The following is a 115,343-nucleotide window of genomic DNA, read 5'->3' as shown; positions in this document are numbered from 1 at the left end:
CCATGCCTCGCTACGAGGCGGTCACCACCACCGCCGCCGGCGGCGTCGTGCGCGTCAACGACGCCGAGCCCCAGAATCCTTTGGTGCCCACCAATACCAATGAGACGGGCGGCGGCCGCATCGTCGATCTGCTCTTCGCCGGTCTGGTCTCCTACGAGGCGGACGGCTCCGTGAAGAATGAGGTCGCCAAGTCCATCGAGACCGACGACAACCAGAACTTCACGGTCGAGCTCGAGGACGGTTGGACCTTCTCCGACGGCAGTCCCGTCACCGCCGATTCGTTCATCAATGCGTGGAACTACGGCGCCAGGCTGGGCAATAAACAGCTGAACAGCAGCTATTACGAGATCATCGAGGGGTTCTCCGATGAGGAGGACCGTGAGACGCTCACCGGCCTGGAGAAGATCGACGACCTGACGTTCACGATCCGGCTCAAGGCCCCGTCCTCCGACCTCAGGCTGCGACTGGGCATGGCGGCCTTCTACCCGCTGCCCGAGTCCGCCTATGACGACATGGAGGCCTTCGGCGCGGCTCCGATCGGCAACGGCCCGTACAGCATGACCACGTGGGACCACAACTCCCAGGTCGTGCTCACCAAGAGTGCGACCTATCAGGGCAATCGTCAGGCCCAGAACGAGGGCATCACCTTCGTCATCTACACCGATTACGACGCCGCTTACAACGACCTGCGCTCCAACTCCCTCGACGTGCTCGACGCCATTCCGAATTCGGCGCTGTCGAGCTTCACGGATGACCTCGGCGACCGCGCGATCAACCAGCCCGGCGCCGTCATCCAGTGCTTCGCCATCAGAACCGACGTCGAGCACTGGAAGATGGATGATGAGGGCCGTGCCCGCCGCGCCGCCCTGTCCCGTGCCATCAACCGCAAGCAGATCTGCGACACCCTGTACTACAGCACCCGCACCCCCGCCTCGGACTTCACCAGCCCCGCCATCCACGGGTGGACGGATCGGGTTCCCGGTAATGAGGTTCTCCAGTACGACGAGACCGAGGCCAAGAACCAGTGGGCCAATGCGGAGGCCATCGCCCAGTACTGATCCGATACTGATTCGACTTCCGTCGGCGGCATCGGCTCGGCGCGCCCCGCTCGTCCGGCCGCCTCGTCGGGCCACCGGGCGCCGCGCCCCGCTCGCGCTGCACCGTTCGCACCCGTCCGCCCCGCACCCTCCCACCCGCTGACAAGGAGATGCCGATGCTCCGCTACGCCGGACGCAGGCTCCTGCAGATGATCCCCGTCTTCTTCGGGGCCACGCTGCTCATCTACGCCATGGTCTTCGCACTGCCGGGGGACCCGGTCTCCGCCCTGGGCGGGGACCGCGCCCTCAGCCCCGCCCTCCAGGAGCAGATCCGCGCCCAGTACAACCTGGACAAGCCCTTCCTCGTCCAGTACCTCCTGTTTCTCAAGGGGATAGCGACCTTCGACCTGGGAACAACCATCCGCGGGTCCAGACCGATCGTCGATGTCCTCGCGGAGGCCTACCCGGTGACCATCAGGCTCTCGGTCATGGCCCTCGCTGTCGAAACGGTGGCCGGGATCGTCATCGGCATGGTCGCCGGCATGCGCAAGGGGCGGCTCTTCGACGCCACGGTCCTGGTCCTGTCCCTCGTCGTCATCGCCGTGCCGACTTTCGTCATCGGCTTCCTCCTGCAGTTCTTCGTCGGCGTCAAGCTCGGTTGGCTGCCGGTGACCGCCGGGAACGCCCCGGGGCTCAAGGAGCTGCTCATGCCCGCACTCGTGCTCGGGGCGGTCTCCTTCGCCTACGTTCTGCGGTTGACGCGCACCCAGGTGGGGGAGAACCTCTCAGCTGATCACGTCCGTACGGCGCGCGCCAAGGGCCTGTCCGGCGGCCGAGTGATGATCGTCCATGTCCTGCGTAACTCATTGGTGCCCGTGGTCACCTTCCTCGGTGCCGACTTGGGCTCGCTCATGGGCGGGGCCATCGTCACCGAGGGCATCTTCAACATCAACGGTGTGGGCGGGACGCTTTACCGGGCTATCCTCAACGGGGAGGGGCCCACGGTCGTCGCCTTCACGACGGTGCTCATCCTCGTGTTCATCATCTCGAACCTTCTCGTCGACCTCCTGTACGCCGCCCTCGACCCGAGGATCCGCTATGTCTGAGACCTCTGAGAGCATCGTGAATGAGCCTGGGAGGCGGCGCGTCCGACCGGGCCAGGAGCACGTTGTCGCCGCGACCGATGAGCAGGGACTGGGCGCCGTCGACGCCGTCGCCGACGACTCCGCCCCCTCCTCGATGTGGGGAGAGGCGTGGAAGCAGCTGCGTCGTCGTCCCATCTTCTGGGTCTCCGCCCTGCTCATCGCGGGCGCCCTCCTGCTCGCCGTGGCGCCCGGCCTGATCGCCCGTGCCACTCCCACCTACTGCCGGCTGGACAATTCCTACGGCCCCTCGAGCGCTCAGCACCCCTTCGGCTTCGACCAGCAGGGCTGCGACGTCTTCTCCCGGACCGTGTACGGCGCCCGTGCGTCGGTGGCCGTCGGCGTGCTCACCACGCTCATCGTCACCGTGAGCGGCGGGCTCATCGGTGCTCTGGCGGGGTTCTTCGGCGGCTTCTTCGACGCGCTGCTCTCGCGCATCACCGACGTATTTTTCGCCGTTCCCTTCGTGCTGGCCGCCATTGTCGTCATGCAGATGTTCAAGGACAGGACCTCCATCCTCACCGTCGTCACCGTGCTGGCGCTGTTCGGGTGGCCGCAAATTGCCCGCATTACCCGGGGTGCGGTCATGAGTGTGAAGAATGAGGACTTCATCACCGCCTCGACTTCGCTCGGCAGCGGCCGTCTGGCCCTCCTGACCCGCCATGTCCTGCCCAATGCCGCCGCGCCGATTATTGTCACCGCCACCGTCCAGCTCGGCGTCTTCATCGTCTCCGAGGCCACCTTGTCCTTCCTGGGGATCGGTCTGCCTCCGTCGGTGATCTCCTGGGGCTCCGACATCGCCACCGCTCAGGGTGCTCTGCGCGACCACATCTCCGTTCTGTTCTACCCCGCGGGCGCCCTGGCGCTCACCGTGCTCGGCTTCGTCATGATGGGCGATGCGGTGCGCGACGCTCTCGACCCGAAGGCTCGCACGTGACTACTGATGACACCACGACCACCGACGACGTCGTTGACGGCACTGGCACCCGGATCGAGGTCGATGACGGGGCGCTATTGCGCATCGAGGACCTCGATGTGGCCTTTCGCTCCTCCACCGGGCTGGTTCCGGCCGTCCGCCGGGCGAATCTGACGATCTACCCGGGCCAGAGCCTGGCCGTCGTCGGGGAATCGGGTTCGGGTAAGTCCACCCTGGCCAACGCCATCATCGGTCTGCTGCCGGGAACCGGGCGCGTGACCGGGGGCCGCATCCTGCTCGGGGACGAGGACATCACCCGTGTTCCCGAGCGCCGCATGCGGCGGCTGCGCGGCAGTGAGATCGGGATGGTCCCGCAGGATCCCATGACCAATCTCAACCCGGTGTGGTCCATCGGCTTCCAGGTGCGTGAGACGCTGCGCGCCAACGGGCTGGCCGGCGTCGCCGATGATCGTCTCGCTATCATCGCCGCAGCCGATGAGGACACCCGGGATGGGGGTGAGCGGGACGAGGTCGCGGGCGATCGGACGGATGGTCACGGCAGGCGGAAGGCCGGCGGGATCGCCTCCGTCCCCTCCGGCAGGATCTCCGTCGCCGAGCAGGTGGCCCTCCTGCTGGAGGACGTCGGCCTGCCGGACGCCGCCCGCCGCGCTAAGCAGTACCCGCACGAGTTCTCCGGCGGCATGCGTCAGCGCGCCCTCATCGCCATCGGTCTGGCTGCGCGTCCCCGCCTGCTCATTGCCGACGAGCCGACCAGCGCCCTGGATGTGACTGTCCAGCGCCGCATCCTGGATCACCTCGGGCGGCTGACCCATGAGCTGGGCACGGCGATGCTCCTGGTGACCCACGACCTCGGCCTGGCCGCGGAGCGTGCCGAGCAGGTCGTTGTCATGCATCGCGGACGCGTCGTCGAGTCGGGGCCGAGCCTGGAGGTGCTCCAGAACCCGCGCCACCCCTACACCCGGCGACTCGTCGAGGCCGCCCCCTCGTTGGCGTCCCACCGCATCGAGGCCGCGCGCGCCGAGGGCATCCGTGTCGCCTCCGATGAGCTGGGTGTCCGCGAGATCGCGGAGGACGCCCCCGAGATCCTGCGGGTGGAGCATCTGACCAAGGTTTTCGACGTGCGCGGGGCCAGGGGCGCCGACGCCCGCATTCGCGCCGTCGACGACGTCACCTTCGGGGTGCGCCGCGCCACGACGACGGCGCTGGTCGGCGAGTCCGGATCGGGCAAGTCCACCGTGGCCAACATGATCCTCAACCTCATCGACCCCACCGAGGGCAGGGTCTTCCACAACGGCGTCGATCTGTCGACTCTGGGGCGCAAGCAGCTGTTCGATCTGCGGCGCATCATGCAGCCGGTCTTCCAGAACCCTTACGGATCGCTCGATCCGATGTACTCCATCTACCGGGTCATCGAGGAGCCGCTGCGGGTGCATCGCGTGGGAAACCGCACCGAGCGCACCAAGCGCATCTGCGAGCTGCTCGACATGGTCGCCCTGCCGCGCTCGGTCATGCGGCGCTACCCCAATGAGCTTTCCGGCGGTCAGCGCCAGCGGGTGGCCATCGCCCGCGCGCTGGCCCTGCGGCCGGAGATCGTCGTGCTCGACGAGGCCGTCTCCGCCCTCGACGTGCTCGTCCAGGCTCAGATCCTGCGGCTGCTGGCCGGGTTGCAGGCCGAGCTGAACCTGACCTACCTCTTCATCACCCACGATCTGGCCGTCGTACGGCAGATCGCCGACGATATCGTGGTCATGGAGAAGGGGAGAGTGGTCGAAACCGGTCACGCGGACGCCCTGTTCGCCGACCCGCACGAGGACTACACGCGCGAGCTCATCGACGCCGTTCCGGGCGCGAGAATCGCCCTTTACGGGGGAGCGGGCTAAGACGCGTCGGCACGTCGGCGGTGGCCGCGCCGACGCGCCGGCCCTGACGCCGGGACCGGCATCGGCCCGTTTCCGTGTGATGCGTATCGCGCGGAGTGTGTACGTTTGATGTCGGGGCGCGGGTATCGTTGCCCGGTACCGTCGACATGCGGCACTCGGCCCTCTGGGGGCTGAGCGCGGTGCCGGCGGGGATGTCCGCACACCGGCCGAGCGGGTTCTCGTCGCCCGCCCGAACCCCACCGGTATTCCGGAGAGAAGACCGAATGCTCCCATATCTAGCGAGAAGGATCGCGAACTACGCGATTCTGCTGTTCATCGCGACGTCGATGGCCTATCTGATGGCCTCGGCCACGCTGGACCCGGCAACCCTGTGGGATCGCGGTGATCCGCGCCTCAACTGGGATGCGGTCAACGCCTCGCTCGCCGAGTACAACATCAGTCACGACCTGCCGGTCTGGGGCCGCTACGTCACCTGGCTCAAGGGCGTCGTCCTCCATTGGGACTGGGGCATGACCCCCAAGGGGGCGAGCATCAACGGCATGATGGGCGCCAAGATCCTGGTGTCGGTGCGCCTGGTCTTCCTCGGCGCGTTCATCGGCATGATCGGCGGAGTCGCGCTCGGGGCGTGGACCGCCACCCGCCAGTACTCGGTCGCCGACCGCATCGCCACCCTTCTGTCCATGCTCGTGATCTCCACACCCGTCATGGTTCTCGCGATCCTGCTGCAGGTGGCCGCCGTGCAGATCAACCGGGCGACGGGCTACCAGCTATTCGAATTCACGGGTATGGGCGACGGCGTCGTCGGACAGCTTCAGCACCTCCTGCTGCCGACCCTGTCCATGTCCCTGGGGGGCATCGCCACCTACTCGCGCTACCAGCGCAACCTCATGCTCGACACCCTGGGGGCCGACTACGTGCGCACTGCCCGGGCGAAGGGTCTGGTTAAGCGCAAGGCCGTCACCCGTCATGCGCTGCGCACCGCCCTCATCCCCATGGCCACCTACTTCGCCTTCGCCCTGGCCACTCTGTTCACCGGCGCGGCCGTCACCGAACGCGTCTACACCTGGCACGGCATCGGGGAGTACTCGGTCAATTCGATCTCCCAGATGGATATCAACGGCGCCACCGCCGTCGTCGCCTTCTCCGGGCTGTGCACCCTGACCGGGGCGCTCCTGTCCGACGTGTTCGTCGCGATCGTCGACCCCAGGGTGAGGGTGGGCTGAGCCGTGTCGGACATCCACCAGGTCGCGCAGGCGGCCACTACCGGGGCCGTCGAGGACGCGCCCGGCCGGGACGGCAGCCAGGGCAGGAGGCGTCTGTCGCGGCGGCAGCTGATCGCCCGGCGCTTCGTGCGCAACCCCTCCGCCGTGATCGGCATTGTCGGCTTCCTCCTCGTGGTGCTCTTCGCCCTCGTCGGCAACCGCCTGGGACGCTGGGAGTTCACGCAGGTCGACTCCGGCGGCTTCCTCCAGCCGCCTTCCGCCGAGCACTGGTTCGGCACGACCCAGGGCGGACGCGACGTGTTCGCCATGACGGTCGAGGGCACGCGCAAGTCCCTGGTCATCGGTGTGTGCGTCGCTCTTCTTCAAACCGCTATCGCCGCGGTCATCGGCTCCACAGCGGCCTATTTCGGCGGCTGGTGGGAGCGCGTCGCGCTGTGGTTGACGGACCTCCTCCTGGTGGTGCCGTCCTTCCTCATCATCGCGATCCTGTCCCAGCGCGCCGGCGCGAATCGCGGCTCCATCGCTCTGTTCATCGTGCTGCTGGCCGGCTTCGGCTGGATGCTCACCGCGCGCGTGGTGCGCTCGCTCACGCTCAGCGTCAAGACTCTGGACTACGTCGCGGCCGCCCGTTTCATGAATGTCAGGAGCATTGTCATCATCGTTCGCCACATTCTGCCGAACATAGCTTCTCTGCTCATTGTCGATGCCACTGTGGGCCTGGCCCTGGCTGTCATGAGCGAGACGACGCTGTCCTACTTCGGCTTCGGCGTGCAGCCCCCCAATACTTCGCTCGGGACTCTTATCGCCGAGGGCCAGACGGCGGCCACCACCTCGCCCTGGATCTTCCTAGCCCCCTCCGGCGTGCTCGTCATCATGCTGGTGTGCGTCAACTTCATGGGCGATGGCCTGCGCGACGCCCTCGATCCCTCATCCAAGTCCGGAGGCAAGGCATGAGCCGCAGGAAGAACGCCGGGTCGCACTCGGACTCGCGGGCGCTGCCGGATCCGCAGGCGGATGCGCCGCTGCTCGAGGTAGAGGGACTGCGCGTCTCCTTCCCCTCCGAGGACGGCACCGTCCGCGCCGTGCGCGGGGTCGACCTGGCCGTCGGGCGCGGCGAGGTCCTCGCCCTGGTCGGCGAGTCGGGCTCCGGCAAATCCGTCACCTCGACCGCGGTCATGGGACTGCTCGACGAGTCCGCTCAGGTCAGCGGGTCCGTTCGACTGCACGGCACCGAGCTGCTGGGGCGCGATGACGACTACATGTCGCGTATCCGCGGCTCCCAGGTCGCCATGGTCTTCCAGGATCCGCTCAGCGCGCTCACTCCCGTCTACACGGTCGGCTCCCAGATCGTCGAGGCGCTCAAGATTCACGACGCGGACGTGAGCAATGACGCCGCCTGGGAGCGGGCGGTCGAGCTGCTCGACGTCGTCGGCATCCCCAACCCCGACGTGCGGGCCAGGGCCTACCCGCACGAATTCTCCGGGGGCATGCGCCAGCGCGCGGTGATCGCCATCGCCATCGCCAACAATCCCGACCTCATCATCGCTGACGAGCCGACCACTGCCCTGGATGTGACAATCCAGGCTCAGATACTCGACGTGCTGCGCACCGCTCAGAAGGAGACCGGTGCCGGCGTCATCATGATCACGCACGACCTGGGGGTCGTGGCGGGCATGGCCGACCGCGTCAGCGTGATGTACGCCGGACGCATCGTGGAGACGGGCGACGTCGACGACCTGTTCCACCGCTCCCGCATGCCCTACACGATCGGCCTGCTCGCCTCCCTGCCGCGGCTCGACGCGAGGAAGGACTCAGCGCTGGCGGCTCTGGAGGGCAATCCGCCCTCGCTGCTGGCCGAACCCACCGGATGCCCCTTCGCGCCCCGCTGCCCGATAGCGCAGGACGAGTGCCTCGACGGGGAGCCGGCTCTCACCGCGGTGCGCGACGCGGACGACGCCCTCTCTGACGCCTGCGGTCCGCCCTCGGCGGGAGTCCAGCTCAGCGCCTGCCGCCGCTCCGGCGAGATCGAGGAGGGCGACCTCGATGGCACCGCCATCTACCCCGTGCCGTCCCTCAAAACCCCCGACACCATGAGCCTGCCGCGTGAGGACCGTCCCGAGGTGCTGCGCGCGACGAACCTGGTCAAGGAGTTCCCGCTGATGAAGGGGGCCGTCTTCAAGCGGCGCGTGGGCACCGTCCACGCCGTCGACGGCATCTCCTTCGACGTGCGCCAGGGGGAGACCTTCGCCCTGGTCGGCGAGTCCGGCTGCGGCAAGTCGACGAGCCTCCTGGAGGTTCTCAGCCTTCAGGCGCCCCAGGAGGGAAGGATCGTCATTCTGGGCAGGGATTCCTCGCGGATCACCCGCTCCGAGCGACGCGCTATTCGTCGCGACCTGCAGATCGTCTTCCAGGACCCGATGGCCTCCCTCGACCCGCGCCTTCCCGTCTTCGACCTCATCGCCGAGCCGCTGCGCGCCAACGGGTGGCCGAGGAGCGGGGTCAGTGGTCGCGTCGAGGAGCTCATGGAGCTCGTCGGACTCGAGCCGAGTCACGCCAACCGCTACCCGCGCAACTTCTCCGGCGGACAGCGTCAGCGCATCGGCATCGCCCGGGCGCTGGCCCTGGAGCCCAAGCTGCTCGTGCTCGATGAGCCCGTCTCCGCTCTCGACGTGTCCATCCAGGCCGGGGTCATCAACCTGCTCGACGAGTTGCGCGGGAGCCTCGGGCTCAGCTATCTCTTCGTCGCCCACGACCTGTCGGTCGTCCGTCACATCGCGGACCGCGTCGCGGTGATGTATTTGGGCAAGATCGTGGAGGTCGGCGACGTCGACTCGATCTTCGAGGCTCCGGCGCACCCCTACACGCAGGCCCTGCTCTCCGCGATCCCGATCCCCGATCCCGCCAAGGAGCGCGGCCGGGACCGCATCGTGCTGCAGGGCGACCTGCCCTCACCGGCCAACCCGCCCTCGGGGTGCCGCTTCCGCACCCGCTGCCCGACGTTCGCGAACATCCTCACCGACGACCAGCGCGCCGCCTGCCTCGGCGCCATGCCGGATTTCGACAGCCAGGGCGACGACCACGACGTCGCCTGCTACTACCCGGAGCGCGCCTCGGTGTTCTGAGGAGCCCGGAGCCGACCACCTGAAAATGTGGGCTTGTGCACTGGACTTGTATCATAGTTTCTTGGACTCGCCTCTGCGCGTGTTCCGCACCCCCATAATCCTCCTGATCGGAGACCACCCATGATGATGAACCGTCGTTTGTTCCTGGCCGGCTCCACGTCGGCCGCAGCGCTCACCGCACTGGCCGCGTGCGCCAAGAACGAGGAGTCCGGCGGCCAGGACGACTCCACGGCCAACAGGGCGATGAACATTCAGGACCCCGCCTCCCTCGAAGACGGCGGCGATCTCAAGATCGCTATTCAGGGGCCGATCGACAACTGGAATCTCGCCACCGCGGTCGGCAACACGGGCGACCTGCGCAGCATTATCAACTGGGTATCGCCCTACTTCGTCGACTGGGCCGCTGACGGCACCTGCACCGCCAACCCGAACTTCTACTCCACCTTCGAGGCCGAGGAGAAGGACGGCAAGACCGTCGTCACACTCGAGCTCAACTCGAGCGCGGTGTGGGGGAGCGGGCGGCCCATCGATTCCGAGGACATCAAGGAGTCCCTCATTCACGGCAAGGATGAGAGCTACAACTGGGCGGCGCGCGACGGGCTCGAGAACGTCGAGTCCGTCGACACGCCGTCGGCCACCAGGGCCGTCGTCACCTTCGACTCCGTCATGCCGGACTGGACGAATTACGTCGCCGGCGTGAGCCCCAAGGAGCTCATGAGGGACGCGGAGACCTTCAACAATTCTCTGGCGGGTCACGGGGCCTTCAACAATGATTACCTCGCGGGCCCGTACAAGATCGACTCCTGGGACGAGTCGGGCCAGATCGTCACCATTGTCAAGAATGACAAATGGTGGGGAGACGCCCCCAAGATCGATACACTCACCTTCCAGGTTCTCGACCCGTCCGCCGAGGCGACCTCCTTCGCGAACAAGTCCCTCGACTATATCGAATACATTATCTCGAATGACGTCTACACGCAGTGCCAGGGCCGCGAGGACGCCGAGATCCGTCAGAACTTCGGCCTGCAATGGCGCCACTTCACGTTCAACACGACCAAGGGGATCCTGGCGGACCAGAAGGTCCGTCAGGCCATCGTGCGCGCCTGCGACCGCGTCGCCATCGCGTCCTCCGACCTGGCCGGCCTGCCCATCGAGACGGGGGACGTCCTCCTCGGCAATCGCTTTTTCATGCCGAATCAGACGGGCTACCAGGATAATTCCGGTGACTGGGGCTACGACGTCGAGGCGGCCAAGCAGCTGCTCGAGGACGCCGGCTGGACGGAGGGCGCTGACGGCATACGGGAGAAGGATGGGGAGAAGGCCTCACTGACCTTCACCTATCCCGCCGGCACCACCACGTCCCAGAATGAGGGGGCGCTGCTGCAGACCCAGCTCGAAGAGGTCGGCATCGATATGCAGATCGCCACGGTTCCCAATGACCAGTGGCAGACGGGCGTTCTCGATGCCAGGGCCTTCGACCTTGTCGCCTTCACCTGGGTCGGCACCCAGTACCCGATGGCCAATATCGGCGAGGTCTACGGCACGAATTCGAAGAGCAACTACTCTGACATGTCGGACCCGCAGATCGACGACCTCATCACTCGGATCGCGACCGAGCCCGACAACGGCAAGCGCATCGAGCTCACCAACCAGGTCGACGTCAAGCTGTGGGAGGACGTCATGAACTTCCCGATCTACGAGCGCCCCCAGTTCACCGCGGTGCCCAAGAAGCTTGCGAACTTCGGCGCCAATGGCCTGTCCTCCTTCCGTCCCGAGCACGTCGGCTACATGAAGTGACCGGGGGATGACCGGCGGATGTCCGGCGCCGTCTCCGCCGGGTCGGCGGGGCTTTTGATGCCGCTCCGTCGGCTCGCTGAGCCGTGCCCGGGCCCGGCCGTGGTGGCCGGGCCCGGGGCGGTGCGGTGGCCTGCGAGCGGTGCGGCACAATGGAGGCGTGCCCACCGTCGTCGTCCGCTCTCTTCCTGCCCGTGCGGGCACCGTGATCGTCGCGGTGTCCGCCGTGATCGTCGTCGGGGCCGTCACTTTCAGTGACGGCCCCGCCTACGGCTTGCGTGCCGCCGCCTGGAGCGCGCTGGTGACCGGCGTCGTCTGGCTGCTGTGGTGGGTTCCGGAGCTGGTGCTCGATGCGGACGGCCTCACCGTCCGCAACGCCTGGCGCAGTCACGTCATCCGATGGGGGGCCGTCGCCTCGCTCCGAACCCGGTGGGGGCTGGAGGTCGTCATCGGCGCGGGGACGATCGTCAGGGCTTCAGCGGCCCCGCGCCCGGGCGGTGTGAGAACCTCCCTGCGTGAGCGGCGGCGGATTCGGGGCGGTCGCGCGGGCCCGGGTTCGCGGGCGTCGCATGCGGATGCGGGCCTGCACCCGGTGCGAGAGGAGTATGTGACGCCGGGGAACGGTCATTACCGGGCGTCGCTGGACTGCGGCTCGGCTGCGGATCTCATCGAGGGCTATGCGCGTGCGGTACTCGAGCGACGCGAGCCGCTCGAGACCGGGACGCCGGAGGTGTCCAGTCGTCTCAATACCGGTGCCGTGGTCGTTGCCGGCGGCCTGCTCGCCGCCGTCGGGGCAGTGAGCCTGCTGTGAGCTTGCGCCGAGGTTGACTTTTTCGTACGAGGTTGACGGCGGCGGCGCCAACCTCGTACGAAAAAGTCAACCTCGGCGGCGTTACGGGTGCGGTGGAGGACGAGGCTCTCAGGACGTGCTTGCTTATGGGGAATGGAGGTCTCGGCGTTCTGCGGTTCGTGGTACGTGGCGACGAGTTCATCGGCTCCACCACCAGACCTTCAACACCACAATAACGACGAAAACCAGCTCTACTCCACCCAAAGCTACTAAGATGTGATGAGTCAGGCCTACCGGTGGTTTGCTGGGTGTTCGTGGGGTGAGGGGGTTTGGTGGTTGTGGTTTTCTGTGTTGGCTGGTTGGGGGTCATGGTGTTGGTGTTGGTGTGGATGAGGGCGGGTAGCCTGTGGTGGAGAAAAGCTGTGGGGCGCGGCGGGTGACGAGGTCGGCCAGGGTGTCGGTGTAGGCGGTCGCCGTCTGACCGGCAGGAGTGTCCCAGAGGGCAATGGTGGCCGCGGACTGGCCGTCGAACCAGCCGGCGTGAGCATCATCGGTCGACGGTGGTTTGTCCGGGAACCCAGGTCCCGTCCTCGCCTACGTTTCCGTCCTCCTCCGGTGCCAGGTACTCCAGGGCGGCTTGGGGATCGTCTCCTATGGCGGCGAGCGCCTCGTCCACGGAATCAGAGGCGGAACCGCTCACTCGGCTGATCAGACCGAACCCTAGTCCCACCACGAGGGCCGCGCATGCCACTGCTACTATCAGGCCTTTCGCCGTCGGCCGGGACCTTCGGTGCATCACAGTGCCCTCTCCCTTCGTCTGTGTCGGCTGCGCGGGGTCATGTTCTGCGGGGCCCGTTGTTGGTCTCCGCGCTGTCCTCCCCGATACTCTTCCCTGCTGTGATGCTGGTATCGAGGTCGTTGAGCACGCCGAGGTCATCCTCGTTGCGGACCTCGTCTTCCCTCCAGGTCACCGCGTCCGAGGCTTGGTCGCCGGTCAGGGCGGCGGTGTCGATGGCGGGGTTGCCGTCTTCGTCTTCGTGGTACCAGCTGTGGCTCCTGGCCGTGTCGATGGCCCTCTGTCCGCCCTTGTCGCTGTCCGTGCTGAACAGACCGTAGATGAGACCGGCCACGTAGGACTGGGCTTTCAGGCCCGTGTAAGGATCGCCGGTGGAGGTGCCCAGGGCGTCGGTGACCTGGCTGGAGATCAGGGGCTTGGCAATGGTCGAGCCCGTGGTGAAAGCCGCGGCCTCGTCCGTCAGGGCCGTGAGACCGGCCGCACTAACCGCGTTGAGGACGGACAGGGTCGTGTCGACCGTCGTTGTCTGCTCCTCGGAGTCTTTCTTCTTGTCATCGGCGAAGCGGAACTCCGACAGAGTCTGAAGATAGGACGAGGACGCCGCCGCTCGTTGGTACGTGTTCCTCAAACTGCCCTTGCTCGCGTCGGGCTTGCTCATGGCCTCCTTCAGCTTGTTGTGGTGGTACTGGCCCAGGCCCGTGGCGAGCGTGGTCATAGCATCCTGGTTATCCCCGAAACGATAAATAAGACTGGCGATATCTGTTGCTTCAAGCCCAGCCGAGGTAGCACCCGTTCCCAGCGACCTTCTCGCGGCTGCGGCAGCGACCTCCTCAGGGGAGTTGGCCACCACCACCGCCAGGTTGCGTTTCATGGTGTCGGTGAAGTCTTTCTTGGTGAACTCCTCGCCGCCGAAGTAGCTCATCGCTCGGCCGCAGGCGTAGGTGGCCCGCGCGTCCGCGGTCACTGGCACATCAGGGTCGCTCTCGCTAGGAGCCCGATTGCGGAACGAGGAGGCCGCACCCGTCACTGCAGTCAGGGCATCCAGGCCGGGGGCGTGCTTGCCCCAGTCGCGGGAGGTCAGCATGGTCCATCGATCGGTGGTGGCCTGACCGGGAACCCAGGTCCCGTCCTCGTCGGTGTTTCCGTCCTCCTCCGGCACCAGGTACTCCAGAGCGGCCTGGGGATCGTCTCCTATGGCGGCCAGCGCATCATCCACGGAATCGGAGGCGGAACCGGTCATTCGGCTGATCAGACCGCACCCTAGGCCCACTAGTCCCACCACCAGGGCCGCGCATGCCACTGCTGCTATCAGGCCTTTCGTCGTCGGTCGGGTCTTTCGGCGCATCACAATGCCCTCTTCCCTTGTCTGTGTCGGCTGCGCGGGGTTATTTCCTGCGGGGCCCGTTTCTGGTCTTCGCGCTATCCTCCCCGACGATCTTCCCCGTTGCGATGCTGGTATCGTCGAAGATGGCATTATTATCCCCTACGCCGGGGGAGTGCCAGTAGGTGTACTTGGTGGGGCGGAAGCCGGGTTCCTCATTGAGCAGGCGCGTGGGAATCACCTCGCATATCGGATCGTTATCCAGGAACGTCGGCGAGGCGCTGGTGGACGCCGATGCTCGATCGGCCCCGTGATCGCGGCAGGTCCCCGATCCCAGCCCCAGTGCCGGCGCGACACCCGCCGTGCACACCCCGTGTCTGCTCATGCTCGCGCACGAGCGCGTCCGGGTCGCGGTCCTCGAGCTTATCGGCCAAATTGGTGAGGAAGTCGGTGATGTCAATCGGGCGGCGCATCGATTCCCGCACACTCACTGCGCCGTGGAATCTCGATCGGTCTCGGTTGGTGTCCGTGATCGCTGTTCTCGACGCCAGGGCAGATCCATGAGGTGGTGTCCGTGGGCACTGCCGACGGCATGGGCTCGGGCTGCGAACGGCAGGCGGACGGGCTGACGGCAGCGCACACCCTCCCACTAGGGCGATGAGTGGGGCGTGGAGGCGGGTCGGGTTCGTCATCAGTCGGTGGGGGTCGGGGTCGGTGAGGTTGTGGCGCCGGGCACGGGCTGGTCCCCGCAGGCCCACGGCAGCACGGACGTCAGCAGATTACGTGCGTCAGCGTTCATATCACGTCTTTCACGTTGTTTTTTCTTCTCGAAAACCCGGACCTCGACGTAGTGATCCCCGCACACCCACTGCGCCGTGGAATCCAGACTAGTGGTGGCCCATGCACCGCTGCCCTCGATGCCGGGCAGGGTCCAGATGTTCTCCGGGAACCTCACCCTGCTGCTCTCCTCGCCCGTGTACTTATAAGAATTCCCCTCAGTGAGCAGCCCCCAGTGGATACTGACGCTAGAGCCCACTCCCTTGTCGAGCGTTGTGGTCTGAACGCGGCAGATCCATATTCTGCCGTAGGGGTCGCCTGCGGTGCTGATCTCGGGGGTGTCCCCGGTGATGATAGTGACCGAGTCGGTCGGCACGCCGGGGCAGATCCATGAGGTGGTGTCCGTGGGCACCGCCGACGGCATGGGCTCGGGCTGCGAACGGCAGCCGGATGGGACCACAAGAGCACAGGCCACTTCTAGTGCCGTGACCAGACGAATGAGGCGACTGCGCCGTGCCGGTGAAGTGCTCACTCGCCATGCCCTCGATCGTACCCGGTCTTGTAGGCATCGCCTGCGTCGGTCAGTTGGTCGTGGAGGTCGGGATTGACGGTGTCGTCGCCATTGGTGACGAACCGGTCGTAGAGCGTGTCGAGGGCGGTGCCGTCGAGCTTGGAGGAGTCCAAGATTCCGTCACCTCCCACAAGCCCGGGCACCGCCGCATTCGCCTGACCCGCCGAGATAATGCCCAACCCGATCATCTGGGTGATGGTCGTCAGTGTCGTCGCCCTGCTGGCATCGTTCTTCGCGATCTTGCTTTCGTCGATCGCATTAGTCAAATGCTCAGTAAAATCCTGCGTCGCCGCGTTCTGCGCAATGCGCTTGGTCGTGTCCTTGCCGAAGGACCACGTGTCCTTCCAGATCCGGGAAACTTCCCCACCGGGGCCGGGAATGAAGCTGGACAGGCCGAACAGCGTGTCGACAATCGTCTTATTGCGATTGTCGACTTCCTCGGCATCGTCCTCGACAACAGCCCGGCTGGCCCCCTGGAAGAAAGCAGCCGTTGCCGAGTTCGCCTCGATCGCATTGTTCAGCCCTGTCGGCATCGTCGCATCAGTGCTGAGTCCTTGACCATCCGTCGCCGCACTAATAACACCGGCCTCGAAAGTCATGCGGCGCTGCTCCAAAGTAGCGACCGAATCAACGACGGTTTGAAAATCATCCGCATCACGGGAGATGGCCTGCATCACCCCCGACAGGCCCTTACTGGTGAACTGCGGCTGGTAGGACATGCCGTAGGACCACGTCGCGTCCCCATTCCCGTCAACACTTGCGGGCATGATCACAGGCTCGTTGGACGAGCCATCCGTGCGAGCCGTCTGATCAACCGACCACGGATAAGCCGCAACAGTACTCGTCAGGTCCTCCCGGGCCGCCTCGGACACCTCGTTCGTCGCCTCTCCGATCGTGTTGACAACAGTCGCCGACAAAGCCGCGGCGCAACTGGCGTTCCAGCTTCCCTTTGCCCCGCCCTCCACGCACTCGCCCGCATATGCAGAGGACGTGCACTCGGCAATCTTGGCCCATATGTCCGTCCACTTGTTATCACCCAGATCATCATGACTCATGAGCTCCTCAACCCGGGCCGCGTCATCCGCGCTCCCACCATGGGGCGTCAAATACTCCACCGCCGCCTGCGGGTTGCCCCCCCCCCATGGCGGTGAGCACACCGTCCATGGGATCGGAGCTGGAACCGCTCATTCGGCTGATCAGACCGCACCCTGCCAGTCCCACTAGTCCCACCACCAGGGCCGCGCATGCCACTGCTACTATCAGGCCTTTCGCTGTCGGCCGGGTCTTTCGGCGCATCACGACGCTCTCTTCCTTCGTCTGTGTCAGCTGTGCGGGGTTATTTCCTGCGGGGCCCGTTGTTGCTCTTCGCGCTCTTCTCCCCGTCGGTTTTCCCCGTTGTGATGCTTTCCTCGAGGTCGTTGAGCACGCCTTTGTCATCCGAATTGGTCACCTGATTCTTCCTCCAGGTCATCGCGTCCGAGGCTTGGTCGCCGGTCAGGGCGGTGGTGTCGATGGCGGGGTTGCCGTTTTCGTCTTCGTGGTACCAGTCATGGTCCTTCGCCGTGTCAATGGCTCTCTGCCTGCCCTTGTCGCTGTCCGTGCTGAACAGGCCGTAGTTGAGACCGGCCGCGTAGGACTGGGCTTTTAGGTCCGTGTAAGGATCGCCGGTGGAGGTGCCCAGGGCGTCGGTGACCTGGCTGGAGATCAGGGGCTTGGCAATGGTCGAGCCCGTGGTGAAAGCGAGCGCGGGGGCCGCGGCCTCGTCCGTCAGGGCCGTGAGACCGGCCGCACTAACCGCGTTGAGGACGGACAGGCTCGTGTCGACTGTCGTTTTCTGCTCCTCGGAGTCTTTCTTCTTATCATCGGCGAAGCGGAACTCCGACAGGGTCTGGAGATAGGACGAAGACGCCGCCACCTGCTGATACCCGTCCCCCAGATCATTCTCGTTCGCGCCGGGATAGTTCATGGTCTCCTTCAGCTTGTTGTGGTGGTACTGGCCCAGGCCTGTGGCGAGCGTGGTCATAGCATCCTGATTATCCCCGAAACGGTAAATAAGAGTGGAAATGTCTGTTGCTGCAAGTCCAGCCGAGGTAGCGCCCCTCCCCGGCGCCCCATTCCCGGCTACGGTGGCGACGTCCTGGGAGCTGTTGGCCGCCACTACTGCTAGGTTGCGTTTCATGGTGTCGGTGAAGTCTTTCTTGGTGAATCCCTCGCCGCCGAAGTAGCTCATCGCTCGGCCGCAGGCGTAGGTGGCCCGTGCGTCCGCGGTCGTCGGCACATCAGGGTCGGTCTCGCTGGGAGCCCGGTTGCGGAATGAGGAGGCCGCGCCCGTCACTGCGGTCAGGGCATCCAGGCCGGGGGTGTGCTTGTGCCAGTTGCGGGAGGTGAGCATGGTCCACCGATCGGTGGTGGTCTGTCCGGGAACCCAGGTCCCGTCCTCGTCCACGTTTCCGTCCTCCTCCGGTGCCAGGTATTCCAGGGCGGCTTGGGGATCGTCTCCTATGGCGGTCAGTGCCTCGTCCACGGAATCAGAGGCAGAACCGTTCATTCGGCTGATCAGACCGAACCCTAGGCCCACTAGTCCCACCACCAGGGCTAGGCATGCCGCTGCTAGTGTCAGTGGCTTTGCAGCCGGCCGGGCCCTTCGGCGCATCACGACGCTCTCTTCCTTCGTCTGTGTCAGCTGTGCGGGGTTATTTCCTGCGGGGCCCGTTGTTGCTCTTCGCGCTCTTCTCCCCGTCGGTATCCCCCGATGTGATGCTCTCCTCGAGGTCGTTGAGCACGCCTTTGTCATCCGAATTGGTCACCTGATTCTTCCTCCAGGCCACTGCGTCCAAGGCTTGGTCGCCGGTCAGGGCGGTGGTGTCGATGGCGGGGTTGCCGTTTTCGTCTTCGTGGTACCAGTCATGGTCCTTCGCCGTGTCAATGGCTCTCTGCCTGCCCTTGTCGCTGTCCGTGCTGAACAGGCCGTAGTTGAGGCCATCGGCGTAGGACTGGGCTTTTAGGTCCGTGTAAGGATCGCTGTCGGCGGGGCGATCGGTGGGCGTGCCCAGGGCGTCGGTGACCTGGCTGGAGATCAGGGGCTTGGCAATGGTCGAGCCCGTAGTGAAGGCGAGCGCGGGGGCCGCGGCCCCGTCCGTCAGGGCCGTGAGACCGGCCGCACCAACCGCGTTGAGGACGGACAGGCTCGTGTCGACTGTCGTTTTCTGCTCCTCGGAGTCCTGCTTCTTATCATCGGCGAAGCGGAGCTCCGACAGATTCTGGAGATAGGACGAAGACGCCGACGCCTGGTGATACTCGTCCCTCAGATCATCCTCGTTCGCGCCGGGATAGTTCATGGTCTCCTCCATCTTGTTGTGGTGGTACTGGCCCAGGCCCGTGGCGAGCGTGGTCATAGCATCCTGATTATCCCCGAAACGATAAATAAGACTGGAAATGTCTGTTGCTGCAAGCCCAGACGAGGTAGCGCCCGTTCCCAGCGCCCCGTTTATAGCTGCGGTGGAGACGTCTTCGGAGCTGTTGGCTACTACTACTGCTAGGTTGCGTTTCATGGTGTCGGTGAAGTCTTTCTTGGTGAACCCCTCGCCGCCGAAGTAGCTCATCGCTCGGCCGCAGGCGTAGGTGGCCCGTGCGTCCGCGGTCGCTGGCACATCAGGGTCGGTCTCGCTGGGAGCCCGGTTGCGGAATGAGGAGGCCGCACCCGTCACCGCAGTCAGGGCATCCAGGCCGGAGGCGTCCTCGCCCCAGTCGCGGGAGGTCAGCATGGTCCACCGATCGACGGTGGTCTGACCGGGAACCCAGACCCCGTTCTCGTCGATGCTCCCGCCCCCCTCCGGCGTCAAGTACTCCAGGGCGGCCTCAGGGTTGTTGCCCATGGCGGTGAGCACACCGTCCATGGGATCGGACGTGCTGGTCTTGTTGTTGGCGAACACCTGGTAGGCAGGCACGAGCGCGTCCGGGTCGCGGTCCTCGAGCTTATCGGCCAAATTGGTGAGGAAATCAGTGCCGTAGTGAGCCGCCGGCGCGGACAGCAGCATGTTGATCGCGGCCATGTTCCCCGGAGCCCCGTTCTGGCTGTCGATCGTCTCGTAGAGGTCATCGACGAGGGTCTCGCCCTCCCATTGAGAGGCCGCGGCCAGCACATACCCCAATACCTGACTGGCGACCTGAAAATGATCCTCAGGGCATTTACCCTTGTAATCGTTCTCATAGTAATCGTTGACACTGTAGAGCAGGTCGAGATAGGCTTGGGCACCGCCGGCCTCGGTGACGACGGCGGCCCCGTAGACGGGGTTGTCCTGATTGATGGTCAGGCTATCAAGGATCTCGTCAACGGTGCGGCCGTCGTTGGCCGTGCCGTTTCTGGAGGCGGCCGCCTGGGTCAGGGCGTCGGCGTCGGCTCGGGCGGTGGCGACGGCCTCGGTGTTGTAGGACTTGACGTTCTCGACGGTGTCGGCGGTGCCGTCGGGCAGGTAGTAGCCCGGCACGCCGTCGGAGCTGGTGGTGCTGATCCCGTCGGTGTTGAGATCGATGATCACCTGGAGGCGTTCCTGCAGGCCGTCGATGACCTCTCCCAGGGCGTTGATGGTCGCCCCCATCGTGGTGTTGTAGCTGCTGCCGGTATTGGAGTTGATGCTCATGCTGTTAAGCGTGTCCATCATCCTGCTCGTGGGAGCGTCCGCTGACGTCACCGTGAAAATGGCCGGGAGGTAGGTGGCGTCATCGACCTCGGGCACCGGATGGGAGTTGTTCACACTGGAGGATTGGATATCACTGCGAGCCCTCTCGGCTTCATCGGCGTAGCTCTCCAGATTCTTGATCAGCCCCTGCATGAGGTTGGGATCGAGCTTAATGAACGTCATGACCGATTCCTCCCGAACATCTCATCGTATCTGTTATGAACCGATAACGCCACAGGAATCACCATTGACTCTCATCCTTCCAATCGTATTCAGGGGTATCGGGTTCCGCGTCTATTCCGGGGTCTTCCTTCTGGGAATCCTCGGCGGTTGTCAGATCGTCGATCGAACTGAGATCTGAGGAGATCTGATTCTCCTTGATATTCAGGGTCTCCTGAAGCTTACGCCTCTCCAGCCGCTCCTCACTGGCGTAGCCGTACGTGATTGCACCAGCCGTCATCGGGAGTCTCCTCAGGGGGATGAGCGTCAATGGTTAACTAGGTAGTCGCTATTGGTGAAGCGCCTCGCCAGGACTCCTGTATGATAGTGATCATGCTATCGGTTGTGGCGCTCGTCATCAACCCCTGCGATGTGCGGCCGCCGACGTCGTCGCCGGCTGCACGTGAGCGGGCGCACAGCCTTCGTGTCATCCCCGTCATGGTGAGTGCCGAGTCGGGACAGCTACCCTGCCCACTTGCGTGCCGGTGGTGGGGCTCATGCCTCACCGTGATCCGGCGCTCCTCAGACGGAAGAAGAGCCTCATATGACCGTGCGCCAGGACCTGCGCAACGTCGCTATTGTCGCCCACGTCGACCACGGCAAGACCACCCTCGTCGATGCGATGCTCTGGGAGGCGGGCGCTTTCGGCGCCCGCGCGACGCAGGAGAACACGGCCGAACGCGTCATGGACACCGGTGAGCTCGAGCGGGAGAAGGGCATCACCATTCTCGCCAAGAACACGGCCGTCCACTACGCCGGGCCGGCCGCCGTCGACGCCGGGCTCCCCGAGGGCATCACCATCAACGTCATCGATACCCCCGGCCACGCGGATTTCGGCGGCGAGGTCGAGCGGGGGCTGTCCATGGTCGACGGCGTCGTCCTGCTCGTGGACGCCTCTGAAGGGCCGCTCCCGCAGACCCGTTTCGTCCTGCGCAAGGCGCTGGCCGCGAACCTGCCGGTCATCCTCGTGGTCAACAAGGTGGACCGCCCCGACTCCCGGCTCGATGAGGTCGTCTCGGAGTCCACCGACCTGCTGCTGTCGCTCGCCTCCGACCTGGCCGACGAGCACCCCGACATCGACCTGGATGCCGTCCTGGACCTGCCGATCATCTACGCCTCGGCCAAGGCCCGCCGCGCCGATACCGTCAGGCCCGCCGACGGCGAGCTGCCGGCCAATGAGGATCTCGAGCCGCTGTTCCGCACCATTATCGAGCGCATACCCGGACCGTCCTATGACGGGAGTGCGCCCTTGCAGGCGCACGTGACCAATCTGGACGCCTCGCCCTTCCTCGGTCGCCTGGCGCTGCTGCGCATCCACAACGGCACTCTGCGCAAGGGGCAGATGGTGGCCCGGGCCCGTCACGACGGGACCCTCGCTCAGGCGCGGGTCTCCGAGCTGCTCGTCACCGAGGGGCTGGACCGCAGGCCCGCCGAGGAGGCCCGTGCGGGCGACATCGTCGCCGTCGCCGGCATCGATGACATCACCATTGGCGAATCGCTCGTCGACCCCGACGACCCGCGCCCGCTGCCGCTCATCACGGTGGACGACCCGGCCATCTCCATGACCATCGGCATCAACACCTCTCCGATGGCCGGACGCGCCAAGGGCGCCAAGGTCACCGCCCGTCAGGTCAAGGACCGTCTTGATCGCGAACTGGTCGGCAACGTCTCCCTGCGCGTGCTGCCCACGGGCCGCCCCGACGCCTGGGAGGTTCAGGGACGCGGCGAGCTCGCGCTGGCGATCCTGGTCGAGCAGATGCGCCGTGAGGGCTTCGAGCTGACCGTCGGCAAGCCGCAGGTCGTCACTAGGATGATCGACGGCGAGCGGCACGAGCCGGTCGAGCGCATGACCATCGATGTCCCCGAGGAGCACCTGGGCGCCGTCACCCAGCTCATGGCCGCCCGCAAGGGGCGCATGGAGACCATGACCAACCACGGCACCGGGTGGATCCGCATGGAGTTCCTCGTGCCGGCGCGCGGCCTCATCGGCTTCCGCACCCAGTTCCTCACCGAGACCCGCGGAACCGGTATCGCCTCGTCCATCGCCGAGGGCTATGAGCCGTGGGCCGGGCGCATCGCCTCCCGCACCACCGGATCACTCGTGTCCGATCGCCCCGGCGCGGTCACCGCCTACGCGCTGATCCGCCTTCAGGACCGCGGTACGTTCTTCGTCGAGCCCGGCCAGGAGACTTATGAGGGCCAGGTCGTGGGGGAGAATCCCCGTCATGAGGACATGGACGTCAATGTGGTGCGCGAGAAGCAGCAGACCAATATGCGGTCCTCCACGGCGGACTCCTTCGAAGGCCTTGTGCCGCCGCGCAGGCTGACCCTGGAGGAGGCCCTGGAGTTCGCCTCCGACGATGAGTGCGTCGAGGTCACTCCGGACGCCGTGCGCATCCGCAAGGTCATCCTCGACTCCCAGGAGCGTTTCAAGGATGCGGCCCGGCGTCGTCGCGCTGACGCCTGAGTAAGAATGGCAACTATGACTGACGACCTCCCCGCCTCCGACGGCGCCCGCCACGACGAGGAAGCCGTGAACACCCCTCGGATGACCGGTACTCGCGTCCTTCCACCCCAGGACATCACCCGATTCAGCGCTGAGACGCCGGATATCGCGGCGGAGTCGTATCCCGCTGATGACGACGACGCGGGACCCTCGCACTCTCAGGTCGACGAGGTGGAAGAGGACGAGGGATCCGCTCCCGCGACCGTCGGTGACGTCGGGGGGCCGGAGGCGCCCGAGGAGAAGAGCCCGACGGGGGAGGGGTCGGCCGACGTCGATGAGCGCGCCGCGAGCTCGGCTGAGGGCTCGGAGGAGGCCGAGCCTGGGTCGGCCGAGCCTGAAGCTGAGGAGTCGGAGGAGACCGAGCCTGAAGCTGAGGAGTCGGAGGAGGTCGAGCCTGAGAAGGCCGAGGTCGAGCCCGGGGCGGAGTCCGGGTCGGTCGAGGCCGTCGACGAGGACCGCGACTCCGAGCCCGAGGCTGTCGAGGGCGGGGAGGAGGCCGGATCATGCGAGCCCGAGGAGCCTGGGTCCGAGGCTGAGGACTCGGAGGAGACCGAGTCCGGGTCGGCCGAGCCTGAGCCTGGGGACTCGGAGGAGGCCGAGTCCGAGGCTGAGGAGTCGGAGGAGGCCGAGCCCGAGGAGACCGAGTCCGGGTCGGCCGAGCCTGAGCCTGGGGACTCGGAGGAGGCCGAGTCCGAGGCTGAGGAGTCGGAGGAGGTCGAGCTTGAGAAGGCCGAGGTCGAGCCCGGGGCGGAGTCCGGGTCGGTCGAGCCTGAGCCTGGGGACTCGGAGGAGGCCGAGCCCGAGGAGACCGAGTCCGGGTCGGTCGAGGCCGTCGACGAGGACCGCGACTCCCAGACCGCCGAGGACGACGAGGCGGCGGAGGTCCCCGGGGAGGGAGAGGAAGAAGCAGGGGCCTCTGAGGACCGGGACGAGGCGATCGCCCCTCCCGTCGATGAGACTCTCGCGGCCATGTCCGCCGCGACGCCGGCCGAGCCGGCCGCCGCGCTGTCGGCCGCCGACGCCATGTCGGCCCAGACGCCGGCCGAGCCGGCCGCCGCGCTGTCGGCCGCCGACGCCATGTCCGCTGCGACGCCCGCCGATGCCGTGAGCCCGACGGATGACGCCCCGGGCGATTCCGAGGACGGTGAGCCCACCGCCCCTGCGCTCGCCGGTGTTCTCTCGAAGATCAAGGAGGCGCTGACGGCGCTCGTGCACGGGCATCCGAGCCGCGGCATGCTCGCCTGCGTCATCGGGGCGGGGCTGCTCGTGCTGATTTGGGGCGGCGCCGCCGTCGCCACTACTCAGCATGTCTTTTCCGGGACGGTTGTCTCCGGCGTCGACGTCGGCGGTATGAGCCCCGACGAGGCCCGTCAGACCGTGGACGACCGGGTCGCCACCATGCTCGCTCAACCCGTGACCCTCACCGTCGGCGACCTCACCGACACCCTCGTGCCCGCCGATTCGGGTGTGAGCGTCGACGCCGACGCCACCGTCGACCAGCTGGTCGGCCCCACCATCAACCCGGTGACGATCATCCAGCGCCTGCGCGGCATCGACGTCAACGCCGTCACCTCCGTCGATGCCGACGAGCTCACAATCGCGCTCAATTCCCGGCTCGACACCCTCGCCGTCGGCACGGCCGACGCCGTCGTCACCCTCGATGGCACGACCCCCGTTGTAACACCCGGCTCCACCGGAACCGGCCTCAATGTCGCCGCATCCGTGATGACCTTGAGCACCAGGTGGCCCCTGGGCCTGCAGACCATCGCCCTGACCGACGGCGTCGCCGAGCCAGCCATCACCGACGCCGATGCCCGGTCTTTCGTCGACTCCGTGCTCACGCCCCTGCTCTGCGGCGACCTCACCATCACCGCCGCCGGGACGGATGCCGAGCGGACCGCTACCGGCACGCAGCTCGTCCTTACGCCCGCCCAGATCGCCGCTCTGACCACCATCGACACCACTGATGGCAAGCTCTCCGCCGTCCTCGACTCCCAAGGTCTTCACGACGCCATCATCGCCTCCATGGGCCGGATCGAGACTCAGGCGGTCAACGCCGGCTGGACCATCGACGGCTCTGCGACCGGTGCCGCGAGCGCCAGACCCCAGTTCGTCCAGCCCGTCTCCGGCGAGGGGATCGATATGGACGCCCTGACCCGCGGGCTCCTCGACGCGAGCGCCAGCGGATCCACGCCCGCCGACCGCACGGTCGCCCTGCCGATGACCGTCCTCGAGCCGGAGATCGACATGCCCGAGTCGGACTGGGGCATCACCGAGGTCGTCGGAGAATACTCCACGCCCTTCACCTCGCAGTACGGCCGCGATCAGAACCTCATCCGCGGCGCCGAGCAGATGAACAACCAGGTCGTCATGCCCGGGCAGACCTTCTCCGTTGAGGAGGCCCTCGGCCCGGTCGACTACGATCACGGCTTCACCGACGCCGGCGTCGTCTCCAACGGCGAGCATGTGGACGCGCTGGGCGGCGGTCTGTCCCAGATCGGCACCACCATGTTCAACGTCGGCTTCGAGGCCGGCATGGACGACGTCGAGCACCACCCGCACTCCTACTACTTCGACCGGTACCCGGCTGGACGCGAGGCGACCATCTGGACGGGTCAGAAGGACGTCAAGTTCGCGAACTCGACGCCGTACGCGGCCCTCATCCAGTCCTGGGTCTCCGATGGCGAGGTCCACGCCCGCATCTGGTCGACGCACTACTACGACGTGTCGATCACCGACTCGGGGCGCTACAACAACCGCCCCATCCAGACCGTCACGCGCTCGGGCGCCGGCTGCGAGGCGTACAGCGGCGGAAACCCGGGCTTCGACATCGAAGTCACCCGCACCCGCAAGGCCCCGGATAAGACCGTCCCTGACGACGTTCTGACCACGACCTACGACGCGGACAACAACATCCAGTGCTCGTCCGGGGAGACGGGCGCGACGGGAGGGGGAACGTCGGGAGCGGGGACGGGAAACCGCCCGACCGGTTCGGACCAGTCCTCGCCCTCGACGCCGGGTCGGAGCTCGGGCGCCGACGGGCAGGCGCCCGCGACGACCAACAGGCAGCCGGCGACCTCGGGCCAGCAGGGGCGGGGAACCGGCCAGTCCACCGGGCAGGCGCCCGCGACGACGGATAGGCAGCAGCCGGCGACTACCGAGGAGCAGCAGCCGGCGGCGCCGTCGGGGGACCAGGGCGCCAACTCGGGCGCGAACTCCGGGGCCAACAACTCGGGCGCGAACTCCGGAACCGACTCGGACGCCAACGCGGGTGAGGGGCAAGGCGGCCGTAGAGCGAACTGAGCGCTGCGGACATGAGAAGAGAAAGCATGTTTGCAACCCCCGATCGTGGTCTGCTGTAGCGTCCACGTTTCCTGAAGGCAAACGGCGTGCTAGAAACTGAGGTTCGTAATAGAACGGTGATGGCGGTACGATGGCCTCCTGGCCTCGCAGTCGTTTCGACCGGGTGGAGTCTCGGACTCCGCCGCGTGCGTCTCGACGCGGAGGCACCGTTTCCCCCTCACCGCCGCGAGGAGAGCGCACATGACCGTGACGACGCCGGACCGCCCGTCCGCTCTAAACGCCTCGGGACAGACAAGACCTGCTCGAGGACGTGCAGCAGCTGAGCCCGACCCCCGAGGGCGTCACCGTGCCGCCGCCCCCCAGGAGATCAGCCCGGAGATGAGCGGGGCTGAGCACCGCGATGCGCCGTCGGTCGTTCCCGCCGGAGCGGGGTTCCAGTCCTACTCCATGTTCTCGGGCGGCCGTCCGGCGAACGCGGTCCCGGTCTACCGCAGCGCCGCCGGGCATGGTTCTCGGACCCGGTCCGATGCGGCGGGCGCCGGCGGGTCGTCGGCCTCGGGCGGTGAGGCTGCTCGAGTTCCCGGACGGTCCCCCTCTCCGGGGAGGGCCGCGCGGTCCGGCTCGGGCAGGGGTCCCGGGGCCCAGCGCCCGTCCGCTCCCGACAGATCCGCCGCGATGCCGCGTCCGCGAGCGGCCGAGCCTAAGGCGGGAGACGCGGATTCCTCGGCCTTCCCCTCACGGCGGCGGGCCTCCGCTTCATCGTCGGGCACTGCGACGACACGAGCGTCGGCCTCTCCGAGGACGGGTGCGCGCCGGACGCGCTCCGACGCGGTGTCCGGCGGATCGGCCCGGTCGACGACTGAGGCCGAGCTCAGTGCCCTGCTGCTCGGTGGTGCACCCACCCGACCCATCGGCGTGACGCCGTCGCCGTCGACGCGGGCGGGGCGGCGGGAGGGCACGTCGGGCAGTGCGTTCACGACTTCCACGACCCACTCCGCGCCCACGGCCCCGGCGCCCGTGACGGGCTCGAAGGGACGCTCCCATGCCGCCGCTCCGAGCACGGTCTCCGCGCGGCCCTCCGCTTCTGCACGGTCAGCGGTTTCCTCTATCGGTGCGCCCTCCGCGAGCGCTCCCGCGCATCCGCGTCCGGCCGCTCAGCCTCCTTCCCGACCGGCGGTCGCGACGCAACAGTACGGGACCGTTTCGACCCCGGCGCCTGACAGCGGGTCGCCGTCACCGATCGCGACGGGTTCGCACGGGAGCCGGCGGCGCCCCGTGCTCGCTCCGTCGGCACCGTCCGCCGCGGCCTCCGGCCCGGTCGGCGTCCTCTCCTCGTCGGTCGCGTCGGAAGCCGCGGACGGCGGCGGTCCGACTCTGTATCGGGTGGTCGTGGCCGACCAGCGGGTCGCCGTCACCGCCGCCCACGAGGCTCCGACCGCATCCCGAGCGCCGAGCCGGGCGTCGGCGGCCTCCGTGCCGGTGACGGTCCCGCCCGCCACGGTCTCGCCCGCCCGCCCAGCGTCGCCCGCATCGGCCGCACCGGCCCGGCCCGTCGCATCCGCCAGGTCATCGTCCTCATCCCGACGCTCCTCCACCCGTTCGGCGCCGGACGCGTCGGCCCGCCCCGCCGCATCCGACGGGGCGGGGGAACCCCCGGCGCGGGCCCGCTCCGCCTCTCCAGCCCGCGGCGCGAGCCCCCGGGCCCGAGGCGCGAGCCCCCGGGCCCGTGGCGCGAGTCAGGCGCGAGGAGCCGCGGACAGGCCCATCGCCGAACCGGCCTCCGGCTCAGCCCCGACAGCACCCGCCCGGGCCCCTTCGGGCTCCGGGGGCGGCGAGGTGTGGTCGGCCGGGGAGCACCTGACGTGGGTCGCGCTGTCCGAGCGCGACACCAAGGATTCGCGGGCCTCGCTGCGCTCCGGGCGGAGCCGGACCTCCGAGGCCGGAAGGGGGCGCGGGATCCCGACGGGGCTGAAGGTCGCCGTGCTCATCGCCGTCGTCCTGCTCGTCCTGCTGGTCGGCCTGGTGTGGCTGGCGCCGATGCTGCTCGGCCCCGACTTCTCACTGTCGCATATCGTCGGCTCGCTCCTCGGGCAGGGCCCGACGACGAGCGCGATCCCCGTGGGAGGAGCCCCCGTCTGACCGAGGCGGCCCCGCGGGCGTAGACATAACCGAGCGGGATCGAGGGCCCCGACTGACCGGGGGCGCCGATGGACGGGGCCGGCTGAGCCCGTGGTCCGGCTGCGCGCGGTCTCGTGCTCAGCGCCACGTTCGAGGCATCTTGGGCGGGGCGGACCCGTGGGACAATACTGGCCCTGTTCACGCCTCGCTGTCCGCGCGGCGCGTTCGAGAAGAAGAAGGGGATCCGCCCATGACTTACGTCATCGCCCAGCCGTGTGTCGACGTCAAGGATCGCGCATGCGTGGATGAGTGTCCGGTCGACTGCATCTACGAGGGGGAGCGGACCTTGTACATCAACGCCGACGAATGCGTTGACTGCGGCGCCTGCGAGCCCGTCTGCCCCACGGAGGCGATCTTCTACGAGGATGACGTCCCCGAGGAGTGGGATGACTACACCCGGGCCAACATCGACTTCTTCGAGCTCAAGGGCCTGGGCTCCCCGGGCGGCGCCCAGAAGACGGGGCCACAGTCCTACGACGACCCGATGGTGGCCGCGCTGCCTCCGCAGAACGATGAGTGGAAGGCCGAGAACGGCTACGAGTGACCGGGCCGGGGCCCGACGGGACGTGCTCGCCCGGGCCGAGGCACCGTGTTCGTGCTCGCCCCGCCCTCGAGGGCGGGGCGAGCACGGCTCGAGCGTTCTGAGACGCCGGTGTACGACAATGGGGGAGTGACTCCGATACTGCCCCGCGCTCTCGCTCTGCCCGATTTCCCCTGGGATTCTTTGCGCCCCTACCGGGTCCGCGCCGCTCGGCACCCGGGTGGCGTTGTCGACCTCGCCGTCGGCACGCCTGTGGACGAGAGCCCCGACGTCGCCCGCGCCGCCCTGGCGGCCGCGTCCGACGCGCCCGGGTACCCGGCCACCGTCGGCACCCCGGCCCTGCGAGAGGCCGTCATCGGCTGGATGGAACGGCGCCGCGGGGTGGCCGGCCTGGGCGATGACGCGGTCATCCCCACTATCGGCTCCAAGGAGTCGGTGGCCCTCCTGCCGCTCCAGCTCGGGGCCGGCCCCGGCGACATCATCGTCCATCCGCGCGCCGCCTACCCCACCTACGACGTCGGCGCTCGTCTGGCCGGCGCCACCCCCGTGCCCGTCGACACCGACGCCGACCCCGACACGTGGAATCTGCCCGCCGGTCGGGACGACGGCCCCGCCGCCCCGGTCATCGTATGGCTCAACAGTCCCGGCAACCCCGACGGCCACGTCCTGGGGATCGATCAGCTCGCCCGTGTCGTCGTCTGGGCGCGCCGACGCGGCGCCGTCGTCGTCTCCGACGAGTGCTACGCCGAGCTGGCCTGGGCCGAGCCGTGGGCCACCGAAGGCGTGCCGAGCCTGCTGGACCCTCGCGTCGCGGGCGCCCGCGACGACGGATCGAGTGACCTGAGCGGACTCGTCTGCCTGTACTCCCTATCCAAGCAATCGAACCTGGCCGGCTACCGAGCCGCGTTCCTGGCTGGGGATCCCGCGATCGTCGGTGCCCTCACCCAGGTGCGCAAGCACTCCGGCATGCTCATGCCCGCCCCCGTCCAGGCGGCCATGGTCGCGGCCCTGGGCGACGACGCCCACGTGGCCGCCCAGCGGGAGATCTACCGGCGCCGCCGCCGGGTCCTGGTGGAGGCGACGGCGGCGGCCGGCCTGGTGAACGACCCCGCCTCGGCGGCCGGCCTCTACCTGTGGCTGAGCGGGCCGAGGAACATGAGCGCCTTCGACCTGGTGGGGGCCTTCGCCGAGCTGGGCATCGTCGTCGCCCCCGGGGACTTCTACGGCGAGGCGGGCGCCGGGCGGGTGCGCATGAGCCTGACCGACACCGACGAGCGCGTCGACGCCGCCGCGCGTCGCCTACACGCCACCGACCTGTTCCGGCCCTGATCGCGTTTGATCGCCGCCCGTCGGCACCACTGTGCTCGCGTAGCCCGTAGAGTGACCCGGGAACCGGACCAGGGCCCCGGCCGCGGCCCGAAAGGGAGCGGCGGCACCGACGTCGTCAGCCCCGAGGAGGCACCATGACCGATACGATCACCGACCCCAACGACCTGGACGTGCCGGGCACTCTCACCGTCGGCCAGACGAGCCTGGAGCTGCCGCGCGTCCACTCCACCGAGGGCTCCGACGGCCTGGGCGTGGCCAGGCTGCTCGGGTCGACCGGCATGGTCACCCTCGATCCGGGTTTCACCAACACGGCCTCGTGCACCTCCGACATCACCTACATCAACGGCGGTGCGGGGGTCCTGCGCTACCGCGGCTACCCGATCGCCGAGCTGGCCAAGTCCTCGACCTTCCTGGAGGTCGCCTACCTGCTCATCAACGGCGAGCTGCCCGACGCCAGGACCTTCGAGCGGTTCGAGCGCCGCATCGCCCGCCACCGGCTCCTCCACGAGGACTTCCGCAGCTTCTTCACCTCCTTCCCCTCCTCCGGCCACCCCATGGCGATCCTTCAGGCGGGCATCGCCGGCCTGGCCACCTACTACGAGGACACCCTCAACCCGCACGACCCCTACGAGCGCGAGCTCGCCACCGTGCTGCTCCTGAGCAAGATGCCGACGATGATCTCCTACATCGCCCGCCGGGCCATCGGCCTGCCGCTGCTCTACCCGGACTCCAAGCACGGTTACGTCGAGGACTTCCTCAATATGACCTTCGGCATGCCCGACCAGTCCTATGAGATCGACCCGGCGGTCATCGGGGCGCTGGACATGCTTCTCATCCTCCACGCCGACCATGAGCAGAACTGCTCCACCTCCACAGTGCGTCTCGTCGGCTCCTCGGACGCCAATATGTACGCCTCCGTGGCGGCCGGGGTGGGGGCCCTGTCCGGGCCGCTGCACGGCGGTGCCAACGAGGCCGTCCTGCGCATGCTCGACACCATCCAGGCGGAGGGGATGAGCACGGCCGAGTTCGTCCGCAAGGTCAAGAACAAGGAGGACGGGGTGCGCCTGATGGGCTTCGGGCACCGCGTCTACAAGAATTACGACCCGCGCGCCGCCCTGGTCAAGGAAACCGCTCATGACGTTCTGACCAGGCTCGGCTCCGACGACGGCGACCGCAAGCTCGAGATCGCCATGGAGCTGGAGGAGGCGGCGTTGAGCGACGACTACTTCGTGGCCCGCAGGCTCTACCCGAACGTCGATTTCTACACGGGTCTGATCTATCAGGCCATGGGGTTCCCGACGAAGATGTTCACCCCCCTGTTCGCGCTGGGGCGACTGCCCGGCTGGATCGCCCAGTACCGGGAGATGATCTCCGACCCGGCCAAGCGCATCGGACGTCCGCGTCAGGTCTACACCGGTGAGATCGAGCGGCATTACGTGGCCATGCATCGCCGCAAGCGCGCCGCCGAGTACCCCGGCACTCGCGTGGGTGAGACGAGCCTGGACCACATCACCAAGGTCTGAGGCTCGCGCTCTCGTGGCTGTGGAGGTGGTGTTCAGTCGGCGTCCGTTCAAGCGGTAGGTGCTGTCGATCGTCATCCTTCACGTGCCGCGGGTGCCGTTGACCGTTGCCTCAACCTCGGCGGACTGGCGGGCGTGGAAGCCATCGATGATCGCCTGCCGGTCCGTCTCGGAGCTGCGGCTCTCCGACGGGATGGGGGGCGGGAGGTGTTGGCCGGGCGGTGCTGCTGCCGGAATCCATGAGCACAACGTCGGCGTCGAACCGGGCGACCTCGCTTTGGTGCCGTCGCGCTGGAGCGAGGATGGTGAGCTGATCCATCCGGCCACCGGACCGCGGATGATGGCCACTGCGCCGGGACGCTGACATGGTGCGGCGCCAGTCTTAGCGGCGCGCTCGCCAGTCAGGGGCTGTGCATCATACCGATGATATGTTCGAAATAATCGGCGATAGATGTCGTCATGAATCCGCCCCCGCGTTCAGTGACGGGCATGCGCCTGCGTGCTCCGTGCGCGACGACACTTGGCTAGTGTGGCGCGAGTATTTTCGGTGCACCAGTAGGTGGTGGACGTCGTCGGCCGTAAGAGCCATTATGATGGACCCTTTCAGAATGATCATGGCATGCCCCTTCGGTGAGGTGCCTTGTGGGCGCCGCTACTGCCGGACGAGACCTCGAGGTCCTCTCGTCGGCGAGTATCCCGGCCTATGCGTATATCTGATATCTCATCGCTGATGACGAGCATGGAATACGGATGTATCGAGTATCAGAATTTAAGGAGATCGTCGTTATGGATGAGGCGATCGATCCTTCAGCGGGTTTTGACGCTGTAACCTGCTGGGGTGCTTGAGCGGAATTCATTGAGAGGAAGCGATTCGATGCCGCAATACTGCGGGTGAGCTCGTCGCTTGCTTCCGTGCCCCGTTATCAGGTTGGAAGGTATTATTGAAGCGGTAGGTCCGGTGTCCGGCGTCGACAAGATGATTTTGGAACTTCGGCGTCCGCGTGCCCTCGATTTGCCTGCGGCTCCATGTGGAGGCGGGGGCTCGCGGTCCTACCGACGTCAGTTTCGATATGGTTAGGCTGACCTCATGAGTGAGAAGCCAGCCTCCGCCGTCCCTCTCCCGTACGCCGACCGTCCGATTGCCACCGCACCCGGCCACTGGGTCCTCGCCCGCGCGGGCAAGCGCGTCCTGCGCCCCGGCGGCGCCGCCCTGACCGTCGACATGCTCGACCACGCCCGGCTCGCCGGCGCCGATGTCGTTGAGCTCGCTCCCGGCCTGGGGCGCACCGCGGCGGAGATCGTCGCCGCCGGCCCAGCCTCCTACACCGCCATTGACCGCGACCCTCGGGCCGCGGCGCGGGTCGCCGCCGTCGTCGGCACCGGCGGCGTCGTCCGCCAGGGCGAGGCCGCTGACACCGGGCTGGGCGACGAGTGCGCCGACGTCGTCGTCGGAGAGGCCATGCTCACCATGCAGGGAGACAAGTCGAAGGCGGCGATCGTCGCCGAGGCCGCCCGCGTGCTGCGACCCGGCGGGCGCTACGCGATCCACGAGCTCGGGGTGGCCTTCGACGACATCGCCGAGGAGGACGACACCCGGCTGCGCCGCGACCTCGCCCGTGCTATTCACGTCAATGCCCGTCCCATGACCGCCGCCGCCTGGCGGGCCCTCATGGAGGACGCCGGGCTGGAGGTGGACTGGGTCAAAACCGCCCCCATGGCCCTGCTCAAGATGAGCCGCAACCTCAAGGACGAGGGCCTGGGAGGCTCGCTGAGAATCCTCTGGAATGTTCTGAGGGACAAGGGTCTGCGCGCCCGGGTGATGGAGATGCGCTCCGTGTTCACCCGCTACGAGAAGGACATGGTGGGCATCGCCGTCGTCGCCCGCAAACCCGAAGCCTGACGCGATCGACGCCGCCGGCTCCGGTGAGGAGCGGGCGGACCGGCGGAATCGAGCAGTGGATTCGGACGGCGGGGTCGGGCTCAGTCGTCGCGGCCCCGGCCGAGCCAACCGGCGCGCAGCACCTCCCGGTTAAGCCGCGCGATCACCTCGATCGGGATGCCCGCCGGACACGCCGGCACGCACTCGCCGTACACCGAGCACGGCCCGAAGAACTCGTCCAGCGTCCGAGCCATGCCGCGCGCCCGCCGCGCCCGCTCGTGGCGGCCGGTCGGCATGAGTGACAGGTGCGCCAGCTTCGCGCCGGCGAACAGCATTGCCGCCCCGTTGGGACACGCCGCCACGCAGGCTCCGCACCCGATGCAGGCGGCGAAGTCCAGCGCCCGCTCCGCCTGCTGGCGAGGCTGGGCGACGTCATCGGCGTCCGGCGCCGTGCCCGCGGCCACGTCCACCGTTCCGCCCGCGCGGATGAGCTCGTCCAGGGCGGTGCGGTCCACCACCAGGTCGCGGATGACGGGGAATGCCGCCGCCCGCCACGGCTCCAGGCGCAGACGGGTCGCCTTCGGGAAGGCGCGCAGATGCTGACGGCAGGCCGGCGTGTTGTCCACCGGCCCGTGCGGGACGCCATTGACCAGGAAGCCGCAGGCCCCGCACACCCCCTCCCGGCAGTCCGACTCGAAGACCACCGGCTCGCCGCCGGCGTCGATGATCTGATCGTTGAGGCGGTCCAGTAACTCGAGCAGGCTCATCTCCGGCTCCGCATCCCCAACGACATGCTCCTCGAAGGCCCCCTGCGCCCGCGGCCCGTTCTGCCGCCAGATCTCCAGCTCGACCCTCATCGGTAATCCCTCACCCGCATCGGCACCAGTGAGAAGCTCAACGGTTCGCACCGGCGCTCGTGCGAGCCGTCGGTCGCCGTCTGCCACGCCGAGACCGAGCACCAGGCGTCGTCATCGCGTTTGGCCTCGCCGGCCGGCGTGGCGTACTCCTCGCGGAAGTGGGCTCCGGCGGACTCGCGTCGGTCCAGGGCGTCGAGAACCATGACTTCCGCCAGTTCCAGGAAGTCCGCCACCCGCAGCGCCCTCTCCAGCTCCTGGTTGAGGCGCGCCTGATCTCCGACGACGCGCACGTCCGCCCAGAACTCCTCACGCAGCGACCGGACCCTGCCCACAGCGCTGCGCAGACCCGCCTCGCTGCGACTGACCCCGCAGCCGGCGTAGAGGATCTCTCCGAGTCTGCGGTGGAACCACACCGGCCGGTGAGTCCCGCCCACCGCGAGCAGCGCCTCGATGCGCCTGCGCGTGTCCGCCACGGCCTCGCGCGCCTGCGGGCAGTCGGCGTCCAGAGGCGTCGTGCCCACAAGGCCCGCCAGGTAGTTCGGCACGGCCAGCGGCAGGACGAACCAGCCGTCGACACTGGCGCTCAGCAGCGAGTTGGCCCCCAGCCGGTTGGCGCCATGGTAATTGTTCGACGCCTCTCCGCCCGCGAACAGGCCCGGCACGGTCGTCATCTGGTCGAAGTCCACCCACAGGCCGCCCATGGTGAAGTGGGCGCCCGGGGCGATGCGCATGGGTACCTCGTAAGGGTCCTCCCCGGTGGCGTCGAGGTACATCGAGAACAGGTTGCCGTAGCGCGAGGCGATGGTGGGCCTGCCGAGTCGCTCCAGCGCGTCGCGGAAGTCGAGGTAGACGGAGTTGCGCAGTGGACCGACGCCGCGGCCCGAGACGATCTGCTCGCGGGCGTTGCGCGAGGCGACGTCGCGGGGCGTGAGGTTGCCGAAAGCCGGATACTTGCGCTCCAGGTAGTAGTCGCGTTCGGCCTCGGGGATGTCATTCGCGGGCCGATCGTCACCCGGGCGCACCGGCACCCAGATACGGCCGTCGTTGCGCAGGGACTCGCTCATGAGCGTGGTCTTAGACTGCCAGCGGGAGCTCACCGGCAGAGCCGTGGGGTGGAACTGGATCATGCAGGCGGATGCGAAGGCGGCGCCGCGGCGGTGGGAGCGCCACGTGGCGGTGGCGTTGGAGGCCATGGCCAGGGTCGAGTAGTGGTAGATGCTGCCGTAGCCGCCGGTGGCGAGTACGACGGCGTGGGCCGTGTGGGCGCTCACCTCCCCGGTGAGCAGGTCCCGGGCGACGATGCCCTGGGCGCGGGAGTCTGCCACGATGAGGTCGAGCATCTCGGTGCGGGGATGCATGCGAACACTGCCGGCGGCGATCTGCTCCTGGAGGGCCTGGGCGCAGGCGATCTCCAGCTGCTGGCCGGTCTGTCCGCGCGTGTAGTAGGTGCGCGAGACCTGGACTCCGCCGAAGGAACGGGTGGCGAGCTGGCCGCCGTACTCGCGCGCGAAGGGCGCCCCGATGGCCTCCATGTGGTCGATGACCCGCCCCGATTCCATGCCCAGCCGCACGACGTCGGCCTCGCGGCCCCTGTAGTCGCCGCCCTTGATCGTGTCCGTCACGAAGCGGGTCAGGCAGTCGCCGTCGACGACGCGGGCCCGGGCGGCGTTGATACCGCCCTGCGCGGCCACCGAGTGGGCGCGGCGCGGGGCGTCGTGCAGGCTGAAGCACTCCACCCGGTAGCCCAGGCGGCCGAGGGTCGCGGCGGCTCCTGAACCCGCCAGACCCGTGCCGACGACGATGACCGTCAGGGCGCGCCGGTTGGCGGGGCTGACCAGGCGGTACTCGCTGCGCCGCCGGTCCCATGCCTCGATGGGCGGGCCTTCGGGCAGGCGGGGGTCCAGATCATCGCCGACCGTGTAGAGGTCGTCGACGGGGGCGAGAGGTCGCCCCCCGAGCGGGCCGGTCGGGCTCATGAGATCACCCCTGCTAAGACGAGCAGCGGCAGGGCGCCGTTGCCCAGCACGATGGCGAGGGCGACGGCGAGCGAGAGGACGAGCCAGATGCGGCGCAACCGGGCGCCCGTGCCGCCCAGATCGATGACGACGTTCCACAGGCCCTGCGCCAGGTGCAGGCCGATGGCGAGCATGACGAGGCTGTAGAAGATCGCCATGCTCGGGCGCGACAGGCTCGCCACGAGGTTCTCGTAGGCGCTCACGTGCGGGGCGCCCGCCTCATGGGAGGGGGCGGTGTAGCTCGCGGAGGCGACCGCGCGGCCGATGGTCAGGTCGAGGACGTGGATGATGATGAAAACGCCGATGAGCCCGCCCGTGAGGATCATCGACCGCGCGGCCGAGGTGCGCGGCGGCAGGCCGCGGCGTCGGAAGTCGCCGCGCGCGACCCGGCCGCGGCGCCACAGGTCGACACCGGCGGCGATGTGCAGCACGAGGCACGCCGCCAGGACGGCCCGCATGATCCATAGCAGGCCTTCATGAGGCAGAAGGGGGTAGAGCACGCTCCGCAGCCAGGCGGCGTAGGAGTTGTAGGCCTCCGGGCCCATGAAGGCCTTGAGATTGCCGACCATGTGGACGGCGACGAAAGCCGCCATGACGGTGCCGGTGACCGCCATGGTCGTCTTGAGCGCGGTGAAGGAGAGGCGACGGCCTCGAACGGGGCGGGGCGGCGGTGCGTCGCCCCGGGCGGGCGGAACACCGACGACGGCAGGGGCGGGGGCCTGAGCGGTTGCGACCATCGGATCCCTCCCGGCGCCTCGACGCTGCACATGCACAGTACTAAGGTAATGAGCATCACAGCGACGGCATGGGGGAACGGCTGGCGGTCCCACACTGCGGGCCGGTCCGTCTCACACGGGCGGTCGGGGCGCGCCCACGTCAGCCGTCGAGTGCCCAGCGGTTCACTGGTTGGCGTGCAGGGCGCTGTTGAGCTCGATGCCCTTGCCGCCGCGCGAGAGCGCCTCCACGGCGCCCGACTGCGAGTTGCGGCGGAACAGCACGTTCGAAGCGCCCGCCAGCTCGCGGGCCGAAACCACGCGAGGCTCCTTGAACAGACCGTGGCTGCCCGGCACGACACCGCCCGAGGGCAGCATCGCCAGCTTGGTGCCGGCCGTCAGGTACAGGCCCGCCTCGACGACGCAGTCGTCGCCCAGCGGGATGCCCAGACCCGAGTTGGCCCCCAGCAGGCAGCGCTCGCCCAGCGCCACGCGCTGACGGCCGCCCCCCGAGAGCATCCCCATCGTCGAGGCGCCGCCGCCGACGTCGGAGCCGTCGCCGATGACCACGCCCTGGGAGATGCGGCCCTCGACCATCGAGCGCCCCAGCGTGCCCGCGTTGTAGTTGACGAAGCCCGAGTGCATGATCGTCGTCCCCTCGGACAGGTACGCGCCCAGACGGACGTGCGCGGCGTTGCCGATGCGCACGCCCGGGGGAAGTACGTAGTCGGTCATGCGGGGGAACTTGTCGACCGAGTGGACCTGGACCGGGCGGCCGAGCGCGGCGCGCAGCCGGGTGTGGGCGGCCTCGAAGTCCTCGGCGGCGCAGGGGCCGGCGGAGGTCCACACGACATTGGGCAGGCGGGAGAAAATGCCGTCCAGATTGATCGTGTTGGGCCGGGCCAGGCGGTGGGACAGGACGTGCAGACGCAGGTAGGCGCCGGCCACGGTCTGCGGGGCGTCGTCCAGATCGGCCCAGGTGCGCACCACGGTGGTGTGAACGCCGCGCGCGGCGTCCTTGCGCTCCATGGCCGACAGGGTGGCGAGCAGGGCGGCATCGCCGTCGGCGGGCTCATCACCCAGAATCGGCTTCGGATACCAGACATCGAGGGTGTTGCCGTCGTCGGTCACGGTCGCCAGGCCGAGACCCCATGCGCTGCGAGTCGTCATGGACGACACGATACGGGACCGGGGTCCTGCATGCGCACTATCGCCCGCCATCCGGTCGTCCCGGCTCGCCGTGACGCGGCCGGGCCCGGTCGCGGCACGGCGGACCCGATCCATTCCATCCGGCCCGCTCCGGTCGTGCGAGAATCACGACCATGGCGCGTACGACGATCCACCTCATGAGGCACGGCGAGGTCCACAACCCCGAGGGCGTTCTGTACGGGCGTCTACCCGGATACCACCTGTCGAGCCTGGGGCGGCAGATGGCGGAGCAGGTCGCCGATGTGCTCTCCGCCTCCGGCCACGACATCGCCGCCGTCATCACCTCCCCGCTGGAACGCGCCCGCGAATCCGGCGCGCCGACCGCCACCGCCTTCGGTCTGACGCCGAGGACCGATGCGCGCCTGATCGAGGCCGGCAACCACTTCGAGGGCATCCCCGTCAACCGCAACCGGTGGGTTCTGGCCCATCCCGAGCACTGGCGCTACTACCTCAACCCTTTGCGGCCGAGCTGGGGCGAGCCCTACACCGAGCTCGTCGAGCGCGTGAGCGGTGCCGTGCGCGACGCGATTGAGCCGGTCGAGGGGCGCGAGGCGCTGCTCGTCTCCCACCAGCTGCCCGTGTGGGCCACGCGCCTGTGGCTGGAGGGCCGTCCCCTGGTCCACGACCCCCGCCACCGACAGTGCTCGCTGGCGTCGCTGACCTCGCTGACTTTCGACGACCGCACGCTCGTCGGACTGTCGTACTGGGAGCCCGCCGGCGATCTTCTGCGCCGTGCCGAGGACATGGTTCCCGGAACCTCCGCGGCGGCCGAGGCCACGGGGCGGGTCACCGGGCTCGCACCGGTCGACGGGGCGTCGGCCCCGGCCGGCTCGACCGGTGCCGTCGACCCGGCCGGGACGGGTGATGGCCCGGCCGATCCGAGCGGGACGGCGGCGTGACTCTTCGGCCCGTGCCGGAGGCGAGGGGGGCCCACGGCGAGCCGGCCGGCCGCGCCCACGGCGAACTCGTCCCCGTGACCTCAGCGGCGTCCGCCGGCCTGACGGCCGCCGGCGGGGCACGGCCCGCGCCGCGGCGGGCGTGGACGGGACAGGATTTCGTGTGGTGGAACACCGCCGCGGTCCTCACGGCGTTGCGTACCGGGCGGCGCCCCAATCCGGTGTCGCCCGTCGTCGATCCGGTGCGCCGTGCCCTGGCCGCCGACGAGGTCATGCTCGCCACCTGCGATGCCGAGCTGCTCGTCTGGCGCCGCGGGGACGCCGTCTACAACCCGTCGCGCGGGTTCTTCCTGGCCGGCGGCGCAGCCGGTCTGGCGCTGACTGTCGCCTTCTTCGGCGGGCGGGCCTACCTCGACTCGCGGCGCAGGAGGGCGGCCGAGGCCGACTCCGTCGAGCGGTGGCGTCACCTGGCCGACGCTCGGCTGACCGTGTCCACCGACGGGATCTACCTGGGAACGGGGGAGGGCGTCATGCCGATCGCCTTCCGCGACGTCCAGGAGGCCCGGCTCACCGGCACCGGCGAGATCGTCATGGCCGCCTCCAACGCCAACGGGTCCGCGCGGTGGAAGCTGCGCGCCCAGTGGTCCGAGCTCGTCCTCGTGCTGTGGGCGGGTCGGTACATGCCCGAGCATCCCCAGATCGTCGGGCGCACGTGGCTGCCCGGCGATTGGCTCATCCATGCCGCCGCCCACGGCTACGACGTCGACACCTCCGCCTGGCCGCGCCTCACCCCGCGCGCGCTGAGGTGAGACGGGCCGACGCGCGGAACCACCCCGCACGCGTACTAGCCTGCACATATGAGGCGAACGGCTGAGGACGCGGCCAGGACCCGCGTCGCGCTGCTGGAGGCGGCGCTGGAGTCCTTCGAGGAGAAGGGGTGGCGGGGGGCGACGTTCGAGCACGTCGCGCGGCGCGCGGGCGTGACGCGAGGCGCGGTGCACCATCATTTCCGCGACAAGCGGGCGCTGCTCCTCGAGGCGCTCGAGTGGGGCTGGGCCGACTATGGACAGCGCCTCTTCGCCGGGACCGATAGTACCGGCGGTGACGGGGACGCCGGCTGTGAGCCCGAGACCCGTTCGGGCGATGCGGTTGCGACGCTGGTATCCCGATTCGTACGGCTGCTGACCGGCGATGCACGGTTCCGCGCCTTGGCCTCGACGACAGTGCTGGTCGCCCCGCAGGCGTTCGAAGGAAGCGGGAAGGGAGCCGCGCTCGACGATTGGCACGAGCGGATCGAGGGGATCGTCGCAGCTTCCGGCTGGAGCGCGTCCCGTCTGACCCCGGGGGAGACCGCCGGACTCGTCCTCGTGCTACTGCAGGGGTTCACCGTGACAGCGGCGCTCCGCCCCCATGATCTTCCGCAGTCCGACAAGCTCGACTCCACGATCACGGTGCTGGTGAGGGGACTGCTCGGCTCTTGAGAGGGCGGGCCGCGGCTACCTGTCCGCAGTCCCCGGCGGCTGCTCCCATCGCGTCGGATCGGGATGATGACGACCCGTCCGGCGGGCCGGTCGCGTCGTCCGTTCCGCGATCACGCCTCCTCCTCGGGGAAATCGGAAGCGCCGTTGGCAGTGCCGTCCGCGCTCCCGGTGCGGCCCGGACTCCCCCCGTCCTCCTTGTCCCCGTTGCCCCCGTGGTGGCGCCTGCGCCGGATGTCCTGCTCCAGACCGCGCAGGAATTCCGGGTCGTCGTCGGGGGCGGCGGGCCGCGAGCGTTCGGGCCGGTGGAGGCTTATGCCGTCCTTGGAGGACCACACGGTCGGCTCGACCGCGCCGCCGCGCTCCTCGGCGGCCTTGACCCGGCTGACGATGATCCACGCGATCGAGCCGATCGGCGCGATGAGGACGATGAGTGTGATCCACAAGAACTTCGGCATGCGAGCGGGCATCGACTCTTCCGACGTACGGGCGCAGTCGAGCAGGGAGTAGATCGTCAGGGCCAGGACGAGGACCATGAGAACGGCGCGCATGACGCCACCCTAGATGATTGCTTCCAGAGGGAGGGTGTGGTGTGGCGGATGGGACGGACGAGGATTTCTGGGGGTCGATGTGCGACCCTGCCGTCGTGAACGCGCCCGTACCTCCCGTGCCCGCTCCGCGCCTTGTCGTCGGCGGGACCCGTGCCCGTGATGTCGGCCTCCTGCGCCGTGCGCTCGCCGAGGTCCTGGGCGCCTCGCTCGCCGCCCGTCCCGATGGGGGCGCTGGCTCCTCGCGGCGAGCGGCGGGACCGAAGGATCGGGAGGCGGCGGGATCGGCGGAGGCCGCGATCGTCGAGCGCTCGACGACGTCCGCGCCGGCGGACGCGCCGCTCGAGCGGTCGCTGCTCGTGCCGATCGGCCCGGATGAGGACCCCGCCGTTGTGCGCGCCGACCTGGTGGGGCGCCTCGACGACGTCTCCGAGCGGACCGACCTCATCCTGCGCACGTCGGGCTCGACCACCGGCACCGGCAGTCTGGTCGCCATGAGCGCCTCCGCCCTGGCCGCGTCGGCGCGTGCCGCGCACTCCCGGCTGGGCGGCCCTGGAACCTGGGTGCTGACGTTGCCGGCCCACCACGTCGCCGGCCTCCAGGTACTCGTGCGCTCCCTCCTCGCCGGCACGCGGCCCGTGGTCGTCGACACCGCCGGCGGTTTCAAACCCGGGGCGCTGACCTCCGGCCTCGAACGGGCTCTGGCGAGTGCCGCCGGTGGGCCCGTCTACGTCCCGCTCGTGCCGACTCAGCTGCTGCGCGTGCTGGATGAGCCTCCCGCTGCGGCGGTCCTGGCGCGGGCGAGCGCCGTCCTCGTCGGCGGGGCCGCCACCGACCCGCGGATGCTGGCCCGCGCCAGGACCGCGGGCATACGGGTCGTCACGACCTACGGCATGAGTGAGACCGCAGGCGGGTGCGTCTACGACGGCGTCCCTCTGAAGGGGGTGAGTGTGCGCATCGAGGGGGCGGATGACGACGGGGCCGGGCGGATCGTGCTGGCCGGCCCCGTCCTCGCCGAGGGCTACGCCGGGGTGTCCGCTGCGGGGGCGCCGACCGGGACCGCAGCGCCGACCGCGGGCTTCCGCGCCCGCCCCCGCGAGCTGGCCACCGCCGACCGCGGACGGCTGGAGACGCTGCCCGACGGTTCGAGCAGACTCGTCGTGCTCGGGCGCCTCGACGACGTCATCGTCACCGGCGGGCTCAAGGTCGACCCCCATGAGGTCGAGCGGGTGCTGGCTGCCCTGCCGGGAGTGGCCGCAGTGTGCGTCGTCGGCGTCCCGGACGAGACGTGGGGGAACGCCGTCGTCGCGGCGGTCGTGCCTCGGGCGGGCGACCGCCTTGATGCGGAGGGGGTCAGGGCGCTGGCCAGGGCGCGTCTGGACGGCGTTCGCGCGCCCAAGCGGGTCCTGGTCGTGGACGCCCTGCCGCTGCGCGGACCGGGTAAGGTCGACCGGCGTTCAGTGGCCGCTCTGCTCGCGCGCGCCTGAAGGGCCGGACTGCGCCGTCTCCGGGCCGCGCGAGGCCGAACGCCCGTCGGGCCTCGATGTCGCAGCACGCGATAGGGTCGGTCCCGCTCCGACCGAGGAACCCCGACTGAGGAGGACCCCCGTGATCCCCGATCCCGCCGCGACCGTCCGGCCCCGCGCCACCAGCTGGGCGGAGGTCGTGCGCTTGCGCACCCTGCCGGCGGCCGTGGCCCCGGTGATCCTCGGCGGTGGGGCGGCCGCGGCCCTCGGCGCCCTCTCCGTCCCGCGCACCCTGCTGGCCGCCGGGGTGGCGCTCGCCCTTCAGATCGGCTGCAACCTCGCCAACGACTACTCCGACGGCGTGCGCGGTACCGACGACGACCGCACCGGCCCACCGCGCCTGACCGCCTCGGGGCGGGTCGCGCCGCGCACCGTCAAACTGTCCGCCTTCGGCTGCTTCGGGGTCGGCGGGCTCCTCGGACTCGTTCTCCTGTCTCTCAGCGGCCAGTGGTGGATGCTGGTGCCGGGCGTCGCGGCGGTGGCGGCCGCCTGGTTCTACACCGGCGGCTCCCACCCCTACGGTTACGCGGGGCTCGGCGAGATCTTCGTCTTCATCTTCTTCGGCCTCATGGCCACGGTCGGCACCCTCTACGTCCAGGGCGGGCTCGTGCCCGGGTGGGTGTGGGTGTCTGCCTGCGGGATCGGCCTCATCGCCTGCTCCCTACTCATGGTCAACAACCTGCGGGACATCGGCACCGACCCCGCGGCGGGCAAGCGCACGCTCGCGGTGCGGCTGGGAGCCGGGCGGGCGCGCACCGCCTTCACCGCGCTGGTCGAACTGCCGGTGCTCCTGGCCGGGGTGACGCTCGGCTGGGCGCACTGCGCCGACGGACCGGCGGGCCGTGGCGCGCCGGCGGCAGCCGTCCTGCTCGGGACGCTCATCATCCTGTCGGCGATGGCATGGCGCGCGACCCGCACCGTCGTGGCCGGTGCCGTCGGGCGCGGCCTCATTCCGGCGCTGCGCGATGCCGGTCTGTACGAGCTCGTCTACGGCGTTGTCGTGGCGGCGGCGCTCGTGCTCGTCGTGCGGCAGCGGTGACAGGGCCTCGTCACTGAGGTCGACATTCTTCTCCGAGGTTGACGGTGGCGCCGTCAACCTCAGCTCGACATGTCGATCTCGGCGGAGGGTTCGTGCGTGATACGGCCCCGCAGGTCGTGGCGCACGATCTCGATGGACCACATCCACACGATATGGCCGAAGAATTCGGAGAAATGCTCCGACCACGTCTGCGCGCCGGCCAGCCATGGGAACGGGCTGGGCGCCCAGCCGAGTATCGGCATGACGATCACATGCGCTCCGATGTACACCAGCGTTCCGAAGACGGCGCCCTGCCACATCGTGATGCGCGGGACGTACTCCGCCGCGATGCAGTAGACGAGGCCGAAGACGATCGCGAAGCTGAAATGCACGGCGAAGGACATGATCGGCAGCTGGTTGTTGTTGAAGCTCACCATCGCGTGCGACGTCTCGTGGGACATGCCGAACCATTCCAGCATCGCCTGGGGCGGGTTCGTCTCCGAACGGATTCCCGGTGTGCGGGGCGGGAAGGGGACCTCCCAGCCGAATTTCACGATCGCGGAGAACGCCCCGCCGATGAGCCCCACGAGTGCGGCGATTCCGGGACGACGACGGGCGGGGTCGGTGCTGGCGAGCAGCGAGGCGATCCAGGCGGGCACGGGAACCTCCGGAGCAGTGTCGGTGAGGGGGCCGGCGGCGGGCCGACCGACGAGCGGCCGGTCGGCGCTGACGGGCGGCGAGAGCGTCCGTGAGAATGAGCTCGCGGACGCGCCACGATGGCATGGCGTCGTCGTGGTGTCCAGACGCTCACCGGCGACTCGCCGATGAGGAGTCCGGATCGATATGCGAGCGGGGAGGAGGCGGCGGCCGTCAGAAGTATCAGAAGTAGTAGGGGAAGGACGACCAGTCGGGATCGCGACGTTGAAGGAAGGCGTCGCGGCCCTCGACGGCCTCGTCGGTCATGTAGGCCAGGCGGGTGGCCTCCCCGGCGAAGACCTGCTGGCCGGCCAGGCCGTCGTCGGCGAGGTTGAAGGCGAGCTTGAGCATGCGGATCGCCTGCGGGGACTTGCTCGCCACGGTGGCGGCGTACTCCAGGGCCCGCTCCTCCAGCTCGGCGTGGGGGACGGCCTCGTTGACCACGCCCCAGCGCTCGGCGGTGAGCGCGTCGTAGGTGCGGGCGAGGAAGAAGATCTCGCGGGCGCGCTTGTCACCGACCTGGCGGGCCAGCAGGGTCGAGCCGTAGCCTGCGTCGAAGGAGCCGACGTTCGCGTCGGTCTGCTTGAAACGGGCGTGCTCGATGCTGGCCAGGGACAGGTCGGCGACGACGTTGAGAGAGTGCCCGCCGCCGGCCGCCCAGCCGCATACGGCGGCGATGACGACCTTGGGCATGGTGCGGATGAGGCGCTGGACCTCCAGGATGTGCAGGCGTCCGGCGCGGGCGGCGTCGATGCGCGAGCGGCGCGCGGCGACTTCGGCGTCGTGGGGGTCTGAGCCGGGTGCGGTCTCGGCTTCCTGCGAGGATGCGGAGGAGGGGGTCTCCTCGCGCTCGTAGCGGTAGCCGTCGCGGCCGCGGATGCGCTGGTCGCCGCCCGAGGAGAAGGCCCAGCCGCCGTCCTCGGGGGAGGGGCCGTTGCCGGTGAGGATGACGGCGCCGACGTCGCCGCTCATGCGGGCGTGGTCGAGAGCGCGGTAGAGCTCGTCGACGGTGCGGGGGCGGAAGGCGTTGCGCAGCTCGGGGCGGTCGATGCCGATGCGCACGACCGGCAGATCGTGCAGCCAGGCGCCGTCGTCGCCGCGGACGCAGCCGCGATGGTAGGTGACATCGGTCAGGACGAGTCCGTCGGGTCCGCCGCCCGCTTCGGGGGCACGGTGCCGGGCATGGCCGAAACCCTCGACCTCGCGCCAGCGGGAGGGGTCGAAGATCTCGGAGACGCGAGCGGGCAGAGGGCGGTCGGCGGGGGAGGACGGGCTCATGGGGCCAGGGTAGGAGGAGGGGGGGGAGGCGAGTGCGAGCGGGAGGCTCGACGAGCAGGACGTTCTCAGCGCGGGCGTTCCCCGCCGAGGGCGGCGGGCCGCCGGGTCGATCGAGATACTAGACTAGAGGGTGTTGTTGAGGGCGGGGGCTGCGGCTATGAGGAGCATGAGGGGCATCAACCGGGTCGTCAATGGGACGAGGTACGGGCGGCACGCCTACTGCGTCCTGCTGTCCGGCCTCGCGGTGGGGATCGATGCGCTGTTCCGTCCCGGGATTCCGTGGCCCGCGTGGGCGGGTGCGTTTGTTCTCTTCCTGCTGGAGGCGGAGGGGCTGCTCGTGCTGGTCGGCGGTCGTCGCCGCAGCGGGCGGGAGGCGACCGACGCCGCTGGGTGCGCCGAGTCGTTTCGGATGCTCGCCGTGGTCGGCGCTACGGCGGCCGTCCTGATTCTTGCGTGGGGTGCGCTCGCTGTCGCCCGATGAGCGGTCCTATCGGCCGCAGATCGGTATCGAGCGTCTCGGGGCGGGACCGCGTCGGGCCCTGAGTACCGGCCGACTACCCTGACCCCATGACGCCGACGACGCAGACAACCGAGACCGGGACGGCGGGCGCCGGCCCGGCCGTCGATCGCCCCTTCGTCCCCGCCGAGGACGGCGGGGGCCGCGTCGACTCCGAGACCGGGCGGCTGCACGAGGTCATTGTTCACCGTCCGGGGCGCGAGATCGCCCGCATCACCCCCATCAACGCGGACTCCCTGCTGTTCGACGACGCCCTCAATATCTCCCGAGCCCAGGCCGAGCACGACGCCTTCACCGAGATCCTGCGCGACGAGGGCGTCATCGTCCACGACTTCCGCGAGCTGCTCGCCGAGACCCTCGCCGTCCCCCGGGCCCGCGCCCTCGTCCTGACCGAGACCGTCGGGCCCGAGGCGGTGGGCGTATCCACCTCCGAGGTCCTCACCGACTACCTTCAGGGCCTTCCCGACACCGACCTCGCCGAGGTCATGCTCGCCGGCATCACCCGCTCCGAGTTGCGTGAGCGCCTCGACCCGGCCGACGCCGCCACCCTGTTCGACACCACGTTCCTGTCCACCCTGGAGGGGCAATTCGTCATCACCCCGCTGCCCAACCACGTGTTCACCCGGGACACCTCCGCCTGGCTCTACGGCGGCGTGAGCGTCAACACGATGGCCCTGGCGCCGCGACGGCGCGAAGCCGTTAACTACGAGGCCGTCTACCGCTTCCACCCCGCTTTCGCCGGCCGCGGCAGGCTGTGGACCGAGGCCCACGGCGCCTCACCGGCCACCGTCGAGGGCGGCGACTTCCAGATCTTGGGCAACCGTGCTCTGGTGATGGGGCTGTCGCATCGGTCAACGGCCGCCGGCGTCGAGCGGCTGGCCACCCGTTTGTTCGACGACGGCGCCGCCGACCGCGTCATCGGCGTCCACATGCCCGACCGCGCCTTTTACACCGAGCTCGATGCCGTCATGCACCTGGACACTCTCATGACGATGGTGACCCCCGACACCTACCTGCGCTTCAGCGGGTTCAACGACGTGACGACCGTTGAGATCGAGCCGGGCGCTAGCGGCAAGGCGCTGCACGTGACCGTCCACGACGGCTCCGAGATGGATTCCGTGCTCGCCCGCGCCGCCGGCATCGACTCCTTCCGGGTCATCAGCCCGGACATGTCCGACGAGGCCGAGGCGCTGCGCGAGCTGTCTCGCGACTCGTGCAACGTGGTGGCCCTGTCCCCGGGACGCGTCATCGGCTACGCCCACAATCAGGCCGCCAACGACGTCCTGCGCCGCGCCGGCGTCGAGGTCATCGAGACCCCCGGGGTCGAGCTGGTGCGCGGCCGCGGCGGCTCCCACTGCATGACCTGCCCCGTCACTCGCGGTTCCGTATAGCCCCGGCAGCAGTACAACCGGGATCGAGAGACAGTAGAATGTGATGATTTATACATTCTGATGCCTCTCGGGGTCGCGGTTGCAGATGTTGCGAGATTTCGTTATGGGACGTCGTGAACGACTCCGCGTCCCGCGGAGGAGGGACGTGCAGTATCCTGTGTCATAGCAACGATTGCGCAGCCCCTCATGGGCGACCCCGAGGGCTCGGCCGAACCCGGTGCCGGCACTCGGACGACATCTGTGATCGTCGTCACTTGAAATCTGCTGTCAAGAGCGCGTCGACAGTAATGCACGCCGATGTGACGCGCTTGCAGTTGACCGTCTACGTGCACTGCATACATAATCGGACTCGTCTCGCGGTCGTGCTGAACGTCATCCACGTCAACCCAACTCGATAAAACAACTCGATACAGGCAGCAGAAGCAGCAGATTCAACACGTCAACGAGCACTCCGCCGCCCTGGTAGTCCTGTCCATGCAAGTGTAGGAAGAAGCCACCGATCCCGACACCTGGCCGTCCAGAGGGCGCCCGGAGCAAATATTGATTTTCTTGCCTCCGGCCCCATGGCTCGAGCCCCGGATGTCGGGTCTCGAGGAGAGTTGTGAAAGTAATCGAGGCGAACAACGTTTACAAGATATTCGGTCGGCGTCCGGTTCCCGGAGTAAGGAGACTCCAGGCGGGGCAGTCGCGTGACGACCTCAGGAGGGATGGGCTGACCGCTGCCGTCATCGACGCATCCTTCGATGTCGACGAGGGCGAGATCTTCGTGGTCATGGGGCTGTCCGGCTCCGGCAAGTCAACGCTGATCCGGATGGTGAACGGGCTCCTCCCGATCACGTCCGGGGACATGACCATCTACAATGAGACCCTGGCCAGCACCTCCAAGAAGAAACTGCGCGATATTCGCCGCAAACGAGTATCCATGGTCTTCCAGAACTTCGCTCTTCTTCCTCACCGGACGGTGGGGGAGAACGCCGCTTACGGCCTGGAGATTCAGGGCATCAATCGCTCCGAACGCCAGCGCCGGGCTGAGGAGGCTCTGGCGATGGTCGGGCTCGAGGGCTGGGGGGACTACAAGCCCGGCGAGCTCTCCGGCGGGATGCGTCAACGAGTGGGTCTGGCGCGGGCCCTGGCCGCCCAGACCGACGTCCTGCTCATGGACGAGGCCTTCTCCGCGCTCGATCCGCTCATCCGCCGCGAGATGCAGGACCAGCTCATTGACCTGCAGGGCAAGCTCGGAAAGACGATCCTGTTCATCACGCACGACCTCAACGAGGCCATGCGCCTGGGGGACAGGATCGCGATGATGCGCGACGGGCGGATCGAGCAGATCGGCACGGCCGAGGAGATCCTCCGCGATCCCGCCTCGAACTACGTCGCACGATTCGTCGCGGACGTCGACCGCACCCGCGTGCTGACCGCCGGGTCGATCGCCGAACCGCCCTACGCGGTTCTCGGCTCGGACCGCAGCCCCCACGCGGCCCACAAGCTCCTGCGGGAGAACCAGCCCTCGTGGCTCCTCGTGCAGAATCGCGACCGCACTCCCGCCGGATTCGTCTGGGAGGACGACGTCGCCCGCGCCGTGACCGAGGGCGCCCGCAGCCTCCCGCTGTCCACCGTCCACGGCATGCCCGTCGTCCAGGAGTCGACCCCGATCAGCGAACTGTTCGACGACTCCGCCCATCACGCCGCCCCCATCGTCGTCGTCGACGACGACGGCCGGATCTCCGGCGTCATCCCGCGCGTCACCCTGCTCGCCGCGATCAGTGATCACAGCGGGAGCGGGGACGAGGACGGCGGCCAGGGCGAGGAGTCCTCGGCCGCCGAGGGCGAGAGCGGGCGGATCGACGGGATCGAGCAGACCGAGCAGCAGACCACCGAGGTCGAAGGAGTCGACGCCCGATGATGTCAGCACAGACCCCCATTCCCAGGATCCCCGTGGGCTCGTGGGCCGAGTTCATTATCAGATGGATTCAGAACAATCTGGCCGGCTTCCTCGACGCCATCGCCGATGCCGGGAATCAGATCAACGAGGCCCTCACGAACATTCTCCTGGTCGCCTCGCCGTTGGTCATGGTGGTAATCTTCGTGCTCATCGCCTGGGTGGTGAAGTCATGGAAGCTGGCTGTCGGCACCGCCATCACCTTCCTCCTCATCATCTCGATGGAGCAGTGGGAGAACGCGATGGAGACGCTGGCCCTTGTCATCGTCGCCACCTTGACCGCCCTCATCATCGCCATTCCTCTGGGGATCTGGGCGGCCCGGAACAAATACGTCAGCGCGCTCGTCCGCCCGATTCTCGATCTCATGCAGACCATGCCGGCCTTCGTCTACCTCATCCCGGCGGTGCTGTTCTTCTCGATCGGCGCCGTCCCCGGTCTGTTCGCCACGCTCATCTTCTCCATGCCCCCCGGGGTGCGGATGACCGAGCTGGGAATCAAGCAGGTCGACAAGGAGACCGTTGAGGCGGGTCGCTCCTTCGGAGCCACCGACTGGGAGATTCTCAAGGGGATCCAGCTCCCCCTGGCCATTCCCACGATCATGGCCGGAGTCAACCAGGTCATCATGCTGGCCCTGTCCATGGCCGTCATCGCGGGAATGGTCGGCGCCGAGGGACTGGGTCAGGAGGTCGTCTCGGCGCTCGCGAAGATCAATATCTCCAAGGGTTCGGAGGCCGGCCTGTCGATCGTCTTCCTCGCGATCTTCCTCGACCGCGTCACATCGGCACTCGGCGCGCCGAGGGAGAAGGGGTCCCTGCCCTCCCTCATCGACGAGATCAGGCGGAGATATCGTAAGTGGCGCCACTCCCGCGCCCTCCTCAAGAAGAAGCGCGCCCTCCTCAAGAAGGGCGGCGCGAGGCCGGCTCATGGGAATCAGTGACCGAGACACACGTACACACGAAAGGACTATCATGCAGACCTCCCGGCGCGCATTCAATGCGGCTCTCGCCTCCCTCGCAGTAGGAGGAGCCCTCGCCGCCTGCAAGGGCTCGAAGGGGAAGAAGATCACCCTCGGGTTCATCTCCTCCTGGACCGACGGCGTGTGCATGACTCACTTCACTAAAGTTCAGCTCGAGAAGAACGGGTACTCAACCGAGCTCAAGGACATCAGCGAACCCAGCGTCCTCTACACGGGGCTGCAACAGAGCAATATCGATCTCTACGCGTCCGCGTGGCCCGAGGTCACCCACAAGCAGTACATGGACCAGTACGGCGACTCCATCGAGGACTTGGGGTCCTACTACGGGGGGGCGCACTTGACCTGGTCCGTCCCCTCCTACTCCACCATGCACTCGATCTCCGACCTCCCGGATCACGCCGACGAGCTCGATCACACGATCACCGGGATCGAGGAGGGCGCCGGTATCACCCAGATCTCCAATGAGACTGTCCGGCCCGCTTACGGGCTGGACGACTGGAAGGTCCAGACTTCCTCGACTGAGGCCATGATCACTGAGCTCGAGAAGGCGATCAATGCGCAGAAGGAGATCGTCGTCACTCTCTGGCACCCGTTCTGGGCCTACAACAAGTACGACGTGCGCGACCTGGAGGACCCGTTGAACGCGTTCGGCAGTGGCGAGGGGCTCCACTTCCTGGCGCGCAAGGGCTTCAAGGACGACTACCCCGAGATCGCGGACTGGCTCGGGTCCCTCAAGCTGGACGAGACCCAGTACGGCGACCTCGAGAGCCTCGTCACCAACTACGGCGAGGGCAAGGAGGACGACGCCGCCACTGAATGGTCCGACAACCACCCCGAGTTCGACTTCAAGAAGTCCTGACCTGACCGCCTCCGCCCTTCCGCAGTCGAGTCATGGTCGAGGGCGGCGTCGGCTCGGCCGTGCTGCGGCCCCGTCGACTCGAGCAGCATTCGAGCCAACGGGGCCGCAGCATGTGGCGGTACAGCAGTGCATTCGCCATACCACACGATCCCCCGTTCCCCTCCCCGTATCCCACCCATCGCGCCGAGAAAGGACCCGCATGACCACCTTCACCCTTCCCGCCCCCGACGCCGCCGTCCTGGCGGAACTCAAGGGCCGTAGTCTCCTGCGCGAGCTCGACTTCAGCCCCGATCAGTGGATGGCCCTCATCGAGTTGGCCGCCCAGCTCAAGGCGGACAAGAGGGCCGGTCGTGAAACCCAGCGTCTGACGGGCAGGAACATCGCCCTCATCTTCGAGAAGACCTCCACCCGCACCCGCTGCTCCTTCGAGGTCGGCGCGCACGACCAGGGCGCTCACGTCACCTACCTCGACCCGACCGGATCCCAGATCGGCCACAAGGAGTCCATCGCCGACACCGCTCGCGTGCTCGGCCGCATGTTCGACGGTCTGGAGTACCGCGGCGACTCCCAGGCCAAGGTCACCACCCTCGCCGAGCTGGCCGGCATCCCGGTGTGGAACGGCCTGACCGACGACTGGCACCCCACCCAGATGCTGTGCGACTGCCTGACCATGATCGAGTACGCCGGCCGGCCCGCCGACGAGATCTCCTACGCCTACGTCGGCGACGCCCGTTTCAACACCGGCCGCTCCCTGCTCGTCAACGGCGCTCTCATCGGCGCCGACACGCGCATCGTGGCGCCCCGGGCCCTGTGGCCCGACGATCAGTGCGTCGCGGAGGCCCGCCGGGTGGCCGCGACCACCGGCGCCCGCATCACTCTCACCGATTCCCTCGACGAGGGCGTGGCCGGCGTCGACTTCGTCCACACCGACATCTGGGTCTCCATGGGCGAGCCCAAGGACGTCTGGGGCGAGCGCATCGCTCTTCTGCGCGACTACCGGGTGGATGCCGACCTCATGGCCAGGGCCGCGCCCGATGCGAAGTTCATGCACTGCCTTCCCGCCTTCCACGACCGCAACACGGCCGTCGGCGAGGAGATCTACCGGGCCACCGGCATGGACGGCCTGGAGGTCACCGACGACGTCTTCGAGAGCCCCGCCTCCATCGTCTTCGACCAGGCGGAGAACCGCGTGCACACCATCAAGGCCGTTATGGTCGCCACCCTGGGGGAGTAGGAGGGCCTCGGGAGCGGGCCGGCACGTCCCGACCCCGTCCGCTGCCCGCCGCGCCCGACGCGGCGGTTCAACCCCGGTTCCCTGTCCGCTGGCGCCCCGCTCGCGCCACTCGGCGCCCGCTCGCGGCGCGTGGCGGACGCATCGCGACGCCCGCTGGCTATCCTGGCGATGTGCCCGCAGATGATTCGCTCGCCGATGCGCCGACCGACGTCCCGCGCCGCGCGCGCGGCGAGATCGACCTGCGCGCCCTGCGGGCCCAGGACCCCGGCGGACTGCTCGACGCCGTTGACCGCGCCGTCGTGTGGAGCATTACGATGGCGACTCGCTTCCGCGGCATCGGGCACCGCGACGGCGTCCTGCTCCACGGGCCCGCGGGATGGGGCGAAGTCGCCCCCTTCTGGGACCACGGCTCCGAGGCCTGCGCCACCTGGCTCGCCTCCGCCCTCGAGTCGGCACTCACCGGCATCGCCGACCTGCCCCGGAGGCGGACCAGCATTCCCGTCAACGTCACGATCCCCGAAGTCGACCCGGTGACGGCCCGCGACCTCGTCGCGCGCTCCGGGGCCGGCACCGCCAAGGTGAAGATCGCGGGTGCGGGCCGTCGCGGGGACGGCGCCGACGCCACCAGCGGTCTGGCCGCCGACCTCCAGCGGCTCGAGGCCGTCCGCGAGGCCATCGGGCCCCGCGGACGGATCCGCGTCGACGTCAACGGGGCCTGGGACCTGACCACCGCCACCACCATCCTGCCCCTTATCGACAAGGCCGCCGGCGGCCTGGAGTACGCCGAGCAGCCCTGCCCCGGCGTCGACGACCTCGCTGCCCTGCGCCGCGCCGTCGACGTGCCCATCGCCGCCGATGAGTCCATTCGCCTGTCGGCCGACCCCCTGGCCGTCGCCCGCAGCGACGCGGCCGACGTCGCCGTCCTCAAGGTCGCCCCGCTCGGCGGAGCGCGCCGCGCCTTCGCCCTGGCCGAGCGCCTGGCCATGCCCGTCGTCGTCTCCTCGGCCCTCGACACCTCGGTGGGCATGAGCGCCGGAGTCGCGCTCGCGGCTGCGCTGCCAGGACCGGCAGGCGCCTGCGGACTCGGGACGGTCAGTCTGCTGGAGCGCGACGTCGCCGCCCCCTCCCTCGTCCCCGGCGGCGGCACGCTCGCCGTCAGGCCCGTCCACGTCTCCCGCAGGCTCCTGGCCGCCGTCGTCGCCGACGACGAGCTGACTGCCCGCTGGCAGGTGCGGCTGGGGCATATTCTGAACGCCCTGCGCACTCGGCGCGAGCGCGAGCGTGATGACCCCTCCTCCGCGGTCGCGGGGCTCCCCCTGTGAGCGGGGCGGTCGCCGGGCCGGGGGTCGAACCCGACTCGGGCAGGCTCGGCGCGTGCGGATCAATGGGCCCGGGCGGCCCGCCCGTGGAGCAGCCGCCCGCGATCCGGATGGCCCGCGCCGTCATCGACGCCCTCCACCGTGTCGGTGTCCACGGCTATGTCCTCGCCCCCGGCTCCCGCTCGGCCCCCTTCATCCCCGTCATCGCGGCCGCTGAGGAGCGCCGGCAGCTCCTGACGCGCGTCGCCGTGGACGAGCGCAGCGCCGGTTTCATGGCGCTGGGCGCCAACCGTGCCCTGGACCACTGGGGACGCGGAGGCCTGACCGCTGTTCTCACCACGTCCGGGACGGCCGTTGCCAACCTGCACCCGGCCGTTCTGGAGGCCGATGCCGCCGGCATCCCTCTCATCGTCGTCACCGCCGACCGGCCCCATGAGCTCGTCGGCACCGGGGCCAACCAGACCGCTGAGCAGACGCGTCTGTTCGACGGCGTCCTGCGCGCCGTCGTCGACCTGCCGGCCGACCTCACCGGCGATCTCGGTCTCGCGGCCGCCGAATCGGCCATCGCCGGCCAGGTGCGCCGCGCCCTCCTCGCCGCCTGCGGCGAGATGACGAGGGACCCCGGGCCGGTGCAGCTCAATGTACGCTTCCGTCCGCCGTTGGCACCTGCGATCGGGCCCGACGGGGCCGTTCCCGACGAAGCCCTCGCCCTGAGCCCGCCTCCCGGCCCGCGCCGGCCGGTCCGCGCGATCCGCATCCATGAGCCGGGTGGGATCGTCCACGGCTCCGACCGGCCCGTCGACCCCGTCCGCGGCGTTGTCGTCGCCGGCGATCAGCATGACCGCACCATCGCCCTGCGCCTGCGCCGGCTCGCCGAGCAGCTCGACTGGCCCCTGCTGGCCGAGCCCACCTCCATGATGCGCGGCGGCACCCAGGCGCTCACCCGCTACGCCGAGTTGCTGGCCACCCCCGCGGGCCGGGCGCTCGCCGACCGGGTCGAGCGTGTCATCGTCGCCGGGCACCCCACCCTCTCGCGCTCCATCGCCGCCCTGCTCGCGCGCCGCGACATCCCCATCGACGTCGTCGCCTCCACCGCCCGCATCACCGACGTCGCCGGGACGGTCCGCGCCATCGTCTCCGACCCGCCCGGAGGCGGACCGCTGCGCGCGAGCGGTCTTGGAGACCTGGCCGCCGCCCTCGACGCCGGCCCCGCCCCGAGCGGCTGGATGCGCTGCTGGCGCGACGCCGTCGCGGCGCTGCCCGAGCTAGAGCCTCTTGGCGAGGAGCTGACCGCCGACGCCGTCGCCCTGTCCGTCTACGACTCCTGCGTGCCCGATCCACCCGAGGACCCTGCGTGCGGCGGCCGGCGCCGGTTCGCTCCCATGGACCCCCGGCCGCGCCTGGTGGCGGCGCCCGACCCGTGTCCTCGCCTCGTGCTCGGCTCGTCCCTGACGATCCGCCGCCTCGATCGGCTCGCCCGACCGACCGTCGCCGAGGCGCCGAGAGTTTTCGCCAACCGCGGTCTGGCCGGCATCGACGGCACGCTCGCCACCGCCGTCGGCATGGCCACCGGCCGACCCGCGCCCGGCCGGCCGGACACCGGCCCCGCCACGCAGTGCTCGGGGCGGGCGGTGCGAGCACTCATCGGCGACCTCACGTTCCTGCACGACGCCATGAGCCTGAATCGGGGCCGGTGCGAGAGTGAGCCGGACCTGCAGGTGATCGTTGTTGACGACGCCGGCGGGGCGATCTTCTCGACTCTGGAATACTCCGCCGTCACCCCTGCAAGAATCTTCGACAGGTTCTTCACCGCTCCGCAACGCGCCGATGTGCCCGCTCTCGCCCGAGCGCTGGGAGCACGCGTCCATCAGCCGACGACCCTGAGTGAATTGCGTCATGTGCTGACTCGGCCGGTGCGCGGGCTCAGCGTCGTGCACACGCGCGTGGCCGGCCGGGGCGGGGGATGATGACGCTCGTGATGTCCCCGCGGATTCGTGCGCGGAATCGGTCCGGCGGGACCGAAGACCTGTGGGCGGCCGGGAAGCCGGAGCCGGGGTCCGGCGGCCGAATGGTGAGGATGACCGCTGGCATCGTCGCCGGGGGCCGCGCACAATGGGCCCGGAGTTCACAGGCAAATCCCAGAGGAGGGTCGGTCGTGGCCCAGACCAGCCATGTTGGGTGAGAGCCGTTTGACTGAAGGGGCCACGGCCCGAGGAGGAACCAATGAGCATCTACGACGAGCAGTCCGGTACCACGCCCCCGCGGTCCGATGACGGCCCGCAGGCGCGGCGCGATGCGGAGGGTACCGCACGCTTCGCGGCCTCCTCGGGCGGATCGACGCAGCAGGGTCCGGCCGGCTCGACTGATTCGCCGTACGGTGGGGGCACGGGCGGGACGCCCTACACGTCGCCGACGGCGGGGTCGGCTCCCGGGGCGCCCTACACCTCTGCGCCGCAGACACCGCTCGGCTACAACTTCGCGCGATCCTCGTCCGCGCCCGGCTCGGGGTACTCCGACGACCCCGTGAGCGGCTTCGGAGCCGGTGACCGACCGCCCTACGCCGCGGCGTCGGCCTCCGCGGAGGGCGACGGACACGGCGGGCGTCATCGCGGGCCGGGGTGGGGCGGGGTCATCGTCACCTCCGTGGTGGTGACGCTGCTGGCCTGCGCAGGCACGGCCGCCGGCATGCACTACCTCGACCACGGCACCGCCACCACGGCCTCGTCGGGGGCTCCGACGTCCATCGCCACGGGCGCGACCACGCAAACCGTGTCCTCCAACGGAACCACTCCTGATTGGGAGGCCGTCACGACGGCCGTCTCCAACGCCGTCGTGGCCATCACCGTGGAGCAGAACCAGACCACGTCGCTCGGATCGGGAGTCATCTACGATTCCTCCGGCCATATCGTCACCAATAACCACGTCGTGAGCGGGGCGAGCCGCATTCAGGTCACTTTGGCCGACGGCCGCATCTACGAGGCGAACCTGACCGGTACTGACGAGGCCACGGATCTGGCCGTCATCGCGATCGACAATCCGCCGGCGGACCTGACGGTGGCTCAGCTCGGAGACTCCGGCACGCTCGCCACGGGCCAGGACGTCATGGCCATTGGGAACCCGCTGGGGCTGTCGTCGACCGTGACCACCGGCATCGTCTCGGCCCTCGACCGACCCGTCGTCACCACGCAGGAGGAGAACGATGACTCCTCGGGCTCCGGAGGCTCCGGGATTCCCGGCGGCGGACTGGGCGGCCTGTTCGGGCAGCAGAACGGGCAGAACGGCAGTCAGGCCTCGCGGATCGTCACCAACGCCATTCAGATCGACGCCGCGATCAACCCCGGGAACTCCGGCGGCCCGCTGTTCGATGAGACCGGCAAGGTCATCGGCATCACCAGCTCGATCGCTTCGACGAGTCGCTCGTCCTCATCGTCGGAGAATTCCGGCTCGATCGGCATCGGTTTCGCGATCCCGTCGAACCTGGCTCAGAAGGTGGCCGACCAGCTCATTTCGACGGGGACGGCGACACACGCCTACCTGGGAGTCAGCATCGAGGACGGTGGCGGCACCGCTGGGGGCGTCACCCGTGCCGGCGCTCAGATCAATTCGGTCGAAACGGACTCACCCGCGCAGAAGGCCGGACTGAAGGAGGGCGACGTCATCACCGCCATCGATGGCAAGATGACGAGCCAGGCCGCCGCGCTCACCGGTTTCGTGCGACAGTACTCGGCCAACGATCAGGTGACTTTGACGGTCATTCGCGACGACCAGGAGCTTGAGGTGCCGGTGACCCTCTCCGAGCGCAAGGACTCCTGAGGACTCTGACGGCCCCGCTGGCCGACCCGGCCGGGCGATCGGGCCTGGTCGGGTCGGCCGGCCTGCCGACCAGGGCCGACGTTGCGAGAGCGGGGGCCAGGTGGTGGGGTAGCGGATCACCTATCGTTGTGCACCCGCGTGATTCCAACGGCTCGCCGAAGATTTTCACGGGGCAGACCGGTGTTCACCAGGGATTTGGACACATCCGGGTCTCACCGCCGTGGCGGCAGCCGGTTATCCACAGATATCGTCGTTTTCTACCGATCTCGATGCAGAATCAGGCGGGTTGAGCGGGATGTCCTCCGGATCTGACCGGATCTGACCGGTGCGGACCGACAGCCCCCCTCGGCGTCGGCGGCCCCGCCCGCGCTCAATCGGTCTCGCCCAGCACTCCCAGCGCTCCCAGGACGGGCCGCATCTTGGCCATTGTCTCGGCCAGCTCGTCGACGGGGTCGGAGTCCGGCATGATCCCGCCGCCGCCGAAGACCCGCACCGGCGCGCCCGGGCGGGCACCGCCGGCGGGGACCGCGGCGCTGCGCAGGGCGATGCACCACTCGCCCTCCCCGTGCCAGTCGACCCACCCGACCGGACCGGCGTAGCGGCCCCGGTCCATGCCTTCGACCTCCCCGATGATCCGGGCGGCGGCCGGCGTCGGCGTCCCGCAGACAGCCGCCGTCGGATGCAGGGCGCCGACCAGCGACAGGGCCCCGGTGTCCCCGGCGACGACGCCGGTGATGTCGCTGGCCAGGTGCAGCACGTTGGGCAGGGTGATCACGAAGCGCTCGGGCGCCTCGACCACCGAGCACAGGGGCTCCAGCGCCGTCAGCGCCGAGGCCCGGGCCAGTTCGTGCTCGCGGTTGTTCTTCGCCGAACCCTCCAGCCACCGGGCCAGCTCAGACAGGCCGGCCTGTTCGGCCGACGTCCGAGTGCGGGCGGTCCCCGCATTCGGTCGGCGCCGGGCCGTGCCCGCCAGGACGCGACTGGTCAGGCGCCCGCCCTCCAGACGCACGAGCAGCTCGGGGGTGGCGCCGATCATCCCGTCGACGGCGAAGGTCCAGCACGAGGGGTAGTCGCGGCCCAGGCGCGTGAGGAGGCGGACGGTCGGCAGCGGGGCCGCGGGGGTGACCAGGACGTCGCGGGCGAGTACGACCTTGCGGGCCTCGCCGGCCGCCATGCGGCGCTGCGCGCGGGCGACCGCGGCCACGTACTCGGCATCGCTCAGAGCGCCGGGGAGCACGGAGGCGGGTTGCGGCACCGGCTCCGGGGCCTGCGCCGACGGGCCTCGTGGGGGGATGCGACCGAGCAGGGCACGGGCGCCGCCCCGCCCCGACGGGGCCGACGAGGACGCTTGGAAGGAGCCGGAGGAGAGGGAGGCGGTCGTGACCCAGGCACCGCGAGCGTCGGCGCCGATGAGGACCTCCGGCACGATGAGCACCGACTTCTGCCGGGAGGCCGATGAGAAGGCGATGGTCCCGAGGGCCACCGGACCGGTGCCCGGCCGCACCAGCGGGTCGGTCCACCGGGAGGCGTGGACGAGCGCGCGCCAGGCGGAGCGCAGCTCCTCGACGCGGTCAGGACCCTGCGCCTTCACCGCGAGGATCCGGCCCCAGCCGACCATGCCGCGGCCGCGGCGCGACCACGCCACGATGTCTTCGCGCTGCTCGCATCCGCCCAGCAGGGCGAGCAGGTCGACCTCCTCGGGCAGTGCCTCGGTCGTGAACGACAGTCGGACGGGGGCGGCGGCGACGTCGCGGGCGCGTGAGCGCTGCACGCGGCCGCCTCAGGCCGGGTCGGGGAAGGCCGGGTCCCCGGTCTCCTGCGTCGGCCGCTCCGCCTCCCACCCCGGTTGCGCCGGACTCCCGGCCGCCCGCCCCGTCACCGGTCCCGTCGGCCGAGTGGCGCGGTGGATGGCCACGATCCCGCCCGACAGGTTCTTGTACCCCACGCCCCGCCAGCCGGCCTTCTGCATGAGCGCGGCCAGCCCCTCCTGGTCGGGCCAGGCCAGGATCGATTCGCCCAGGTAGTCGTAGGCCTCGGTGCTGGAGGACACGAGTCGTGCGGCCACGGGCAGCGCCGTGCCCAGGTAGAAGCGGTACAGACTGCGGAAGGGGCGCCAAGCGGGCGTGGAGAACTCAGCGACGACCGCCCGCCCCCCCGGCCGCGTCACACGTGCCATCTCCCGCAGGGCGCCGACGGCGTCCTGCACGTTGCGCAGCCCGTAGGAGATGGTGACGACGTCGAAGGTCTCATCGGCGAAGGGCAGGGCGGTGGCATCCCCGGCGACGAAGGTGATCCCCGGGTGCCGGCGCCTGCCCTCGGCGACCATGCCGGTGGAGAAGTCGCAGGCGACGACGTCGGCGCCGTCGGCCGCGTAGCCGGCCGACGAGGTCCCGGTGCCGGCCGCCAGGTCGAGCACCCGCATGCCCGGCCCGGCGGCGACGGCGGAGCGGGTGACCGCGCGCCACATGGAGATCTGCCACAGACTCGTAACGTCGTTGGTCAGGTCATAGCGACGTGCGACGGCGTCGAACATGCCCGCGACCTCGCGCGGGTTCTTGGCAAGGGTGGCTCGGCTCATGGGCGGAATCATCGCAGATTCGCCGCTCCGACCGTTCCGGGCCCGACCTCGGTCGCCCCGCCGTCGACGGGGCCGCCGCCTCCCGCTCCGTCCCGTCCCGACGGCCCAGCGAAACCCTCCGGGACCAGGTCCCAGGAGGTATCGAATAAATTCATCACGGCAATTGATTCTAATTAGTGGCGCGGGTGGAGTTCCACGGCGGCGCGGTCCCCGCGGCCCCGCTGCGTCATGGCGCCGAAAACACCGCTCGCAGCCGGTCTCGTCGGGCGGTCTGGACGGCATCGGTAGAGTCGGAGCCAAGCCTCCCTGTCCGGGAGGCCGGAGACAGTCGGCTTGTCGCGACCGGCCGCCACCCGGGTCCCACGCAATTCGAGGAGGCACGCAGCGATGGCGCACGCAGATTCTGCCAGCGGTGCGGCCCCCGTGGGTGGACCCGCATTCGCCGGCGACATGAGCGCCGACGTCGTCGTCGTCGGCGCCGGCCCGGCGGGGGCCTCGGCCGCCTACCATCTGGCCGCCCAGGGGCTGGACGTCATCCTGGCCGAGAAGCAGGAGCTCGGCCGCGACAAGGCCTGCGGGGACGGACTAACCCCCTCCGCCGTGCGCGAGCTCGTCCGCATGGGCGTGGACATCTCCGATTGGCGGCGCAATGAGGGGCTGCGCGTCATCGGGGGAGGGCGCCGCCTTCACATCCCCTGGCCGGAGCAGGTCTCGCTGCCCTCCTACGGGCTGGCGCGCCGGCGCTCCGACCTCGATCGCGACCTGGCCGAGCACGCGGCCAACGCCGGGGCGCGCCTGCTCACCGGCGTCACCGTCACCGGCCCCGTCACCAACACCGCCGGGCGCGTCGTCGGCGTCGCGGCCAGGCCGACCGCCCGATTCACCTACCCCGGGATCTCCTCCCCGACCCGGCTGCGCGCGCCCGTGGTCATCGACGCCGGCGGCGTCTCCGCCCGCCTGGCCACCGCGATGGGACGCGACAAGAATGGGCGCCGTCCCCTGGGTGTGGCCGTGCGCGCCTACTTCCGCTCCCCGCGCGCGGAGGACTCCTGGATGGAGTCCCGCCTGGAGTTGTGGGACGGGCCCGCGAACCGCTCCGCCCTCCTGCCCGGATACGGGTGGGTGTGGAGCGTCGGCGACGGCCTGGTCAACGTCGGACTGGGCTCGGTGTCCTCGCATCCCGCCGCCGCCCGGGTCGACTACCGGGCGGTCTTCGCGCGCTGGCTGGCGAGCGCCCCCGCCTCATGGGGATTCACCCCGGACAACCAGGTCGGCCCTCTGGCCTCCTCGGCGCTGCCCATGGCCTTCAACCGCAAGCCCCATTACGCCGACGGCCTCATGCTGGTGGGCGACGCCGGCGGTATGGTCTCGCCCTTCAACGGTGAGGGCATCGCCCAGGCCCTCATGTCCGGCCGTCTGGCCGCCGAGGCCGCCGCGCAGGCCGCGGCGCGCTCGACCGCCGCGGGCCGCGAGCGCGCGCTGGCCCAGTACCCCGCCGCCCTGGAGGCGGAGATGGGCGGCTACTACACCCTCGGCCGCATCTTCGTGGCCCTCATCGAGCATCCCGAGGTCATGCGTGCGTGCATCCGTTATGGTCTGGGCCGCAAACGTCTCATGAAGCTCGTCTCCAAGCTCCTGTCCGACGGTTGGGAGCGTCGCGGCGGCGACGCCACCGACCACCTCATCCAGCTCCTGACAAGAATGGTGCCGGCAGCATGAACCCCTACGTCTCCTTGCTCATCATGGCGGCGATGGCCCTGGTCGTGGCCATCGGAGGCCTCGTCCTGTCCGCGATCGTGAGCCCGAACCGGCGCAACAGGGTCAAGGTCGCCAATTACGAGTGCGGTATCGACCCCACCCCGACCAACACCGCCAGCGGGCGCTTCCCCGTCGCCTTCTACCTGGTGGGCATGACCTTCATCATCTTCGACGTCGAGGTCGTCTTCCTCTACCCGTGGGCCACGGCCTTCGGGCGCCTGGGCCTGTTCGGCATGGGCGCCGCCCTCCTCTTCACCGCCCTCATCACGGTGCCCTACGTCCTGGAGTGGCGCCGCGGCGGGCTGGACTGGGACTGAGCGGGACGAGCCGAAGAGGACGCAGAGGAAGAGGCACACCATGAACATGCGCGACTACAACGAGAAGATGCTCCGCATTCCCTCCAAGCGGGATGACCTCCAGCTCGCCGCCGAGCAGTCCGTCGACGGCCCCGGCTTCCTCATCACCAGCGTCGAGCAGCTGACCGGCCTGGCCCAGGCCCGCTCGCTGTGGCCGGTGACCATGGGGCTGGCCTGCTGCGCCATCGAGATGATGGGGGCCGGCACCCCCCGCTTCGACATGTCCCGCTTCGGCTGGGAGATCTTCCGCGCCTCCCCGCGCCATGCCGATGTCATGATCGTCTCCGGCCGCGTCTCCCACAAGATGGCGCCGATCGTCCGCAACGTCTACGACTCCATGCCCGAGCCCAAGTGGGTCATCTCCATGGGGGCCTGCGCCTCCTCGGGCGGCCTGTTCAACAACTACGCGATCGTCCAGGGCTGCGATCACATCGTGCCGGTCGACATCTACCTGCCCGGCTGCCCGCCGCGTCCCGAGATGCTCATCAACGCCATGCTGGAGCTGACCCGTCAGATCGAACGCCGCCCGATCCTCGCCCACCGCGAGGAGATCGCACGCGCCGTCGAGGCCGCCGCCCTCAAGGCCACCCCCACCTCCGAGATGAAGGGCCTGCTCGCATGAGTGAGAACACCGCTCCCGCCGACGCCGCGGGCGAGGACGCCGCCCCGGTCGTCGCCCCCGTCCCCGAGGTCGTCCCCGGCACTCCGGTGCGCCCCGAGCTGGTCGCCGAGGTCGTGGCCACCCGCACCGGCCAGTTCGGCGCCGCCGACGCCGGCGACACCACCGGCTACGGCCGGCACCGCACCGTTGTCACGCTCGCTCCGGCCGCGACCCGCCCCTACGGCTCCTGGTTCGATGAGGTCGTCGACGCGCTCATCGAGGACCTGGCCGCCTGCGGAGTCGAGGCCGCCGAGGCGATCGAGAAGGTCGTCGTCGAGCACGGCGAGCTCACTTTGTTCATCGCCCGCGAGCATCTCCTCGATGTCGTGCGCCCGCTGCGCGACGACCAGGATCTGCGCTTCGAGCTGTGTCTGGGTGTGGACGGCGTCCACTACCCCGATGACGTCGGCCGCGAGCTGCACGCCTGCTACGCCCTGATGAGTCTGACCCACGGCGGGCGGGCGCTGCGCCTGGAGGTCGCCTGTCCGCAGGCCGATCCGCACATGCCCTCCATCGTGCCGGTCTACCCGGGCAACGACTGGCACGAGCGCGAGACCTGGGACCTCATGGGCATCGTCTTCGACGGACACCCCAATCTCACGCGCTCGGCCATGCCCGATGACTGGGTGGGTCACCCCCAGCGCAAGGACTACCCGCTCGGCGGGATCCCCGTCGAGTACAAGGGCGCTTCCACCGCCCCCGCCGACACCCGGAGGTCGTACCACTGATGAGCACCGCAGCCGCACCCGACTTCCGCGCCGCCGGCCCCGCCACCGACGACCTCGCCGACGGCGCCCCCCAGTACACGCTCGGCGGCGGGGACTGGGACGACGTCGTCGCCGCCATCGCCGCGCGCGACGAGGCCGACCGTCTCGCCCACGACCGCATCGTGCTCAACATGGGCCCCGTCCACCCCTCCACCCACGGCGTGCTGCGCCTGGTGCTGGAGGTCGACGGCGAGAGGGTCACCGAGGTCCGCGTGGGCACCGGCTACCTGCACACGGGCATCGAGAAGAACATGGAGTACCGCACCTGGGTCCAGGGCGAGACCTTCGTGACCCGCATGGACTACGTCGCCCCCTTCTTCCAGGAGGTCGGCTACGCCCTGGCGGTCGAGAAGCTCCTCGGCATTACCGACGACATCCCCGAGAAGGCCACGGTCATGCGTGTGCTGCTCATGGAGCTGAACCGCATCGCCTCCCACGCCGTCGCCGTCGGATCGGGCGGCAATGAGATGGGCGGCACGACGCTCATGACCATCGCCTTCCGCTGCCGCGAGAACGTTCTGCGGGTCTTCGAGATGGTCTCCGGCCTGCGCATGAACCACGCCTACGTGCGTCCCGGCGGCCTGGCCCAGGACATCCCCGAGGGCTTGACCGACTTCGTCCGCTCGGTCATGCCGAACATCAAGAACGACGTCGGCGAACTCGAGGCCCTCCTCATGGAGAACCCGATCCTGAAATCCCGATTCGTCGGCGTGGGGGAGGTCAGCCTGGCGGCCGCCATGGCCATGGGGTTGACCGGGCCGTGCCTCAGGGCCGCCGGCTATCCACTGGACATGCGCACGGTCTCCCCGTACTGCGGCTACGAGACCTACGACTTCGACATCCCCGTCTACGACCGATCCGACTGCTACAACCGTCTGGCCGTGCGCTTCGACGAGTGCTACCAGTCGCTCAAGATCGTCTCCCAGTGCGTGGATCGCCTCGATCAGATCGCCGGGCGGGGGGACGATCCGTCCAACACGACCATGGTGGCCGACCCGACCATCGCCTGGCCGGCCCGCATGGCCATCGCCACCGATGGTCAGGGCCAGTCCCTGGAGCACGTGCGCGAGATCATGGGAACCTCCATGGAATCCCTCATCCACCACTTCAAGCTGGTGACCCAGGGCTTCCACGTCCCCGCCGGTCAGGTCTTCACCGCCGTCGAGCACGCCAAGGGGGTCATGGGCGTCCACGCCGTCTCCGACGGCGGCACCCGCCCCTACCGGGTTCACTTCCGTGATCCCTCCTACTCCAACCTGCAGTCGCTGGCCATGATGGGGGAGGGCGGTATGATCGCCGACCTCGTCCCCTCACTGGCCTCCATCGACCCCGTCCTGGGAGGCGTGGACCGCTGATGAGCACCACTGAGAACGCCCGCACGATCGCCGCCGGCTACGACCCCGAGACGGGTGCGCACCTGGACGCCGAGATCGACCAGATCATGTCCCGCTACCCCGCGGGTCACGAGCGCAGTGCACTGATCCCGATGCTGCACCTGATCCAGAGCGTCGACGGCTTCGTCTCCCCGCGCGGAATCGCCCTGTGCGCGCAGAAGCTGGGGCTGACCCGCTCCGAGGTGTCCGCCGTCGCCACTTTCTACAGTCAATTCCGCCGCCACCCCGTGGGGGAGTACCACGTGGGGGTGTGCACCAACGCCCTGTGCGCCGTCATGGGCGGCGATGAGGTGTGGCGGGCCGTGAGCGAGCACACGGGCCTGGGCAATGATGAGACCAGCGAGGACGGCCGGGTCAGCCTTGAGCGCATCGAATGCAACGCCGGCTGCGACTACGCCCCGGTCGTCATGGTCAACTGGGAGTTCTTCGACAACCAGACTCCGGCCTCCGCCGTCGACCTGGTGACCCGCCTGGAGCGCGGCGAGCCCGTCGCCCCCACCCGCGGACCCGAGACTCTGCCGACCTTCCGGGATAACGAACGGCTGCTGGCCGGTTTCGAGGACGGCCGCGCCGACGAGGGCATCGGGGCGGGCGAGGCGAGCCTGCTGGGCCTGCGCATCGCCCGCGAGAGGGGCTGGAGCGTCCCGGAGGAGGAGGCCGAGTGAGCGACCAGAACCCCGCCCGCGAGCCGCGGGTCCCCGTCTTCACCGAGCCGGGGACCCTCACGCCCGCCGTCACCGACATGTGGGACAGGAAGCGCTCCTGGACCTTGAAGACCTACCGCGCCAACGGCGGTTACGAGGGCCTGGCCAGGGCCAGGAGGATGGCCCCCGACGAGCTCGTGGATCTGGTCAAGGCCTCCAACCTGCGCGGCCGCGGTGGAGCCGGATTCCCCACGGGCCTGAAATGGTCCTTCCTGCCGGCGCCCGACGGTCTGCCCCGCTACCTCGTGGTCAATGCCGACGAGTCAGAGCCGGGCACGTGCAAGGACATCCCCACCATCATGGCCAACCCGCAGGCCCTGATCGAGGGCGTCGCCATCTGCTCGCGCGCCATCGGCTGCGATCACGCCTTCATCTACCTGCGTGGCGAGGTCGCCCACGCCTACCGCCGACTGCTCCGCGCCGTGGCCGAGGCGAAGGACTCGGGGCTGCTGGAGGACGGCTTCGGCCTCGACGGCGACCGGCCTCTGACCATCACCGCGCACGCGGGCGCCGGCGCCTACATCTGCGGGGAGGAGACGGCACTGCTCGACTCCCTGGAGGGCCGCCGCGGCCATCCTCGCCTCAAGCCCCCCTTCCCGGCGGCCCAGGGCCTGTACGCCCGCCCGACGGTCATCAACAACGTCGAGACCATCTCCTCCCTGCCGGGAATCCTCGCTCGCGGGCCCGAGTGGTACTCCTCCATGGGCACCGAGAAGTCCAAGGGTCACGGCATATTCTCCGTGTCCGGCCACGTGGCTCACCCCGGCCAGTTCGAGGCGCCCTTCGGCATCACCATGCGCGAGCTCATCGCCCTGGCCGGCGGGGTGAGGGAGGGCCACGAGCTGAAATTCTGGGTACCGGGAGGCTCCTCCACGCCGATCTTCGGACCCGAGGAGCTCGACGTGCCCCTGGACTACGAGTCGGTGGCCGGTGCTGGATCGATGCTCGGCACCCGCGCGCTTCAGGTCTTCGACGAGACCGTCTCGGTGGTGCGCGTGGTGACCCGGTGGACGGAGTTCTACCAGCACGAATCCTGCGGCAAATGCACCCCCTGCCGTGAGGGCACCTACTGGATGCGCCAGATCATGCTGCGCCTGGAGGCGGGGCGGGGGCTGCCCGGCGACGTCGAGAAGCTCGAGGACATCGCCTCCAACATCGCCGGCCGCTCCTTCTGCGCCCTGGGCGACGCCTCCGCCACCCCCATCCTGTCGGGTATCAAGCGATTCCGAGCCGAGTTCGAGGCCGGGTACACCACGGCCGCGGCCGAGCTCTTCCCCTACGCGGCCTCCGCTATCGTTGAAAGCGCACGGTGAGACATGACTGATACGGCCACCGACATGGTCCGCATGACGATCGACGGCGTGCCCGTCGAGGTGGAGAAGGGCACGCTCCTCATCCGTGCCGCCGAGAAGATCGGGGTCCGCATCCCCCGCTTCTGCGACCATCCGCTGCTCGCGCCGTCGGCCAACTGCCGCCAGTGCCTGGTCGAGGTCGCCATGCCCGGACGCGACGGCGTCGTGCGCCCCATGCCCAAGCCGCAGCCCTCATGCGCCATGACCGCCATGGAGGGCATGGAGATCAGCACGCAGGCCACCAGCGAAGTCGCCGCCAGGGCGCAGGCCGGCACCATGGAGTTCCTCCTGATCAACCACCCGCTGGACTGCCCGGTGTGCGACAAGGGCGGTGAGTGCCCCCTGCAGAACCAGGCCATCGAGCTCATGGCCTCCGGCGCCCGGTCCGCGACTCGCTTCACCGATGTCAAACGCACCTTTCCCAAGCCGCTGCGCCTGACCGGCAACATTCTGCTCGACCGCGACCGCTGCATCCTGTGCCAGCGCTGCGTGCGCTTCGCCGACCAGATCGCCGGCGATCCCTTCATCGCCCTCCAGGGCCGTGGCGCCGGCCATGTCGGGGGCGAGATCACCGGCGGGCTCTACTCCGAGCAGATCGGCCGCTACGACTCCACCGTTCTGGACTTCTTCGACGCAGAGGCCCCGCCGGCCGGCCTCGAGACGATCCGCGGCGAGGCCCGTCTCGTCCCCGAAGCCGATCTGGCCGGGCCCGACGGCGGTCCCGGCGTCGTCGACGGAGCCGTCTACGGGCCGGGCGACCTGGCCGGCCGCGAGGACCTCGACGTCTCCGGACGTCCCTTCGCCTCCTACTTCTCGGGCAACATCATCCAGATCTGCCCGGTCGGGGCGCTCACGAGCGCTCGCTACCGCTTCCGCTCCCGCCCCATGGATCTGGTGTCCACCGATTCGATCACCGAGCACGACGCCTCCGGCTCCGCCATCCGCGTCGACATGCGTCGCGGCGTCGTGCTGCGCCGTCTGGCCGGCAACGACCCGCAGGTCAACGAGGAGTGGATCACCGACAAGGACCGCTTCGGATTCGCCTGGTCGGCCCAGCCCGACCGCCTGCACGTTCCGCTCGTGCGCAACGAAGCCGGTGAGCTGGAGCCCACGAGCTGGTCCGACGCTCTCGACGTCGCCGCTCGCGGCCTGACCCGGGCCCGCGACGACGGCGGGGTCGGCCTGCTGCCCGGGGCTCGCATCACCCTGGAGGACGGCTGGGCCTGGTCCCGGTTCGCCCGCCAGGTCATGCGCACCAACGACATCGACCAGCGCGTGCGCGACCACTCCAGGGAGGAGGACACCTTCCTGGCCGCCCGCGTCGCCGGCACGGGGCTGGGCGACGTCACCTACTCGTCCCTGGAGAGGGCCGGGCAGGTCCTCCTGGTCGCCCTCGAGCCCGAGGACGAGTGCGGCTCCCTCTTCCTGCGTCTGCGCAAGGGCGTGCGGGCCGGCGGAGTGTCCGTGGCCACCATCGCCCCGACCATCACCAACGGTTCGCGCAAGCTCGGCGCGACCACCGTGCTGACCGCCCCCGGCCAGGAGGCGCGCGCTATCGCCCTGCTGGCCCAGAGCCACCCCGATGTCGTCGAGGCGCTGAAGTCCGCGGGCGCCGCCATTCTCGTGGGCGAGCGCGCGGCGGCCGTGCCAGGGCTGCTCTCCGTCGTCGACACCCTGGCCACCGCCACCGGCGCCCGCCTGGCCTGGGTGCCCCGTCGGGCGGGCGAGCGCGGCGGCATCGAGGCGGGCCTGCTGCCCGGCCTGCTGCCCGGCGGCCGCCCCGTGGCCGATGCCGGCGCTCGTCGCCAGGTCCAGGACGCTTGGGGCGTCGACCCCGCCGGCGTTCGCGCCCAGGAGCCCCTCCCCGACGCTCCCGGGCGCGACACCACCGAGATCCTCACCGCCCTGGTCGACGGGTCCCTCGGCGGTCTGGTGGTCGGCGGCGTCGACCTGCGCGACTTCCCCGATCCGGGGCTGGCCCGGGCCGCGCTGACCGCCTCCGGCTTCACCGTTCAGCTCGAAGTCCGGCGCTGCGAGATCAGCGAGCACGCCGACGTCGTTCTGCCGGTGGCGCCCGCCGAGGAGAAGAACGGCACCTTCGTCAATTGGGAGGGGCGCGTGCGCCCCTTCGGCCAGGCCCACGTCTCCCGCGCCCGCACCGACCGGCAGGTCCTGGGGATGCTCGCGGCGCAGATGGGCATCGACCTGGAGGTCGACGACCTGGCGGCTCTCCACGCCCGGCTGGCGGACCTCGGCCTGTGGGGCGGAGCCCGCGGCGGTGTCGTCTTCACGGAGGGGCCCGCGCAGTCGGCGGACGACGAAGCCGGGGTGCCCGACGTCGCCGGCGTCGTGGGGGTCTCCACCGTGTCCGGCCTGGACGCCGTCCTGGCCACCCACAAGCCCATGCTCGACGCCGGTCGTCTTCAGGACGGCGAGCCCTTCCTCGCCGCCACGGCCATGCGCCCGGTCGCCCGCGTCGCTCCGGACCTCGCCGCCAGGTTGGGCCTGGTCGGCGGTGAGAGCGTCGAGGTGTCCACCGCTGCCGGCACCATCACGCTGCCCGCGGCAGTGGCGGGCGGCGTCGCCGAGGGCACCGTCTGGCTGCCCGAGTGCTCGGCCGGCTCCACGATTCGTCAGACGCTCGGCGCCCGCCACGGCTCGCGCGTCAGCCTGTCGCTCACCCGGGTCGCGACGGGAACCGGTGCGAGAACCAGCGCGCAGCCCAGGACAGCGACCAGTACGGAGGTGGCTCGGTGAGTACCACGGCTCTTCTTCACGTCGGCCCGGCAGCGGCCCTGAGCACCGAAGGGGGCGTGACTGCGGACTTCTCCGCCGAGACGTGGTGGCTCACGCTCATCAAGGCGGTCGTCATCGTCGCCTTCCTCATCGTGTCCGTCCTCCTCGTGCTGTGGGTCGAGCGCCGCGGCCTGGCGCGCATGCAGACGCGCCCGGGCCCCAACGTCAACGGCCCCTTCGGCTTCCTCCAGGCCGTCGCCGACGCCGCCAAGCTCATCATGAAGGAGGACTTCTGGCTCAAGGGGGCCGAGAGGTTCGTCTACATCCTGGCTCCGGTCATCGCGGCGTTCTGCGCCTTCATGGTCTACGCGGTCATCCCCTTCGGACCGCAGGTGAGCGTATTCGGGCACTCCACTCCGCTGCAGTTGACCGACTTCCCAGTGGCGGTCCTGTACATCCTGGCGATCACCGCCTTCGGCGTCTACGGCATTATTCTGGGCGGCTGGTCGACCCACTCCACCTACCCCCTCCTCGGCGCCGTGCGGTCGGCCGCCCAGGTCATCTCCTACGAGCTGAGCATGAGCCTGTCGATCCTGACGGTCTTCCTCGCCTCGGGGACCATGTCGACCTCCGGCATCGTCGACGCGCAGCAGCGGCTGTGGTGGGGGCTGGTCATGATCCCGAGCTTCCTCATCTACGTCGTCTCCATGATCGGCGAGGTCAACCGCCTGCCCTTCGACCTGCCCGAGGCCGAGGGCGAGCTCGTCGCCGGTCACATGGTCGAGTACTCTTCGATGAAGTTCGCCTGGTACTTCCTGGCCGAGTACATCAATATGTTCAATGTCTCGGCCGTATGCGTCACCCTGTTCCTGGGCGGCTGGCACCCCTTCATCCTGACTCTCTTCTGGGACGGCGCCGGCTCCGGCTGGTGGCCCGTGCTGTGGTTTGTGATCAAGGTCTGGGCCGTCATGTTCTTCATGATCTGGACTCGCGGCACTCTGGTGCGCATCCGCTACGACCACTTCATGAAGCTGGGGTGGAAGGTCCTCATCCCCGTCTCGCTGGCCTGGTTCGTGCTCGTCGTCGTCGTCCAGGGCTTCCGCGCCTTCCTGAGCGGCTCGCCCCGAGCCCTGCTGCTGGCCCTGGCCCTCGTCTTCCTGATCGCCATGCTCGTTCTCTTCTTCCTGCCCGAGCCCGAGGGCGAGGACTCCTCCGCGCCGAGCGGCGACGGCGTGACCGCGCCGGGGGAGGAGCTCGACGCCTTCGCCGGCGGCTATCCCGTCCCGCCGATGCCCGGCCAGGAACTGCCGGTCTCCCCGCGCGCCCGCCGCACCCGCAAGGCGGCCGAGCCCGCCCGCGTCGACGCCGCCAGCTCCATCGCCGACGCCGTGACCGGCTCCCTGGCCGAGACCGTCGCCGGCTCCGTGGCGATCTCCCCGCCCCCGTCCGACTCCGGCTCCGGCGACACCGCTCAGGAGGGAACCGATGACTGACCAGACCCCCGACACCCCCCGCGCTGCGGGAAGCGATGAGCCCGGAGGCGGGCGGAGCACGGACCACAACCAGTGGCTGCGCGACCTGCCCGGTCCCGTCGGGCGCATCTTCGCGCCCGTCGCCGGCTACGGCGTGACCATCTCCTCGATGTTCCGCCCCACCGTTACCGAGCTCTACCCGTTCGAGCCGCCGGTGCTCATGCCGCGCTACCACGGACGCCATCAGCTCAACCGTTACGACGACGGCCTGGAGAAATGCATCGGCTGCGAACTGTGCGCCTGGGCCTGCCCGGCCGACGCCATCTACGTCGAGGCCGCCTCCAACGCCCCCGGCGCCCAGTACTCGGCCGGCGAGCGCTACGGACGCGTCTACCAGATCAACTACCTGCGCTGCATCTTCTGCGGCATGTGCATCGAGGCCTGCCCCACGCGCGCTCTGACCATGACCCACGAGATCGACGAGCTCGTCGGGCCCACGCGCACCGGCCTGATCTACGACAAGCGGGACCTGCTCGCCCCCGTGCCCGACGGGGCGCTGGAGACCCCCCACCCCATGGTCGAGGGGACCGAGGACGGCGACTACTATCGAGGCGAGGTCACCGGCATCACCCAGGCGCAGGTCGACTGGGTGCGCGCGCACCGGCCCGACGACCCGACCCTGGCGTCGGCCCGGCCGGCGCCCGCTCCGAGCCCGGTCGGGGAGGCGGTGCACTGATGAGAATCCTGCCCGTTCTCGCTCCCGCGACCCTGACCGACGCCGGCACGGCCTCCACCGGGGAGACGATTCTGTTCGGCGTCGTCGCCCTGATCACCGTGGTGTGCGGTCTCGGCCTGCTGACCGCCAAGCGCGCCGTGTCCGCCGCGGCGAACATGATCGGCATCATGATCGGCCTGGCGGTCCTCTACGTTGCCGGCGAGGCCCCCTTCCTGGGCATGACCCAGATCGTCGTCTACACCGGCGCCGTCATGACGCTCGTCCTGTTCGTCATCATGATGGTGGGCATCGGCGGCGACGAGCCGGTCTCGACCGCCGGCTCGTCGGCCGGCAGATGGGTCATCGCCCTCCTGGGGGTCGGTCTGGTCGCGGTGCTGGCCGCCGTCGTGTGGCGCTCAGCCATCCCGAGCGCCTCCGGCCTCCAGGGAGGGGACGCCGCCGTTCCGTCCGCTCTCGCCGGAGTCCTGTTCGGCGACCACGTCGTCACCATGGAACTGACCGGCGTCCTACTCGTCATCGCCGCCGTCGGCGCTCTGACGCTGACTCACCGTCAGCGCATCCGGCCCCGCATGACCCAGCGCGACCAGGTGGACGCCAGGATGCGCGCCTACGCCGAGGAGGGGGCCCACCCCGGCCAGAAGCCGATGCCCGGCGTCTACGCCGCCACCAACGCCGCCACCGCACCCGCTCTGAGCGCCGACGGCGATGCCCTGGCCGAGTCCGTCCCGCGCGTGCTGCGCGTGCGCGACCAGGGCCTGGACCTGTCCGAGGCGTCCCCGGAAGCGGGCGCCGCCCAACGCGCGGGCACCATCGCGAGCCGCGAGGACGCCACGGTGGGGCGTTCGGGCATGCCCGCCATGCCCGGAGCTCCCGCACCGGACGTCGTCCAGCCGGTGACCGCCCCGAGCCCGCAGGAGGACGCCCCGGGCGAGGACCGCTCCGAGACCGACCCCGCGCCGGCCGAGCGGGGGAACGGGCACAGCAGCAAGGAGGAGCAGAAGTGACCGTCCCCGTCACCGCTTACATCGCGCTCGCCGGGGTGCTGTTCACCCTCGGAGCGCTCACGGTGCTCCTGCGGCGCAACGCCATTATCGAGCTCATGGGCGTCGAGCTCATGCTCAACGCCGTCAACCTCGTCCTGGTGACCTTCTCCCGCATCCACGGCGACCTGAGCGGCCAGGTGTTCGCCTTCTTCGTCATGGTCGTCGCGGCCGCCGAGGTCGTCGTGGGCCTGAGCATCGTCGTGTCCATCTTCCGCACCCGCAGGTCCACGTCGGTCGACGACGAGAACCTGCTCAAGAACTGAGGGGCATCACATGACCGCACCAACTCTCGTGGTCGCCGGGGTCCTGGGGGCCGGACAGCCCCCCGCGCCCTCCGTCGCCCCCGCCACCGGTCCGGCGGCCCTGGCCTGGCTGCTCATCGCCGTGCCCGCCGTCGGCGCCGCCGTCCTCCTGGTGGCCGGACGCGCCAGCGACCGCTGGGGTCACTGGCTGGGCCTGCTGACCAGCCTGGTCAGCGCCTGCCTGGGCCTGGGGATCCTCGCCCAGGTCCTGGGCCTGAGCGCCGACGAGCGCACCATGGACGTGCGCCTGTGGCACTGGTTCGGCGCGGGCCCCCTCAACGTCACCGTCGGGCTGCGCATCGATCCGCTGTCGCTGACCTTCGTGGCCCTGGTGACCTTCGTCGGCTTCCTCATCCACCTGTACTCGGTGGCCTACATGGCCCACGACCGGGACCGCCGGCGCTTCTTCGCCTACCTCAACCTGTTCATCGCCGCCATGCTCACCCTCGTTCTGGGCGACTCCTACATCGTTCTGTTCGTCGGCTGGGAGGGCGTGGGGCTGGCCTCCTACCTGCTCATCGGCTTCTGGAATACCGCCGACGCCGATGCCCCGGCCGCCGAGCGGGACGCGAGCCGGGAGAACGCGACGGCCGCCAAGAAGGCCTTCATCATGAACCGCGTCGGTGACGTCGGCCTGCTGCTGGCCATGATGGCGATGGTCTCCCGGGTCGGCTCGGTGGCCTTCATCTCCGTGCTGCCGGCCGCCTCCGACGGGGCGCTGAGCACGGGATGGCTGACCGCCATCGGCTTCTTCCTGCTGCTGGCCGCCTGCGGCAAATCCGCCCAGTTCCCGCTCCAGGCCTGGCTGGGCGACGCCATGGCCGGCCCGACACCGGTGTCCGCCCTCATCCACGCGGCCACCATGGTCACCGCCGGCGTCTACCTCATGGTCCGCTCCGGCGCGATCTTCCAGGGCGCCCCCGACGCCCAGCTGGCCGTCGCCGTCGTCGGAGCGATCACCCTCGTGCTGGGGGCGATCATCGGGTCCGCCAAGGACGATATGAAGAAGGTGCTGGCCGCTTCCACCATGAGCCAGATCGGCTACATGATGCTCGGTGCGGGCCTGGGGCCCATCGGCTACGCCGTCGCGATCTTCCATCTGCTGACCCACGGGTTCTTCAAGGCCCAGCTCTTCCTCGGCGCGGGGAGCGTCATGCACGCCATGGGCGACCAGGTCGACATGCGCCGCTTCGGCGGCCTGGCCGGGATCATGCGGATCACGTGGGTGACCATGGGCGTCGGCTGGCTCGCCATCCTGGGAATCCCGCCCTTCTCCGGCTTCTGGTCCAAGGACGGGATCATCGAGGCCGCCTTCGTCGGCGACGGCGCGCGCCCCTGGGTCCTGGGCACCGTGGCGCTCCTGGGCGCGGGCCTGACCTCCTTCTACATGTCCCGCCTGTTCTTCATGATCTTCCACGGCTCGCGCCGCTGGACCACCGAGAAGGACCTGGAGGGCGCCGTCCACCCCCACGAGTCCGGCTGGCTCATGACCCTCCCGCTCGTCGTCCTGTCGATCTTCTCGATCGGCCTGGGCGGGGCGCTGTCCGTCGACGACGCCTTCGTCACCTGGCTCGAGCCGGTCACCGGCCGCGTCGAGCACGGCGAGCCCGTGCTGCCGGCCACGACCATCATGGGCGCCACGCTCGTGCTCGTCCTCCTCGGCGTCGGCGTCGCGTGGTTCATGTACGCCCGCCGCGCCGTGCCCACCGTCGTCCAGCCGGCGAACGCTCTGGTCGAGGCCGCTCGCCGCGACATGTACCAGGACGCCGTCAACGAGGCGGCCGCCATGCGCCCCTCCCAGGGGCTCGTCGTCGCCGCCACCGCCTCGGACCGCTACGTCGTCGACGGCGCCGTCGAGGGGCTCGCCAGGAGCGCCGCCGGCGCCGGGCGGCTCGTGCGACTCACCGAGTCCGGCTACGTGCGCTCCTACGCAGGCTACATGCTGGGCGGAACGGTGCTCGCCCTCATCGCCGTCCTGGCCAGCAGGTTCTGAGAGGACACGACCACATGCAGTCCATCACCGCATCCATTCCCGCGACGGCCCCTGTGCTGACCATCATGGTGCTCGTCCCGCTCGTCGGGGCGCTCCTCCTGTGGCTCCTCCCCTTCACCTGGCGCGCGGCCCGCGCCGTCGGCCTCGTCTTCTCCTTGGGCGCGCTCGGCGTTGGCATCTGGGCGCTGGTCGCCTTCGACGCCGGTAAGGCCGGCACCGTCCAGCTCGCCGAGACGCACGCGTGGATCCCCTTCCTGGGCGTCTCCTGGGCCCTGGGCGTCAATGCTCTCGGTCTGGCCATGCTTCTTCTGTCGGCCCTCCTGGTGCCCGTCGTCCTGCTCGCCAGCTGGGGCGAGGTCCCCGCCGACCGGCAGGGCTCGTTCACGGCGCTGGTGCTGGTCCTGGAGGCCTTCATCGTCGTCATCTTCAGTGCGCGCGACGTCTTCCTCTTCTACGTCTGCTTCGAGGCCATGCTCGTGCCGGTGTATTTCCTCGTCGGCCGCTTCGGCGGACCGGACCGTCAGCGCGCCGCCCTGAAGTTCCTCCTGTACTCGCTGGCCGGCGGGCTCGTCATGCTCATCGGCGTCGTCGCCCTGTACGTCTACGGCCCGCACCAGGGCGATGAGTTCCTCGTCGAGTCCCTCGTGGGGAGCCTGGCGGCCCCGCAGACGACGATCCGTTGGATCTTCGTGTCCTTCATGGTCGCCTTCGCGGTCAAGGCCCCGCTGGTGCCGCTGCACACGTGGCTGCCCGACACGGCCGAGCAGGCCACCGCGGGCACCTCCGTGCTGCTCATCGGGGTCCTGGACAAGATCGGCACCTACGGCATGATCACTCTGGTCCTGCCGCTGTTCCCCGAGGCGTCGAGGTGGGCGGCCCCGGTGGTCCTCGTGCTGGCCGTCATCGGGATCATCTACGGAGGTCTGGCCGCCGTCGGCCAGGACAATCTCTACCGCCTGATCTCCTACACCTCGATCAGCCACTTCGGCTTCATGGTGCTGGGGATCTTCATCGGCAGCCCGATCGCCGCCAGCGGCGCCATGGTCTACATGGTCGCTCACGGCCTGTCCATCGCCGGCCTCTACCTCGCCACCGGTTTCCTGGCCCGGCGCACCGGCACGGTCGTCATCAGCGAGCTGGGCGGTATGGGCCGCGTCCTGCCCCTGGTCGCCGGGACCTTCCTGTTCTCCGGCCTGGCCTCCATCGCCCTGCCGGGCCTGAGCGGCTTCGTGCCGGAGTGGATGGTCCTGACCGGAACGTTCTCGCGATCGATGGCGCTCGGAGTCGTCGCCGTCCTCGGAGTCATCATCGCCGCGGTCTACGTGCTCCTGCCCTATCAGCGCGTCTTCACCGGAGCGCCGGCCGCCCGCCGCGCCAGCGACGCGGACCTGGACGGGCGCGAGCGGCTCGTCCTGGCGCCCGTCATCGTGGCGATGCTCGCCCTCGGCCTGGTCCCGGGCGTGTTCACCGACGCCCTCGACGGCGTTGCCGAGCAGATCTCGACCACCATGAGCGACGACGTCGCCCCCGCGGCCGCGTCGCCCGCCGTGCCGGCGCCCGCCACCCCCACCGCCACGGAAGGGATCAGCAAGTGAGCTTCACCGCCCCGACCATCGAATGGGCCGGACTCACCCCGGTTCTCATCATCCTGGGAGCCGGCGTGCTCGGCGTCCTCGTCGAGGCCTTCGCGCCCCGCGCCGCGCGCCCGGGCGTGCAGAGCTGCCTGGCCGTGCTCGCCGTCCTCGGCTCCGGGGTCGCCGTGACCACTCGCTGGACGCAGGTGTGGGCGCAGGCCGCCGGCTCGCAGACCGGCGTCGCCGAGCCGCAGGCTGTGGGCCGCGTGCTCGTCACCGGTTTCAACGAGGACCCCTTCAGCGTGTCCGCCCAGGGCATCATGCTGGTCATCGGCCTGCTGTCCGTACTCGTCATGGCCGACCGGACCACCGCGGGCGACGGCTCCTTCGCCGCCCAGGCCGCTGACCGGCCCGGCAGTGCGGAGGAGAGCGAGTCCTTGCTCCACGGGTGGACCACCACTGAGGTCTTCCCGCTCATGCTGTTCTCCCTGGCCGGCATGATGCTCTTCCCGATGGCCGCCGGCTTCATCTCACTGTTCGTCGTGCTCGAGCTGGTCTCGCTGCCGCTGTACATCATGGCCGCCACCGCCCGCCACCGCCGCCTGCTGAGCCAGGAGGCGGCGCTGAAGTACTTCGTGCTGGGCGCCTTCTCCTCCGCCTTCCTCCTGCTGGGCTCGGCCTTCCTATACGGGGTGTCCGGCTCGGTGTCCTACTCGGAGGTCGCCACCTCCCTGGCCGCGGGCGGAGTGCTCGACATGGATTGGCTCGGCCTGGCCGGCGTGGCCCTGGTGACGGTGGGTCTCCTGTTCAAAACCGCCGCCGCCCCCTTCCACGCCTGGAGCCCGGACGTCTACCAGGGCGCGCCGACCCCGGTCACCGGCTTCATGGCCGCCGGCGTCAAGGCCACCGCCTTCCTGGCCCTTGTGCGCTTCTACTACATCGTCGGCGGCTCCTACGGATGGGATATGGCGCCGTTCCTGTGGACGGTCGCCATCGTGACCATGGTGGTGGGCACCGTCGTCGGCGTCGTCCAGACCGACGTCAAGCGCATGCTCGCCTACTCGGCGATCGCCCATGCCGGCTACATGCTCATCGGCATCATCGCTCTGAGCCGGGTGGGGATCAGCGCCCTGCTCCTGTACGCCCTGGCCTACGGCGCGGCCACCGTGGGCGCGTTCGGCGTCGTCGCCCTCGTGCGCACCGGCCACAACGGCGCCGCCGGCGCCGAGGCCAACGACCTGACGGCCTTCACGGGTCTGGGCAGGCGCAACCCGTGGCTCGCCGGCGCCATGACGGTGTTCCTGCTGTCCTTCGCCGGGGTCCCGCTGACGGCGGGCTTCATTGCCAAGTTCGACCTGTTCGCCGCCGGCATCAACGGCGGGGCCGCCTGGCTGGTCATCGTCGCCGTCGTCTCCTCGGCCATCACGGCCTTCTTCTACATGCGCCTGGTCGTCCTCATGTTCTTCCGGGAACCGCAGGACGACGGAGTCGTCGTGGTGGAGTCGATGGGCCCGTCGGCGGTGGCCATCGGTCTGGCGATCATCGTCACCGCGGCTCTCGGCGTGGTGCCGCAGCCGGTGGCCGAGCTCCTGGGCCGCGCCGCTATGCTCCTGTCGTGATCGGATCGCTGCCTTTGAACGCCCCGCAGCTCGAGGGCCGCCTCTCCCCGGCTCTCGACGCGGTCGAGGCCCGGCTCCTCGAGGTCGTCAGCAACGCCGATGAGACCATCAACCCGCCCACCTCCCACCTGGCCGAGGCCGGAGGCAAACGGCTGCGACCGGTCCTCACGCTCCTGACCGCCCAGCTCGGCGATCCCGTGCTGGCGACCGGGGAGCAGGTGCGCGACGCCGGGGTCGCCGTCGAGCTGACCCACATCGCCACGCTTTACCACGACGACGTCATGGACGAGGCCCCCCTGCGTCGGGGCGCCCCCAGCGCCCAGACCGTGTGGGGCAACTCGGCGGCGATCCTCACCGGCGACGTGCTGGTGGCCCGCGCCTCGCAGCTGGTCGCGGCGCTCGGCCCGCGGGCCGTCCAGGCGCACGCCAAGACCTTCGAGCGGCTGTGCATGGGGCAGCTCCACGAGACCCTGCAGCGGCCGGCGTGCACCGACCCCGTCGACCACTACATTCAGATCCTGGCGGACAAGACCGGCTCCCTCATCGCCGTCTCCGCCCGTTACGGCGCCATGCTGACCCGGGCCGGCGAGCGCACCGAGCGCATCGTGGAGGAGTTCGGTGAGAAGATCGGCGTGGCCTTCCAACTGGCCGACGACGTCCTCGACCTCACGTCCGACTCGGAGACGACCGGCAAGACTCCGGGGACGGATCTGCGCGAGGGCGTGGACACGATGCCGGTGCTGCTGCTGCGCAAGGCTCTGGCGGCCGGCGAACTGGACGCCGCCGGACAGGCGATCCTCTCCCGGCTGTCGACCGAGAACCTGGCCGATGACGCGGCCCTGGCCGACGTCGTGGCCCGGCTGCGCCGGCATCCGGTCCTGGCCCGCACCCGCGAGATGGCCATGACGTGGGCCCGGCAGGCCGTCGGCGTGCTCGCGGGCCTGGAGGACGCCGTCGTCGCCGGGACGCGCGAGCGCCTGGAGGATGCGGGCGCCAGCGCCTCCGAGCGGGAGACGACGCTGGCCGAGGCCCGCGGACGGGTAGGACTCGTGCGCGCCGGCATGGAGGAGTTCGCGAGGCTGCTCGTGGACCGGGCGGCCTGAGCCCCCGCCCCGCCCCCTCCCGCGCCGCGAACGCTGATTCGACTGTGTGTCCGACGCCATGAGAATGAGGGGCGCGCGGCCCATAAACTGGTCTGCGGGCCGTCGTCGGCGTCGTTCGCGTCCCGTCGGCCCCGACCCAACCCGCCGCTTACAGAAACGAAAGACGCAGTGAACGCACGTCCTCTCAGTGTCGCCGTCATCGGAGCCGGTCCCGCAGGCATCTACGCCTCGGACATCCTCTCGAAGTCCGGCCTGGAGGTCTGTATCGACTTGTTCGAGCGGTTGCCCGCGCCCTACGGACTCGTGCGCTACGGGGTCGCCCCCGACCACCCCCGCATCAAGCAGATCATCGTCGCCCTGTACAAGATCCTTCAGCGCGGCGACATCCGTCTGATCGGCAACGTCGAGATCGGCCGCGACATCACCGTCGCCGAGCTGCACGAGCACTACGACGCCCTCATCTTCGCCACCGGCGCCGACACCGACGCCCCCCTGGACATTCCCGGCGTCGACGCCCCCGAGTGCTACGGCGGAGCCGACTTCGTCTCCTGGTACGACGGCCACCCCGATCACCCGCGCACCTGGCGGCTGAACGCCAAGGAGGTCGCGGTCATCGGCGTCGGCAACGTCGGCTTGGACATCTCCCGGGTGCTGGCCAAGCACGCCGAGGATCTCATGGTCACCGAGATCCCCTCCAACGTCGCCGCCATTCTCGGGGAATCCCCGGTCACCGACGTCCACATCTTCGGCCGCCGCGGTCCCGCCCAGGTCAAGTTCACCCCTCTGGAGCTGCGCGAGCTCGGCAAGCAGCCGGACGTCGACGTCACGGTCGATGAGGAGGACTTCGAGTACGACGAGGGCTCGCGGGCGGCCCTGGCCGCCTCCAACCAGCAGCGCCAGGTCGTCAAGGCTCTCGAGGGCTACGCCATGCAGGAGTCCGAGGACCTCACCGCATCCCACACCATTCACATCCATCTCTTCTGGTCGCCGGTCGAGGTGCTCACCGACGACGGCGGGCATGTGCGCGGCTTGCGCACCGAGCGCACCAGGCTCAACGGCGACGGCTCCGTCTCCGGTACAGGCGAGTTCAAGGACTGGCCCGTTCAGGCCGTCTACCGGGCCGTTGGCTACGCCGGCAGCCCCATCGCCGGCCTGCCCTTCGATGAGCGCCGGCACGTCATCCCCAACGAGGGTGGCCGGGTTCTGGGTGAGGACGGCGAGCCGATCACCGGCGTCTACGCCACCGGTTGGATCCGACGCGGCCCGGTCGGGCTCATCGGCTCGACCAAATCCGACGCTCAGGAGACCGTCTCCAACCTCGTGGCCGACGCCGGGGCCGGTCTGCTTCACGCCACCGCCGACGATGACGCCCAGGTCGGTCACGACGCCGCCCTCGCCCTGCTGGATTCACGCCGGGTCCCCTACACGACCTGGGAGGGCTGGGAGCTGCTCGACGCCTACGAGCGCGAGCTCGGCGCGGACTTCGGCGAGGTCGAGGGGGATCGCGGTCCGCGTGAGCGCGTCAAAGTCGTCGCCCGCGACGCCATGACGGCGATCTCGCGCGGCACCGACATCCCCGAAGATCTCATCGGGCAGCCCGAGGCCGACCGCGTCCCGCAGCGTCTCGTCGGCCGGTCCGAGGGCTGAGCGGTCGCGAGCCGAGCCGGTGCCCCGCCGACCGACCGCTGGCGAGCGGCATCGGCGGGGCGCGCCGGCGCCCGGCGGCGCTTCGAAGGCCCTATGGTGGGCGGGGTATGAGCCCGCGGACGTCGGCGCGCCGCCCGCGGGGAAGAAGCGAAAGGGAGAATCATGAGAGTCGGCGTTCCCGCAGAGATCAAGGACAATGAGTTCCGCGTCGCCATCACTCCGGCCGGCGCTCACGCGCTCACCCGCCGCGGGCACGCCGTGACCGTCCAGGCGGGGGCCGGTGAGGGGGCGGCGATCCCCGACGAGGAGTACGTGGCCGCCGGCGCCGCCATCACCGATGATGTCCCCGCGCTATGGGCCGATTCCGAGATGATCCTCAAGGTCAAGGAGCCGGTCGAGGGCGAGTACCCCCTCCTGCGCCCGGACCTCATCCTGTTCACCTACCTCCACCTGGCGGCGGACCGGCCTCTGACCGATGAGCTCCTCTCCCGTCGGGTCACCTCCATCGCCTATGAGACGGTGGCGACCGATACCGGCGCCCTGCCCCTGCTGGCGCCCATGTCCGAGATCGCCGGACGTCTGGCCGCCCAGGTCGGTGCGGACGCCCTGCTGCGTCCCCATGGCGGGGCCGGGGTCCTGCTGGGCGGGGCCGCCGGGGTCAGGCGCGGCGACGTCGTCGTCCTGGGCGGCGGCACCGCGGGCATGGGCGCCGCGCGGGTCGCGGCGGGCATGGGCGCGGACGTCACCGTCTTCGACGTCGACCCCGCCCGCATGCGACGAATCGAGGAGACGACCCGGGGCGCGGTCCGCACCCGCTTCTCCACCGAGCTCGACGTCGCCCGCGCCTGCGCCGGCGCGGACCTGGTCATCGGCGCGGCCCTCGTGCCGGGGACCCGCACCCCGCGTCTGGTCACCCGCCGCACGGTCGAATCCATGCGGCCGGGCAGCGTGCTGGTCGACGTCGCCATCGACCAGGGCGGCTGCTTCGAGGACTCCCGGCCCACCACCCATTCCGCGCCGACCTTCGAGGTCGACGGGAGGCTCTTCTACTGCGTGGCCAACATGCCCGGCGCCGTGCCGCACACCTCCACCTACGCCCTGACCAACGCGACGCTGCCCTACGTCTCCGCCCTGGCCGACGCCGGGTGGCACGGCGCCTGCCGGGCGCGCCGCGACCTCGCACGCGGTTTGAGCACCCACGCCGGCTTCCTGTACGCCGCCGGCGTGGGCGAGTCTCTGGGGCTGCCCATCGCCGACATCACCGCGCTGGTGGACTGAACGGCGCTTCGGGCCCGCCGCCGCGCCGGGTGACAAGACGCCACGGCGGCGGCCATCCGCGCCCGTTCGCATGCAGGCGAGCGACGGCCGCCCCGGTCGCCGCACAGCGCCCGCCCATAGACTGAGCGGCATGATCGGCACCAATCACCACAACGGCCTCAAGACCGCTATTCTCATGGGCGGCATGTGGGGTCTGCTCCTCCTGTTCGGATGGCTGCTCGCCCGGGGCACGGGCTCGGCGGTCTGGCTGTTCATCATGCCGCTGATCGGCATCGCCCAGACCGCCTACACCTACTGGAACTCCGACAAGCTGGCCGTGCGCTCCATGGGCGCGATCAACGTCACCGAGGCCCAGCAGCCGCAGATGCACCGCATCGTGCGCGAATTGTCGGCTGCGGCCGGTCAACCCATGCCGCGCCTGTACGTCGCACCGACCATGAGTCCCAACGCCTTCGCCACGGGCCGCGACCCCCACCACGCCGCGGTGTGCGCCACCCAGGGCATCCTCCAGCTCCTCGACGAGCGCGAGCTGCGCGGAGTCCTGGGGCACGAGTTGTCCCACGTGTACAACCGCGACATCCTCACCGGCTCGGTCGCCGCGGGCATCGCCGGGATCATCTCCTCCCTGGCCACGATAATCCTGTGGTTCGGCGGCGGCGGGCGGGACCGGCGCGAGGGCAATGGCATCGCCCTGCTGCTCCTGGCGATCCTGGCACCGCTGGCCGCCAGCCTCACCCAGTTCGCCATCTCACGCACTCGTGAGTACGACGCCGACCACGACGGCGCCGTCCTGGCCAATGACCCGTTGGCTCTGGCCAGTGCGCTGCACAAGCTGGAGACCGGGGTGGCGCGCGCGCCGATGGCCCAGGACCCGCGCGTCGAACCGGTGTCCGCCATGATGATCGCCAACCCCTTCGGGAGGGTGCGCAACCTGTTCGGCACGCATCCGCCCATGGACCAGCGCATCAGGCGCCTGGAGCAGATGGCCGGCTACTGACCGGCGCCGTCGGCACCGGGCCGACGGACGCGCGACGGGCCGGTGCCCGCTCTCGCCCGGTACCGGCCGGGTACCGGGCGAGAGCGGCCCTTACTCGGGGTTCTTGGCGGCCAGGATGAGGGCGACCTCGTCGTCGGTGAGCTGGTAGTCGAGGTAGGTGGAGTAGAAGTCCTTGACCTTGTCCTCGATGGCGAGCTCCGCGAACAGGTCGGGGTGGAGGAGGTTGGCGGCCCATTGGACCTGGAGCAGCTCCTCGACGCCGTAGCGGTCCCAGCCGAAGACCCCCTTGGGATTGACATGGACCTGCCCGTCCTGGACCGCTTTGACGCCGGCCCAGGTCGGGTCGGACAGGATCTTCTCGTCCTCGCCCAGCGTGCCGGTGATGATGACGTCCGGATTCCAGGCGATGATCTGCTCCATGTCGAATGCTGTGTCGGCGCCGTGGGTCTCCTGGGTGACGGCGTTCTTCCCGCCGGCTGCGTTGATCCAGGTGTCGATGATGGTGCCGGTGCCATCGAGCTTGAGCTGGTAGACGCTGGGGCCGTGTATGACGGTGGGCCGCTGGTCGTCGGTGAGCGCGTCCGTCTTCTCCGTGACCGCGGCGACGACCCGGTCGAGTTCGGCATTGTACGTCTCGGCGATCCCCGGGGCGTCCCCGCCGTAGACCCGGGCGGTCAGGGTGATCGACTGCTTCATCTCCTCATAGGTGTGGAAGAGGCAATTGACCAGCGGGATGCCGACCTCCCCGGCCTTGCCGCGCAGGTCGTCGGAGGAGTCGAAGATGACCTGCGGGTTCAAGTTGGAGACGTCCTCGAAGTTGAAGTCGTCGCCGAAGGACACCGTCGCATTGGACATGGCTGGGCACACCCTGTACATCCAGGGGAACCGATCGGGGCCGCAGTGCGTGGCGACGAGACCCTCGGCCTTGGTGAGCATGATCGTCACCTCGTTGTGCGCGTACCAGCCGTCGGCGTACTGGGTGATGCTCGTGGGGACCTCGACCTGCGTGCCGCCCATATCGGTGACGGTCTGGGTGTCCGATCCCGTCGCGTCATCCGACGACGACGTGGAACGGCAGGCCGCCAGCGAGGTCAGGCCGGCGGCGCTGCCGATGCCGAGGCCGGTGAGTCTGAGCAGGTCGCGGCGGGAGGGGGATGGACGACTGGATGCGGACATGGGGCCTCCGATGCGACAGTGCGGATTGAGCGGCTGGTTCTGGTTCGTTGAACGGGTCGCCGTGACTCTAGGGCTGCTTCGGGGCGCGGTCTCGACATGCGATTCAGGTCGCACGAAAAGAGTGCGCGGCGTCACGACCCCGAGGCGTTCAGCGAGACGCTCAGAACGCTTCGATCGAGGGGACGCAGGTGCGCGTCGGGCGGCCGTCGTCATCGAGGGTGTCGATCACTCTCACGCGCGTGCCGTAGGCCTCCTGCAGGTTCGCCTCGGAGAGCACCTCGTTCACCGGCCCGCTCAGGATGCGTCTCTCGCGCGTGATGAGCAGGGCGCGGGAGGCGATCATGAAGGCGTGGTCCGGGTTGTGGGAGGTCATGATCACGCCGTGCGACTCGTCGGCGAGGTCGCGCACCGTGGACAGCACCGTCGCCTGGTTGCGCAGGTCCAGGGCCGCGGCCGGCTCGTCCATGACGAGGATCGTGCCGTCCTGGACCAGGGCGCGCGCGATGAGAGTCATCTGCTGCTCGCCGCCGGAGAGCTCGTTGAAGGAGCGCTCGGCCAGGTGGGCGATGCCCAGCCGCTCCAGCGCCGCGCTCGCGCGTTCGCGCTCCTCGGCCGGGGGCGAGCTGAACAGGCCCAGGCGCGAAGCGCAGCCGGTCAGGGCGACGTCGAGCACCGTGAAGGCGAAGGGAGGTTCGTGCAACTGGGGGACGTAGGCGATGGCGCGGGCCATCTCGCGGCGAGACAGGTTCGGGCCCGGCTCGCCCCCGATCTCGATGGTGCCGCGGACCGCCGCCAGATGGCCGAGCAGGGTGCGGAAGAGTGTCGTCTTGCCCACCCCGTTGGGACCCAGGAGGCAGAGCACCTCGCCGCAGCGCACGTCGAGGCCGATGTCCGTCAGAACCGGATCGCCGTGGTATCCGCATGCCAGGCCGCGCGCTCTGATCGTCGCCGGCGCGGAGTCGTCGGGTCGGGGGCTCATCAGCGGCCTCCTCGCCGGCTGCGCAGCAGGATGATGAAGAACAGCGGCGCGCCGATGACGCTGGTGAGAATGCCCAGCGGGACCTCGGAGGCCATGACCGTGCGGCAGGCTGTGTCGACCAGGATGAGGAAGGCGCCGCCCAGGAGGACCGACATCGGGACGACGATCCGGTTGTCGGGGCCGGCGATGAAGCGCACGAGGTGGGGCATGATGAGACCGACCCAGCCGATGACCCCGCAGATGGCCACGCTGGAGGCGGTGAGCAGGGTGGCGCATGCGATGCAGATCAGGCGCAGCGCGGTGACGTTCACCCCCAGCGACTCGGCCTCCTCCTCCCCGAAGGCGAGGGTGTTGAGCCGCCAGCGCAGCGCCACGATGGGAATGATGCCCACGGTGAAGGGGACGGCGTACAGCGCCAGGTCGGCCCAGGTCACCTTGGCGATCGATCCCATGAGCCAGTAGGTGATCTCCGGGAGCTTCGAGTCGGGGTCGGCGGTGTACTTGACGGCCGAGACGAAGGCCTGGAAGAGGGCGGAGACGATCATGCCGCACAGGACCAGCAGCAGGATCTGGTCGGTCCCGCGACCGATTCGGCGCGCCGAGGCGTAGGTCAGCAGCACCGCGATGATCCCACCGGCGAAGGCCGCGGCCTGCACTCCCGGGCGGCTCGCCGAGACGAGCAGGGCCAGCACCGCCCCGAAGGAAGCCCCCGCGCTCGCCCCGAGGATGTCGGGGGAGACCATCGGGTTGCGGAACAGCCCCTGGTAGGCGGTGCCCGAGACGGCGAGCGCGGCGCCGATCGCGGCGGCCGCGACGACCCGGGGCAGACGCACGTTCATGACGATCGTCTTGCTCGTCAGAGCGATGTGGCCGTTGCCGGTCACGGCGTGGTTCAGCACGCCGATCACCTCGCCGGGCCGGAGCATAGCCCGGCCTATCGCCAGCCCGGCGATCACGGCGGCGGCCAGGACGAGGATACCGAACAGCAGGAGCAGGGCGTGGAACGATCGGCGGCGGACTGGGAGCGAAGGACGATTGGCCATGGCTGGTCCTGATGTCGCGGTGTCGATGAGGAGGTCCGAGAGGATCGATGGTGAAGGCGCTGAGGGAGACGAGGCTACCGCTGCGGGGGTGCCGTCGGCCTCACGGTATTGCGAGTGGGCGAAACTCCGGGTCGGGCGACGAGCGGCGACGGCTTCGGACGGCGTGTGACTAGGGCCCTACGGGCGGGATTGGCGCGGTCCATCGTCTGCTTGCTATTCTTCCACGGCACCGCGTAGCGTCTTCCCGCAGGGCGAACGCGGGGCACGGCGGGTTGCCCGAGCGGCCAATGGGAGCTGACTGTAAATCAGCCGCGGAATGCTACGGGGGTTCGAATCCCTCACCCGCCACCATGGTCGTCCTGCTCCGGCAGGGGCCAGAGCCGTCCTACGGGACGGTCCCGCAGTGAGCGAGGCCACGAGGAGCGGAGGTTGCAGCAGCGATTCCCGCCCGCTTAGGGTTCCGCTCGGTGCCCCGATAGCTCAGTCGGCAGAGCGTCTCCATGGTAAGGAGAAGGTCAAGGGTTCGATTCCCTTTCGGGGCTCTGACGCATGCGGGGCCACGTGGCCCCCGTGTGTTGGTACGGCGAGGTAGCTCAGCTGGTTAGAGCGCACGACTCATAATCGTGAGGTCGAGGGTTCGAGTCCCTCCCCCGCTACGCAAGGTTCGAGCAAGGCGCCCACCGGCTCGAGGATCAATCAGAGGAGAGCCACGTGGCTAGCAAAACCGGCGACGTTCGCCCCAAGATCACTCTGGCCTGCTCGGAGTGCAAGGAGCGCAACTACATCACCAAGAAGAACCGTCGCAACACCCCGGACCGCCTGACGATTCGGAAGTTCTGCTCGCGCTGCGGTCGTCACACCGAGCACCGCGAGACTCGCTGAAGCCCGTTCCCGCCGCAACCGGTACGACCAGCTCGTGAGTACCCTCGGCCTCGTCGATAAGCAGTCGGCGGGGCCGTCTCATGCTCTCGAACAGGTGCTGGAGGCCGTTCTCGCCGCATCCGCCGCCGTCCCGGGCGGCGCGTCGGCAGCCGCCCGCCGGGGGAGTCGGGCGATTCTGCCGGCCGTCGTCTCCCTGCGCGAGCTGCAGCGGACGCCGCAGCTCGGGCACTGGCACGGTCTGCTTCACCGGCGCTGCCGCCTCGCACCCGCACGGGCTGGCTTCGACGAGCCCCGCGCGGAGGCGGACGAACGCGCCGGATGGCGGCTCGTGCGCGCCCGCGTCCGGGTGGGGGCGGATGACGCCGGCTCCGCCTGGCCCCGCGGCGCCGACGTCGTCCACGACCTGACCCGGCGCCTGGGAGAAGCTCACCGGGCCGACGCGCACGCATCGGTCCGGCCGACCGGTCGACGCGTCCGGCCGGCGACGCCGCGCCCACCCGCAGCTGGCTCCCTGACGCGGGGATCGGCGCAGGGGCGCCCGCGGGCGCGGTCGACCCGGACCGGCCGCACGGTGCTCGTGCGCGCCTGTGACATCGCCGCATGGGCCGACGCCGGCGGCGACTCCAACCGCGTGCATCTCGTCCCCGGCGCCGCCCGCGATGCGGGACTGCGGGCCGGACCGGACGATGTCGTCGCGCACGGCCTTCTCCTGGCCGCCGTGAGCCTCGCCCTGGTTCCGCCGACCGGGGACGCCATCGACCTGCGCATGCCCGCCCCCCTGCTCGTACCGGCGCGCATCGGCCCGCCCGGCGAGGGCCCGCCCGCCGGCGACCGGGCGGCGGCGCTGCTCGCAGTCTCAGACGGCGGCGACCTCATCGCGGGGGGCCGCCGAGTGCTGCGACGCGGATGGGCGCCCGCGGGCGCCGAGGAGGACGAGCTCGGCCTGCGTCTCGACGTTCCGGAGATGGGGCCCGGCGGGCTTTCCTCGCGGCGTCGACGTCGGTGACCGCCCGTCTCAACCACCAGCTCGAGACGGGCGCCGTCTGACCGGACCGGTCCGCCCGCGCTCCTCCCGGTCCGCGGCCCCTCGCGGCGCACGAGCGGCCGATTCTCGGGCCGGGGCGGGCAGCAGAGACGCCAGCTCGTCCCATGCGGCATCGAGCGGAGCGAGCAGGGGCGCCCCGGCCCCGGCGTCGGACGCGCCCACCCCGCCCGGCTCGGGGCGGGCCCAGCGGCCGTCCGCCGTCGGCGAGAGCCGCACCCACCGCAGGGCCGTGGACTCGCCGTCCGTCGGGGCCAGCGCGTCCCATCTCCCGTCGGACGGGGCCTGCGCCGTGAAGGTCGTGTACGACCAGTCGGGGTGGGTCCGAGTGCACCCGGGTCCCAGGGACAGCATCCGGGCGGGCAGGCCGGTCTCCTCCTCGCACTCGCGCAGCGCCCCTTGGGCCGGACTCTCCCCATCGCTCACCGCCCCGCCGGGCAGGCCCCAGGTCCCGCCCTGATGAGTCCACTCGGCGCGCAGTTGCAGCAGCACCTCGAGGCCCGGCCCGCCCCGCCGCGCGCGCCGCCACACGAGCAGACCGGCCGCGCCGTTGAGACCCCAGTGCCGCTGACCGCATCCGCACTCGACCCATCCGTCTCCGGGGCGCCTGATGCTGCGCGCCCGACCGCGTTCGTGATCGGAGGCCCTCCGGTCCCGGGCCGTCACGGGCGACCCGCCGCGGCCGCCCACAGGTCGGTCCACCGCACCCCCAGCTCGGCCAGCAGGCGCCGCAGCAGCGGCAGCGAGATGCCGACCACCCCATGGGGATCGCCGTCGATCCCGTCGATGAAGGCGCCCCCGAGCCCGTCGATGGTGAACGCCCCCGCGCACTCCAGAGGCTCACCGGTCGCCACGTAGGCGTCGATCTCCGCGTCTGTGGGGGAGCCGAAGCGCACGACCGTCGAGGACACGCCTCGAGCCGTCCTCCCGTCGCGCACGCGCACCAGCGCGTGGCCCGAATGCAGCAACCCCGTGCGCCCGCGCATTACCCGCCAGCGCTCGCGGGCGGCCCGCGGCGTCCCTGGCTTGCCGACGAGGCGGCCATCGATCTCCAGCATGGAGTCGCAGCCGACGACCACCGCGGCCGGGTCCTCCTCGCACCCGGTTCCCGCCGGTGCGCGTCCGCTTCCTGCGAGGGTGGCCGGGCCTGCCGTGACAGCGGCCGCAACATCGGTCGCCTTGGCGGTCGCGAGCGCCTGCACCTGCTCGGCGGGGGTGGGTGCAGGACGGCGATCGGCGGCGAGCGCGCGCAGGACGGCGGGCTCGTCGACGTCGGAGACCCGTACGAGCGGCTCGACGCCCGCGGCGCGCAGGGTGGCCAGACGGCCGGAGGACTGCGAGGCCAGGATGATCACGGTCGCCACCCTAGATGATCGCCCCGCGCGCAGGACGCGGCTGCGCGGCGCGGCCGGTAGGCTGTCGCAGTGTCCTCCTCGTCCTCCTCCGCCTTCTCCCGCCTCGTAACGGTTCCGACGACCGGTTCGACCAACGACGACCTGCGCGTCGCGCTGAGCGCTCCCGACGGGCGCGCGGACCCGCTCGCCGCTCGCGACTGGCCGCACCTGTCGGCCCTGCGCGCTCGGTCCCAGACGGCGGGACGCGGCCGTGCCGGGCACGTATGGACGACGCCGCCCGACGGCGCTCTGACGGTCTCGGTGGTCCTGCGGCCGCTGGTGCCCGTCGAGCGCCTGGAATGGCTGCCGCTGCTGGCGGGCCTAGCGGTGCAGCGCACGCTTGAGCCCCGACTGGAGAGCGCGGGCTGGCGGGTGTGGACGAAGTGGCCTAACGACGTCGTGGCCCTGCCCGAGGATCCAGGGGCGGTGGCGGACCTGCCCGGGTGGGGGCGGAACCGCAAGGTGGCCGGCGTGCTGTGCGAGCTGGTGCCCGCCCCCGCCCGGGACGGGGCCGGCGGGCGGGACCCGCGGGCCGGTGCGGCCGCGGTCGTCGTCGGCATCGGCGTGAACCTGACGCAGAGCGCCGCGGACCTGCCCGTGCCCTGGGCGGCGTCGCTGACCGGACTGGGCGCGGAGCCCGCTGGCGCGGACGCCGAGGAGGTCCTGGAGGATCTCGGGCGGCACCTCGCCGATCTGGTCTCCCGCTGGGAGAGCCGGGACGGCGATCCCGACGGCGGCGACGGTGAGCTGGGCCGGCGCCTGAGGGGCGCCTGCTCGACGTTGGGACGCGATCTCGTCGTGACGACGCCGGCGGGTCGCGTGCGCGGCAGGGCCGTGGACCTGCGGCCGGGTCTCGTGCTGCGCGGGGCCGCCGGCGGACCCGCGGGGGAGGGGGCCGAGGAGTTCGTCGTCTCAACGGGGGAGGCCCTCCTGGCGAGGCTGGACTCTCCTGCGTGAACCCCCTTGCGTAGGCTCCTCTGGCGCGCGCCGAATGAGCGTTGACGTGTGACGTGCGCTACTGTTGCCGATGTGACTGACCAGACGCCCCCCGCACAGGTGCAGGATCGCACGCCGATGCCCGACGTGAGCGGCTTCGCACAGGATGGCACCGCTGCGCTCTGCGACACCCGCTGGGCCACACTCGCCGGTCATGAGCGCCTGCTCCTCGGAGGCCCGCCCGCGCTGAGCATGCGCGAGATGGCCGAGCGCGCGGGTACCAGCCTCGAGCTCGCCCGCCGCTTCTGGCGCTCGATGGGCTTCGCCGACGTCGACCCCGAGGAGACGCGCTTCACCGAGAACGATGTCGATGCGCTGCGCAACGTCGCGGACCTCATCGACGATACTGACGATGGCCTCCCCTCTCCGGCTGCGCCCGGCGGCGGGCTGGCCGCCAGCAGCGTCCTGGAGATGATGCGCGCCCAGTCCTTCACGATGGATCGCCTCGTGCTGTGGCAGCTCGAGACCCTCGTGACCGACATCGGGCAGCGCCTCCACCTGGACGACACCTCCGCCAGGCTCGTGGCCCTGGACCACGTCGACGAGATGGTCGAGTCCCTGTCCGCCCAGCTCGGATACGTCTGGCGGCGTCACCTGGCCGCGCTCATCAGCCGCACCGACGCCGAGATCGCGCGCCGCGGACGCGAGGACGCCGGGCCGGACCTGTACCCGCTGACCCGTTCGCTGGGCTTCGTCGACATCGTCTCCTTCACCCAGCGCGCCCAGACCATGGGCCGCAAGGAGCTGTCCGCCATGCTGGAGGACTTCGAGTCCACCGCTCGGGATGTCGTGACCTCCCGCGGGGCCCGCGTGGTCAAGACCATCGGGGACGCCGTCATGTACATCGCCGACGACCTCCTGGTGGCCGCCGAGGTCGTCACCGCTCTGGTCGATGAGCTCCAGGCCGGTCCGGATATGATCCTGGTGCGCGCCAGCCTGGTCCAGGGCCGGGTCGTTTCCCGTTCCGGCGACGTCTTCGGCCCGCCGGTCAACCTCGCCTCCCGGCTGGTGGGCACCGCCGAACCCGGCGGGATCCGGATGGACGAGGCGACCGCCATGGCGATCGCCTCGGGGCCCGGCGCCGATCGCTACCGGGTGCAGTCGTGCCATGAGGTGGTCGCCAAGGGGCTGGGCAACATCACCCCCTGGTCGCTATCGCACGTGTGAGCGGGCGTCCGGCCATCGCTTCTCCTGCTTCTCCACCTCGCGGACGATGGCGGCGAGGCCGCCGGTCGCCTACGATCCGACCATGACGACAGTGCTTCTCGTTGAGGACGACCCCGCCATCTCCGAGCCTCTCGCCCGCGCCTTCGGTCGTGAGGGCTACGAGGTGCGCGCCCATGGCACCGGCAAGGGTGCTCTCGAGGAGGTCTCCGGCGCCGATATCATCGTGCTGGACCTCGGCCTGCCCGACATCGACGGCCTTGATGTCGCCCGCCAGGTGCGCGCCCAGGGACTGACCACCCCCATCCTCATGCTCACCGCCCGCAGTGAGGATACCGACCTCGTCGTTGGCCTGGATGCGGGCGCCGACGATTACGTCACCAAGCCCTTCCGCTTGGCCGAGCTGCTGGCGCGCGTGCGCGCCCAGGTGCGCCGCGCCTCCGGCGAGGCCATTGAGGACGAGCTCGCCGCCGGCGAGATTCGCGTGGACGTCGCCGCCCATCGCGCCTTCGTCGCTTCGCGCGAGCTGCAGCTGACCACCCGCGAGTTCGAGCTGCTGCGGGTGCTCGTGCGCGGCGGGGGCCAGGTCGTCTCGATCGACGACGTCCTCAAGGAGGTCTGGGGGGAGGACCCGACGGGCACCGAGCAGACTCTGGAGATGCACGTCACCTGGCTGCGTCGCAAGCTGGGCGATGATACCGATGCCCCTAGGCTTCTCCTGCGCGACGGCGTCGGCTACCGACTGGTCGTGTGAGCGGTCCTGCGCCCGCAGGTGCCGATCGAGCACGAGCACGCCCTGCCCCGCTCCGCGCGGGCTGGGCGCCTTAACGTGGCGCCGGGTACACGAAGGGAGCTGGCATGCGCCGTCGGGCGATGACGATGACGATGACGGCGGTCTCCGTCGCCGTTGTTCTGCTGGGGATTCCGCTGGGCGGCGCCTGGATCGCGCTGGCCTTCCGCACTACGCCGGACCCGAATGACCGCGCTCGGGTGGTGATCACCGTGGCGGTGACCGCGCTGGTTCTGGCGGCGGTCGCGCTGCTGGCCGCCTACGTGGTGGCCGCCAAGGCCTCGCGACGGATCAGCGCCCCGATGATCTTCCTGGCCGCCGAGGCCGAGCAGCTCGGTGCGGGGCAGGTGCGTCCGCGATTGCGCAGCTCCGGCATCGAGGAGATTGACCTGGTCCAGGCCGAGCTGGTGCGTTCGGCCGAGCGCGTGGCGGGTCGGCTGGCCGCGGAGCGGCAGTTCGCCTCCGACGCCTCCCACCAGCTGCGCACCCCTTTGACGAGTCTGAGTCTGCGGTTGGAGGAGATCGAGCTCCTCTCCGGCGAGGAGGAGGTGCGCGCCGAGGCGCGCGCCTGCATCGAGCAGGTCGACCGGCTCACCGGCGTGGTGGACGACCTGCTCAAGGTCTCCCGGCGCACTGGTGGCGGCACCACCGAAGCCCTGCACCTGGCTGACGTCTTCGCCCAGCAGCGCGAGGAATGGGAACCGTCCTTCCGCGAGGCGGGCCGAGAGATTACCTTCACCGACGACGTCAAGCTGCCGGTCCTGGCGAGTCCGGGCTCCCTGGCCCAGGTTCTGGCGACGATCATCGAGAACTCGCTGCGCTACGGGGCGGGGGCGACGAGCGTCAAGGTGCGCAGCGCCAACGGCGGTCACGGCGTGTTCATCGACGTCGCCGACGAGGGCGAGGGAGTCGAGGAGGACATCGCCCCCCACGTGTTCGACAGGCATGTCTCCGGGCACGGTTCGACGGGCGTGGGGCTGGCCCTGGCCAAGGATCTGGTGGAGGCCGATGGCGGGAAGATCGAACTCTCGCAGCGCAGTCCGGCGGTGTTCTCCGTGCTGCTCAACGCCGTACCGAGATCGTTGGACCCGAACAATGTGCTACCGCAGGGAGCGCTGGTGAGCGTGGGGCGCAGACGCCGCTTCTGAAGACGGCGCGAGCCTCGCCGGTGTCAGGTCCGCTTGCGGTGGGACGACCACTTGCGCACCGCCGAGATGAGCATCGGCAGGGCGGAGACGAAGACGATCGCCAGGATCATGACGTCGATGTTCTTCTGAATCCAGGTGATGTTTCCCAGGAAGTAGCCGAGCCAGGTGATGGCGAAGGCCCACAGCGTTGCCCCGATCGCATTGAAGACGAAGAAGTGTCGGTAGTGCATTGTGCCGACACCGGCCATGACGGGGGTGAAGGTGCGCACGATCGGGACGAACTGCGCCAGAGTGACGGCCTTGCCGCCGTGACGCTCGAAGAACGATGCCGTACGGTCGACGTACTCCTTCTTGAACAACCGCGAATCCGGTTTTTTGAAGATCGTCGGACCTGCCTTGCGTCCAATGAAATAACCGGTCTGGTTACCGATGATGGCCGCCAGCCACATGAGTGGAGCGGCGATCCAGATGTGCACGTCGATGCTGCCCGCCCCCACGAACATGCCGAGTGTGAAGAGCAGGGAGTCGCCGGGCAGGAAGAAACCCACGAGCAGACCCGTTTCGGCGAAGACGACGAGCATGACGCCCACGATGGCCCAGGGGCCGAACCACTTGACGATCTGGGTGATGATGCTGGCGGCGTCCAGCCACTCGGGTCCGAGTGCGGGCGCCGGCACGGCCGGCTGGACTTGGGCGGAGGGCGGGGCTGCGGTGAGTCCGGCCGTCACGGCCGTAGTCAGTGTCGTCACGGGCTCAGATATTATGGAGGTCGCGGTGCCGGTTGCCACGCGCGCACTCACAGCGGGGGTGTGGAATCAGGCACGCCAGTCCGGGCCGCGTCCTCGGCCGTCCTCCGATCGGCGTCCCGGGTCGTGGGCACGCCGCCGATGACGGCGCCCATCGCGGCGCGTTCGGAGGCGGGTTCGTCCACGGTTCCGGTGAAGACGATGTAGTGGTAGAAGATGAATCGGAAGGCGGTTCCCAGGCCGAAGCCGACGATGTAGGCGGCGATGTTGTCCGCCAGGGCGCTGCGCAGGCCGAGCACCTCATGGGTGAACAGCAGGCAGAACTGGGTGATGAGGAGGCCGCCGATGTTGCCGACGGCGAAGAGCAGCGCCTCCCGGGCGGCGTTGTCCTGAGTGCGGCCCCGGTAGGTCCACAGGCGGTTCATCACCCATGAGAAGATGGTCGCCACCGTCGCCGAGATGACGTTGGCGGCGTTCGAGTGCCCGTGAAGCACTCCCAGGGGGCCGTGCTGGAGCAGATTGAAGGTTCCGAAGTCGACGATGAAGGCCAGAGCGCCGACCAGGCCGAACTGAATGAATTCCGTCACCCAGGCGATAATGCGGCCCTTGAGGGTCGTGGTGGCGGGCCCGGGGCCGGTGAGCGAGACGAGGGGCGGTTCGGATGTGTCAGGGATATGCGAACGGGACTGAGTCACACTATTGATAATAGGCTACGAGGACCTGCGGTCCGGTGACCCGGGATAGCGGGCGCGCCACGCGACCGAGTGGGCCGACCGGTCGCGCTCCCCGAGATCGGCGACCGGTCGGGGCCCGGTTACGGCACCCACCGTACGGCGATGGAGGCGTCCCACACCCAGCTGATCCAGAACAGCTGCCCGATGACGCCGGCGGCCAGCAGCACGAGTCGACGTCGGGGCGAGGAGGAGAGGGCCAGCGCCCAGGCCGCCGGCGCGAGCGGCAGCAGAATGCGGAAGATCGACGCCGTCGGGTCGAAGAACATCAGCAGGTAGACCACGTACCCCGCGCACCAGAACCAGGCCGCCGGCCCCAGGCGCCGCAGCGACGGCGCACTCAGCCCCGCGATCGCCGCCACCAGGATTCCCGCCAGCAGCAACCAGCCCAGGTGCACTCCCACCCACCACTCGCTGCGGTCCCACCAGGGGGCGAAGGGCATGAGCGAGCCGTCGCGCCACGCCGTTTCGGTGGCCGTGTAGGCGTCGGGTCTCCCGGTCACCAGCCAGGCGAGCATCGGCCAGGCCAGAGTGCATGCCGCCGAGAAGACGGTCAACCCCAGCAGCCCCTCCCGCTCGCGACGGTCGAGCGGGTGGGAGCCGGGCAGTAGGCGTCCGTTCCGTGCGGCGGGCAGCCGATCGCGGGCGACCTCCGACAGCCACCAGGCGCCCAGCGCCATGGTCAGCGGGAGTCCGATCGGACGCGAGAAGGCGGCCAGGGCGATGGCCGGCACCGCCAGCGCGAAGCGGCCGCGTCCGGCCAGGGCCAGTGCCGCCGCGGTCAGCAGCAGGCTCAGGGACTCGGCGTAGGGCATCTGGAGCACGGCGGCGCACGGCGAACTCCATGCCAGGGCGACAGCCCACAGCGAGGCCCGCTCGCCCACCGTCGGGGCCAGCCACCGGTCCATGACGACGGCTGCCCCCGCGGAGGCCGCCGTCGCCACCAGGGCCGCGCAGACGTAGAAGGACCATCCGGTCCATCCCAGCACTCGGGCGAGGGCGGGCAGCAGCGGCATGAACGCCCAGGAGTTCTGGGCCACCCGACCGTTCGCGTCCACGGGCAGATCGGTGGGGTAGCCCTCGGAACTGATGCGGTTGTACCAGCCGGAGTCCCAGAAGGAGATGTGGTCGGTCCAGGTGGGGGAGGCCGGTGCCCACACGGTCTCCGGCGTGTCCCGGGCGCCCAGCCGCAGAATGAGGAGGGACACCGCTGCGGCGCCCGCCCACACCCCCAGGACGCGCAACCAGTGGGGAGGAGCGCCGCGGCCGTCGGGCCGCGGGTCGCGGCGGTCCTGTCCGCTGTCGGGGCGCGACTGCGCGCCGTTGCAGGGCGACGCGGTCGGCTGGGGGGTCTTCGAAGAGCTCGGCACGACGCCCAGGGTACGGCGGACGGCCCGTCGCCGGGCGGCACCCCCTCCGACCGCCGGTCCGCCGGTAGCCTGGGGGCGTGAGCGCACCGATCCTTGCCGTTGTCGGAGGCGGGCAGCTGGCCCGCATGATGCAGGAGGAGGCCTCTGCCCTGGGGGTTCACCTGCGAGCCCTGGTGGAGGCCCCCGACGGCTCGACGGCGCAGGTCGTCGTGGACGGCCCCGTCGGGGCGGCCGACGACGCCGCGGCCGTGCGCGCTCTGGTGGAGGGGCGCTCGGCTCCCGCGGGTGGCGGCGCCGATCCTGGTGCGGCCGGTCTCCAGGGAGTCGGACGGGCCGACGTCTTGACCTTCGAGCATGAGCACCAGGACTCCGCCCTCCTGGAGCGTCTGGCGGCGGAGGGCGTATCCGTCCAGCCCGGCCCGCGGGCGCTGACGCTGGCGCGAGACAAGCTCGCCATGCGTCGCGCCATGGACTCGGTCGGGCTGCCTCAGCCGGCGTGGGTCGAGGTCGGCGGCGATGAGCGCGCCATCGCGGGGGGGATCGAGGACTTCGCGGCCGGGCACGGCTGGCCGGTGGTGCTCAAGACGCCGCGCGGCGGCTACGACGGGCACGGCGTTCTGATGCTGGAGGGTCCCCGGGATCTGGTCGACGGCGAGGCCGCTGCCTGGGTCGCCGACGTCGCCGCGGCCCGGGCCGGCCGGGCCTCCTCCGCCGCCGGGGGCGGGGGGAGCCTGGGCGGCGGCGTGGTGGGAAGCCTGCTGGTCGAGCAGGCGGTGCCCTTCACCCGTGAGCTCGCCGTCCTGCTCGCCCGCAGCCCCAGCGGGCGAGTGCGCGCCTGGCCGGTGGCGCAGACCGTGCAGGAGGCCGGCATCTGCTCGGAGGTCCTCGCCCCGGCTCCGGGGCTCGAGGAGGCGGACGCGGCACGGGCCGAACTGATCGGGCGCACGGTGGCCGAGCGCTTCGACGTCACCGGCGTTCTTGCCGTCGAGCTGTTCGCCGTGGAGGAAGCGGGCCGCCCCACCGTCCTGTATGTCAACGAGCTGGCGATGCGTCCGCACAACTCGGGCCACTGGACCCAGGACGGCGCTGTCACCAGCCAGTTCGCCCAGCACGTGCGCGCGGTCCTCGACCTGCCGCTCGGCTCGCCCGAGCCCACCGCCCCGGCCACGGTCATGGTCAACGTCCTGGGCGGCGCCGCCGAACCCGACGACGGCGCTCTGGCGCGCGCCCTGGCCCTGGATCCGCGGGCGTGCGTCCACATGTACGGCAAGACCTGGAGGCCCGGCCGCAAGCTCGGCCACGTCAACCTCACCGTTCCCGGAGACCCCGCTGCGGCGGGATTCGGGGAAGCGGTCGCCGCGGCGCTGGCGCGCGCCCGCGCCGTCGCCGCCGTTCTGCGCGGCGGCGCGTAGGGGACTCCTTCGCCGGACCGGGCGCGGGGCGGATTCGCACCTTCGCACCGCACCCGCAGGAGTGCCGGGGTCGAGCACCGGCGCGCCAGGGGCGCGCCGGGCGATAATCGCATCGAGGGCGGGCGCGCCCGCTCCCGCCACCCGCCGAGGAAAGGCCCGTTCATGAGCAGCAGCCAGCAGCCGATGGTCGGCATCGTCATGGGATCCGACTCCGACTGGCCCACCATGAAGGCGGCGGCCGCCGCCCTGGAGGAGTTCTCCGTCCCCTACGAGGCGGACGTCGTCTCCGCCCACCGCATGCCCGCCGAGATGATCGACTACGGGCGCGCCGCCGCCGGGCGCGGCCTGCGGGTCATCATCGCGGGCGCCGGGGGAGCCGCCCATCTGCCGGGCATGCTGGCCGCCGTCACCGAACTGCCGGTCATCGGCGTGCCCGTGCCGCTCAAGCACCTCGATGGCATGGACTCGCTGCTGTCGATCGTCCAGATGCCCGCGGGGGTACCGGTGGCGACCGTGTCGATCGGCGGGGCGCGTAACGCCGGGCTGCTCGCCGTGCGCGTCCTGGGGGCCGGCGACGGCGCGCAGGCCGCCCGGCTGAGGCGAGCCATGCACGCCTTCCAGGGCGAGCTGGCCGAGGTCGCCCGTGCCAAGGGCGCGGCTCTGCGCGAGCGCCGCGAGCGAGCCTGAGGAGCGCGAGCTTTGCGGGGCGGCCTCCGCACCGGAGAGTTCGGCCCGCGGGCTGCGAAGCCCTGAGACGGGAATGTCTTTATCTGTAGCATGCTCCCCATGAGCATTCTCGTTGCCGGTGGCGCCGGCTACATTGGCGCCCACGTCGTCCGTCTACTCCTTGAGCGCGGGGATCGGGTGATCGTCGTCGACGACCTGTCCTACGGCACCCCCGACCGCGTGGAGGGCGCCGAATTGGTTCAGCTGGATGTGGCCTCGGGCGAGGCGGTGGATGTGCTCACCGACGTCATGGAGCAGCGCGGCGTCACGGCAGTCATCCACTTCGCGGCCCGCAAGCAGGTGGGGGAGTCGGTGGCGCGGCCCGGCTGGTACTACCAGCAGAACGTCGGCGGGCTGGCGAACATGCTACTGGCCATGGAGCGGGCCCGGGTCGAGCAGATGATCTTCTCCTCCTCCGCCTCCGTCTACGGCATGCCGCCGGTGGAGGTTGTACCCGAGGACATCGACTGCCGGCCCATCAACCCCTACGGCGAGACCAAGCTCATCGGCGAGTGGATGATGGCCGACTGCGAGCGGGCCTGGGGACTGCGCTGGGCCGGCCTGCGCTACTTCAACGTGGCAGGCTCCGGCTGGGACGACCTGGGCGACATGGCCACCCTCAACCTCATCCCCATGGTGCTCGACCGCCTCTCCCGCGGGCAGGCCCCCAAGATCTTCGGCACCGATTACCCGACGCCGGACGGCACCTGCATCCGTGACTACATCCATGTGCGCGATCTGGCGGTGGCGCACATCGCCGCCCTGGACTACTTGGCCGGGGGCGGGGTGATGGCCGAGCACGTCTTCAACGTGGGCACGGGGAGGGGCTCCTCGGTGCGGGAGGTCGTCTCGAAGGTCATCGACTCCACCGGCCTGCACATCGAGCCCGAGGAGCTGGACCGCCGCGCCGGCGACCCGCCCCAGCTCATCGGCGACGCCGAGCGCATCGGGAGGGTTCTGGGGTGGAAGGCGGACCACGACCTGGACGACATCGTCGCCTCCGCCTTCACCTCCTGGCAAGCCGACCCCAACCGCAAGAGCTTCGGCTGACAGCGCTGACAGCGCTGTCAGCGCTGTCAGCGGGGGCCGTCGTTCAGGGCGGCTTGATGCTCTGACCGGGAACGAGCGCTCTGCCGGCCCGTCGCGCACCGTTGACCGTTATCAGACGCGGTGCGCGACGGGCCGTTTAATTACTGTGTTGTTAAGCGCTCTTTCGCATGGTTCGGCTTAGGTGGCGGTATTGCGCTCGCGTCGGGGCGGGTTGTAGGGTAACGTACGTCGATCGGCTGGACGAGGACATCCCTGTGGTTCGACTTCTGCGTTGTCTGCGGGGCGACGTCGACAGCTGTGCGGTGACGTGCTATGCGTCGCTTTCGATTCTTCCCACGGTAGTATTGAGGTTTTTTAATGAAGGTTGACTTATGCGACCATGGATCTGGCGCGTCAGTTAATGGAGCGTCAGGCCGACGGGCATCTGCCTGCGATGAGGGGGACGATCTCCTCGTGGGGGACATTATCAGATTCTGATCTCGGCTTGATTCTTCAGAGGCTGAAGCCGATTAATGACGCTATAGTTCTTGAGGGTGACAAAATTCTCGGAAAGATCGAAGAGGTTTATTCCCTCGGCTCCAGCAACATGAAGGCGACGCTTGAGGCGTACCTCAGAGCCGATGAGGCTGCTTACTGCGAGGTCCAGAAGGTCGCCTCTGAGATGGGGGTTCAGCTTCCGACGTACAAGGATCCGAGGGATTCCTTCTCCTCCCTGGGAGCGGCTGAGCAGACGGCGCCGCCGTTCTACGGCGGAGGGGATCCGGATCTTCCTGTTCAGGCTTTTCAGGATGGTTATCGATCTGGAACATTCGTGCAAGAGCAGCCCGCCCAGATTCTCGACCGCATTGGCGAGACGTTTTCAGCGGACCGCGGGCTGCGGGAGACTGTTGATCCCCAGTCCTTCCTTGTTACGCCGACGGGATCATTGTCGGAGATTGAGGACCTTCGTTGGAGTGCCGGTATAGTTCTGGGATCGGTGGACTGGGTGTTCGAGCAGATCTTCGGATTCTCCCTGCTCGATGAGGTGGTGTACAAGCCGTTTGCCGGGGACTGGAACCGGGTTCAGCAGGCCTCTGAGGCGTGGACCCATGTTGGCGGTGCCCTGGGAGCGGTGTCGCAGAATACAACCGGTATGCTGCCGGCCATGGCCGAGTGGACGGGCAGAGGGTCTGAGGCGTTCTTGGGCGCTGCTACGGTCATCGCCGGTGCTGACAGCCTGGCCTCCAGCGCTGCGGGTGCCGTGTCTGTCCTCATCTCCGGCCTGGCGATTCTCGTCAAAGAGATTTCGAAGGCGATAGGAAAATGTCTCGAAAAAATTGCGAATTTTCTTATCACGAAGGCGGCTGAGGCTGCCACTCCTGTCGCCGGCTGGGCGGTCGCATGATGCTGACATAAAGGACGATGCGCAGTGGCGGGATGAGCATGCTCGTGCGGCCCGCGCTGGCGAGCTCGGTTCCGACTGGCAAGCCGTCCAGCGCCGCATAGATTCCGGGCGGTCATCACTCGCCGACGTTTTCGCCGGTCGTGATGAGTCGCCCGAGGCACGCCGCCTGCGTGATCTCTCTCGACGCAACCTGGCCGAGCTCGGTCGTGTCCTGCGGCAACGTGGTGCGGTGGACGACGTAGAAGACGTGTGAGCGGCTGACGATAACGAAAGGCGGTGTCTCCATGCTCGATAGAAATGGGCGCTTCGACCTGTGGGGGCCCTTCTCGTCGATGTGCGCCCGCATGATCGTCGCCGGGATACCACTCGACACCATCCTCGCTGTTGCGCAGGAGTCTCTCAGGAAACGCCGGTACACCTACTCCAAGCGCCAGATCGACCCCGCCCTGCGACAACGATCCTCCGCCTGGAGCGCCCTCGTCATGGAACGAGGGGCCAAGGGTGGGTTCCTTGCCGACGTCCTGTTCCGTGACACGTTGTCCGAAATACCTTTCAGCTCGGCGATCCCCGGTCTAAGGGATCTGGCGACCCATCACTCCATTATTCTCGCCTCGCGAGACCTGGCCACAGGATCCAATGAGGTGCTGTTCCGTCTTGAAGACAGTGCTGCATATACAGTGAACCCTCGGTATTTTGCGAGCAAGGCCCTCGAGGCCATCGTGACCGGCCTGGAGGCCCACGGTGCCGCCGTCGTCAATCTGGAGGCTGTCAGTCACAGGAAGATCCCCAGTGACTACCCCATAAGCCTGCGTTCCCTCTTCGGCCTGCAGGAAGAGGCTCGCGCCATACGCTGGCGTAAGTGGTTTTCACGCTGACGCACCATCGTCGTCGACAACAGTGAAGTAATGAAGTGAAGTAATGAGGAGCATGATCGTGGCTGATCTTGACGTGTCTGAGGACACTCTGCCGTCCCTGTCGTCGGTTCTGCGCTCGGGAGCGTCGGGACTCGACTCCGACGTCTCCGGCCTGTCCGGGTCCCTGGCCGCCACTCGCACCCAGTGGACCGGCCTGGCCTCCGATGCCGCCGCCGTCGCCCACGCCGGCTGGGCGGCCCGCATGCGCACCCAGACCGACTACGCCGAGCAGCTCGCCGCTGCCGTCGACCGGGCCGTCACCCTCTACCAGGAGGCAGAGACCACGGTCTCCCGCCTCTGGAGCCTCTAGAGGACGCCCCGGCCGGCACCACCTTATGAGCAGACGCACCGATCCGTGGAACCCGTGGGCGCGGGGGCACTACACGGCCGCCCCCTGCGCCCGCGTCTGGGTCACCGGCCTGCGTCCCGACGACATCCTGAGCGCCGTCCAGAACCTGCTTCCCGGGCTCGGGTACGCCACAGCCCGTGACCAGATCGACCCCGTCCTGCGGGCGCAGGGATCTCCGTGGCGGGCCCTCAGCGGCGAACGCGGCGGGCACGGGCCCGTCGCTGACATCGCCCGTCAGGCGCTGACCGACGGGCTCCTCTTCCTGGTGGCGGACGCCCCCGGAATCCGCGGACTGCTCACGCACCACAGGTTCGCCCTCGTCGTGCGCGAGAGCGTCCCCGCCACCTGCGAGACGCTACTGCTCCTGAACAGCGTGGCTGTCAGCGGCGTCAACCTGCGGCCCTTCGCGGCCAAGGCCCTCGCCCGGATCCTCGCCGACCTGACGAACCGGGGCGCCGCAGTCGCCGATATCATCGCCGTCAACAACCAGGACCTGCCGGGTGACTGCCCCGTCAGCGCCCGCACGTTCGCCGCACTCCAGGAGGAGGCCCGTCGTCTGCGTCGCAGCACCGCCCCCTGGGCCTCATGGCGCTGGCCCGGGCGGGGCCGCGGTTAGGACGAGGGCTGATCGAAGTCGGACGTCGACAGCTTGCCGGAGCGCACCTTGGAGAAGAAGTCCGGCGCGGTCGTGTCCTCCAGGAGGACCGACGCCCCGATCCCGCCCGGCTCGTAGTCCAGGCTGTCGATGGGCGGCGCCCCGGTGAGCCCGTCGTTCGACGCCGACCGGAAGGCCAGCACCATCTGCGCCAGATCGAGCATGGAGGCGTCCTCATCAACGGTCAGCGCCTTCGTCCCGGAATCCACGAGCTTGTCCTGCCGGAAAGGATTGATGAGCGTGGGAATCGACATGGTCTTGGAGACCACGGCCGAGACCACCGTGCGCTGACGTTGGGCACGGCCGATATCACCGGTCGGGTCCGATTTACGCATGCGCGAATAGGCCAGGGCCTTGTCTCCGTCCACCTTCTGACACGTGCCCTTGGAAGTGTCCCACACCAGAGAGGAATCGGGGTCGTCGACATCATAATCAAGACACACCTCGATCCCGCCGACGGCGTCCACCATGTGCGTCACCCCGCCCATGCCGACCTCGACGTAGTGATCCATGGTCAGTCCCGTGAGCTTCTCCACGGTCTCCACCAGCAGCGGGGCCTGCCCGTAGGAGTAGGCGGAATTGATCTTGTCACCGCCGTAGCCGGGAACCTCGGCGTACGTATCACGCGGCAGCGAGGTCAGTGAGGCCTGACCGTTGGACGCCTTGTGCAGCACCATGATCGAATCCGCGCGGGCGCCCTCGGTGCCGTCCTGGGGCACGCCGCCGTCGGCCCGCGAGTCCGAGCCGACGATGAGCCAGGTCTCCCCGGAGGTGTCCTTGGCCCCGGAGAGCGCGTCGACGCGCTGGAGTTTGGAGTCGACGTCGTGCCACAGCCAGGCCGCGCGCCCCCCCACGAGGACGAGCAGCAGGACCAGGATCGCCGCCACCCATCGCAGCGGGCGGCGCCCGCGGCGCGGTCGGAGTGGTGCGCGTTCGGGCTGCACCTCGGGGTGGGAGGGCCCCTCGGGGATCGGGTGCGTCCCGACCGGGAAGACCCCTCGGGAGGGGGCTCCGGATGATCCGCTGGACCCCGCGGGCATGACCCGGGTGGGTCCCGGGCCCCGGCCGACTCCCCCCCCGAGCGGCATGGCCGAGGAGCCCGGACGCACATGACTCGCTCCTCGCGCCGACGAGCCGGGAGCCTGCGCGCCGCGGGCCGGGCGTCGCCCCTCCCCCTCCGGTGCTGGGCGCGCCGAATCCGCACCGCCGTCCGCGGACGGGCCCGTCCGCAGGGATCGGCGCTGCGGCGCCGGTCCTCGCCGTGCTCCGCCGCTCGGCGGGGAGGACGGCGGAGCATCAGCGCGGGCGGGCCGGCGGCCCGAGGGATCGGAGGGATCGGGCGTGAAGGACGGCGGCAGGTCCGACGGAGGAGTCACAGGGTCGACCTCTTCGTGTCAGTGTGGGTGTCCGTGGTCATCAATGGCTCATTAATGGCTCATTAGTGGCACTGCGTGGCGGGGTCGACCGTCGCCCCGGGGCTGCTCTGCTCGGTGGCGGCGTCCGCGGGGGCGGGGGCGGGGGCGGGGGCGGCGGGCGTGTTCCCGACGGCGGTCGGGTTCCCCGTCCCGCCGGCTCCGTCGGTGGGCGTCGCCCCCTGACTGGGGGAGGTGCCGTCGGCGGCCAGGGACACGGACTCTTCGGGGATGGGCTTGTCCTCCCGCAGTGCATTCCAGACGTCGTCGGCCTGGTCGCTGGGAGCCAGGCGGTTGGGGTCGTAGAGGTCCTGCTCGACCGGCATGGTGACGAAGTTGATGTTGTCCATCCCGATGTTGGCGGCGCTGTGGGCGATCTGCCCGAGCCTGCTGAGATCGCCCAGGTCGGAGCTGACGGTGAGCGTGCTCAGCGCCGAATTGGCGAAGTCGTAGAGCGAGTTCGTGTCGGTCAGGAGGTTCTTCGACTGGGCGGTGCGCATGATCGCCGCGACCAGCTGCTGCTGACGCCCGATGCGCGAGACGTCCGAGCCGTCGCCCAGGGAGTAGCGGGCGCGCGCGTAGCCCAGAGCCTGACCGCCGTTGAGCGTGGTGCAGCCCTTGGTCAGGTGCAGGTCAGCCTTGTCGTCGTCGACGTCCTCGTCGATGTACATCGGCACACCGCCCAGCGAGTTGACCATGTTTTCGAAGCCGGTGAAGTCGACCACCATGAACTCGTCCATGCGGACGTTCGTAAGCTTCTCGACCGTCTTGATCGTGCAGCCGGCGGCGTACTTGACGTCCTTGGAGTCGGTCGAGCCATCGGCCCCGGTGGAGAACGCCGAATTGAAGATGGCGTAGGAGGAGGCATCGCTCTGCGAGCCGTCGGGAAGCGGGCACGCGGGGACCTCGACCATCGTGTCGCGGGGGATCGAGACGACGTCCATGCGGGTGCGGTCCGCCGACAGGTGGACGATCATGGCCGTGTCCGAGCGCATGCCCTCCGTGCCGTCGTCGACGACCTCGCCGCTGCGCGAGTCCGATCCCATGACGAGGATGTTCAGAGCCCGTCCGTCGAAGTCGCTTCCCTCGGGAGCCGAGGGCCGGTCGGCGCCCAGGATGTCGTCAACGCTCACCGTCGTCAGCCGCGACTGGAGGTCGTGGTAGACGGCGAAGGCCGCCGTGCTCACGAAAAGCGCGATCGTCAGCAGGCTCAGCGTGACATTGCGTAGCAGACGGTGGCGCATCTCGCGCGCGGCATGGCGTACGGGTGACGTAGACACAATAGGCACGATACGTGGTTGATCCTTGTCATCATATGACCCTAGTCTCGGGTGCGGCGTGACGAGGGCCCTCATCGAGGTTCATCCTCGCCCTGCTCGTGCGCCGCATCCGGGATGACGCCGGCGTGCCGGGCGCGTGATCCGCCCCTCATGTCCCGCATGCCCGACTCGCACTCGCCATGCCCCGCCCGGCGCCGCGGCGGGGATGAGGACGGGAGCCGGACCCCGGTGACGGGCGGTCCCGGGCCGGACGCCGGTGACGGAGCGTCACTGCGACACTCCGCCCGCAGGACCTCCGCAGGATGCGCCGGGCTTAGACTTCTTCTCTCGTTTCGGACGAGCTCGATCCGAGAGCCCCGCGGGCCGCGATGAGCCGCCCTTCGCCGTCGCGGACGAGCGCCGCACGAGGAGAACAGGACAACACGATTCAAGAGGTGGATGCCTGATGCCGCACGAGTTCATCCCCGTGGCCAAGCCGATGATCGGACCGCGGGAGCGGTCCGCCGTTGATGCCGTCCTCGCCTCGGGGATGGTGGTTCAGGGTCCGCAGGTCGCGGCGTTCGAGGAGGAGTTCTCCGAGCAGGTCGTCGGCGGAGTTCACACCGTCGCGGTCAACTCCGGGACCTCGGCCCAGCACCTGGCGACCCTGGCGTGCGGCTTCCCGCCGGGCGCCGAGGTGATCATGCCGTCCTTCACCTTCTCGGCCACGGGCAACTCCGTGGTCATCTCGGGGGCCCGCCCCGTATTCGTCGACATCGACCCGGTGACCTTCACCCTGGACCCCGCCGGCGTCGAGGCCGCGATCACGGCGCGCACCGTGGCGATCGAGGTGGTGCACCTGTACGGTCTGCCGGCCAATATCCCCGAGATCCTGAGGATAGCCCGAGCTCATGGCCTGGCCGTGCTCGAGGACTGCGCCCAGGCGCATGCCGCCGCCGTCGACGGCCGGCCGGTGGGCACTTTCGGGACGTGGGGATCCTTCTCCTTCTACGCGACCAAGAACATGACCTCCTTGGAGGGGGGCATGGTCACCACTCGCGACGCCGGACTGGCGCGCCGGGTGCGACTGCTTCGCAATCACGGCATGGAGCGGCAGTACGCCAACGAACTGGTGGGTCTGAACAACCGCATGACCGACTCGTCCGCGGCCGTCGGCCGGGTCCAGCTGAGCAGACTGGCCGAGTGGACGGCCCGGCGCCGGGGCAACGCGGCCTTCCTGGACGAGGGTCTGGCCGGCGCGGCCGGCGTCGTCACCCCCACCGCGCCCCCGGGCTACACCCACGTCTACCACCAGTACACCGTCCGCTTCGAAGGGGCCACGGGCGCCGAGCGCACCCGCATCCAGACCGCCCTGAAGGACGAGTGGCAGATCGGCACCGGCGTGTACTACCCGATCCCCTGCCACCGGCTGGAATCCCTGGCCCCCTACGCGCCGGGTCTGGAGCTGCCCGGCACCGAGAAGGCGGCCCGCGAATGCCTGTCCCTGCCCGTCCACCCCTCCCTGTCCAGGGCGGACCTGGCGCGCATCGTCGAGGCCGTCACCGCGGTCGTGGGCGCGGGAGCCTGATCGTCGACGGGCCTCGGTCCGCCCGCCGAACTGGGCGCTCGGGATCGGCCGCGGCACCTCGGGCGGCCCGCTCGCCGAACTGGGCGCTCGGGAGCGCGGGCGAGCGCCGGCGTCTGCCGGTGAGTGTGACGAATCGGTCTCGCCGAGTATGGTGAGGCCCGGCGGGCGCCATGCGCTCGCGTTCCTCCTGGTCCGTGCCCCTCACGGCCCCTCACGGCGGGAGCGGACGCTGGTGCGTCCGGGCCGCGTCATGGTGCGTCATGCCGCATCATGTCGTCGACCCTGTCGTTCGTCGTGGTCGCACGCATGATCGGGTGATCACGCCCCGCCTGCACGATCGGTGCCCGCCCTGTCGCGTCCGGGCCCGACCGCACAGTCCCCTGCGACGCGCATGACACCGTCCGTAAAGCCCCAGATACCCCGACACGAGGACGAATGATGAGCGCTGCCACCGTCTGGCCCCGCGCTGAGGTCTCCCTAAGCCAGGAGGGGCGCGTGCGCATCAACATCGGTGGCGTCACCAGCACGCCCGAGACCGAGAATCTGGAGGGCGCCCGCGCCGTCGTCGTCGACTTCATCGCCCGGCGCGCCGCCGCTCTCGGCAGGGCGATCCCCACCTCCATCCAGGAGCCCACCGGAACCTGGCAGGTCGACATTCATCCGGACGGCACCGTCAGCAGCGACGATGCGGATCCGGACGAGGAATCGGAGTCGGATGCGGGCGTCGACGCCGGACCTCGAGCGGGCAGGGGAGCGGCGACCGCGTCGGGGGTTTCGGGGCTCGAACGGATCTTCGCCGACTCCGATCCTCCCTCCCGGCTTCCTCCTCCGCCTCCCCCGCCGGCCGTGCCGTCATCCGCATCGTCGCCGGTTCCAGTCGCTGCGGGACCGGCGGCTCCGGCGTCGCCTCCGGCCGTCTCGACCCCGATCGGGCCGGCTGAGCCGGCGGGACTGGCTGAGCCGACCGGGCCGATCATGTACGTGCCGGACCCGGTCCCCGCCGCGACCGCTCGGACCGCATCCGCCTCCGCGGAGATCGAGCCGAGCAGCCGCGGACGGCGACGCAGGGAGCGCCGCGACCGGGGTGGACGGGAGGCCTCCGCTCCGACCGCGTTCGGCGGCCCCGCGCGCCCGCTCGCGGATGGCGCAGGGCCGCCGGAGGAGCGGAGAATTGCGAGGGGGATGCGACCGCCCGCCGCATCGGCCGATGCTCCAGCCCCGCCGCCCGAAACCGCCAGGCAGTCGCCGGCGTCCACGGGCTGGCGCGGGGCGGTCAACCACGTGGGGCTGCACCTGTCGCCCTCGTCGACTGAACTGCTGCACCGGGCGGAGGCGGCCGCCGTGTCCGCCCACTGGCGGGGGCCGCGCACCGTCGCAGTGGTCAACGGCAAGGGCGGTGCCGGCAAAACGCCCACGACGATCCTGCTGAGCGCGGTATTCGCCCGCTACGGTGGGGCGGGGGTCGTCGCCTTCGACAACAGCCCCACGCGCGGCACCCTGAGCTGGCGCACCGAGCCGGGCCCCCACGCTTCCACCGTGATCGACCTCCTGGCCTGCGCCGACCGTCTGCTGGCCCTGCGGGCCCGGCCGGCCCACATCGCCGGTCTCGTCCACCACCAGCAGCAGGACTGCTATGACGTGCTGCGCTCGCGCTCCGAGGTCCTGACCGATGCCACCGTCCTGGACGCCTCGACCTTCCAGCGGGCGCACGATGTGCTGTCCAGGTACTACCGGCTGATCGTCATCGATTCCAGCAACGATGAGAGTTCGCCCCTGTGGCGCGCCGCGATCGCCCGCGCCGACGCCCTCGTGGTGCCCACCATCACCCGGCCCGAGCACGCCGAGTCGGCGCGCCTCCTGCTCGACGAGCTCTCCCGCGCCGATGCTCGTGCGGCCCGGTTGGCCCGCCGGGCGCTGGTGATCGTCTCCCGCAGTTCCAGAACCGAGCCCGAGCCCCGGGAGTTCGTCGAGGCGTTCTCCCGGATCTCCCGCAGCGCTGTCGCCATTCCCTACGACGCGGCCATGTCCGATCGGCCCCTGCGCCTGGACTCCCTGGCGCCGGCCACGCGCCAGGCCTGGATCTCGGCGTCGGCGGCCCTGGCCACCACGTTGAGCACGACGGCGGGAGAAACCCTATGAACCGGACCACCGGCATACTCATCGCCGCGGGACTCGCCCTGATGTCGATCCTCCTGCTCCCGGTCTCCGTGCTCCTGCTCGTGGATACGGGGGATTCCGGCGGCGAGGGCGGAGGCGGCAACAAGTCGGTCGCGAATGTGCCGAGTGAGTATGTTGATGTCATTACTCGGGCGGGGTCGGTGTGCGAAGCGATCACTCCCGCCCTGCTGGCTGCGCAGATCGAGCAGGAGTCGGGGTGGCAGCCGCAGGTCGGGTCGAGTGCGGGGGCGCAGGGGATCGCTCAGTTCATGCCGGCGACCTGGGCGTCGTCGGGCATGGACGGTGATGGTGACGGCGTGGCGGACATCAACAATCCCATTGACGCGATCTGGTCGCAGGGGAACTACATGTGCGGCCTAGCCGGGCAGGTGCAGGGGTACATCGACCAGGGCGCGGCCAGCGGTGACGTGGTGAGCCTGACCCTGGCGGCCTACAACGCGGGCGCCGGGGCGGTCGAGCAGTACGGGGGAGTGCCTCCGTACGGGGAGACCACGCACTACGTCGAGGTCATCACGGCCAACGCCAGCAAGTACGAGGGATCGACCGGTGGCGGTGGGGGTGACCGCGGGCAGCAGGTCCTTGCCTCGGCGCGTGCCAGGATCGGCATGCCCTACGTGTGGGGAGCCGCATCGGATTCGGTGGGCTACGACTGCTCGGGCCTGGTCATGGTCGCCTACTCGGAGGCCGGGGTCGAGCTGCAGCACTCCTCGGGCAGTCAGTGCTCGTCGGGCACGCAGGTCAGCAAGGAGGAGGCCCAGCCCGGAGATCTGGTGTGCTGGAGCGGTCACGTCGCCATCTGGGCCGGCAACGACACGATCGTCGAAGCGCCCACCGAGGGCGTGCCCGTCAGGGAGACCGCCGTCTACACGATGGATGGCGGCCCGTACTTCGTTCATCTCGACTAACCGGTCCGACAGCTGCTGAGCGGCCCTTCAGGGCGGGCTCCCGAGCAGTCTTCGACCGGCTTCCGACTTCGCGGGGGACACATATCATGCGTTCGACTGCCATTCTCGCCGCCGTCCTGGTGCTGACGGCCGGTTTGACCGCCTGCGCGGGGCACGGCCGCCCCCAGTCCGCGTCCACGGCGTCCGCCGACGGCTCGCCCGCCGCGGACGCGCAGAGCTCGAGCCCGTCGGTCAGCCCGTGGCCGGCCGCTCTCGATCTCGACCCCGACGCCGTCGACCTGACGGATCCGGACGCCGTGGCCGACGCCGTCGCCCTGACCCGCACGGTCCAGGACGCCCGCACGGACCTGACCTCCGTGGCCGTCGACGTCCGCGGCGGGCGCTGGGACGATCCTCATCTGCCTCGCGCGACCGCCGAGTCCGAGGTCGCCCGACCCGGCTCCCACTGGCAGGACCTGGTGGCCCACAACGCCTACGACGCCGTCCTGGATCTCAATCGGGACATCGACGACCCTCCGCCGGACACCAGCACCCGTGTGGCCCGGGCGCGCGCCGTCACCTGCCAGGCGATGAATGACGCGGGCTGGACGGGGCAGATCCGGACGAGCCGCTACTGGATCACGCTGACCAAGGATGACGCCGGGCAATGGCGGGTCTCCGAGTTGAGGTCCGACTCGCAGTAAGGACACTCCTGCGACATACGAGCTCTCGATCACCTTATAGGACGTTCCCATATTTGTCGGGGTCGTGTTGAGAACGCATCGATCCGTCTGCTCGAGCAGAAGCCTTTACCTCTCGTCCCGATGGCTGATAACGTCGGTATTACGACGCCCCCCTAGATGTCGAGACGGAGCCCCTCCCTAGTGTCCACCACCAATCCTTGGGTGACGCGGTCGACCCGTGCCCCTCGTGACGAGCCGCAGGAACAGACCCCCGATCCATTGCCTGCGCTGACGGGACCGGCCACCCCGCAGCACGGGGTGGCCACCCCCGATGAGACCGCCATGCTGCCGATTGCGGCGCGGCCCGTCCCCGGCGTCCCGTTGTGGGTGCTCGGAGCGCACGGCGGATCCGGTGAGTCGACTCTGGCCGACCTCGACGATCGGTGGCGGGCGGCCGGGCACTGGTGGCCCGCCCCCTGTCCGCAGGCGTCGCCCACCGTACTCGTGACGCGCACGAGTTCGCAGGGGCTCATGCGTGCTCGTGCGGTCCTCACGCAATGGGCGAGTCGGACGGTTCCGCATATCGAGTTGCTGGGGCTTGTTCTGATGGCGGATGCGCCCGGACGGCTTCCGCGTCCCTTGCGGGATCTGTCCAAGCTGGTCGCCGGAGGCGCTCCGCGCACATGGTCGCTGCCGTGGGTGGAGGCGTGGCGCCTGGGCCAGGCGCCCGCACTCGATGACCTTCCGCGTCAGGTCCGGCGCCTGGTGAAAGACCTTGTTTCATTAACAGCACCCCGGTGACGACCGTCGCCGACACGAAAGGAGTATGTCAATGAGTGCTGCAGCGTCCCTGATCAATGGGGCATCCCATTTGTCCGCGTTCGCCGCGGATCTGCCGGACCCCGATCCGGTCCAGCCACCCGGCACCTCGAATGTCACGACCGTGCTCGGCTGGGCCAAATGGGTCTGCCTAGCCGTGTGCATTCTAGCGATCTTCGCCGCCGGAGCGATGATGGCCGTGCAGTCGCGTCGCGGTGAAGGCGGTGAGAACGTCGCCAGGCTCGGCTGGATCATGGGCGGCGTGATCATTATCTCAGGCGGCGCCTCGCTGATCAGCTTCCTGGCCACGTGAGACGGGCGGCCGTGGCCGCCTCCCGCGGCATCGGAGCGGCGCTGAAGCAGGACTGGCGGGCTGCGGGGCGGCGCCGCGTCGGTCGGCGGCCCCGCCGCGGCCGCCGACCGACGCGTCGGCGTTCGTCGCCTTCCGGCGGCGGCCCCCCTCGGCGCCTTTCCGACGGCCGACGACGTTCACCCGATGCCGGTCGACGTTCATTGATGATGCTGCCCGCAACGACGGGTCCCGCAGGGAAGAAGGTTCTCGATGAGTGAGGAAGAAGAGGGGGCGGCCTCGCCGTTCACACGGCCGGGATTCATCGCGTCGGCGCTGGTGGTGGCGCTCGTGGTGATCCTCGGAATCGTCGTGGTCGTGACGCACAAAGGGGGAGGGAGGACGCCTGCGACCAGCGCCACAGCGTCCTCCGGCGGCTCCGACGCCGCTTCGGCGGACTCCTCAGGGAGCGCGCCGCCCCAGGAGGCCGAGTCGGACAGTGTGTGCGGCCTGACGGGGGTGGTCATGAACGGGACCGTGTCGCAGGCTCCTCAGGCGCAGTGGGATTACATCGGGGTCTTCCCGTACCCGACTTCCGACCAGTACGGCCCGGCCGCCACGGCCGATGAGGGATACAGGTACTGCTTCCAGCACTCCCCGCAGGGGGCTGTCTTCGCCGCTGCGACCGCTGCGGCGCAGGCGAACAATCCGGTATCCATCAAGGAATGGTTCGCGTACGTCACTGCCGACGGTACGTATCACGATCAGATTCTAGAGGAGAACACCGATGCTGATACGACCACCGGCGCCAGAGTCAACTCGATCGGTTTCAAGGTGCTCAGCTACAGCGGGGACTCGGCGACGATAGACATCGGGTTCTCCGGTCTTATAAACGGGAATCCGTATGTCGCGTCGGCGGTGGAGTACCTGGTGTGGCAGAACGGCGATTGGAAGCTGAGTTCCGAGACTCAGAGCCCGCTCAACCTCGCTATGATTCCCACTTTGGACAACTACATCGTCTGGAGGTCCTGACCGATGGCGGATGAGTGCACCGGTAATTTTGCCAGCATCAGTCTGTGCTATGTCGAGAAAGGTATGGACAAGGTGGGGGATGCTGTCTCCAACGCATGGGGCAAGGCGGCTGAAGCCACCGGCGAAGTCGTGGGGGCCGGCGTGGGGAAGGTAGCCGATAGCGCCATCGAGAAGCTGTCCTCCTCCATCTCCGAGGCCCTGGGCAAGGCGGTCTCGAGCCTGGGCACGTTCTGGGTCAATATCAAGACCCCCTCGCTGACCGACGGAGAGGCCCAGGACGCGGCGGGAGGCGCGGGAACGGATTCCTCCGGCATCGACACGGTCCTGGGATACGTGACATGGATAGCCCTGGCCGTCGCGCTTCTGGCGCTGTTCATGCTCGGGGCCAGGATCGCCCTGGGGCTTCGACGGGGCGAGGGAATCGTCTCGGCGGGCAGGATCGGAATAGTCCTGGGCGCCGTCGTCATGATATCCGGAGCCACCTCCATCGTGGCCGCCATGGTTCCCGACGCGCAGGGCGGGGGAACCGTCTTCTTCCTGCAGTCGAGCCTGTGGTGGTACACAGGGGCCGCCGCGATCGTGTCCGTCATTATCGGCGGGGTGCGCATGGCATGGGAGCAGCGCGCGGAACCGGGGTTGGAGACGGTCAAGAGCATGCTCACCCTCATCGTCGTCGGAGGCGCGGGCGTCACTATTGTCAGTCTGCTGGTCACCGCGGCGGACGGCTTCTCCTCATGGGTCATCGATCGATCTCTGGACGGAGGCGGATTCGCCGAGAACATCAGTGCACTGCTGTCTCTGTCCTCCTCCTCGCCGACGCCGCTGCCCGCCATGACGATCATCGTCCTGGGGCTGATCGCCCTCATCGCCTCGTGCATTCAGATCGCGCTCATGATCGTCCGCAGTGGAATGCTCGTGATCCTGTGCGGCGTCCTGCCGCTGACCGCCTCGTTCACCAACACCCAGACCGGCAAGTCCTGGTTCACCAAGTGCATCGGCTGGCTGACCGCCTTCATCATGTACAAGCCGGCGGCTGCGATCGTCTACGCCGCCGCCTTCAGGCTCGCTGGAGCGGACGCCTTCAGCGATGACGGAACCGGGCTCATCAGCGCCATCACCGGCATCATCCTCATGGTCCTGGCCCTGTTCGCCATGCCCGCCCTCATGCGGTTCGTGACGCCCATGGTCGCCGCGACGGCCGGCGGGGCCGCCGGGATGTCCATGTCGGGCGGCCAGCTCGGCCAGATCCCCACCGGGTCCATCAGGGGCAGCCAGCTCAGCGGTCCCGGCGGGGGCGCTTCGGGCGGGGGCGGTTCCGGAGCGGGCGCCTCGGCCGCCTCCAAGGGCG

Annotated in this window: 97 protein-coding genes and 3 tRNA genes (1 of these 100 running past the window's edge); 73 read left to right on the top strand and 27 right to left on the bottom strand. The window is 69.5% G+C overall.

The window, feature by feature from the left end:
- From HMPREF9062_RS11460 to HMPREF9062_RS11420, 9 genes are all read left to right on the top strand, one after another.
- Positions 1 to 1,058: the 3' portion of an ABC transporter substrate-binding protein gene (locus tag HMPREF9062_RS11460; protein WP_034254278.1), read on the top strand. 589 nt of this gene lie to the left of the window's left edge; the window shows 1,058 of its 1,647 coding nt (coding positions 590-1,647); its start codon lies off the left edge, out of view; it ends in the stop codon at positions 1,056 to 1,058.
- Positions 1,059 to 1,213: 155 nt separating this feature from the next.
- Positions 1,214 to 2,143, top strand: a complete 930-nt coding sequence (locus tag HMPREF9062_RS11455) for an ABC transporter permease (protein ID WP_034254275.1) — start codon at positions 1,214 to 1,216, stop codon at positions 2,141 to 2,143.
- Positions 2,136 to 3,116 carry an ABC transporter permease gene (locus tag HMPREF9062_RS11450; RefSeq protein WP_009750313.1) on the top strand — a complete coding sequence of 327 codons (981 nt, stop codon included), beginning with the start codon at positions 2,136 to 2,138 and terminating at the stop codon, positions 3,114 to 3,116. The genes HMPREF9062_RS11455 and HMPREF9062_RS11450 overlap by 8 nt, the downstream gene beginning before the upstream one ends.
- A 53-nt stretch (positions 3,117 to 3,169) precedes the next feature.
- Positions 3,170 to 4,996: a dipeptide ABC transporter ATP-binding protein gene (locus HMPREF9062_RS11445; protein WP_050795356.1), complete on the top strand. Its 1,827-nt coding sequence runs from the start codon at positions 3,170 to 3,172 to the stop codon at positions 4,994 to 4,996.
- Positions 4,997 to 5,259: 263 nt separating this feature from the next.
- Positions 5,260 to 6,219, top strand: a complete 960-nt coding sequence (locus HMPREF9062_RS11440; protein WP_009750311.1) for an ABC transporter permease — start codon at positions 5,260 to 5,262, stop codon at positions 6,217 to 6,219.
- Between the two features lie 3 nt (positions 6,220 to 6,222).
- Positions 6,223 to 7,173 (top strand): ABC transporter permease, encoded by a 951-nt coding sequence (locus HMPREF9062_RS11435; protein WP_009750310.1) that lies wholly within the window; start codon positions 6,223 to 6,225, stop codon positions 7,171 to 7,173.
- Positions 7,170 to 9,341, top strand: coding sequence for an ABC transporter ATP-binding protein (locus HMPREF9062_RS11430; RefSeq protein WP_009750309.1), 2,172 nt, complete (start codon positions 7,170 to 7,172; stop codon positions 9,339 to 9,341). The genes HMPREF9062_RS11435 and HMPREF9062_RS11430 overlap by 4 nt, the downstream gene beginning before the upstream one ends.
- Positions 9,342 to 9,461: 120 nt before the next feature.
- Complete coding sequence (locus HMPREF9062_RS11425; protein WP_009750308.1) at positions 9,462 to 11,138, top strand: ABC transporter family substrate-binding protein; 1,677 nt, start codon at positions 9,462 to 9,464, stop codon at positions 11,136 to 11,138.
- 157 nt (positions 11,139 to 11,295) lie between these two features.
- Positions 11,296 to 11,946: a PH domain-containing protein gene (locus HMPREF9062_RS11420; RefSeq protein ID WP_050795288.1), complete on the top strand. Its 651-nt coding sequence runs from the start codon at positions 11,296 to 11,298 to the stop codon at positions 11,944 to 11,946.
- 526 nt (positions 11,947 to 12,472) lie between these two features.
- Here the strand turns inward: HMPREF9062_RS11420 and HMPREF9062_RS13135 are convergent.
- The 8 genes from HMPREF9062_RS13135 to HMPREF9062_RS11380 form a co-directional block, all read right to left on the bottom strand.
- Complete coding sequence (locus HMPREF9062_RS13135) at positions 12,473 to 12,625, bottom strand: hypothetical protein (RefSeq protein ID WP_172634810.1); 153 nt, start codon at positions 12,623 to 12,625, stop codon at positions 12,473 to 12,475.
- 136 nt (positions 12,626 to 12,761) lie between these two features.
- Positions 12,762 to 13,961, bottom strand: a complete 1,200-nt coding sequence (locus HMPREF9062_RS11410; protein WP_009750305.1) for a DUF6571 family protein — start codon at positions 13,959 to 13,961, stop codon at positions 12,762 to 12,764.
- 145 nt (positions 13,962 to 14,106) lie between these two features.
- Positions 14,107 to 14,283: a hypothetical protein gene (locus HMPREF9062_RS13715; RefSeq protein WP_253270714.1), complete on the bottom strand. Its 177-nt coding sequence runs from the start codon at positions 14,281 to 14,283 to the stop codon at positions 14,107 to 14,109.
- Between the two features lie 450 nt (positions 14,284 to 14,733).
- Positions 14,734 to 15,351: a hypothetical protein gene (locus tag HMPREF9062_RS11400; RefSeq protein ID WP_156790031.1), complete on the bottom strand. Its 618-nt coding sequence runs from the start codon at positions 15,349 to 15,351 to the stop codon at positions 14,734 to 14,736.
- Positions 15,348 to 16,547 (bottom strand): DUF6571 family protein, encoded by a 1,200-nt coding sequence (locus HMPREF9062_RS11395; protein ID WP_367379029.1) that lies wholly within the window; start codon positions 16,545 to 16,547, stop codon positions 15,348 to 15,350. The genes HMPREF9062_RS11400 and HMPREF9062_RS11395 overlap by 4 nt, the downstream gene beginning before the upstream one ends.
- Before the next feature lie 179 nt (positions 16,548 to 16,726).
- Positions 16,727 to 17,938 (bottom strand): DUF6571 family protein, encoded by a 1,212-nt coding sequence (locus HMPREF9062_RS11390; RefSeq protein ID WP_009750300.1) that lies wholly within the window; start codon positions 17,936 to 17,938, stop codon positions 16,727 to 16,729.
- A gap of 145 nt (positions 17,939 to 18,083) precedes the next feature.
- A complete protein-coding gene (locus HMPREF9062_RS13710; protein WP_034254263.1) occupies positions 18,084 to 20,252 on the bottom strand; it encodes a DUF6571 family protein in 2,169 nt (722 codons plus the stop codon).
- A gap of 58 nt (positions 20,253 to 20,310) precedes the next feature.
- Entirely contained in the window at positions 20,311 to 20,529 is a 219-nt protein-coding gene (locus HMPREF9062_RS11380; protein ID WP_009750299.1) for a hypothetical protein, read from the bottom strand.
- A 303-nt stretch (positions 20,530 to 20,832) separates the two neighbouring features.
- Here HMPREF9062_RS11380 and typA point away from each other — a divergent pair, with 303 nt between their 5' ends.
- From typA to HMPREF9062_RS11335, 7 genes are all read left to right on the top strand, one after another.
- On the top strand, positions 20,833 to 22,755 hold the full coding sequence (typA, locus tag HMPREF9062_RS11375; protein WP_009750298.1) for a translational GTPase TypA: 1,923 nt from the start codon (positions 20,833 to 20,835) through the stop codon (positions 22,753 to 22,755).
- 15 nt (positions 22,756 to 22,770) lie between these two features.
- Positions 22,771 to 26,097, top strand: coding sequence for a VanW family protein (locus tag HMPREF9062_RS13015; protein WP_050795287.1), 3,327 nt, complete (start codon positions 22,771 to 22,773; stop codon positions 26,095 to 26,097).
- 1,836 nt (positions 26,098 to 27,933) lie between these two features.
- Complete coding sequence (locus tag HMPREF9062_RS12240; RefSeq protein WP_009750294.1) at positions 27,934 to 28,236, top strand: hypothetical protein; 303 nt, start codon at positions 27,934 to 27,936, stop codon at positions 28,234 to 28,236.
- 229 nt (positions 28,237 to 28,465) lie between these two features.
- Positions 28,466 to 28,819, top strand: coding sequence for a ferredoxin (gene fdxA, locus HMPREF9062_RS11355; protein ID WP_009750293.1), 354 nt, complete (start codon positions 28,466 to 28,468; stop codon positions 28,817 to 28,819).
- A 126-nt stretch (positions 28,820 to 28,945) separates the two neighbouring features.
- Complete coding sequence (gene dapC / locus HMPREF9062_RS11350) at positions 28,946 to 30,145, top strand: succinyldiaminopimelate transaminase (RefSeq protein WP_301280142.1); 1,200 nt, start codon at positions 28,946 to 28,948, stop codon at positions 30,143 to 30,145.
- Positions 30,146 to 30,279: 134 nt separating this feature from the next.
- Positions 30,280 to 31,668 (top strand): citrate synthase, encoded by a 1,389-nt coding sequence (locus HMPREF9062_RS11345; RefSeq protein WP_009750291.1) that lies wholly within the window; start codon positions 30,280 to 30,282, stop codon positions 31,666 to 31,668.
- Between the two features lie 1,084 nt (positions 31,669 to 32,752).
- Entirely contained in the window at positions 32,753 to 33,565 is an 813-nt protein-coding gene (locus tag HMPREF9062_RS11335) for a class I SAM-dependent methyltransferase (RefSeq protein WP_009750289.1), read from the top strand.
- Between the two features lie 80 nt (positions 33,566 to 33,645).
- Here HMPREF9062_RS11335 and HMPREF9062_RS11330 read toward each other — a convergent pair whose 3' ends face one another.
- The 4 genes from HMPREF9062_RS11330 to dapD form a co-directional block, all read right to left on the bottom strand.
- Positions 33,646 to 34,401, bottom strand: coding sequence for a succinate dehydrogenase/fumarate reductase iron-sulfur subunit (locus HMPREF9062_RS11330; protein WP_009750288.1), 756 nt, complete (start codon positions 34,399 to 34,401; stop codon positions 33,646 to 33,648).
- Complete coding sequence (locus HMPREF9062_RS11325; protein WP_009750287.1) at positions 34,398 to 36,377, bottom strand: fumarate reductase/succinate dehydrogenase flavoprotein subunit; 1,980 nt, start codon at positions 36,375 to 36,377, stop codon at positions 34,398 to 34,400. The genes HMPREF9062_RS11330 and HMPREF9062_RS11325 overlap by 4 nt, the downstream gene beginning before the upstream one ends.
- On the bottom strand, positions 36,374 to 37,153 hold the full coding sequence (locus HMPREF9062_RS13290; RefSeq protein WP_009750286.1) for a succinate dehydrogenase cytochrome b subunit: 780 nt from the start codon (positions 37,151 to 37,153) through the stop codon (positions 36,374 to 36,376). The genes HMPREF9062_RS11325 and HMPREF9062_RS13290 overlap by 4 nt, the downstream gene beginning before the upstream one ends.
- Before the next feature lie 162 nt (positions 37,154 to 37,315).
- Positions 37,316 to 38,299: a 2,3,4,5-tetrahydropyridine-2,6-dicarboxylate N-succinyltransferase gene (gene dapD / locus HMPREF9062_RS11315; protein ID WP_034254253.1), complete on the bottom strand. Its 984-nt coding sequence runs from the start codon at positions 38,297 to 38,299 to the stop codon at positions 37,316 to 37,318.
- A gap of 152 nt (positions 38,300 to 38,451) precedes the next feature.
- Between dapD and HMPREF9062_RS11310 the strand changes: the two genes are divergently transcribed.
- From HMPREF9062_RS11310 to HMPREF9062_RS11300, 3 genes are read left to right on the top strand one after another with little or no spacing between them, the layout of a single operon-like run.
- Positions 38,452 to 39,237: a histidine phosphatase family protein gene (locus HMPREF9062_RS11310; protein ID WP_009750284.1), complete on the top strand. Its 786-nt coding sequence runs from the start codon at positions 38,452 to 38,454 to the stop codon at positions 39,235 to 39,237.
- Positions 39,238 to 39,248: 11 nt separating this feature from the next.
- Positions 39,249 to 40,043, top strand: coding sequence for a hypothetical protein (locus tag HMPREF9062_RS11305; RefSeq protein ID WP_253270713.1), 795 nt, complete (start codon positions 39,249 to 39,251; stop codon positions 40,041 to 40,043).
- A 48-nt stretch (positions 40,044 to 40,091) separates the two neighbouring features.
- Complete coding sequence (locus tag HMPREF9062_RS11300) at positions 40,092 to 40,715, top strand: TetR/AcrR family transcriptional regulator (protein WP_009750282.1); 624 nt, start codon at positions 40,092 to 40,094, stop codon at positions 40,713 to 40,715.
- A 110-nt stretch (positions 40,716 to 40,825) separates the two neighbouring features.
- Here HMPREF9062_RS11300 and HMPREF9062_RS11295 read toward each other — a convergent pair whose 3' ends face one another.
- Positions 40,826 to 41,263, bottom strand: a complete 438-nt coding sequence (locus HMPREF9062_RS11295) for a PLD nuclease N-terminal domain-containing protein (protein WP_009750281.1) — start codon at positions 41,261 to 41,263, stop codon at positions 40,826 to 40,828.
- A 95-nt stretch (positions 41,264 to 41,358) separates the two neighbouring features.
- Between HMPREF9062_RS11295 and HMPREF9062_RS11290 the strand changes: the two genes are divergently transcribed.
- Together HMPREF9062_RS11290 and HMPREF9062_RS11285 are read left to right on the top strand one after the other, a co-directional pair.
- A complete protein-coding gene (locus HMPREF9062_RS11290; RefSeq protein ID WP_253270712.1) occupies positions 41,359 to 42,747 on the top strand; it encodes an AMP-binding enzyme in 1,389 nt (462 codons plus the stop codon).
- A gap of 121 nt (positions 42,748 to 42,868) precedes the next feature.
- Positions 42,869 to 43,825 (top strand): 1,4-dihydroxy-2-naphthoate polyprenyltransferase, encoded by a 957-nt coding sequence (locus HMPREF9062_RS11285; RefSeq protein WP_009750279.1) that lies wholly within the window; start codon positions 42,869 to 42,871, stop codon positions 43,823 to 43,825.
- 59 nt (positions 43,826 to 43,884) lie between these two features.
- On the opposite strand, the gene HMPREF9062_RS11280 is transcribed toward HMPREF9062_RS11285, so the two are convergent.
- Together HMPREF9062_RS11280 and HMPREF9062_RS11275 are read right to left on the bottom strand one after the other, a co-directional pair.
- A complete protein-coding gene (locus HMPREF9062_RS11280) occupies positions 43,885 to 44,463 on the bottom strand; it encodes a YagU family protein (protein ID WP_009750278.1) in 579 nt (192 codons plus the stop codon).
- Between the two features lie 220 nt (positions 44,464 to 44,683).
- Positions 44,684 to 45,778 (bottom strand): 1,4-dihydroxy-2-naphthoyl-CoA synthase, encoded by a 1,095-nt coding sequence (locus HMPREF9062_RS11275; RefSeq protein ID WP_009750277.1) that lies wholly within the window; start codon positions 45,776 to 45,778, stop codon positions 44,684 to 44,686.
- 166 nt (positions 45,779 to 45,944) lie between these two features.
- Here HMPREF9062_RS11275 and HMPREF9062_RS11270 point away from each other — a divergent pair, with 166 nt between their 5' ends.
- The 9 genes from HMPREF9062_RS11270 (at position 45,945) to HMPREF9062_RS11230 (ending at position 57,830) form a co-directional block, all read left to right on the top strand.
- Positions 45,945 to 46,259 (top strand): hypothetical protein, encoded by a 315-nt coding sequence (locus HMPREF9062_RS11270; protein ID WP_034254251.1) that lies wholly within the window; start codon positions 45,945 to 45,947, stop codon positions 46,257 to 46,259.
- 86 nt (positions 46,260 to 46,345) lie between these two features.
- Positions 46,346 to 47,686, top strand: a complete 1,341-nt coding sequence (locus HMPREF9062_RS11265) for an arginine deiminase (protein ID WP_009750275.1) — start codon at positions 46,346 to 46,348, stop codon at positions 47,684 to 47,686.
- A 601-nt stretch (positions 47,687 to 48,287) separates the two neighbouring features.
- Positions 48,288 to 49,592 (top strand): quaternary amine ABC transporter ATP-binding protein, encoded by a 1,305-nt coding sequence (locus tag HMPREF9062_RS11260; RefSeq protein ID WP_009750273.1) that lies wholly within the window; start codon positions 48,288 to 48,290, stop codon positions 49,590 to 49,592.
- The gene (locus HMPREF9062_RS11255; RefSeq protein WP_009750272.1) at positions 49,589 to 50,566 is read left to right on the top strand and encodes an ABC transporter permease; all 978 of its coding nucleotides are present in this window, start codon (positions 49,589 to 49,591) and stop codon (positions 50,564 to 50,566) included. The genes HMPREF9062_RS11260 and HMPREF9062_RS11255 overlap by 4 nt, the downstream gene beginning before the upstream one ends.
- Before the next feature lie 31 nt (positions 50,567 to 50,597).
- Positions 50,598 to 51,464, top strand: coding sequence for a glycine betaine ABC transporter substrate-binding protein (locus tag HMPREF9062_RS11250; protein ID WP_009750271.1), 867 nt, complete (start codon positions 50,598 to 50,600; stop codon positions 51,462 to 51,464).
- A gap of 199 nt (positions 51,465 to 51,663) precedes the next feature.
- The gene (argF, locus tag HMPREF9062_RS11245; RefSeq protein ID WP_009750270.1) at positions 51,664 to 52,698 is read left to right on the top strand and encodes an ornithine carbamoyltransferase; all 1,035 of its coding nucleotides are present in this window, start codon (positions 51,664 to 51,666) and stop codon (positions 52,696 to 52,698) included.
- 170 nt (positions 52,699 to 52,868) lie between these two features.
- The gene (locus HMPREF9062_RS11240) at positions 52,869 to 54,020 is read left to right on the top strand and encodes an o-succinylbenzoate synthase (RefSeq protein ID WP_009750269.1); all 1,152 of its coding nucleotides are present in this window, start codon (positions 52,869 to 52,871) and stop codon (positions 54,018 to 54,020) included.
- Between the two features lie 83 nt (positions 54,021 to 54,103).
- Positions 54,104 to 55,984 (top strand): thiamine pyrophosphate-binding protein, encoded by a 1,881-nt coding sequence (locus HMPREF9062_RS11235; RefSeq protein WP_253270711.1) that lies wholly within the window; start codon positions 54,104 to 54,106, stop codon positions 55,982 to 55,984.
- A gap of 256 nt (positions 55,985 to 56,240) precedes the next feature.
- Positions 56,241 to 57,830: a S1C family serine protease gene (locus HMPREF9062_RS11230; protein ID WP_009750267.1), complete on the top strand. Its 1,590-nt coding sequence runs from the start codon at positions 56,241 to 56,243 to the stop codon at positions 57,828 to 57,830.
- Positions 57,831 to 58,200: 370 nt separating this feature from the next.
- Here the strand turns inward: HMPREF9062_RS11230 and HMPREF9062_RS11225 are convergent, their stop codons facing one another.
- A complete protein-coding gene (locus tag HMPREF9062_RS11225) occupies positions 58,201 to 59,601 on the bottom strand; it encodes an isochorismate synthase (RefSeq protein WP_009750266.1) in 1,401 nt (466 codons plus the stop codon).
- Positions 59,602 to 59,610: 9 nt separating this feature from the next.
- On the bottom strand, positions 59,611 to 60,408 hold the full coding sequence (locus HMPREF9062_RS11220; RefSeq protein ID WP_156790029.1) for a demethylmenaquinone methyltransferase: 798 nt from the start codon (positions 60,406 to 60,408) through the stop codon (positions 59,611 to 59,613).
- A 450-nt stretch (positions 60,409 to 60,858) separates the two neighbouring features.
- On the opposite strand from HMPREF9062_RS11220, the gene HMPREF9062_RS11215 reads away from it, so the two are divergent.
- From HMPREF9062_RS11215 to htpX, 19 genes are all read left to right on the top strand, one after another.
- Entirely contained in the window at positions 60,859 to 62,127 is a 1,269-nt protein-coding gene (locus tag HMPREF9062_RS11215) for a geranylgeranyl reductase family protein (RefSeq protein WP_034255008.1), read from the top strand.
- Positions 62,124 to 62,483, top strand: a complete 360-nt coding sequence (gene ndhC, locus HMPREF9062_RS11210) for an NADH-quinone oxidoreductase subunit A (RefSeq protein WP_009750262.1) — start codon at positions 62,124 to 62,126, stop codon at positions 62,481 to 62,483. Before HMPREF9062_RS11215 ends, ndhC begins: the two co-directional genes overlap by 4 nt.
- A 40-nt stretch (positions 62,484 to 62,523) precedes the next feature.
- Positions 62,524 to 63,144, top strand: coding sequence for an NADH-quinone oxidoreductase subunit B (locus tag HMPREF9062_RS11205; protein WP_009750261.1), 621 nt, complete (start codon positions 62,524 to 62,526; stop codon positions 63,142 to 63,144).
- Positions 63,141 to 63,911, top strand: coding sequence for an NADH-quinone oxidoreductase subunit C (locus HMPREF9062_RS11200; RefSeq protein ID WP_009750260.1), 771 nt, complete (start codon positions 63,141 to 63,143; stop codon positions 63,909 to 63,911). Before HMPREF9062_RS11205 ends, HMPREF9062_RS11200 begins: the two co-directional genes overlap by 4 nt.
- Complete coding sequence (locus HMPREF9062_RS11195) at positions 63,911 to 65,305, top strand: NADH-quinone oxidoreductase subunit D (RefSeq protein WP_009750259.1); 1,395 nt, start codon at positions 63,911 to 63,913, stop codon at positions 65,303 to 65,305. Before HMPREF9062_RS11200 ends, HMPREF9062_RS11195 begins: the two co-directional genes overlap by 1 nt.
- Positions 65,305 to 66,009, top strand: coding sequence for an NADH-quinone oxidoreductase subunit NuoE (gene nuoE, locus HMPREF9062_RS11190; protein ID WP_009750258.1), 705 nt, complete (start codon positions 65,305 to 65,307; stop codon positions 66,007 to 66,009). Before HMPREF9062_RS11195 ends, nuoE begins: the two co-directional genes overlap by 1 nt.
- Positions 66,010 to 66,086: 77 nt before the next feature.
- Positions 66,087 to 67,361, top strand: coding sequence for an NADH-quinone oxidoreductase subunit NuoF (gene nuoF, locus HMPREF9062_RS11185; protein ID WP_172634883.1), 1,275 nt, complete (start codon positions 66,087 to 66,089; stop codon positions 67,359 to 67,361).
- Positions 67,362 to 67,364: 3 nt separating this feature from the next.
- Positions 67,365 to 70,157 carry an NADH-quinone oxidoreductase subunit G gene (locus HMPREF9062_RS11180; protein ID WP_009750256.1) on the top strand — a complete coding sequence of 931 codons (2,793 nt, stop codon included), beginning with the start codon at positions 67,365 to 67,367 and terminating at the stop codon, positions 70,155 to 70,157.
- Positions 70,154 to 71,629 (top strand): NADH-quinone oxidoreductase subunit NuoH, encoded by a 1,476-nt coding sequence (gene nuoH / locus HMPREF9062_RS11175; protein ID WP_009750255.1) that lies wholly within the window; start codon positions 70,154 to 70,156, stop codon positions 71,627 to 71,629. Before HMPREF9062_RS11180 ends, nuoH begins: the two co-directional genes overlap by 4 nt.
- Entirely contained in the window at positions 71,622 to 72,344 is a 723-nt protein-coding gene (gene nuoI, locus HMPREF9062_RS11170; RefSeq protein ID WP_009750254.1) for an NADH-quinone oxidoreductase subunit NuoI, read from the top strand. Before nuoH ends, nuoI begins: the two co-directional genes overlap by 8 nt.
- Positions 72,344 to 73,348 (top strand): NADH-quinone oxidoreductase subunit J, encoded by a 1,005-nt coding sequence (locus HMPREF9062_RS11165; RefSeq protein WP_009750253.1) that lies wholly within the window; start codon positions 72,344 to 72,346, stop codon positions 73,346 to 73,348. The genes nuoI and HMPREF9062_RS11165 overlap by 1 nt, the downstream gene beginning before the upstream one ends.
- The gene (gene nuoK, locus HMPREF9062_RS11160; protein ID WP_009750252.1) at positions 73,345 to 73,650 is read left to right on the top strand and encodes an NADH-quinone oxidoreductase subunit NuoK; all 306 of its coding nucleotides are present in this window, start codon (positions 73,345 to 73,347) and stop codon (positions 73,648 to 73,650) included. The genes HMPREF9062_RS11165 and nuoK overlap by 4 nt, the downstream gene beginning before the upstream one ends.
- 10 nt (positions 73,651 to 73,660) lie before the next feature.
- Positions 73,661 to 75,682, top strand: coding sequence for an NADH-quinone oxidoreductase subunit L (gene nuoL / locus HMPREF9062_RS11155; protein WP_009750251.1), 2,022 nt, complete (start codon positions 73,661 to 73,663; stop codon positions 75,680 to 75,682).
- Positions 75,683 to 75,696: 14 nt separating this feature from the next.
- The gene (locus HMPREF9062_RS11150) at positions 75,697 to 77,277 is read left to right on the top strand and encodes an NADH-quinone oxidoreductase subunit M (RefSeq protein ID WP_009750250.1); all 1,581 of its coding nucleotides are present in this window, start codon (positions 75,697 to 75,699) and stop codon (positions 77,275 to 77,277) included.
- Complete coding sequence (gene nuoN, locus HMPREF9062_RS11145; protein WP_009750249.1) at positions 77,274 to 78,875, top strand: NADH-quinone oxidoreductase subunit NuoN; 1,602 nt, start codon at positions 77,274 to 77,276, stop codon at positions 78,873 to 78,875. The genes HMPREF9062_RS11150 and nuoN overlap by 4 nt, the downstream gene beginning before the upstream one ends.
- Positions 78,872 to 79,978 carry a polyprenyl synthetase family protein gene (locus HMPREF9062_RS11140; protein WP_009750248.1) on the top strand — a complete coding sequence of 369 codons (1,107 nt, stop codon included), beginning with the start codon at positions 78,872 to 78,874 and terminating at the stop codon, positions 79,976 to 79,978. Before nuoN ends, HMPREF9062_RS11140 begins: the two co-directional genes overlap by 4 nt.
- Before the next feature lie 168 nt (positions 79,979 to 80,146).
- Positions 80,147 to 81,625 (top strand): FAD-dependent oxidoreductase, encoded by a 1,479-nt coding sequence (locus HMPREF9062_RS11135; protein ID WP_009750247.1) that lies wholly within the window; start codon positions 80,147 to 80,149, stop codon positions 81,623 to 81,625.
- Positions 81,626 to 81,787: 162 nt separating this feature from the next.
- Positions 81,788 to 82,903, top strand: a complete 1,116-nt coding sequence (gene ald, locus HMPREF9062_RS11130) for an alanine dehydrogenase (RefSeq protein WP_009750246.1) — start codon at positions 81,788 to 81,790, stop codon at positions 82,901 to 82,903.
- Between the two features lie 130 nt (positions 82,904 to 83,033).
- Positions 83,034 to 83,900, top strand: a complete 867-nt coding sequence (gene htpX, locus HMPREF9062_RS11125; protein WP_009750245.1) for a zinc metalloprotease HtpX — start codon at positions 83,034 to 83,036, stop codon at positions 83,898 to 83,900.
- Between the two features lie 90 nt (positions 83,901 to 83,990).
- On the opposite strand, the gene HMPREF9062_RS11120 is transcribed toward htpX, so the two are convergent.
- The 3 genes from HMPREF9062_RS11120 to HMPREF9062_RS11110 form a co-directional block, all read right to left on the bottom strand.
- Positions 83,991 to 85,076: an ABC transporter substrate-binding protein gene (locus HMPREF9062_RS11120; protein WP_009750244.1), complete on the bottom strand. Its 1,086-nt coding sequence runs from the start codon at positions 85,074 to 85,076 to the stop codon at positions 83,991 to 83,993.
- A 160-nt stretch (positions 85,077 to 85,236) separates the two neighbouring features.
- Entirely contained in the window at positions 85,237 to 86,055 is an 819-nt protein-coding gene (locus HMPREF9062_RS11115) for an ABC transporter ATP-binding protein (protein ID WP_009750243.1), read from the bottom strand.
- A complete protein-coding gene (locus tag HMPREF9062_RS11110; RefSeq protein WP_009750242.1) occupies positions 86,055 to 87,098 on the bottom strand; it encodes a FecCD family ABC transporter permease in 1,044 nt (347 codons plus the stop codon). The genes HMPREF9062_RS11115 and HMPREF9062_RS11110 overlap by 1 nt, the downstream gene beginning before the upstream one ends.
- A gap of 266 nt (positions 87,099 to 87,364) precedes the next feature.
- On the opposite strand from HMPREF9062_RS11110, the gene HMPREF9062_RS11105 reads away from it, so the two are divergent.
- The 5 genes from HMPREF9062_RS11105 to HMPREF9062_RS11085 all read left to right on the top strand — a co-directional run bounded on the left by HMPREF9062_RS11105 (position 87,365) and on the right by HMPREF9062_RS11085 (position 88,986).
- Positions 87,365 to 87,449 (top strand) — tRNA-Tyr (locus tag HMPREF9062_RS11105).
- Positions 87,450 to 87,567: 118 nt separating this feature from the next.
- Positions 87,568 to 87,640, top strand: a tRNA-Thr gene (locus HMPREF9062_RS11100).
- 40 nt (positions 87,641 to 87,680) lie between these two features.
- A tRNA-Met gene (locus HMPREF9062_RS11095) sits at positions 87,681 to 87,754 on the top strand.
- Positions 87,755 to 87,809: 55 nt separating this feature from the next.
- Positions 87,810 to 87,980, top strand: coding sequence for a 50S ribosomal protein L33 (gene rpmG, locus HMPREF9062_RS11090; protein WP_009750241.1), 171 nt, complete (start codon positions 87,810 to 87,812; stop codon positions 87,978 to 87,980).
- Positions 87,981 to 88,014: 34 nt separating this feature from the next.
- Entirely contained in the window at positions 88,015 to 88,986 is a 972-nt protein-coding gene (locus HMPREF9062_RS11085; protein WP_050795286.1) for a hypothetical protein, read from the top strand.
- Between the two features lie 9 nt (positions 88,987 to 88,995).
- Here HMPREF9062_RS11085 and HMPREF9062_RS12235 read toward each other — a convergent pair whose 3' ends face one another.
- Complete coding sequence (locus HMPREF9062_RS12235) at positions 88,996 to 89,553, bottom strand: NUDIX domain-containing protein (protein WP_441293816.1); 558 nt, start codon at positions 89,551 to 89,553, stop codon at positions 88,996 to 88,998.
- Between the two features lie 131 nt (positions 89,554 to 89,684).
- Entirely contained in the window at positions 89,685 to 90,377 is a 693-nt protein-coding gene (locus HMPREF9062_RS11075; protein ID WP_034255002.1) for a Maf family protein, read from the bottom strand.
- A gap of 69 nt (positions 90,378 to 90,446) precedes the next feature.
- Here HMPREF9062_RS11075 and HMPREF9062_RS11070 point away from each other — a divergent pair, with 69 nt between their 5' ends.
- The 4 genes from HMPREF9062_RS11070 to HMPREF9062_RS11055 all read left to right on the top strand — a co-directional run bounded on the left by HMPREF9062_RS11070 (position 90,447) and on the right by HMPREF9062_RS11055 (position 94,514).
- Complete coding sequence (locus tag HMPREF9062_RS11070) at positions 90,447 to 91,373, top strand: biotin--[acetyl-CoA-carboxylase] ligase (RefSeq protein WP_034254248.1); 927 nt, start codon at positions 90,447 to 90,449, stop codon at positions 91,371 to 91,373.
- 117 nt (positions 91,374 to 91,490) lie between these two features.
- Positions 91,491 to 92,579, top strand: a complete 1,089-nt coding sequence (locus tag HMPREF9062_RS11065) for an adenylate/guanylate cyclase domain-containing protein (RefSeq protein ID WP_009750237.1) — start codon at positions 91,491 to 91,493, stop codon at positions 92,577 to 92,579.
- 82 nt (positions 92,580 to 92,661) lie between these two features.
- Positions 92,662 to 93,330: a response regulator transcription factor gene (locus HMPREF9062_RS11060; RefSeq protein ID WP_034254246.1), complete on the top strand. Its 669-nt coding sequence runs from the start codon at positions 92,662 to 92,664 to the stop codon at positions 93,328 to 93,330.
- A gap of 104 nt (positions 93,331 to 93,434) precedes the next feature.
- A complete protein-coding gene (locus tag HMPREF9062_RS11055) occupies positions 93,435 to 94,514 on the top strand; it encodes a sensor histidine kinase (RefSeq protein ID WP_009750235.1) in 1,080 nt (359 codons plus the stop codon).
- A 23-nt stretch (positions 94,515 to 94,537) separates the two neighbouring features.
- On the opposite strand, the gene HMPREF9062_RS11050 is transcribed toward HMPREF9062_RS11055, so the two are convergent.
- The 3 genes from HMPREF9062_RS11050 to HMPREF9062_RS11040 all read right to left on the bottom strand — a co-directional run bounded on the left by HMPREF9062_RS11050 (position 94,538) and on the right by HMPREF9062_RS11040 (position 97,235).
- Entirely contained in the window at positions 94,538 to 95,254 is a 717-nt protein-coding gene (locus HMPREF9062_RS11050; protein WP_050795353.1) for a VTT domain-containing protein, read from the bottom strand.
- Positions 95,255 to 95,310: 56 nt separating this feature from the next.
- A complete protein-coding gene (locus HMPREF9062_RS11045) occupies positions 95,311 to 95,934 on the bottom strand; it encodes a GtrA family protein (RefSeq protein WP_050795352.1) in 624 nt (207 codons plus the stop codon).
- A 140-nt stretch (positions 95,935 to 96,074) separates the two neighbouring features.
- A complete protein-coding gene (locus tag HMPREF9062_RS11040; protein ID WP_009750232.1) occupies positions 96,075 to 97,235 on the bottom strand; it encodes a membrane protein in 1,161 nt (386 codons plus the stop codon).
- 203 nt (positions 97,236 to 97,438) lie between these two features.
- On the opposite strand from HMPREF9062_RS11040, the gene HMPREF9062_RS11035 reads away from it, so the two are divergent.
- The 7 genes from HMPREF9062_RS11035 to HMPREF9062_RS11000 all read left to right on the top strand — a co-directional run bounded on the left by HMPREF9062_RS11035 (position 97,439) and on the right by HMPREF9062_RS11000 (position 103,812).
- Positions 97,439 to 98,773 carry a 5-(carboxyamino)imidazole ribonucleotide synthase gene (locus tag HMPREF9062_RS11035; protein WP_009750231.1) on the top strand — a complete coding sequence of 445 codons (1,335 nt, stop codon included), beginning with the start codon at positions 97,439 to 97,441 and terminating at the stop codon, positions 98,771 to 98,773.
- Between the two features lie 162 nt (positions 98,774 to 98,935).
- The gene (purE, locus tag HMPREF9062_RS11030) at positions 98,936 to 99,460 is read left to right on the top strand and encodes a 5-(carboxyamino)imidazole ribonucleotide mutase (RefSeq protein WP_009750230.1); all 525 of its coding nucleotides are present in this window, start codon (positions 98,936 to 98,938) and stop codon (positions 99,458 to 99,460) included.
- Between the two features lie 99 nt (positions 99,461 to 99,559).
- A complete protein-coding gene (galE, locus tag HMPREF9062_RS11025; protein WP_034255001.1) occupies positions 99,560 to 100,549 on the top strand; it encodes a UDP-glucose 4-epimerase GalE in 990 nt (329 codons plus the stop codon).
- 433 nt (positions 100,550 to 100,982) lie between these two features.
- Positions 100,983 to 101,933, top strand: a complete 951-nt coding sequence (locus tag HMPREF9062_RS11020; RefSeq protein ID WP_156790027.1) for a hypothetical protein — start codon at positions 100,983 to 100,985, stop codon at positions 101,931 to 101,933.
- Between the two features lie 284 nt (positions 101,934 to 102,217).
- Entirely contained in the window at positions 102,218 to 102,808 is a 591-nt protein-coding gene (locus HMPREF9062_RS11010; protein WP_009750226.1) for a hypothetical protein, read from the top strand.
- A gap of 58 nt (positions 102,809 to 102,866) precedes the next feature.
- Positions 102,867 to 103,157: a WXG100 family type VII secretion target gene (locus tag HMPREF9062_RS11005; RefSeq protein WP_172634845.1), complete on the top strand. Its 291-nt coding sequence runs from the start codon at positions 102,867 to 102,869 to the stop codon at positions 103,155 to 103,157.
- A gap of 25 nt (positions 103,158 to 103,182) precedes the next feature.
- Positions 103,183 to 103,812: a hypothetical protein gene (locus tag HMPREF9062_RS11000; RefSeq protein ID WP_034254236.1), complete on the top strand. Its 630-nt coding sequence runs from the start codon at positions 103,183 to 103,185 to the stop codon at positions 103,810 to 103,812.
- Here the strand turns inward: HMPREF9062_RS11000 and HMPREF9062_RS10995 are convergent.
- Both HMPREF9062_RS10995 and HMPREF9062_RS10990 read right to left on the bottom strand, forming a co-directional pair.
- A complete protein-coding gene (locus HMPREF9062_RS10995) occupies positions 103,809 to 104,738 on the bottom strand; it encodes an LCP family protein (RefSeq protein ID WP_034255000.1) in 930 nt (309 codons plus the stop codon). The genes HMPREF9062_RS11000 and HMPREF9062_RS10995 overlap by 4 nt on opposite strands.
- 551 nt (positions 104,739 to 105,289) lie before the next feature.
- Positions 105,290 to 106,543: an LCP family protein gene (locus HMPREF9062_RS10990; protein WP_034254233.1), complete on the bottom strand. Its 1,254-nt coding sequence runs from the start codon at positions 106,541 to 106,543 to the stop codon at positions 105,290 to 105,292.
- Positions 106,544 to 106,988: 445 nt separating this feature from the next.
- Here HMPREF9062_RS10990 and HMPREF9062_RS10985 point away from each other — a divergent pair, with 445 nt between their 5' ends.
- The 8 genes from HMPREF9062_RS10985 to HMPREF9062_RS10955 all read left to right on the top strand — a co-directional run.
- Positions 106,989 to 108,110 carry a DegT/DnrJ/EryC1/StrS family aminotransferase gene (locus tag HMPREF9062_RS10985; protein WP_009750222.1) on the top strand — a complete coding sequence of 374 codons (1,122 nt, stop codon included), beginning with the start codon at positions 106,989 to 106,991 and terminating at the stop codon, positions 108,108 to 108,110.
- A 438-nt stretch (positions 108,111 to 108,548) separates the two neighbouring features.
- Entirely contained in the window at positions 108,549 to 110,249 is a 1,701-nt protein-coding gene (locus HMPREF9062_RS10980; RefSeq protein ID WP_034254999.1) for a MinD/ParA family ATP-binding protein, read from the top strand.
- Complete coding sequence (locus HMPREF9062_RS13705) at positions 110,246 to 111,193, top strand: C40 family peptidase (protein WP_009750219.1); 948 nt, start codon at positions 110,246 to 110,248, stop codon at positions 111,191 to 111,193. Before HMPREF9062_RS10980 ends, HMPREF9062_RS13705 begins: the two co-directional genes overlap by 4 nt.
- Before the next feature lie 86 nt (positions 111,194 to 111,279).
- Positions 111,280 to 111,876: a hypothetical protein gene (locus HMPREF9062_RS10970; protein ID WP_009750218.1), complete on the top strand. Its 597-nt coding sequence runs from the start codon at positions 111,280 to 111,282 to the stop codon at positions 111,874 to 111,876.
- Positions 111,877 to 112,197: 321 nt separating this feature from the next.
- Positions 112,198 to 112,656 carry a DUF6668 family protein gene (locus HMPREF9062_RS13010; RefSeq protein ID WP_216584419.1) on the top strand — a complete coding sequence of 153 codons (459 nt, stop codon included), beginning with the start codon at positions 112,198 to 112,200 and terminating at the stop codon, positions 112,654 to 112,656.
- A gap of 31 nt (positions 112,657 to 112,687) precedes the next feature.
- Entirely contained in the window at positions 112,688 to 112,987 is a 300-nt protein-coding gene (locus HMPREF9062_RS10965; protein WP_034254230.1) for a hypothetical protein, read from the top strand.
- A 249-nt stretch (positions 112,988 to 113,236) separates the two neighbouring features.
- Positions 113,237 to 113,995: a hypothetical protein gene (locus HMPREF9062_RS10960; protein WP_009750215.1), complete on the top strand. Its 759-nt coding sequence runs from the start codon at positions 113,237 to 113,239 to the stop codon at positions 113,993 to 113,995.
- A gap of 63 nt (positions 113,996 to 114,058) precedes the next feature.
- The coding region (locus HMPREF9062_RS10955; protein WP_172634844.1) for a hypothetical protein at positions 114,059 to 115,343 on the top strand (1,285 nt) is incomplete at its 3' end.

Source organism: Actinomyces sp. oral taxon 448 str. F0400 (assembly GCF_000220835.1).
Classification (GTDB): domain Bacteria; phylum Actinomycetota; class Actinomycetes; order Actinomycetales; family Actinomycetaceae; genus Actinomyces.
This window is presented reverse-complemented; position numbering and strand designations above follow the sequence as displayed.

What these genes read in the sequence shown, in the direction of transcription:
- HMPREF9062_RS11455 (WP_034254275.1), top strand. Translation starts at nt 1,214, where the DNA reads ATGCTCCGCTACGCCGGACGCAGGCTCCTGCAGATGATCCCCGTCTTC.
- HMPREF9062_RS11450 (WP_009750313.1), top strand. Translation starts at nt 2,136, where the DNA reads ATGTCTGAGACCTCTGAGAGCATCGTGAATGAGCCTGGGAGGCGGCGC.
- HMPREF9062_RS11440 (WP_009750311.1), top strand. Translation starts at nt 5,260, where the DNA reads ATGCTCCCATATCTAGCGAGAAGGATCGCGAACTACGCGATTCTGCTG.
- HMPREF9062_RS11430 (WP_009750309.1), top strand. Translation starts at nt 7,170, where the DNA reads ATGAGCCGCAGGAAGAACGCCGGGTCGCACTCGGACTCGCGGGCGCTG.
- HMPREF9062_RS11425 (WP_009750308.1), top strand. Translation starts at nt 9,462, where the DNA reads ATGATGATGAACCGTCGTTTGTTCCTGGCCGGCTCCACGTCGGCCGCA.
- HMPREF9062_RS11410 (WP_009750305.1), bottom strand. Translation starts at nt 13,961, where the DNA reads ATGACCGGTTCCGCCTCCGATTCCGTGGATGATGCGCTGGCCGCCATA.
- HMPREF9062_RS11390 (WP_009750300.1), bottom strand. Translation starts at nt 17,938, where the DNA reads ATGAACGGTTCTGCCTCTGATTCCGTGGACGAGGCACTGACCGCCATA.
- HMPREF9062_RS13710 (WP_034254263.1), bottom strand. Translation starts at nt 20,252, where the DNA reads ATGACGTTCATTAAGCTCGATCCCAACCTCATGCAGGGGCTGATCAAG.
- HMPREF9062_RS11380 (WP_009750299.1), bottom strand. Translation starts at nt 20,529, where the DNA reads ATGACGGCTGGTGCAATCACGTACGGCTACGCCAGTGAGGAGCGGCTG.
- typA (WP_009750298.1), top strand. Translation starts at nt 20,833, where the DNA reads ATGACCGTGCGCCAGGACCTGCGCAACGTCGCTATTGTCGCCCACGTC.
- HMPREF9062_RS13015 (WP_050795287.1), top strand. Translation starts at nt 22,771, where the DNA reads ATGACTGACGACCTCCCCGCCTCCGACGGCGCCCGCCACGACGAGGAA.
- fdxA (WP_009750293.1), top strand. Translation starts at nt 28,466, where the DNA reads ATGACTTACGTCATCGCCCAGCCGTGTGTCGACGTCAAGGATCGCGCA.
- HMPREF9062_RS11345 (WP_009750291.1), top strand. Translation starts at nt 30,280, where the DNA reads ATGACCGATACGATCACCGACCCCAACGACCTGGACGTGCCGGGCACT.
- HMPREF9062_RS11335 (WP_009750289.1), top strand. Translation starts at nt 32,753, where the DNA reads ATGAGTGAGAAGCCAGCCTCCGCCGTCCCTCTCCCGTACGCCGACCGT.
- HMPREF9062_RS11330 (WP_009750288.1), bottom strand. Translation starts at nt 34,401, where the DNA reads ATGAGGGTCGAGCTGGAGATCTGGCGGCAGAACGGGCCGCGGGCGCAG.
- HMPREF9062_RS11325 (WP_009750287.1), bottom strand. Translation starts at nt 36,377, where the DNA reads ATGAGCCCGACCGGCCCGCTCGGGGGGCGACCTCTCGCCCCCGTCGAC.
- HMPREF9062_RS13290 (WP_009750286.1), bottom strand. Translation starts at nt 37,153, where the DNA reads ATGGTCGCAACCGCTCAGGCCCCCGCCCCTGCCGTCGTCGGTGTTCCG.
- dapD (WP_034254253.1), bottom strand. Translation starts at nt 38,299, where the DNA reads ATGACGACTCGCAGCGCATGGGGTCTCGGCCTGGCGACCGTGACCGAC.
- HMPREF9062_RS11310 (WP_009750284.1), top strand. Translation starts at nt 38,452, where the DNA reads ATGGCGCGTACGACGATCCACCTCATGAGGCACGGCGAGGTCCACAAC.
- HMPREF9062_RS11300 (WP_009750282.1), top strand. Translation starts at nt 40,092, where the DNA reads ATGAGGCGAACGGCTGAGGACGCGGCCAGGACCCGCGTCGCGCTGCTG.
- HMPREF9062_RS11295 (WP_009750281.1), bottom strand. Translation starts at nt 41,263, where the DNA reads ATGCGCGCCGTTCTCATGGTCCTCGTCCTGGCCCTGACGATCTACTCC.
- HMPREF9062_RS11275 (WP_009750277.1), bottom strand. Translation starts at nt 45,778, where the DNA reads ATGAGCCCGTCCTCCCCCGCCGACCGCCCTCTGCCCGCTCGCGTCTCC.
- HMPREF9062_RS11270 (WP_034254251.1), top strand. Translation starts at nt 45,945, where the DNA reads ATGAGGGGCATCAACCGGGTCGTCAATGGGACGAGGTACGGGCGGCAC.
- HMPREF9062_RS11265 (WP_009750275.1), top strand. Translation starts at nt 46,346, where the DNA reads ATGACGCCGACGACGCAGACAACCGAGACCGGGACGGCGGGCGCCGGC.
- HMPREF9062_RS11255 (WP_009750272.1), top strand. Translation starts at nt 49,589, where the DNA reads ATGATGTCAGCACAGACCCCCATTCCCAGGATCCCCGTGGGCTCGTGG.
- HMPREF9062_RS11250 (WP_009750271.1), top strand. Translation starts at nt 50,598, where the DNA reads ATGCAGACCTCCCGGCGCGCATTCAATGCGGCTCTCGCCTCCCTCGCA.
- argF (WP_009750270.1), top strand. Translation starts at nt 51,664, where the DNA reads ATGACCACCTTCACCCTTCCCGCCCCCGACGCCGCCGTCCTGGCGGAA.
- HMPREF9062_RS11230 (WP_009750267.1), top strand. Translation starts at nt 56,241, where the DNA reads ATGAGCATCTACGACGAGCAGTCCGGTACCACGCCCCCGCGGTCCGAT.
- HMPREF9062_RS11220 (WP_156790029.1), bottom strand. Translation starts at nt 60,408, where the DNA reads ATGAGCCGAGCCACCCTTGCCAAGAACCCGCGCGAGGTCGCGGGCATG.
- HMPREF9062_RS11215 (WP_034255008.1), top strand. Translation starts at nt 60,859, where the DNA reads ATGAGCGCCGACGTCGTCGTCGTCGGCGCCGGCCCGGCGGGGGCCTCG.
- ndhC (WP_009750262.1), top strand. Translation starts at nt 62,124, where the DNA reads ATGAACCCCTACGTCTCCTTGCTCATCATGGCGGCGATGGCCCTGGTC.
- HMPREF9062_RS11205 (WP_009750261.1), top strand. Translation starts at nt 62,524, where the DNA reads ATGAACATGCGCGACTACAACGAGAAGATGCTCCGCATTCCCTCCAAG.
- HMPREF9062_RS11200 (WP_009750260.1), top strand. Translation starts at nt 63,141, where the DNA reads ATGAGTGAGAACACCGCTCCCGCCGACGCCGCGGGCGAGGACGCCGCC.
- HMPREF9062_RS11195 (WP_009750259.1), top strand. Translation starts at nt 63,911, where the DNA reads ATGAGCACCGCAGCCGCACCCGACTTCCGCGCCGCCGGCCCCGCCACC.
- nuoE (WP_009750258.1), top strand. Translation starts at nt 65,305, where the DNA reads ATGAGCACCACTGAGAACGCCCGCACGATCGCCGCCGGCTACGACCCC.
- nuoF (WP_172634883.1), top strand. Translation starts at nt 66,087, where the DNA reads ATGTGGGACAGGAAGCGCTCCTGGACCTTGAAGACCTACCGCGCCAAC.
- HMPREF9062_RS11180 (WP_009750256.1), top strand. Translation starts at nt 67,365, where the DNA reads ATGACTGATACGGCCACCGACATGGTCCGCATGACGATCGACGGCGTG.
- nuoI (WP_009750254.1), top strand. Translation starts at nt 71,622, where the DNA reads ATGACTGACCAGACCCCCGACACCCCCCGCGCTGCGGGAAGCGATGAG.
- HMPREF9062_RS11165 (WP_009750253.1), top strand. Translation starts at nt 72,344, where the DNA reads ATGAGAATCCTGCCCGTTCTCGCTCCCGCGACCCTGACCGACGCCGGC.
- nuoL (WP_009750251.1), top strand. Translation starts at nt 73,661, where the DNA reads ATGACCGCACCAACTCTCGTGGTCGCCGGGGTCCTGGGGGCCGGACAG.
- HMPREF9062_RS11150 (WP_009750250.1), top strand. Translation starts at nt 75,697, where the DNA reads ATGCAGTCCATCACCGCATCCATTCCCGCGACGGCCCCTGTGCTGACC.
- ald (WP_009750246.1), top strand. Translation starts at nt 81,788, where the DNA reads ATGAGAGTCGGCGTTCCCGCAGAGATCAAGGACAATGAGTTCCGCGTC.
- htpX (WP_009750245.1), top strand. Translation starts at nt 83,034, where the DNA reads ATGATCGGCACCAATCACCACAACGGCCTCAAGACCGCTATTCTCATG.
- HMPREF9062_RS11120 (WP_009750244.1), bottom strand. Translation starts at nt 85,076, where the DNA reads ATGTCCGCATCCAGTCGTCCATCCCCCTCCCGCCGCGACCTGCTCAGA.
- HMPREF9062_RS11115 (WP_009750243.1), bottom strand. Translation starts at nt 86,055, where the DNA reads ATGAGCCCCCGACCCGACGACTCCGCGCCGGCGACGATCAGAGCGCGC.
- HMPREF9062_RS11110 (WP_009750242.1), bottom strand. Translation starts at nt 87,098, where the DNA reads ATGGCCAATCGTCCTTCGCTCCCAGTCCGCCGCCGATCGTTCCACGCC.
- HMPREF9062_RS11065 (WP_009750237.1), top strand. Translation starts at nt 91,491, where the DNA reads ATGCCCGACGTGAGCGGCTTCGCACAGGATGGCACCGCTGCGCTCTGC.
- HMPREF9062_RS11060 (WP_034254246.1), top strand. Translation starts at nt 92,662, where the DNA reads ATGACGACAGTGCTTCTCGTTGAGGACGACCCCGCCATCTCCGAGCCT.
- HMPREF9062_RS11055 (WP_009750235.1), top strand. Translation starts at nt 93,435, where the DNA reads ATGCGCCGTCGGGCGATGACGATGACGATGACGGCGGTCTCCGTCGCC.
- purE (WP_009750230.1), top strand. Translation starts at nt 98,936, where the DNA reads ATGAGCAGCAGCCAGCAGCCGATGGTCGGCATCGTCATGGGATCCGAC.
- galE (WP_034255001.1), top strand. Translation starts at nt 99,560, where the DNA reads ATGAGCATTCTCGTTGCCGGTGGCGCCGGCTACATTGGCGCCCACGTC.
- HMPREF9062_RS11020 (WP_156790027.1), top strand. Translation starts at nt 100,983, where the DNA reads ATGAGGGGGACGATCTCCTCGTGGGGGACATTATCAGATTCTGATCTC.
- HMPREF9062_RS11010 (WP_009750226.1), top strand. Translation starts at nt 102,218, where the DNA reads ATGCTCGATAGAAATGGGCGCTTCGACCTGTGGGGGCCCTTCTCGTCG.
- HMPREF9062_RS11000 (WP_034254236.1), top strand. Translation starts at nt 103,183, where the DNA reads ATGAGCAGACGCACCGATCCGTGGAACCCGTGGGCGCGGGGGCACTAC.
- HMPREF9062_RS10985 (WP_009750222.1), top strand. Translation starts at nt 106,989, where the DNA reads ATGCCGCACGAGTTCATCCCCGTGGCCAAGCCGATGATCGGACCGCGG.
- HMPREF9062_RS10980 (WP_034254999.1), top strand. Translation starts at nt 108,549, where the DNA reads ATGAGCGCTGCCACCGTCTGGCCCCGCGCTGAGGTCTCCCTAAGCCAG.
- HMPREF9062_RS13705 (WP_009750219.1), top strand. Translation starts at nt 110,246, where the DNA reads ATGAACCGGACCACCGGCATACTCATCGCCGCGGGACTCGCCCTGATG.
- HMPREF9062_RS10970 (WP_009750218.1), top strand. Translation starts at nt 111,280, where the DNA reads ATGCGTTCGACTGCCATTCTCGCCGCCGTCCTGGTGCTGACGGCCGGT.
- HMPREF9062_RS13010 (WP_216584419.1), top strand. Translation starts at nt 112,198, where the DNA reads ATGCTGCCGATTGCGGCGCGGCCCGTCCCCGGCGTCCCGTTGTGGGTG.
- HMPREF9062_RS10965 (WP_034254230.1), top strand. Translation starts at nt 112,688, where the DNA reads ATGAGTGCTGCAGCGTCCCTGATCAATGGGGCATCCCATTTGTCCGCG.
- HMPREF9062_RS10960 (WP_009750215.1), top strand. Translation starts at nt 113,237, where the DNA reads ATGAGTGAGGAAGAAGAGGGGGCGGCCTCGCCGTTCACACGGCCGGGA.